The following is a 100,824-nucleotide window of genomic DNA, read 5'->3' on the forward strand; positions in this document are numbered from 1 at the left end:
ACCCCGTCCCGGTAATACGTTCCATGGCGCGGCGACAAAAGAAATTGCTGCCAACGCCCGAAGTCTTGCTCTAAAGCCGTAATAATATGCCGGAAGAAATTTTCCAGGCCAACGATCCGTATCAATTCCTGAATATCGGTGACGGTAAGAACTTTCATGGTCCGGCTCCGTTAATCGTTAAAAGATTTAACAGCCCGTTCGAAATCAGGCAGCCAGTCTTTGAAATCGCAGACGTAGTTATAGCCGCAGACGGTTTTTAATGGGCGACGGTTGATGAGGGTTAATATCCGTTCGGCTCTTTGTAAGGTATCGGTTTTCGGGCCGAACGGATTTAAGCGCATTTTCGGGCCGGGCGGAAAGGCGTAATCGCAGATGAATAACACGTCCTGATAAATATAAATCGTATAGCCCGGCGTGTGGCCGCCTATGTGATACGCGGCCAGCCCAGCAACCGTAAAGTCATCGTTGAAGCGTTCGTCGATCGGGAATGATTTGATTAAAGGATTTTCCGCATCCATGGCATGCAGGTAGACTTTTGCATTCCAGAGCTCGCGATATTGATTCGATGCCCCCATAAAATGCGGGTGAGTAAAGAAGATTTTGCTGACCGGTTCCAGCGTGCGATTAAATGCGGAAGGGCAATCGATCCATACGACCTCATGTTCCGTTTCGATCCGGTAGGCTGCATGTTCCAGTCCCAGTCTGGGCACTGAAACCAGTTGGGTAACGCTGTCGTTGATTGGCGTGGCGGTAACGCGATAGGTGGTTTCGGCCTCTTCCCAACTGAGGAACTTATCGCGATGGGCTCCGCAAAACGGGCAGACATCCGGAGGATCGCCGATCATGTTATAACCGCAGGTTGTGCAAACCCATTGACTCATGTGCTCCCCCTTAAAATATCAACTTTAAGTACCGGTGTTAGTGAATCGCTCCGGGGCCGAATTGCATGAAAAACTGGCCGGCTCCGGGCGGCGAGTCCTGTTCGTAGTACAGTGCTTCAAGCATCATGTTGCCTTCCGGTCCCAACATATCTCCGGTTAGTAAGGTACGAAAGTCTCTACCGCCTATTAACTGATGGGTCATGCTCAGGTATAACCTTGATAACTGCTTTTCCCTGATGACAGTGTCCAGCATTTGCGGTCCGGCAACCAGGTAAATGGATTTGTACCCCAGTCCGCTTAATGCATGAATCAGGGGCGCGCCATGCACGGCTTGATCGTCGCCGGCAAAGAGTATGGAATATCCCATGTCCTGCCAGTAACGGACACGATCCGGATCGGCATTTTTTCCAGTGGCTATGTAGACGGATTGGCTATGTTCTTTAAGACTGTTATGGGGCGGAAAATTCAGGCTGGCACTAGCGATGATGACTGCGGGTTGTGGCTGCAAGCCATTGTTGCGACGCCAAGCCAAATGCTCTTTGTCTTTAACCTGCAATATGTTGCCCAAACGTCCTTCACCCAATGCCCGCATATAGCCGCCATGGGTAATAATGCAGTCCGCCTGCGCATGCAGTTCCATGAACAAGGCAAAGTCGGAAGCGGTTGTTATATGTTTGGGAATATGAGTCGTGCCTTGCGCTGTATCCTCGACCGCAATCCGTCCGTCCAGACTCGACAGGAAGTTGGCGTAAACAAAGGGAGATTCGGTCGCACCCAATTTATGTAATTGATGCGCAAGATATAGGCCTTTAACGGAGACTTTTTCATGAAATTCTGGATACAGTCGTAATAGGTTCTTTTGCATAGAAGTACCTTTTGCGCTTGAAAACCCGGCTTTAATTCAGAGCAAAAACCGCCCCCGTCCAACTGCCGTATTTTGATGTGCAACGAGTATATCAACCAGTCTGGAATAATTGCCAGAAAATCCTTATTACTTAAGGCGGTTGAAAGCTTCATCCTGTTTAGAGCAATTGAGCATCGGTGTTATGCGATAGCCAACTGCTTAAAGAAAAGGGGAAGAATCATCAGCCCTTTTGGCCTAAACCAAATTGATATTATTTGTTGCTGGTCTTGAGATGCCATACAGCGGCTTCAGCATGTGTAGTAGCTCTGCCCACGTGACCCTGCGTTCCGTGATCGATAGCTTCTTGCAGCTCTTTAGCACCCGCTTCTAAATGGTTTTTTGACAAACCCTTGGCTGCTATGGAAGCCGCCAGCGCATCATCCAATGCTTCCTTTGCCTGCTGGACCAACAGTGCTGTATGCCCGGCTTTACCGTGAGCAACCGCCGACTTGGCGTGTTCCAATGCTGAATCGGCATGCTCATCAGCGAAAACAGAAGTACTTAAAAGAAGTAGTAGCCCTGCGCATACGGATGCTAATTTTTTCATAATCCTCTCCTCATTATTATTTGTTTATATCGCTTGTCGATAGCACGTTTTCAGAATCGTTTATTTTTGTTTTTAAAAAACTATTATGAATCGGCAATTATATTCTTACCTTATGCCATCTATTTTGCAATACTCATCAAATGAACGTAAGAAAATGCGTTAAAAAACCAGACGAAATACCAGCAAGGACGACCTAAAAATCGTGACTTTCCTTAATTTCAGCACCGGTTATGCCAGCGGGATACCGATAAAAAAGGTGAGCAAACTGCCTTCAGAAAAAAGTTTTAAAACGGGAATTGAACAGGCTTGAGGGGGACGGCGGCTGGAAAAAACCGCGATGAAGGCGTAACAATAATTCTTTAATCAATGCGACATCACTATGAGCAAGCGTTTTAGGCCATCTCATAGTGATGATTTCCAAAAAACCTAAATATCTTTAGCCAGTTTTTCAGCGTAACCGATGTAATTGCGCGGCGTCAGCTCCAGTAAGTTTGCCTTGGCTTCTGACGGAATTTCCAGTTTTTCAATAAACGCCTGCATTTGCTCGGGAGTAATGCGCTGGCCGCGGGTCAGTTCCTTCAATTTTTCATACGGCTTTTCAATGCCGTAACGACGCATCACGGTTTGGATCGGCTCTGCCAAGACTTCCCAGTTGGCGTTGAGATCGGCCTCAATCGCTTCAATGTTAATCTGCAATTTGGAAATACCTTTTAAACTGGCCTGAATGGCGATACTGGTGTGGGCAATGCCGACGCCGATATTTCTCAATACGGTTGAATCGGTTAAATCCCGCTGCCAGCGCGACACCGGCAATTTTTCAGCTAAAAAGCCGAAGATGGCATTAGCCAATCCTAAATTGCCTTCGGAGTTTTCAAAATCAATCGGGTTGACTTTATGCGGCATGGTCGAGGAACCGACTTCACCGGCGATGGTTTTTTGCTTGAAGTATCCCAGGGAGATATAGCCCCAGATGTCACGATCGAAATCCAGCAAAATGGTATTGAAGCGGGACAGCGCGTGGAAATACTCGGCAATATAGTCGTGCGGTTCAATCTGGATGGTGTAGGGGTTAAATTGCAGTCCCAAAGATTCGACAAAATTTTGTGAAAACTCCGCCCAATCCACATCCGGGTAAGCCACGCAATGGGCGTTATAATTACCGACTGCGCCGTTGATTTTGCCTAACAGGGCTACGGCTTGCAGTTGATCTTGCTGGCGCTGCATTCGAGCCGCGACGTTGGCAAACTCTTTGCCGGTAGTGGTTGGTGTAGCCGACTGTCCATGAGTGCGCGACAACATTGGCTGGTTTGCGGTTTCTACAGCTATGGTTTTGAGCGCCGCGATGCAGTCGCCGATTTGCGCAAGGATGACTTCGCGGCCTTCTTTGAGCATTAACGCGTAAGACAAGTTATTGATGTCTTCCGAGGTGCAGGCAAAATGGATAAATTCGCTGACTTTTTCCAGCTCGGCGCAGCCGGCAATTTTTTCTTTCAGCAGGTATTCAACAGCTTTGACATCGTGATTAGTCGTTTTTTCGATGTCTTTGACGCGCTGCGCATCGGCCTCTGAAAAATTGCTGACGATCTTGTTTAACAGCTGTGTTGCAGTGTCGCTGAACGGGCTGACTTCGGCAATCAGAGGGTGACTGGCCAAGGCTTGCAGCCAGCGCACTTCAACGAGCACGCGAAAACGGATCAGGCCGTATTCGCTGAAAATTGGCCGCAAGGCAGCCACTTTGTCGGCATAGCGGCCGTCGATAGGAGAAATAGCGGTGAGCGCGAAATTAGTCATGGGTTTGTCCGAGTGTTTTAATGTGTTGATATTCGTTAGCTTTACTCAAGCAGGAACTAAAGCTTTGGATTCAATAATCCCGCCCCCCAGACAGATCTCACCGTCATAAAAAACGACGGATTGTCCTGGGGTAATGGCTCTTTGCGGTTGATCGAACACGGCTCTGCATCTGTCGTTGCCTATTGGCTCCAAATAACAGGACTGGTCGGCTTGGCGATAGCGGGTTTTAGCGCTACAGCGTATCGCTTGGCTCAATGGCCGGTTGCTGCACCAGTCAAGCTGGCTGGCCTCCAGCATATTGTGCAGCATCAAGGGATGATCGTGACCTTGGCCGACGATGAGGATATTATTTTCCAAATCTTTTTCCAGTACATACCACGGCTCATCCGGCGCATTTTTAACGCCGCCTATACCTAAGCCCTGACGCTGCCCCAAGGTGTAGTACATCAAGCCGTGATGCTTGCCGATGTATTGCCCTTCAGGCGTGCGCATTTCGCCGGGCTGGGTTGGCAGATAGCGTTGCAGAAATTCGGTGAACTTGCGCTCGCCGATAAAGCAGATGCCGGTGCTGTCTTTCTTGCGGCTGTTGGCAAATCCGGCTTTATCCGCCATGGCCCTGATTTCGGGCTTATGCAAATGACCTATCGGGAACAACGTACGTGATAACTGTTTTTGTCCCAAGGTATAAAGAAAATAACTTTGCTCTTTGTTCGGGTCCAGGCCTTTTAATAAAAAGAACTCGCCGTCTTTCTCGGCTACTTGAGCGTAGTGACCGGTGGCGATATATTCCGCCCCCAAATCCTCAATCGCATAATTCAGAAAGGCTTTGAATTTAACGTGCTTGTTGCATAGGATATCCGGATTGGGGGTGCGACCTGCTTTAAATTCAGACAGAAATACTTCAAATACCTCATCCCAGTATTCGGCGGCAAAATTCACTGTTTTTAATTCGATGCCTAATTTATCGCAAACCTGCTGAGCGTCAGCGAGATCCTCCATTGCCGTACAGTACTCGGTACCATCGTCTTCCTCCCAGTTTTTCATAAACAAACCGGTGACTTGATGGCCTTGCTCCAAAAGCAGCAAAGCGGTTACAGAAGAGTCCACGCCGCCGGACATGCCGACGATTACTTTTTTACTCATGGTCAAGATCGATAAATGATTTAAGTAAGGATAACGGGTAGCGTTGCCCGCTGAGATATTCATCTACGCTAATGAGCACCAATGGACTACGCAATCGATGCCGCTGTGCTTCAATTTCGTCGCGCGTTAACCAATGCGCGGCGATGATACCCTCATCCAGTTGTTGCGTCGGGTTGAGTGAATGGCAGCGACCGGAAAAACAGACTCTGACAAAGCTGGGAAAATCAGGATTTTTTCGCCAAAGTTGGATGGAAACAATGTGCTCCGGCTCAAACTGCCAAGCGGTTTCTTCCAGCACTTCGCGCTTGATTGCCGCAATCAGGTCCTCGCCTTCTTCAAGATGCCCAGCCGGCTGATTAAATTGAAGTCCATTGCAGGTTTCTTCTTCCACAATTAAAAACCGTTGATCCTGTTCAATAACTGCGGCAACTGTAACGTGTGGTTTCCAAACCATTACCGAATTCCAACTATATAAAGTAAACATTTTACTAGATTTACAGATATTATGCTGGTAAAAAAAGCTACAGGAAGGAAGACCGAGGCGCGTGTTAAGCGCTTCTATAAACCTTGTTTATTTTGATGTAAATATAAGAGTTGAAATTCACAAAGATTGGCACTATGTTAGAGACCTGAATATTTTTATTGTTGCAATTATGTCCGATTTTGATCCATACAAAGATAGAGATGGCGGCTTGGCTACTCAGGAAGCCAAACCCAAACTGAAGAGACCGCCTTTATACAAGGTGATCTTGTTAAATGACGATTTTACGCCCATGGATTTTGTAATTGAGATTTTGATGGATTTTTTTGCCATGTCTGAAGAAAAGGCAACCCAGGTGATGCTGCAAGTACATACGCAAGGTGTTGGTGTATGCGGAATGTACTCTAAAGATGTTGCTGAAACCAAAGTATATATAGTTAATGACTATTCACGAGAGCACCACCATCCGTTGATGTGCTCAATGGAAGAAGTGTAGGTTGGAGAGCTTATGTTAAGTAAAGAACTTGAAATTACGCTAAATAATGCATTTAAAAATGCACACGATAAGCGACATGAATTTATCACGGTTGAGCATTTGCTGCTGGCATTGCTCGAAAATGCTTCTGCGCAGCCGATTTTGATAGCGTGCGGTTGCGATATTAAGGCACTACGTGGCCAGTTAACGCAATTTATTGATGAAACTACATCATTAATTCCGGTGGGTATCCAGCGGGAAACCCAACCTACATTGGGGTTTCAGCGAGTGCTGCAACGCGCTGTTTTCCACGTACAGGCATCTGACAAAAAGGAAGTTTCCGGCGCCAATTTATTTGTAGCCCTGTTCAGTGAACAGGATTCCCACGCGGTTTATCTTTTAAACAAACAGGATATTTCAAGACTGGATGTGGTCAATTATCTGGCTCACGGCATTTCAAAAATAGATCCTGAAAACGACTCGTCAAATAGCCGGGCACCGGAATCAAGCAATCCTGATGCCGAAGCGGCTGGCAGTCCGCTGGATAAGTACACCACCAATCTGAATGAAGAAGCCCTAAAAGGCCGGATTGACCCGTTAATTGGCCGAGAGCAAGAGCTTGAGCGTACGATTCAGACGCTATGCCGTCGGCGCAAAAACAATCCTTTGCTGGTCGGTGAAGCCGGCGTTGGCAAAACAGCTATCGCAGAGGGCTTGGCGAAACGGATTGTTGAAGAGCAAGTTCCGGACGTTCTGATGAACAGCGTAATTTACTCTCTCGATTTAGGCGCATTAGTCGCTGGCACCAAGTACCGCGGAGACTTTGAAAAGCGGCTTAAAGCACTGTTAACTCAGCTTAATAAGGAGCCTGATTCAATTCTGTTTATCGATGAAATACACACCATTATCGGTGCCGGCTCAGCGTCCGGCGGCGTTATGGATGCGTCCAATCTGATTAAGCCGGCACTGGCTTCCGGCCAGTTGCGTTGCATAGGCTCCACCACTTATCAGGAATATCGCGGCGTTTTTGAAAAAGATCACGCCCTGGCGCGAAGATTCCAGAAAGTTGATGTCCTTGAGCCTTCCGTTGAAGATACTATCCTGATATTGAAAGGTCTTAAATCGCGCTTTGAAGAACACCATGACGTTAAATATTCCGCCGAAGCATTGAGCGTGGCAGCGGAATTATCGGATCGTTATATTACCGACCGGCATTTGCCCGATAAAGCCATTGACGTTATCGATGAAGCAGGCGCGAAACAACGCATGACTGCTGAAGCTGATCGTAAACAGCTTATCGATGTCGCCGAAATAGAAGATATAGTCTCCAAAATAGCCAGGGTGCCTGCAAAATCGGTATCTACCAATGACATCGACAAACTGGCTAATCTGGAAAAAAATCTAAAAATGCTGGTCTTTGGACAAGACGAAGCGATTTCGGCACTGGCATCGGCCATAAAATTATCTCGCGCAGGTCTTAGAGATACACAGAAGACTATCGGTTCATTTCTTTTTGCAGGCCCTACCGGCGTAGGCAAAACCGAAGTGACGCGGCAATTGGCTAAAGTGCTGGGCGTGGAATTGATTCGCTTTGACATGTCGGAATATATGGAACGGCATACCGTTTCCAGGCTGATTGGTGCGCCTCCGGGTTATGTGGGCTTTGATCAAGGCGGTCTGTTAACCGAACAAGTCAACAAACATCCTCATGCAGTATTGCTGCTGGACGAGTTGGAAAAAGCCCACCCTGATGTATTTAACCTGTTATTACAGGTGATGGATCACGGCACATTGACTGACAATAACGGCCGCAAGGCGGACTTCCGTAACATCATTCTGGTGATGACCACTAACGCGGGAGCGGAAGAAGGCAGTCGCGCCTCTATTGGTTTTACCTATCAGGATCATGCCACCGACAGCATGAAGGTGATCGAAAAAGGCTTTTCGCCCGAATTCCGCAACCGTCTGGACGCCATCATTCAATTCAAGCCATTGGATATAGCCATTGTCGGCCACGTGGTTGATAAATTTATCTTTGAATTGGAAGCCTTGCTGGCAGACAAACACGTGACACTGACATTGGATGCCGATGCCCGGTTATGGCTGGCTGAAAACGGCTGCGACCCAAAAATGGGAGCCAGACCGATGGCGAGACTCATTCAAGAGAAGATCAAAAAACCCCTGGCTAATGACTTACTGTTTGGCGATCTGGCGCACGGCGGACATGTACGAATTTACGTGAAGGATAATGAGCTGAACTTCGCTATAGAAAGCGCTGAGTCGATTGTTCCGGAAGCCAATTTTTAATACGGTGACCGAAGCAAGTCTGCCAGCTATTTAAAGGAACCTGCGTTAATCCTGTTGATACAGGATTAACGCATACGGAATGTGATACGACCTTTGGTTAAATCGTAAGGAGTCATTTCAACTTTGACACTGTCGCCAGTAAGAATACGGATGTAATGCTTACGCATTTTTCCTGAGATATGTGCAGTCACAATATGACCGTTTTCCAGTTCGACGCGAAACATGGTATTAGGAAGCGTATCAATCACCTTCCCTTCCATTTCAATTTGATCTTCTTTTGCCATTTATAATAATCCTGATAGTTAAAACCACCAATAATAACATAAGCGTGTTTTTAACAACAGATGCGCGTAAGAAACCACATCACATTAAACATCGCTTAACCCGAAAAAAACTTTTATATTTACGAATATTTGTAGAATAAAGCGCGCAAGCTCTTGAAACAATAAGCGTTATCACCTAGCAAGCAAATCTTGCCATTTGGCCGACTCTCTTACATAACAAAGCTGTTCGATGCTCTTAAATTTCCAGCAGACTTTTAATAAAAGTGTATTAATGCTTAACGTAAGTTATCCATCAATTTAAGATACTCACTTTCCGAGAAAATATCCGTATTATTTTCAACCCTGTCTAGGTAAGTTTTACCTATTAGATGATCCGCTTCGTGTTGAAATATTCTTGCTACGAAGCCGCTTAACTTTGACTTCACCAAGTTACCTTGTTGATCGGTATAGTGAATCATTATTTCCCGATACCTCGGCACTAAAGCGCGTATCCCTGGAATACTTAAACAACCTTCCCAGTCTTTTTCTTGTGTTTCCGACAAGGCCTGAAAACAAGGATTAATCATCACTGTCGGCTCCATCAATGGTGCCGATGGATAACGGGGCGTAGGCCTCGATGCGACAATGATAATCTGTTTTGATTCGCTGACCTGAGGCGCAGCAATGCCAACTCCCGACGTCGATGCCAGGGTGCTTTGCATGGCTTCGATTATTTGCCGAATTTCAGCATCATGCACATTTGCAACGACTTCGGCTTTTTGTCTGAGCACCTTGGCTCCTAGCTGGGCAATCTCTCGCATCATAGTCCCTGCAATTCGTGCATAAGCACAGTCTGGGCTTGAATCGGTTCCTCAGCCTCGGCCTTTCGCAATCGTTGATAAGTGCCATCCGACTGCAAAAGCCAAGCCTGAGTGTTATCTTTTAAATACAAATTCAGATCCTGCAAAATCCGGTTTTGCAATTTTTTGCTTTCAATCGGAAAACAAATTTCAACACGCCGGAACATATTGCGGTTCATCAAATCGGCACTGGATGCATAGACCTCCCTATCCCCACCGTTTTCAAACGCATACACCCGTGCATGCTCCAAAAAACGCCCGATAATGGAGCGCACTTCTATATTTTCAGATACGCCTGGAACGCCGGGCTTTAAGCAGCACACCCCCCTGACAATCAATTTAACTTCAACCCCGGCCTGTGATGCGCGATAAAGAGCCTGGATAGATTGCTCCTCAACAACGGCATTCACTTGAATGATTATTTTTGCCGGTTTGCCGCTTTTGGCATGGCGTATTTCCCGTTCAATTTTTTCCATCAAACCGCTATGCAAGGTGAACGGCGATTGCAGTAATTTATTTAATTTGGTCACTTTACCCAAACTGGTCAGCTGGGCAAATACTCTCCGCACATCTTCGCCCAATTCTTTATCGCAGGAAAAAAGGCCGTAATCGGTGTAAATCTGCGCCGTTTTCGGATGATAGTTTCCTGTACCCAGATGCACGTAATTGCGCAATTCTTTCCCTTCCCTCCTTAACACTAAGCACATTTTGGCATGCGTTTTGTAGCCCACTACACCATAAACCACATGAACGGCGGCTTCTTGTAATTTAGCGGCCAAATCGATATTGGCTTTTTCATCGAATCTCGCCCTCAATTCGATAACCACCGTCACCACCTTGCCGGTTTTAGCCGCCTTGATTAAAGCAGCGACAATTGGCGAATCGGCCCCGGTACGATAAAGCGTTTGCTTGATAGCCAACACTTCCGGCGAAACCGCCGCTTGACGAATAAACTCAACGACGGGAGAAAAAGACTCAAACGGGTGATGCAGCAAAATATCGTGGCGCTTAATCGCTGCAAAGATGTCTTTACTGCGCTCCAGTTGTTGCGGAACCACGGGCTTAAAAGAAGGAAATTTAAGGTCTGGCCGACCGACCAGATCATTAATTTCCTGAATCCTGTTGAGGTTGACCGGCCCATCAACTAAAAATAAACGGTCGCGAGTCATTTCAAAACGTCCCAACAAGAACGACACTGTCTCATCAGGGCAATTGGCGTCAATTTCCAGACGAACCTCATCACCGTAATTACGCATGGCCAGTTCCCCTTCCACGGCAAGCAATAAATCGTCAATCGCATCATCATCGACGAAAAAATCACTATTCCGGGTAACCCTGAATTGGTAACAACCTTTAACATTCATGCCATTAAATAATTGATCGACAAATGCATGAATAATCGATGACAGGAATACAAAATCGGATGGCCCGCTACCCGTTTCCTCAGCAGGCAACTGAATAATGCGAGGCAGCGCCCTCGGCGCTTGTAAAATGGCCCGACCGCTATTTCTGCCGAAAGCGTCTTTTCCGGTCAATGAAATAATAAAATTTAAACTCTTGTTGAGTATGCGTGGAAAAGGATGGGCGGAATCCAGTCCCACCGGCGTTAAAATCGGCAACAACTCATTGTTGAAATAAGCTTCCAACCATTTGTGCTGCGCCTCGGTCCATTCCTTGCGGCGAATGAAATGAATATTTTCGTTGGCCAGTTTCGGAATCAAAATCTCGTTAAGAACTTTATATTGTTCCTCAACCAGTTGGTGGGCGTGAACAGAAATCAACTCAAGCTGTTCATTAGGCGTTAATCCGTCCGAGCCGGCTGCTTTCGGATCGATGACCGCCATCTGAATCACACTGGCCACACGAACCTCGAAAAACTCATCAAGATTGGAGCAGGAAATACACAAATAATTAAGACGCTCAAGCAACGGCACTCTTTCATTTTTTGCCTGCGCCAGAACCCGCTTATTGAACTCCAGCAGACTCAATTCGCGATTAATATAAAGTTCCGATTTTTGAAGATCAATTATTTCTTCTGTTTCGTTTATGTCCATGTTGTGCTCAGATTCAAAATCAATGGGTATTATGTTTGTGTATTCATCAGCTAAACCCTCTTTTCCCCTGCAAGCCTCCGGTATGTACTGCAATAATACGCTCGCCTGGCTTGAAATAATGCTTTTGGATTAAATCGTAGATGGCGTACATCATTTTTCCGGTATAGACTAGATCAAGAGGAATTGTAGTTTTTAATTCAAAGTCTTCAATAAATGCGCTTAATTCCAGGTTGATTTTGGCGAAACCGCCAAAATGGTAACCCAAGTTTATTTGCCAGTTATTACGCGATTGTGACAATACGGCGTCAACTTCCGCCGTTAAATAATCCGCATGCTTAAATGCCGCAAATCCCAGCACTGACATTTGCTGCGGAACCGCTTCAATAATACCCGTCAAAGTCGTCGCGGTTCCGCAAGGTACGCAAAGTGTGTCGCACGGGATTCCTATTTCGGCAACCAGTTCAGCTACGCCTTTCAGCGCCAACGTCTGTGCGCCGCCTTCGGGCACCCAATATTGCCGCGGTTTTAAACCCGGCAAGTCATGCCAGTTTTTGTATTGCCGAAGCAACCTGTAATCGGCGCGGGATACAAATTCCAACTCCATCCCCCAATTTTTCATGTCCTGCAAAGTCGGAGTCAATGTTTCCGGTTGCTCGCCGCGAACAAGCCCGATAGTTTTCAACCCTAATACCTTACCGACATAAGCCAGCGCATGCAAATGGTTGGAATACGCGCCGCCCATGCTGACGAGGGTATCCGCCCCTGAAGACAGAGCATGATCGATTATATATTTAAGCTTTCGCCATTTATTGCCGGAAATAACCGGATGCAGTAAATCGTCCCGTTTCATCCACAGTTCGATTTGGTATTGCGCAAGCAACAGATCATTAATCTTTGTTAGAATCGATGCATTGAAAGTTTTTTCCAGCTTTATCAGTTCGAGGTGCATATATGTGTGGGCGTTATAACTTGATCGCAACCGGGCAGCAAATTATGGATCATTTCAGATTACTGAGTTTACCTGCACACAACCCTGACTACAACATTCCGCCTGGACAAAAAATTCTCGCTATCGTGCAGCTGGAAGACGGCAGCAATAAGGCTGTTAACTTGCATTGGGGATTAATTCCATCATGGTCGAAAGACCGCGCTATTTCCAATCACTTGATCAACGCCAGAGCAGAAACCCTGACTGAAAAACCATCGTTTAAAAAAGCTTACCAACAAAGGCGCTGCCTGATTCTCGCTACCGGTTTTTATGAGTGGCAGGCCACCGCAGCCGGCAAACAGCCCTACCACATACACAAACCGGATAATTCATTGTTTGCTTTTGGAGGTATTTGGGAACACTGGAAAAACGATCAGGAAACGGTGTATTCATGCGCGATCATTACCACCGTTGCCAACGACAAAATGGCGCCTATTCATGACAGAATGCCGGTTATTATTGCACCCGAAGATTATAACCATTGGCTGAACAAGAAAACCGCAATTGTCGAAATCGCTGATTTCTTAGTCGCCGACGCTTATGCCTGCATGCAGACTAACCCGATCAGCACACGGATCAACAATCCTCTGCACAATGATGAAAGCTGTTTAAGCTAGATAAAGAAACGCATTAGCATGGCATGAAGAGCAAGTCATGTAAAAAACTTACGCGCCCTGCTCTGCATCAAAACAGCTATCTTTTAAGAGACTGGAATCGATGGGGAGCGTTAAGCGCGTTACTCTCGCGTCCGGCACAATCCATAGGAATATGGTGGTAAAGGCAAATTTTTCAGACTATATGAATGCAGAAGCCATTTTACTGAGAAGCGAATGTATATCTTGTCCTCGCAGTCGTCGAAACTGCTCCTGCCTTGCCTACAGGATGTAGGAGCGGGAACTTCACCTAAAGTATCTACCATTAGCGCTCCGCCCCTGCTCCACATCATTATCTGACACCTCACCTGCGTTCATGCAGGCTAAAATTATCAGTGTTATTCAGGCTAAGCTTTTTTCTTTTTAGACGCAGGCTTAACAACTGCTTCTTCGACAGCCGCCTCGGCATTGTAGGACTTATAATCCGGCGCAATACTGATCAACAAAGTCAGCAAGGCCGCAACATAAGGAACCGCCTGCACTGAGAGAATAGCTATCCACAGTCTGCCGCTAAAATTATCAAAATGCTCCAGGGAAGCCATCATTCCGATAGCGATACTCAACAATATCAGCAAGAACAATTCCTGCCGTATGGTCATTAACCCGACAAATAAAGCGCTGTGCTGCTCGAATTTTGGCGTACGCATAAACGGTTTTCCCGATGTAAACAGCCCTTGCAACGTCCCCTTGGCAACGGTATGCGTTAAGGACAATCCTGACAACGATGCGCCTAACGATTGCCAGATAGAACACGGAACACGGGCTTGGTACAACCATAAACCACGGATGATTTTAAAGCTGAAGATACCCACAGTCGGCAGCAAAAAGGCATTGGCCGGAAGCTCGCTATGAATTGGATCGTACAGAATCACCGCAGTTAAAACCAAGCTGGTCATGGTAAATACCAACGCCAGCGCATCTGAAAACCACGGCAGCCACCCGGCAATAAAATAATACTTTTGAGCGGGCGTCAACTTGGGCTCTTTAGATGGCAAAAAGCTGCGCCAATGGGCCTTGATAATCTGCATAGCGCCATAAACCCAGCGATAACGCTGAGTCATATAGCCGGACATGGTGTCGGGCATAACGCCTTTTCCAAACGAATCCTTGACGTAAACCGAATCGTAGCCGGCTTCGTATAGGCGCAAGCCCAACTCGCTGTCTTCACAAATACACCACTCAGACCATTTGCCGACTTCCAGCAGGGCCGACTTCCTGATCATAGTCATCGTGCCATGTTGGATAATGGCGTTGTATTCGTTCCTTTGCACCATGCCTATATTGAAAAAACCGGCATATTCCCAGTAACAAAATGATTTGAAAGCGCTTTGGTCGCGGTCTCGATAATCTTGGGGCGATTGTATAAAGCCGACGTTTTCATTATCGAAATAAGGCACCATGCACTTCAGCCAATCAGGCGACAGGATATAATCGCTATCGATAATAGCGATAATTTCGGCATCGGGAGCCGTTTGATCCAGCGCATGATTAATCGCGCCCGCTTTAAAGCCCGGCCAGTTTTCCAAATGGAAGAACCTGAATTTTGGCCCTAATCGTTCGCAGTCGACTTTCACAGGCTCCCAAACCGCAGGGTCTTTGGTGTTGTTGTCCATCACCAGCACTTCCAGATTGGGATAGTCCACCTTGTCCAGAGCCTCCAGCGTCATTCGCACCATCTCGGGCGGTTCATTATGGATTGGCAAATGCAGAGATACTTTAGGATACTTAAAGTCCGGTGATGGCGTCAGCGGCTGAAAAGTTCTGGCCGTCTTTCGGTGCCAGATAACTTCGGCTATTTCCAAACTTTCGATCAACAAAATGACTGCCGCCAAAACCTGCATCAATATCAGTATGCCCCAAAACACCATGGTAATTTTGGTTTGGTATTGCTGGGCGCCAATCGACGCTGACCAGAAAATCGTTGATGCGGCAAGGTTCGCAATCAGACCGAAAAACAGCAATCCCGGCAGTTTCATGCTGCTGCGAGTAAATAAGAACAAAGCCATTAACACGACACTAAAAATAGCCGCGCCGACTGCCCAGTTTTCCCAGTTGGGCATGGTAATGACATCGCTGTCCATCGGATATTTTGGCTGTCTATCCGCATTAAAAATACCCCAATACGCGCCTGCCGAGCCTTCCAAAGACATTTTCCAGGGCTGGTCAAACGCCTCTACGATATAATAAGTGACTTTTTCAACATCGGCTCGGTTGAGAAATTCGCGCAGAAATTTTGCCTGATTGGATACCGATGCCGTCGCATGTTTAAAAGGTTGACCATCCGAAGGCCAGCCGACCTCGGTGATGACAATAGGTTTGTTAGGATAAGCTTGTTGTACCGCATGATACCGGTCGAAAACATAATCAACCGCATCTTCCGCGGCAATGCCCTCCCAGTAAGGCAGGATATGCACCGCTATAAAGTCGACTTCAGCAACCAGCTCGGGATGTTTAAGCCAGATATCCCATGTTTCAGATGTACTGACCGGGCGCCATGTGTTTCGTTTTACTTCCCGGATGTATTCGATCAGTTGCTCCGGGGTAATATCGGCACGGAGTAAAACCTCGTTGCCGACCATAACACGGACGATGTTGGGATTATTCTGCTTGCTGACATTAATTAAGGTTTCTATTTCCTGGCGATTCTTCTCAAGATTGCCGTCAATCCAAGCACCCACGGTGGTATTCAAATTGTGTTTTGCAGCCAACTCAGGGATCTTATCCAACCCTTTAAGCACACTGTAAGTACGAACAGCGTGAACCTTATTCTCAAGCAAGCTCAAGTCATGATCAATATCGGCTTCGCTGGGAAAAGTATTGCTGGTTTGGGTATCCTGCTTTCTCATGGGGTCGAAAGTGACACCCATAGTAGTTTTGGTCCAAGGTTGCAATTGCAAAGGGTTATTAATATAACTCCAAATACTGAAGTTAAGGAAGACGAGTAAAGCGAGTGCAACGACAGTAACTATCTTGGTTTTCATTTAGGTGCTCGGTTATTCCGTTGGACTGGGAAAAATAATGTTGGATTGAGAATTAAAGATTTACGCGACTCGCACTGCGCGCTTCTGTTCATGTCCTTTACCTACGCTTTTTATAAGCAGGGCGCTATATCAAAAATACAGTGCTCCTAACTTCGGCGGCAAACAGAGGCAATACGGTACAGATTTAATGGGTATTTTACACAGGTTCTAAAGTCAATAAGAAATTATTTACTTTCAAGTCTGCTGAAAATCCAGCCTTATCTCGATGTTTAAATTCCATTACTAAAAAACAACATTCAGTATTAAAGAACTATGAATTCTTACTTGCATCCATGTAAGTAAGAACTGGAATTAATACTTTAAGTCTTATTTTTTAATATAAAGATCGGTAATCGAACCAGTGATCATTTCAGCAGCGAACGCGAATGTCTCCGATAACATGGGGTGTGGGTGGACAGTCAGACCGATATCTTCGGCATCGGCGCCCATTTCCAAAGCCAGTACCGCTTCGGCAATCAGTTCGCCGGCATTGGGACCGACCATGCCCGCACCAAGAATTCTGCCGGTTTCCTTCTCGCAGAGTATTTTGGTCAGGCCTTCCTTGCGTCCCAAACTTAATGAGCGACCGCTGGCCGCCCAAGGGAAAGAGGCCTTGTCATACGCTATGCCTTGCTGTTTAGCCTGATTCTCAGTCAAGCCCATCCAGGTTACTTCAGGATCAGTATAGGCAACAGAAGGAATAGTCAACGCGTCAAACGCAGATTTGTGCCCCGCTGCAACTTCAGCGGCGACTTTGCCTTCGTGAGAAGCCTTGTGCGCCAGCATAGGGTTTCCGGCTATATCGCCAATGGCGAAGATATGCGGAACATTGGTGCGTTGCTGCTTATCGACAGCAATAAAACCGAGCTCATCGACATTAACGCCTGCCAGTTCAGCACCGATCAACTTACCGTTAGGCTTACGTCCTACCGCTACCAAGACTGCATCGAACACAACCGATTCCGGCGCACTTTTACCTTCAAAAGAAACTTTCAGGCCGTCCTTGTCTTTTTCGATCGAAGTCACCTTCGTTTCCAGCCAGATATTTTTGTATTGCTTTTTGATACGCCGGAACAACGGAGTTACCAAATCGTTATCACAGCCAGGAATGATCTGGTCCATCAACTCGACTACGCTGATTTCCGAGCCGAGCGCATGGTAGACCGTAGCCATTTCCAAACCTATGATGCCGCCGCCGACAATCAGCAATTTTTTAGGAATTTCCTTCAATGCCAATGCATCTGTTGAATCCCATAAACGCGGATCGTCATTTGGAAAAACCGGGATTTGAGTAGCATGCGATCCGGCGGCAATAATCGCCTGATCAAAGCTGATGTTTTGTTTGCCTGTTTCGGTGGTCACCTCGACCATATGGTCCGAAGTAAATCGGCCCGTACCTTGGATTAAAGTTATTTTGCGCTGCTTGACCAGACGGGCAAGCCCATCGACCAGCGTATTGGTAACGCTTTCTTTCCAGGCGCGAATTTTATCCAGATCAAAAGTTGGCTTACCGTAATTGAGGCCGTGCTGCTCGAACTCATCTACCTCATGAATAATCTGGGCAACATGCAGCAGAGCCTTGGACGGAATGCAGCCGACATTAAGGCACACCCCGCCGAGAGCAGGATAGCGCTCAACCAATACCACTTGCTTGCCTAAATCGGCAGCGCGAAACGCCGCCGTATATCCGCCGGGGCCGCCGCCCAATACCAGAACTTCTGCGTGTGTCACAGACTCGTTAATCGCTGGATTAGCATCCATATTATGCTCCTGATTAAAGTAACAAGCGGCGAATATCGCCCAAATACTGTTTAATGGCGGCCATGAATTTAGCGCCTTCCACACCGTCGATGACCCGATGATCGTAAGTCAGGTCGAGCGGCAACATCAGGCGCGGCACAAACTCCTTGCCATTCCATACCGGTTGCATTTTGGCCCGGGTAACGCCAAGTATAGCCACTTCCGGAGCGTTGACGATAGGTGTAAACGCCGTGCCGCCGATACCGCCGAGGCTGGAAATAGTGATGCATCCGCCTTGCATTTCAGCAGGCATTAACTTGCCCAGACGGGCTCTGTTACTTGTTTCAGCCAGTTCGGCAGATAATTCGTTGATGCCTTTGTGTTTAACATTACGTAACACCGGCACCACCAAACCATTGGGCGTATCGACCGCGATACCGATATTAAGATACCTCTTCAATATCAGGTTTTCGCCATCGGCGGACAATGACGCATTAAATTGCGGAAACTGCTCCACGGCCGCAATCAGCGCCTTGATGATAAATATCAGACCGGTGATTTTTACATCATCCTTGGATTTTTCGGCATTCAGCGCATTCCGGAACGCTTCCATTTCAGTAATATCGACTTCGTCATGGTAAGTGACCATCGGCAGATTCAGCCATACCCGGCTCAAGTTTTGTCCGGTCAGCCTTTTTATTTTACTGAGCTTCCGCTCTTCTACTTCACCAAATTGGGAAAAGTCGACGCTCGGCATTGCCGGGATTCCGGTGCCGCTTTGTGCAACACCTTCAGTCATCACTTTCTTGACGAAGTTTTTCACGTCGTCTTTTAAGATACGTCCCTTGCGGCCGCTGCCGTTTGTAATTTTATGTATATCAACGCCCAGTTCGCGGGCAAACAGCCGGACAGCCGGCGTGGCATGAGCCGCTTTACCGGGCTCGCTGCGGGCTGGAGTTTCCGTCAACGGTTCAGGCGCAGCAACGGGCGGTTGACTTGTCGGTTCTGGCGCTTTTTCCACCGGCGCAGTCGCAACTTCTTGCTGTACCGGAGCTTGCTGTGCCGGTGCTTCTTCCTGCTTCGCTGCCCCACTCTCTTCAGTAGCCGCCAATACTGTCGCAATCAGCGTTCCTTCAGAGACTTTATCGCCGGGTTTGATAAATACCTCCTGTACCTTACCCGCCGCACTGGCAGGTAGATCCATGCTCGCCTTGTCGGTCTCAAGCACAGCCAAGGTCTGCTCCAGTTTCACCTCGTCGCCCGGTTTAACCAATACGTCTACCACATCGATATCTGCGACATTGCCGACATCGGGAACCTTAATTTCAATCAAAGAAGCCATGTATATTTTTTCCTTCCGTTAGATTAGCCAGGGAGCTGCTGCTTCAGGATTAACGCCGTATTTGGCAATTGCCACATCCACTTTGGCGGCATCGAACTGCCCCAAGTCTGCCAGACTTTTTAGCGCCGCAATCGTTACATGGTAGCGATCTACCTCAAAGAACCGGCGCAAGTTTTCGCGCGTATCGGAACGGCCGAAACCATCGGTACCCAACACTGTATAAGGAGCGGAAATATAAGCGCGGATCTGTTCTGCAAAGGCGCGAGTATAATCGCTGGCGGCAATCACCGGGCCTTGTGCGTCGGCAAGACAATGTGCGACATGGGATTGCTTGGCTGTTTCGGTCGGATGCAAACGATTCCAGCGTTCGCAAGCTTGACCGTTTCTGGCCAGCTCGGTAAAGCTGGTGCAGCTCCATAAATCGGCTTCCACGCCCCAGTCGTTGCTCAGCAACTCAGCCGCCGCTTCGACTTCACGGAAAATGGTTCCCGAGCCCAATAACTGCACGCGAGGCGCTTTCTTTATCTCCATGGATGGAGTGTATGCCGCAGGACTGTCAGGAACAGGCGCGGCGTTTGCGCCTTTTTTGAAACTGTACATGCCTTTCAGTATATCCAGCTCCGCGCCTTTAGGCATCGCCGGATGGGCATAATTTTCGTTCATGACGGTGATGTAATAGAAAACATCTTCCTGCTCGACATACATGCGGCGTAAACCATCTTGAATGATTACAGCCAGTTCATACGCATAGGTCGGATCGTAGGAAACGCAGTTAGGTACCGTAGCCGACATTAAGTGGCTGTGTCCGTCTTCATGTTGCAAGCCTTCGCCGTTCAGCGTGGTTCTGCCCGCCGTACCGCCCATTAAAAAGCCTCGGGTGCGTTGATCGGCAGCCGCCCAGATTAAATCGCCAACGCGTTGGAAACCGAACATCGAGTAGTAAATAAAGAACGGAATCATCGGTACGTTGTGCGTTGAATACGAGGTGCCCGCCGCAATCCAGTCGCATAAGCCGCCCGCTTCATTAATGCCTTCCTGCAACACCTGACCGTGCTTGTCTTCCTTGTAGAACATCAGCTGATCGGCATCTTGCGGAGTGTACAACTGACCAACCTGAGACCAGATGCCCAGTTGCCTGAACATGCCTTCCATACCGAAGGTTCTTGATTCGTCCGGAACAATCGGCACAATGCGTTTACCGATGTTTTTATCTTTGATCAGAATATTAAGCAGCCGCACGAAAGCCATGGTCGTGGAAATTTCGCGGCCTTCGCCGCTAGCTTCGAGCAACGATTTGAAATCACTCAATACCGGAACGTCCAAAGCATAAGATTTTGCTCTTCTGGCGGGCAAAGGACCGCCTAACTCACTGCGGCGCTGCTGCATATAGGCCTGTTCTTTTGAACCTTCCGGAAAACTGAGATAAGGCAAGTCTTGTAGCTCTTCGTCGGTTACCGGCAAGCCGTAGCGATCTCGAAAATTGGTTAACGAGATGGCGCTCATTTTTTTCTGTTGATGAGAGATATTCTGGGCTTCTCCCGATGCGCCCATGCCATAACCTTTAATGGTCTTAGCCAAAATGACGGTGGGTTGTCCTTGATGATGCACTGCGGCATGGAAAGCGGCAAAAACCTTAACTGAATCATGGCCTCCGCGATTAAGCTCCCAGATATCCCGATCGGACCAATCGGCAACCATAGCCTTTAGTTCAGGCGTATTAAAGAAATGTTCGCGCACATAGGCGCCGTCTTTGGCTTTAAAGGTTTGGTAATCGCCGTCGACGCAGGACATCATCCGAGCCACCAACAGCCCGTCTTTATCACGAGCCAGCAACGCATCCCAGCGTTGGCCCCAGACCAGCTTGATTACATTCCAGCCGGCGCCGCGAAACTCGCTTTCCAGTTCCTGAATGATCTTGCCGTTACCGCGCACCGGTCCATCCAGGCGTTGCAGATTGCAGTTGATAACAAAAATCAGATTATCCAGCTTTTCACGCCCGGCCATGCCGATGGCGCCCAAAGATTCGGGTTCATCAGTTTCGCCATCACCCAGAAAGCTCCAAACCTTACGATTCGAGGTGTCGGCAAAGCCGCGATCCTGTAAGTAGCGCATAAAACGAGCCTGATAAATAGCCATAATCGGCCCAAGCCCCATGGAAACCGTCGGGAATTGCCAGAAATCCGGCATCAACCAGGGATGAGGATAAGACGATAAGCCGTTGCCGTTCACTTCCTGACGGAAATTATCCATCTGTTCCAGCGTTAATCGTCCCATCAAAAACGCACGGGCATAATCGCCCGGCGTTAAGTGGCCTTGAGTATAAATCAAATCGCCGTCATGTTGGTCGGAAGGCGCACGCCAGAAATGGTTAAATCCAACATCGTACAAAGTTGCCGCCGAAGCAAAACTGGCAATATGCCCGCCGACATTAGTGTGCTTATTCGCCCTCAATACCATCATCATGGCATTCCAGCGTACATAAGCGCGAATATTGTGTTCTATCGTAACATCACCGGGAAACTGGGCCTGTTGCGCAACAGGAATAGTATTGATATAAGCGGTGTTGGCGCTAAAAGGGATGTCGAATCCCGCACTCCGGGTTACTGCAACCAACTGTTCAATCAGAAAGTGTACACGCTCACTGCCATCGTGCTCCAACACGGCTTGGAGCGCTTCAATCCACTCCCTGGTTTCTGCTGGATCGACGTCATTCTGTCCGGTGATTTTTGAGATTAAACTATTGGTCATTGCTAGATCCTGTTACAACGAGTATGCATGGATTAAAAATGTTAATTAGGTTACTCATTAAGGCGCATGAGCGTAACCCGCCATTTTACTTAAATACTAAAAACAAGGCCAGAAACACTCTGGTTATTCGGCATAGTATAAACAATGCAGTGGGGGCAATGCACCCGTTTTAGTCATTTGATGCTGACAGCGGAGCGGCAGATCAGGGTGTCGCCGACCGATATTTGGTTATTTGCATCGTGACAGTTTATTATAGATGAGCCTGCCTGAAACCGGGGCAGACGGACTTTTTACCTACCGAATCACTCATCTTATCGACAAAACATGGATCTTATATTAACGCTTAAAACTATCATTCTGGGCATTGTTGAGGGCCTGACCGAATTCTTGCCGGTTTCCAGTACCGGACACTTAATCCTGGTTGGCGACTTGCTGAATTTTAATGATGACAAAGGCAAGTTATTTGAAATTGTTATTCAGGTCGGCGCTATCCTGGCGGTATGCTGGGAATACCGTGCCAAAATCGCTGCTGTTATTGTGGGCCTGCCTAGCCAGAAGTCGGCGCAAAAATTTACCTTAAACCTGATGATTGCGTTCGTGCCGTTGGCAAGCCTGGGCTTACTGTTCGGCAAGTACATCAAAGCCGTGCTGTTCAAGCCTATTCCGGTAGCTCTTGCGTTTATCATTGGCGCCTTCATAATTATTTGGGCGGAAAAACGGGAACATAAAATCCGCATCTATGAAGTCGAAGATTTAAGCCCGTTGGATGCATTAAAGCTCGGTATCGCACAGGCTTTCGCGTTGATTCCGGGAACCTCGCGCTCCGGCGCAACCATCATCGGCGGCTTGTTATTTGGGCTTTCGCGCAAGGCCGCAACTGAATTTTCTTTTTTTCTGGCAATTCCCACGCTGATTATCGCCAGCCTCTATGACTTATATAAGCACCGGGATTTATTGGAACTGGCTACCGACCTCCCCTATTTTGCCGCAGGACTAATCGCCGCATTTATTAGCGCGCTGCTCGCAATCAAAGGCTTATTACGCTATATCAGTCATCATGATTTCATTATTTTCGCCTGGTACCGCATAGTCTTTGGCTTGATTGTTATTGCCACGGCATACAGCGGACTGGTGCAATGGACAGTCGATTAATATCGCTTCCTTCCGGGTTCACTTTCAGCACATTACATTAGACACACTGATACCCCTGGGCAAACAATAGCTATAAAAAAAGCCCTATATTGACATATAAGGGCTTTTATTTACTTTGCGCCAGAGAAAATAGCGCCATATTAAATAACAATTAAGTCTTTAATCTTCATTTCTGCGCCCTGGATGACCGTAACAAAAGGGCTGCCGCAGTAGACACACGCATCGTACAACGTTGTCATTTCTAATTGTTGCCCGCATTGCTGACAAACCCCAAGCCCATTGAGTTCGCAAATAATCAACTCGGCATTTTCTGCCAACGAATCCTTCATAACGACATCAAAACAGAAACGTAATGCGTCCGGCTCAACATTGGAAAACCTGCCTATTTCCAGAGTCACTTGGGTAACTTTGCTGAAACTTTGGCTCAGCGCATTTTTTTCGAGAATTTCCCGCACATTCTCAAGTAACGATAGTTCATGCATACTTATCCCTGCCCTCTGCTTTTCATGGTATTGACTTCATTCGATAACGCCAGGGTCAATCCAGCGTCTTTGAAATTCATCTGCTGGCAACGGAGGCGACAGATAATACCCTTGAATCTCATGGCAGCCGTATGACTGTAATAACGCCAACTGGGATTCGGTTTCGACACCTTCGGCAACCACCTTCATATTCAAAACTTGCCCTAGGGACACAATGGTCTTGATGAACGCCGCCTCGCTTGAGGCGGGGTCATTGATGTAAGCCTTAATGAACGACCGGTCGATCTTAAGCGACTGAATGGGCAATTTTTGCAAATAGGATAACGATGAATAGCCGGTACCGAAGTCGTCCATGGCTACGTGAATGCCGCGCGCCCGGATTTGATGCAATCGTTCAGTCGCTTTTTCGATGTCGTGCATGATCAAGCTTTCAGTCACTTCCAATTCAATCGATTCGGGATCGGTACCGGTTTCGGCCAGAACGCTGTCGAGCACGGCAATAAAATCCTCAGCCAGCAGTTGCCGGGGCGACAGATTGATGGCGAGCCGGAATCCTGCCAAGTTGTTGGCCCATACCTTAGCTTGCAAGCAAGCCGTTTTGAGTATCCATGTGCCCAAGGGAATAATCAAAGCCGTTTCCTCGGCGATAGCGATGAAGGAGTCCGGCGATACAATTCCAAAGCCAGGCCGCTTCCAGCGGATCAATGCTTCGGCGCCGGTTATGCGGGATAAGCTGCTATCGGCCTTGGGCTGGTAATAAAGCTGGAATTCTTCCTGTTCTATGGCCAACCGCAGTGCGCTTTCCAATGACAGCCGCTGATGTGCCGCCTCGTTCATGCCCGCTTCGAAGTAATGAAACATGCCCCGGCCTTTTGCTTTGGACGCATACATGGCGGTATCTGCATGCCTGGTCAGGGTATAGAAGTCATTACCGTCGTCGGGAAAGACGGCAATGCCGATGCTGACGCCGACGAAAACAGTGTGATCTTTAATCTGGACAGGCTTTGTCATCGCCTCGACCAGTTTTCGGGCTAACTCGGTAACATCGGCGATGCCGCTTAATCCAGGCAGGATAATGGTAAACTCGTCTCCGCCCATACGGGCAACGGTATCTGTTTTGCGTAAGCAGCCTTGAATCCGGGTTGCTATGATCTGCAGCAAGCAGTCGCCGGCCCAATGCCCCATGGTATCGTTGACGTCCTTGAAATGATCCAGGTCAAGGAATAACAACGCAATTCGTCTATTACTGCTTTGCGCCAGAGAGATTTCGTGCTCAAACCGTTCCTTGAACAGAGACCGGTTGGGAAGATTGGTCAGTACATCGTAGTACGCCAGTTGCTTGAGTTCCTGTTCCGTTTGTTTCTGGTGGCTGATATCTGTGGAAATCGCCACATAATGAGTCAACTGGCCTCGCTGGTCAGTGACAGCATTGATGCTGAGCAGCATCGGACAGAGTTCGCCATTTTTTCGGCGATCCCATATTTCTCCTTTCCACTCGCCTTCATTCAACAACGATTGCCACATCCGTTTGTAAAACGGCTGATCGTGCAGCTTTGATTTGAACGCACGGGGATTTCGGCCAAGAATTTCGGAGCGCGCATAACCGGACATTGAGCAAAATGCCGCATTGACCTCAAGAATAGTGCCCTGCGGATCGGTAATGAAAATCGCCTCGCTGCTATTCTCGAAGACTTTGGCACTTAGTCGCAATTGAGTTTCCCGATTTTTTAATTCGGAGATATTTAAAGCCGTCACAACAGCGCCTTCCAGTTTTCCCTGCTCCGAATGCAGCAAACTGCTCTTCAACCAATAGATAAGGTTTGTGTTGCCCCTGTTTTTGCCTAACAGCTCATGCTCACAGGTATAGTATCCGTTAAGCCGGACAGTTTCCAACAGCACCGATCGAACCGGCCAGGGCAAAGACGGCAATTGTTCGGCAAGTTGCAGCCGTTCGAGAGGCGTCAGCAATTCGTCGACGCAGGTTCCCAGCAATTCGTCTTCGCTATACTCGAGCTCGCGCTCCACCGCCGTATTCAGTTGCAGAATCCGGCCTTCGGTATCGATAACAATCAGGAGATCTTCAATGGTATCCATAACGCGGTCAACAAAGCGGCTGAAAGTCTGCTGCTGAAGCACCTTTTCCTTGAGCATTAACTTTTGCTGTTCCGATTCGCGAAGCATGGCATCCATGCTTTGTGTTATGACGCGAATTTGCTGTTCCTGTTTCAGGGTAGCCAGCCGCAGCTTATCGATTTCCTCCCGCAGTTGAAGCACTGTTTCGTTATCCTCGTTGCCGGAAATAATTTCGGTGCGGTTTTCAGCTGTTTCAAACCGGCTGGTTTCATTCTGGGATACCAGAAATTGACCGTCGCGTTCCTTGACACAAAGATCGGAAATCTTCAAATCGATGCGTTGGCTATGCGCCGGACAAACAAGGAGATTTCCATCGACCAGCGGACAATGCGTCAGATCGTAGCCTTCATGAGAGCAGCGGGCGGGGGCAACCTGAAATTCGCCATCGATGTTAAAAATCAGAATATCAATAGGATGATGTTCGCCGGATAATTGCAATCGGCCTTTCCAGCGCGGCGGATCCGCCAAGTCGATGAATGTTAGCGATTCAACAAGGGCGTCACGAAGATTTTGACCTTTATGACTCATTCCGAAAGAAGACCGCGTATCAAGTGGACGGTTTTGGCTACGGCCTGCTCGGTTTTATCGGAGAGACCCGGGGAAAAGGAGCTAACGGCGGCTATTTCGACCCCCACGATGAGAATATCCGGCAGCGGGTCCCTGATAACTTTAAGAGCCTCCAGCAGATACGGCAGCCCCAGGCCGTGGCCGGTGAGCTGTTCCGGCCGGTCAGCCAAGTCATCCGGCCTTAGCAGGAATACTTCCCCAACACTCCCGAAGTTGGCCAGAGCATCGACCAGGATCACCTGCCTGCACTCCTCAAGAAACCGCAGTGCATTGAGCCCTGCGATGCCTGCATTGAACAGCTCGACATCTTTCGGCCACATCAGTTGGCTGAGCTGGGCATAGATTCGGCCGCCGAAGCCGTCATCCCCGTGCAAGTCGTTGCCAAAACAAATGATGTGTCGGTCAGCCATAGCTTAAGGCCATACGGTAATGCGTTTGCCCGTGTCGAGTACATGCACGGTACAGACCAGACAGGGATCGTGGGAGCGGATAATATGGCCGATTTCCACCGGATCGTCCGGATCTTCAACGGTCAAGCCAAGCAAACTGCTTTCCCAATGCCCTCGCCTGCCTTCGCTGTCTTTAGGCGATGCATTCCAGGCGGTTGGCGTAACGACTTGATAGCGGCTAATAGCGCCGTCGGTGATTTGCACCCAGTGACCCAATGCACCGCGCGCCGCCGTCACTAGCCCAAAACCTTCCCCGTCGGGGATTTCTTCCTTGCCAGGAGAGATCATATGCGGGTCGTTAAGATGTGCGGCCAGTTCGTGCAACGTTTCGCGCATTTTATGCAACAGCCGGGCAGTGCGGCGCAAGCGGGCGAGCTGACGCAACCAGGCATTGCCGCCCTCCGCCTGGTATAACGAGCTAATCAGCGGCTCGCCGTCGATTAACGCATCCGCCAAGGGGCCGGTTTGCACGACTTTATTTTGATAGCGGGGCGCTTTGCACCAGGTATAGCGGTCAGAATGGGGTTGATAATCCGGAATAGTTTGCCCCTGGAACGGATGACGCCCGCCCGGGTATGGCTGGAACCAGGAATAACGCACATGCTCGGTAATTTCCGCTTGCTCGAAAGGCTCGATATTGCCGGTATCGCCATTGAGAAAGCCGGCTCTGAACAAGTGCTTGCGCTGCGGGGAAAAAGCCCCGGCATCGTCCGGGTCGTCATAAGCGCCATAGCTGATCATATGCGGCGTGCCGAAGCCCACATGTTGCAGGCCTATGTCGCGGCTTATCAGCGTAAACATTCCGATGGCGCTGTCTGCATGGGCATCCTTCGCCGTTAGCCAGGTAAAAAATTCATCCGCGGATTGTAGCGCCAGCCAGGATTCCAGGTCTGTGCCGATAACGGTCTGTTCAAACCAGCGGGTCAGTTTATTAAGGATAGACAGACTGTCGATGATATGGCGGCTACTGGCAGGGGTAGTGACGCCGCCCGGCAACATATAAGAAGAATGCGGCCACTGGCCGCCAAACAACGCGATAATTTCGACCATATGCCGCGAATGCTCGAGGGCGCCGCGATGAACCCATCCTTTAAACGGCAGGAAAGCAGCCCGCGCTTTTTCATAAAACGGCCTATTAATGTATTTGGAATGACAAAAATCGGCAGTGAAGAACATGAAAGATTGCCGAAGATCGCTTTGCACCGTCTCGGCCATCAAGCACAGATTACGGATACGAATGGCTGCGGGCGGCACCGGGATACGGCCGATATGTTCCAGCGCCAGCACTGCGGCATTCAATTGCGCAGTGCCGCAAATACCGCAAATACGGGGCGTAATCACCAGAGAATCCTTGGGCTTGCGGCCCATCAGGATTTGTTCGAAGCCCCTGTACAGGGAGCCGATACACCGGGCATCAACGACTTTGTTATCTTCGAGTTCCAGTTGAAAATCGAGATCGCCCTCGACCCGGTTAAGGTCGATTTGAATGGTTCGTCTGGTCATGGTTAAGGGTCCATCTTCTTTTTCAGCACCCGCTCGGGAGCCGCGTCATGAGCCAGGCTTTTGTAGGCCATATAATTGGCCCGTTCCACGCCCAGCGGTAGATGGACCGGTATGGTGCCGATTTTTTCAGTCAAAAACAGATCCTGGTCCAAAGGAAAATCAGGCGAAGTACAGCCGAAACACGGTACTCCTGCCCGGGTCTTGCTGCTGCGGCCATTCCAAAGCTCGGTGTTGCAGATGGACATCGTGACCGGTCCCTGACACCCCAGATTGAAGAACATGCAGGCCTTACCGCCAAACTCAGTGTCTTCTACGTCGTACTCATGATATTCGTTGCGAGTGCAGCCTTGATGCACAGTAGAATTAAAAAACGCCTTGGGACGGTTAAGATGATCGAGCTCTACCGGAAGCCCGGATGCCAGCATGGCCAGCGTTTTGGTCATGGCATTGGGATGTGCCGGGCAACCCGAGAGATTGATGACCGGCAGGCCGTTGCGAGAGCGCCATTCAATCGGCAATAAACCGCCGGGGGATTGTTTGTCGAACTGCAAACCGAGGCAATCGGTCGGGTTGGGCGGCGCGGCATGAACACCGCCGTATGACGCGCAAGTGCCCAGCGCCACCACGTATCCAGCCTTTTCAGCCAGTTCGCTGACCAGGCTCATTTTGGAACGCCCGCGATACGGGTCGTACATGCCCGAACCATTGGGGCCGGTAATAATGCTGCCTTCAATGCATAAAATATCGAGGGCTTGTTGATCCGCAATGATCGCCTCGATCAAGCCATCCAGCCTGCTCATCGGCTCTATGGACAGGGACGGTTGCCAGAGCATGTCAATGCCGTATTCATCCACGAGTTCTTCAAGCGATGGACTGTCCGCACACAGAATCGACATGGTGTCGCCGCCGCAGGAGCCGGTTTGTAACCAAAGTAATGTCGTCATAAAAATCTTAGTGATATGCCGTAGTGCATGCGGCGTTCGTGAATAAGTAACTGTTCCCTAGTAAAAGCCACAACCTAAACCCCGCACGCTACTACCGGAAAGCGCATTAAAAACTCAAAAACATACGCCATTAAATCATAAAAAATCCATTTGCGGACAAGCCCAGCATGGCTTGATTATCCGGCAAACCAAACAGCCAAAGGGAGCGGCTTCAAGTTAGCCTTCCGCCCGAGCGAAGAAGCCGGCCGCTATATTAACCTCTATCTCCTCCGCTGTCGTCAAATTCGCTTGTTGGGCCAAATTACGACTTATCATTTAAAGTGAATTAGCATTATTGGCGCCGAATAAGACTTATAACCGGAAAACGGCTTGTAATATTTATTACTAATCGGCGTTGAACCTTTCAGACAAAAGCCGTAATTTGTAAAAATATCGACAGGATACAAGTTATCCCCTGAAAAGTTTAGATACTCTTTTATTGTAAAAGCGGCAAAATTTAGAAGCCGTTTTCCAGTTTACACAAAAATTATTACACCCTCGACGGCGTAGCAATACGCTGTCTCTACCCGACTTAATTTACAGAGAATACATTGAGAAAGCAGATTAATCTTTCTTGTAAAACGTCGCCAGATGTTCGTTCAGGATGCGGCGAATCTCTTCAATGACTTCAGGCTGACCCTGGGAGGAGTGGCTCCAACGCACGACCAGCTCGGAGACTGCCTCATCAATGTGAGCACTCCGATAAGTAACCACACCGTCATCCCCCTCTTCTTTCGGCCCGTCACCCTCCACAGCTATAATCGAGTGGGCCTTAATGCGGGGCATGACCGGAATCGTTTCCAGAATTTTCAAGGCTGGGTTGTTCGGGCTCATGTTGTCGACCGCCGTCGGAGGGCTACTCATCGCCGCTGCCAACTTTTCGTCGCTGATCGTCCCGGCGGCTTGCGCGAGCTCGCCGAGCACCGCTCTTGGCAGGCTAATAAGCTTGGCAGCAAGACCGGTAATCACACGCCGAGCCGCTAACATGGCTCCGTGGTGCGGCGTGGAAATAAACACGACACGCTCCACGAAAGGCAAGGGCTTGAAGAACATCGACCGCCGAAGAAGCGTGCGTATCTCGGGATTAACCAGGACCTCATCGAGCGGCTTATTGCTGACGCGATCCCAGAGTCGGGTCCCGCTGTCGATCGCAGTCAGCTTGGTCAACAACCCGCCCTGGCTATGGCCAATCACCACCATGCGCTGCAACGTCGTGTCTTTTCCCTCCGGATCGAACTCCTGGACTGCATTCGTCAACGCAGTCCGCAACAGACCGGCCGAGTAGCCGATAGGGTTGCCGCTGTCGTACAGAAAGACCCATATCTGGAAGCGTTTGCGGATGATCGGATCGCCCTGGAGTTCGTTGATCAGTTCGGCCCAGCGCGCGGGGCTCGATGCCGTCCCATGCACCAGCACCACGGGAATCTTTCCGGCCCGGTGAGGTTGCAGCGTGAACAGCCCATCCTGGGTTCTATCTTCCGACTTCAAATCGGACATCAGACCTGAGATAAACCCTCCACGGAAAAAGGCACTGATCTCCATACTGTAGAGAGGGCTATCATTCAGCTGATAGGCCAGTGCTGCCGTCGGGTCGAACTCGATGGGTTGCAGTCGGCCGTCATCAACCGCGACCGTCTCGGCCTGGTCCGAAGCATACAGTTCCAGACGCCCGCTGAGTTTCCCACCGGCCAGGTTTGCACGCGCATGCTCAAAACGCAGCAACGCAGTGACCGGGACTTGAGTGCGGGGGCCGAGACGTTCCGAGCCGATCACTTTCTCCCCCTTCTGCCTTGCAGCAAGGCTGGCAGTCAGAGAAGCGCCGAGTCCGGGGTTGCGGTAGCGATTCCTGAGGCCATGAACCGCCAAGGTGCTGGTTGAGATAAAGTGGTCAAGCCGGTATCCGCCCCACGTTAGACCTGATTTATCAAGCGTTACCTGTAGCGTCCCGAACGGCAGCTTATACTCTCCTGGCTCCAGTCGCACTTCATGGTCGTCTTCATCACCAGGTGCGGCCAGTCCCTGAGCGACACCTTGGTTGTAGAGATCATAGGCCAACCGAAATCGGGGATCTGAAGGTTTCAGCAGCACCTCGTTGTCGTCGCCAGGTAACAGAAGGGCCCAGGCATAAACGGCTGAAGCCAGGAAATAGGCGCGATCGCCGGTACGCTCAGCATGAAGGAAGGACAACTCTGCCAGTGCAAAAAGTCGATCATCGTCACCAGTAGGCTTTAGCGCGGCATGGAGCTCGGCAAGCACTCTAGATGGCTCTGCCTCGAACCGATCAAGCAGACCGTTACGCCTGAGTACCTTTTGCGAGGCATCCGACGGCTGCCCTACCGAGAGCACGCTTTCTGTTTGCAGACGATAACCGGTTTGGATATCTACATTCTTGACACCAACCGGATTAGCGCATCCGGAGACTATCAGCGCGAGTCCACTGACCAATACAATTTCAATGATGGTTACGTTGAAATGGAGCCGCTTTAGCAAAGAGGCCGCACTCGCCATAACAACAGCCAAGACTTCAGAAGATTGTAGGCCAATGTCTATCCCAGGCCTTGCAGTTATCTTTTTTACCCGCTTCATCGTTTCCATTATCGAAATTGAAGTCGGGCAACAGCTTCACAGTTGCCCGACATTGCGGCGCAAAATCAGTAACGTCTCACGCAGGTTATTTGTTATTCAGGCATCACAGGAAGTGCAGAACCGATTTTCACGTCGCTAGTTCCTTGCAAAATGCTTTCTACTTGCACAAAACGAGCAGCAATGGTTTTCGATGTTGCTTTTGCGATTTTGCCATAATACTTTTCAAGTAGTGCCGTGCGGTTTTTACGGAAATTAAACACACGTTTGATCAGTTTATCTGCTTCATCACCCTTGATGCTGTCAATCTTGGCCGCATAATCACTGATGGTTGCTAGACGTTGGTCATTTAATTTTTTCAATTCAGTGTCATAAAGATAGTATTGGTCCAGAAACTTTTTTTCTTGTTCTGGGGGCAGTTTCATCGCTTTCTTGATGAAGTCCAATTTCTCCATACGCAGACCGAAACGGAACATGTCTAATTGCCTTCCTTCGTCAGCCGCTGCTCCAACTGTGCCTGCTTCTTTCACAGCTTTATCATGCTCTTCGACGGGTTTAGTTTCTTCTGCTTGTGCTTGTGCGATATTTATCGATGGAGGGATAACAGCGGCAATGGTAAAAATAAGGGCTAGGTCTTTATATTTCATCGGAAACTCCTAAATTTTAATAGTGAATTGCGAATGTATAACAAGAGTTAAAAATTAACTCTTGTTTTGAAAATGAATTCGTGATGCAAATTGCAATGAGGGTATAAATATAAGTTTATGAAAAACTGGACGTTTATTTACAATCTATGACCTTTCCGTTAGATAGGCCTCATTTGAATACGCTCGAAGGGATCCGCCCGTCATTTCGACTTGATATCCCGAGCGGTCTCCCGACTCTTCTGCTTGACCTCCCGTTTATCCTGACGGCATTCCGGACGGCTCTTCTCGTCTCCCTCCTTACATACATCCTTGGCATCGCGAGCTTTCTCGCGGCCACCCTGCTTAGTGTCCCGTGACTCCTGTCGCTCATTACTTCGTTCACCCATGTCTTCCGAATAGCTCGGAGCCGAGGTAGCGAGCAGTCCAGTAGTAATAATTAGGGTTGTCATGACATCTTTAAAAGCGTTTTTTTTATTCATGCTCTTTGTCCTCTGAATTTGGAATCGGCTTTAGTAAGCTATTGATAAGGTAACCCGATCCTACGGCATCGGCTATTGGCCTTTAGTCCAATAGCTAAGGTTTCGCAACGTGTTAATAAAATTTGTTAATAATGGCAAGGTTCTGTTGACATTTAGTTGCTCATCCCAAGTTCTATGGATTTGGTGAGCGGCATGTCAAATAGATCGGAACTGAGCGATGAAGAATGGCGAACTCCATGCGAATCAGGCATTAATGATTGGGGGTACAGGTGGGGAGTAGTAAAAACCAACTCATTGCGGAGCCTTGCGGATACGTTCCGAGAAATCAGCCGCTTGATCGGCCTGATGCGCCGCATTATTAATATGTACGTGCTGTTGCAACTCAGTGAAAGGTAAGCGTTGATCAATGCGTCCATTCTCATAGAGGTATTCCGGCACGTAACCGCTTATCAGAATTTTCCAGGAAAAAGGCAGGTGCTCTGGATTAATCCTGGAATGCAGCCATATCGTGGTGGTGCAATTTTCGGTTAACGTATTATAAAAAGCCGGACTTTCATATAGCTTATTGATATCTTTGAAATAATCCAAAAACAAGCGCTTGGCGTTTTCCTTTGGTGCAAGTAAGCGATAAAGGTAAACCTCTTCCTGAGGATTTTGACGATAGTTGGTGCGCAAACGGATGATGTCGCGCTCATCCGCAACGATGTAGATCAACTCATATTGCCGAAAAAAGCCCTTTATCGTCGAATAACCTTCGTTTTTTTCCTTGCGCGCTTCGATCGAGACGGCGAGATGATTACCTTTGCCAAAATTAAAACTGATGATGGTGTGCGCAATAGCCGGCCCCATCCAATACACCGCAAAAAGGTCCACGCCTTCAAGCTTATCTAAATCAAAGGTTTTAGTGTAATAGCCCGGCTGATAATCAAATTCACTCTTGTAATCAAAATTACGAATATTATGGACCGTCACTAAATGATCCTGAAACGTTGCGTATGACAGCTTTTCAACATCGCTTTGCCATTGGCGATCGTTTGAAGGCCTAATATTTAGCCACCAGACGAGTATGGCAATAAACAAGACACTATGGATGATTAATAAACGAGAACGCCACGCTGGAATCGCTAATGAAATTAATGCCAGTAATCCGGAAATAGCAAACATGACCGCCAAAACGGTCCGAAACAGACTGATCCGTGAATCGCCAAAATAAAGGGCGCAAACACCCCAGCCGGTGGCAACAATGAGTACCACTATCATCGGTAGCAATTTGATAATACTAATTGTCATATTTAAGGAAAAAGCCATACGGCAGTTTTAAATCGGATGCGCTGTTCATAGCTTTGGGTAACACCTTGGATTAAAGCTGAGTTGAGCAGCTTGTCTGCTCAAACGAAACTTATGCCCTTTGGGTATAAGTAGCCGTTTATAAAAAACTGCTGCAACCTGCGCCCGCTTCGCTCCGAGATCGCGTCCATTAACGCTACGCTTTATTTCAGACACAACAGCGACGTTGCAAACTCAGCCTTGATCAGCTCTGCTTTGGGATTTTTCTAGGTAATAGCGGCTGCCCAGCGTGTTCTGCACTTGTTGGCAGCCAAATTTCAATAGCTGACTGACCAGTAAATTTAACGGCCGTAAGGTTTTCGTGGTGTGTGAAACAGGCGGCTTTAGGATGATAGCTCCGACAACCTCAAAATATTCTCTTCCGGCAAGTGTGCAAAGATGGCTGTCCAGAACACCGTGTGCCCAAGCCACTTTTCTGTTCAAGCAGGATCTCTGCCTTGGCTTAACAATATAAAATACCGATTAAACAAACCATTAGTACGGATACTTAGGGTGATGGTGGCTACATCTACAGCCCTTCGCCCCATCGATACTGCAAGCGATGCCGACGGTATCGAAGTTTCTACCGGCGCTGAAGTTCAAAAAATTTAAAACCGCTTTGCATCCAACACTCCTACAGCGTAATCCCATTTAAATGTTGCCTTCTCTAATTTACAAATAGACTTTACCTTAAGCACATCAAGACAAGTATTTGTAAGTAGCGGTACGTATTTACTATGGTTAGCAGAAAGGAAATACTTTAATTAGATCAGGCACTTTCAAGCTGCGATAGGCAGATTGCTAGCAAAGGTGCGATTGTCAATCACCTCATCGTTTAAATCGCTCAACATTATCTGATCACACCGATGATTGAGGGTCTGCGAACCCTATTTAGGCATTACTAAACACGAGACTGGCGAGCGGAACACCCCGAAAATGAAACGCGAAAACTTGAATCTACCAACTTGGATCATGCGTTTAACAAGAAATACAATCTTTTTTTCCAAGTCAGTTTTGATACACGATAACGTCACTGAGTTGCTTATCAATAAGAAAAAATTGACGATATTCATGCCGGCATACAGGTTTGCCTCTCTGCCCATAAAGTTATTCAATGGCCTATTGGATAACAGTATGACATCCCAGCATCTCACTGCGCGGTTTCTACTTCCGGCCGCCGAAGTAGCGTGTGATCCAGAAAGTTCGACGGTCTTTCAATGAGCCGGATGACTGTACTATGGTCCATGCTGGCGTCCACATCCTTGGCCTTTGCGCTACTGCATCTTTTTATCTGGGCCAAAGGCATACAGCCATGGGCGAATTTATCGTTTGCAACCGCCGCTATCGCTATCGCAGTCATCACCGGCATGGAATTAATGGCCATGCGGACGACGTCCATCGAGCAAATGGCGCTAATTCTGCGTTGGGCCCACCTTCCCCTTCTCGTCCTATGGCTGGCAATTATTTGCTTCGTGCGCTGTTACTTCGATGCCGGACGCTCCTGGCTGGCCTGGCTGGCAGTGGGTTTGCGCGCAGTTGCGCTCATCCTGAGTTTCTCCACCGGACAGAACCTTTTTTTTGACCAGATCACCGGTCTCAAACAGGTCGCAGTTTTGGGCAGCGAAACGATATCCATCGCCCAAGGCTCGCTCAATCCTTGGTATGTAGTCGGTCCGCTCAGCACCGTGGTGCTTGCGGCGTTTGTGCTGGATGCCGCATTCACCCTATGGCGCGGGGGGACGGATACGGGCCGCCGCCGTGCTATCGTGTTCAGCAGCAGCATCATATTCTTCCTGTTGACAGGGACCTGCCATAGTGCGCTGGTGAATGCCGGAGTTATCAATTCGCCCTATATCGTCGGCCTTTCCTTCATGCCTATTCTTCTCGCTATGTCCTATGAACTGAGTTTCGACCTGTTGCATTCGGCGCAGTTGTCTGATCAGTTGCAGGATAGTGAAGCTGAATTGCGACTCAGCAAGCAACGCATGAGAGTGGCGGCAAGATCCGGGGAACTGAGAATGTGGGAGTGGGACATTGTCCCTGATGAAATTTGGAGCACGGATGATGACCCAAGGTTATACGGAATCTCTGAGCCACAGAAAATCAGTTTCGAGCATTTTCTGAACATTCTTTATGAGGAGGATCGCGAGCAGGTCAGGCACTCAGTGGAAAGATCGTTTATCAAGGGAAACGGCCATTATGAGAGCGAATTCCGCATTACGATGCCGGATGGCCAGGTACACTGGTTTAATTCCCGCGGCCGCATCGAATTCAGTGAGGACGATCAGCCGCTCCGCATGCTGGGTGTTACGATCGATATTACCCGGCGCAAGCAGGCGGAATTGGCTGTGCAGCAGCAACGTAACGAACTGACGCACCTTTCGCGCGTGACTACGTTAGGCGAACTATCCGGTTCGCTGGCGCATGAATTGAACCAGCCGCTGGCGGCCATCCTCAGCAACGCCCAGGCCGCCCAGCGCTTCCTAGCTCATGGCAATACCGATCTTGCCGAGATCCAGGACATCCTCAAGGACATTGTGAACGAGGATAAACGCGCCGTCGAAGTTATCCAGCGTTTACGTCTATTACTCAAGAAAGGCGAGGTGCAACATCTTCCGGTTAACCTGAATAAGATCGTGGAAGAAGTCTTAAAAATAATTAGCAGCGATTTGGTGAATCACAATATTAACGTAAACATCGACCTCGCCAAGAAGTTGCCGGCCGTCATTGGCGACCGCGTGCAACTCCAGCAAGTCTTGCTTAACCTGATCATGAATGCCTGTGAAGCCATGTCCCATACCAATGCAGACAGACGCCGGCTGTTTGTCCACACCGAACAGAACGGCATTGATAAGGTACAAGTGTCCGTCGGCGATCAGGGCCCGGGAATTCCCTCTGAAAGCCTGGGGAACATCTTTGAGCCGTTCTTCACTACCAAATTGCAAGGTATGGGTTTGGGACTCCCTATTTGCCGCACCATCATCACCGCCCACGGCGGACAACTCTGGGCCACCAACAACACGCCCCGCGGCGCCGTCTTTCATTTCAAGCTGCCGACATCCCCTGGAGAAAGCGCATGAACGAATCCGCGCCCACCGTGCTGGTAGTCGACGACGATCCATCCGTGTTGAAATCCCTGGCACGTCTGCTGCGTTCGAACGAAATGAACGTTGCCACATTTGCTTCGCCGCAAGAATTTCTTGATCAATCCGAACCGTTCATTCACGGTTGTCTGGTACTCGATATCGCCATGCCCAATTTCAATGGCCTGGAACTGCAACAGGAACTTGCCGCCCGGGATAATGAATTACCGGTCATTTTTCTGACCGGCCATGGCGATATTCCGATGAGCGTACAAGCAATGAAACAAGGCGCCATCGATTTTCTGACCAAGCCGGTGCATGACCAGGATTTGATCGAAGCCATTCATGCCGCCATCGAAACAAACCGCATGAACCGACGGGCTCACGACGAACTGAACGAAATCCGGAAGAAGCTGTCGACGCTGACGCCGCGCGAGCGGGAAGTTCTGGATCATGTAGTTTCCGGCAGGCTAAACAAGCAAATTGCGGCCGACCTCGGAACTGTGGAAAAAACGATCAAAGTCCACCGCGCTCATCTGATGACGAAATTAAAAGTCCGTTCATTGGCCGATCTGGTGCGCCTGGCCGAACGGGCGGGAATTAAGTCCATAGCGCCGAATCGACACGACGGTCAAACTTGAATAACCAGCATTCTCAAAATTTATGTGCCTGCGCGAATCGACAAATCATGTGACTGTCCGTAATTCCCCTCCCGGATCGGCTTCCCTACCATTACCACGGCTATAGGTTGCGATGCCGCATCAGGCTGCGCGGAATCAATACATCGAAGAGACTGGAATTCTTGAGTCGACCAATTAAATCAACTACCGGGCTATGCCTTCAAAAACTCTTTTGCGTCATCAGTTCCCGTCTTGAAAACGAAACCTTTGAACGCATCCTGCATTGCCTGAGCGGGGACATCGCCTTACGCAATGACATCGGTATCGATGTCTTCCAAGCCTTTTTCATTGATAAACTGAATAATCTTGGATGGCGTCGCCGGTAAATAAATCACAAGGCTTGCCACCAACTCTTTTTCGTCACCCTCCGTAACATCGAAGGAAATGATTTTACCCTGATCCAGATTCATGAGCGCCTTCTGGTCGATACCGGGTAATTACATTAACTCCTGCGCATCCGGAAGGTTTCCGGCATGGACTGAAAAAATACCGGACAAGCCGATCATAAGGACTATCCGGCTGCATAACTTCTTAATTGCTGTTTTCTTTTGATCTGACATGCTTATTACCTAAAATTCTGCATCTACACTTTGAACAGTGGAAGTAAGATTTGGCTGATTCAATTATCAATTGGATTAGTTTATACTTAGAAATAACGATTAGGTGCCTTGGTGTGCGGTTTGTGCGCCAGGGTGAAACGGGAAGTCCGGTGCGATTGGCGTTTAGTCTCTGTCAAATCCGGCGCAGCCCCCGCTGCTGTAAAACCTGATGAATCATCCATATGTCACTGTACGGTTAGTGCGGGAAGACGGATGATCCAAATGACGGTAAGCCAGAAGACCGGCCTAATCGAATGAAGGACACCGACTCCGGAGGGGAGCCGTATGCCAGTCATGCAGCGTTGGCTGTATTTGTGCATGCGAATTTTCTTATAGCAGTCGGCTCCAATCCCTTACCTTATCAGGAGACTCGACATGCTCGTTGAAACCCATTCCAGACACGCCCCACGCTTAGCCACTACACGCCTGATTTCTGCCTTATCAGCTATTGCGCTGGGATTTGCACTACTGCTGGCCGTCGGCTTTGCTCCAGTTGCCGAAGTCCATAACGCTACCCACGACACCCGCCACGCTACCGGTTTTCCTTGCCATTAGTGCCGGCATGTTCAAACGTATCGTGTTTTCTGCTGCGCTGGCCGGTACCTTGGCGGCGCTGTTTTTATCTGTGCTGCAGATTTTCTGGGTGACGCCGTTGATTCTTCAGGCGGAAACTTATGAAACAGCTGCTGAAGCAGTCTTTCATGAGTATAGCGCTGACCATGCACACGATGACATGGCCTGGCAACCGGAAGACGGCTGGCAGAGAACATTGGCCACCGCCAGCAGTAATATAGTGATGGCCGTCGGTTTTGCGTTAATGCTGACTGGCTTGTACACATTACGGAGTCCATCTGGAATATTGCAAGGTCTGGCCTGGGGATTGGCCGGCTACACGGTATTTTTTGCCGCTCCGGCCATAGGCCTGCCGCCGGATTTGCCGGGCACGACAGCCGCAGCGCTGACTGTAAGGCAATACTGGTGGCTGGGCGCGGCATTGTTTACTGCCGGCGGGCTTGGACTGGTTTTCCTGCAAGGCAACTGGTCGCTACGAATGACTGGCCTGCTGCTATTGCTGGTACCGCATCTGTTTGGTGCGCCACAGCCGGACACGGCTGAAAGTCTGGCGCCGGCACTATTACAAAGCCAGTTCCGCTGGGCCAGTGCCCTGAGTAATGCTGTGTTCTGGATGGTGTTAGGTGTGCTGTCGGCGCTGATGTTTAACCGTTTACAAGACAAAAGCGAATGAGTCTTTCAAATAAAACCGAAGGTGCCTATGGCCAAGTCTGGTTCGTTGGCGCAGGCCCCGGCGACCCTGAACTGATTACTGTAAAAGGCCAGCGTTTACTGCAGCAGGCCGGTGCCGTGCTCTATGCCGGCTCCCTGGTCAACGAGGCCGCTACTTTATACGCTCCTGCCTCCTGCCTGATCCGCGACTCAAAAGATATGACGCTCGAGGAAATTACCGGCTGGTTGATAGAGCAAGCGCGGCAACATAAAACCGTGGTGCGGCTGCAAACCGGAGATCCGGGGCTGTATGGCGCATTGGTCGAAATGGTGCAACCGCTCGATGCCACAGGCATAGCCTGGGCGGTGGTTCCAGGGGTTTCCTCGGCGATGGCATCCGCTGCCGCAGCCGGCGAAACGCTGACCCTGCCTGAAGTAACGCAAACCGTGATTCTAACCCGCGTGGCGGGGCGCACGCCGATGCCGGCAGGCGAAGAGCTGGAATCCTTGGCCTCGCATCACACTACCTTGTGTATTTTCCTGTCCATCACTCTACTGCCGGACGTGCAGCGCGCTTTGCTCGCCGCCGGCTGGGCCGAGGATGCGCCGATTCTGGTAGTGCAAAAAGCCAGCTGGCCGGGCGAAGAAAAAATTGTGCGCGGCACACTTAAAGATATTCGCGAGAAATGTCGCGCCGAAAAGATCAATAGCCAGGCGATGATTATAGCCAGTCCGGCACTGGGCGCTCGCCATTGGCCGGAAATTCACCATTCAAAACTCTACGATGCCGGATTTACGCATCGTTTTCGTAAAGCCGTCAAATCATGAAACAGGATATGAATAAGCAAACCATTTTATTGATCGGTCACGGCTCACGCGATCCGTCCGGCAATCTTGAAATCGAAGCCTTTGCCGAACAATGGCGCACCCGCCAGCCAGAGCGGCGCATAGAAGTCTGTTTTATCGAATTTGCCGAGGTGTTGATTGACGCAGGCTTGGACCGCGCGGCTCAGCACGGTGACCAGGTTGTCGTAGTGCCGTTGATTCTCAATGCCGCCGGCCACGTCAAAATGGAAATACCCGAGCATATCGAACATGCTCGTTTGCGGCATCCGCAGGTTGAGTTTATCTATTGTCGCCACTTGGGCGCCAGTGAGGACATTCTTGCTATTCTCAAGCGCAATCTGCGTAAAGCCTTGGCAAATCTGGACATGCCTGACCCGCGCAATACAGGCGTTATTCTGCTGGGACGCGGCTCTTCCGACCGGGTCGCCAATGGTGAAGTGGCTAAAATGGCGCGCTGGCTGTACGAAGAAGGTGAACATCCGATGGTCGACATCGCCTTTACCGGCATTACTCATCCGCGTCTGGAATCGGTGGTGCAACGCCAGGTCAAGCTGGAGATGCGGCAGATTGTGGTGCTGCCGTATTACTTGTTCACCGGCACGCTGATCGAGCGCATCCATCGCCAGATAGCTCGTTTGCAAAGCCAATATCCTCATATCCACTTTGCCCAGGCCGATTATCTGGGTTTTGAGGATGAAATTTACGCCTTGCTGGAACAGCGCATTCATGAAGCCACCGACACGAAATCTCCCGCCATGATGGAATGCGATGGTTGTAAATACCGCGAATTTGCCGCCGATCACGGTCATGTCCATCATCACGCATAACAGGCTACAGCATGAATAATATCGTCACCGAACAGCTCACCGACGCCGGTCGCCAGATCGAACACGATTCCTTTGCCATCGTCGACAATGAAGCCGGGCCGCACAGCTATAGCGAGCCGCAATGGCAGGTGGTGCGGCGCACCATCCATGCCACGGCGGATTTTGAATTCAACGGCCTGACCCGCTTTCATCCGGATGCGGTGGCCGCCGGTTTACAAGCGATTAGCCAAGGCGCGCCTATCGTCGCCGACGTGGAAATGATTTGTGTGGGGTTGTCCAAACCGCGCCTGGATTATTTTGGCGTCGTTACTCATCATTTCATCGCTGATGATGATGTGATTGCCCAGGCCAAGACCGAAAACAGCACCCGCGCCGTCCAAGCCATGCGTAAAGCACAACGGCAGCATTTGTTGGATGGCGGCATCGTCGCGATCGGCAATGCGCCGACTGCGCTACTGGAAGTAGTGCGCATGATAAACGACGGGCAGATCAAACCCGCACTGGTGATCGGCATGCCGGTGGGTTTTGTCTCGGCCGCCGAATCAAAAGCGGTGCTGAGCGAGATTAACGATATTCCCTGGATTGTCATTGACGGACGCAAGGGGGGCTCTACCTTGGTGGTGGCCGCAATTCACGCCTTACTGGCGCTAGCCGAAGCGCAACAAAGCGCGATTAGCTGATTTAAGTGATAGAAAAAAAAGCCAAAGGCACCCGCAAAGGCTACACCACCGGCGCTTGCTCCGCGGCGGCGGCGCGGGCGTCGGTATTGGGCCTGGTGGAAGGTATAGTGCCCGAGGCGGTCGATTGCGATTTGCCCAATGGTCAGCGGGTACGCTTTACGGTCAGCGATGGGCGTTGCGATAGCGATTTGGCTCACGCGGTCGTTATTAAGGATGCCGGTGATGATCCTGATGTCACCGACAAGGCTCCCATGACCGCCGATGTGCGGCTGTTGCCGGATGCGCCCGGCGTGGTGTTACTAAAAGGCGGCGAGGGTGTCGGCACTATTACCATGCAGGGCTTGGGCCTTGAAGTAGGCGGACCGGCTATCAATCCGGTGCCGCGGCGTAACATCGAAGCCAATGTGCGCAATGCAGCCGGCGCCTTGCTGGAGAGGGCGGGGCTGGAAGTGACCATTTCCGTGCCGGGCGGCGAAGAGATGGCGAAAAAAACCCTCAATTACCGCCTCGGTATCGTCGGCGGCATTTCCATACTCGGCACCACCGGCATCGTCCACCCCTACTCCACGGCGGCGTTTCGGGCCAGCGTGATTCAGGGCATCGAAGTAGCCGCCAATCAGGGGCAGGATACCGTGGTGCTGACTACGGGCGGACGCACCGAAAAATTCACTATGCGGGAACTGCCTGAGCTGGCGCCGGCCTGCTTCGTGCAGATGGGCGACTTTCTCAAATACGCGCTCGATACTGTCGTCAAATGCGGCATGCGAGAGGTGGTGATCGGCGGCATGGTCGGCAAGCTGACCAAAATTGCCCAGGGCGAGACCATCACCCATGCTAACCGCAGCGCGGTAGACACCGATTTATTGGCGGAAATTGCCGCCGAAATCGGTGCATCCGCCGAAGTCTGCGCCGACATCAGCCAGTCGGAAATGGCCCGCTATGCCAGCGAGCGCATGGAAGAACTGGGCTTGATTAACGAATTTTATGCGGCCCTGGGTCGGCGGGTCATCGCCACCTTGAGCCAGCGCTACACCGGCAAATTCCGCTTGCGGGTGCTGATGTGCGATTTTGACGGCAATAAACTGGCCGAAGTTGAAGGAGATGTTTGAGATGACCCACCCTTGCCGGATTATCGGCGTACTGGACAATGGCGCCGCAGGCTTAACGCCGGAAGCACTGGCACAGCTACGCGCCGCCGATGTAGTCATTGGCGGCCACCGTAGCCTGGAATTATTTGCCGATGAAATACGCGCCGATACCGAACGCCTCGATCTGACCGGCAATCTATCGCAAGTCCCCACGTGGATAAGCGCGGCGCGCGAAGCCGGCAAACAGGTGGCGGTGCTGGCGACCGGAGACCCTTTATGCCACGGCATCGCCAGTTTTCTGATCGGCAAGCTCGGCCGTGAAGGTGTGGACATACTGCCTAATCTTTCCATGCTGCAACTGGCCTGCGCAAAGCTGGGCTTGCCCTGGCAGAATGTCCGCATTGCTTCGGTGCATAGCCGTGATGCCGGCGAATGGACTATCGGCGCTACGCCGGAACACGGTTTATATCGCCTGCTGTCTGTGCTGCGCCAGTCCGATTTGATTGCCGTCTTCACCAGTCCGGAAAACGATCCGGCCCGCATCGCCCGGATGCTGCAAATCGAGTCGTTAGCGGACGAATTCGAGATGGCGGTGGCGGAATGCCTATTGCAGGATCGGGAACAGGTTTCTGATTGGCTGGCTATCGATGCTGCCGTTGGCCGCAGCTTTGCCGATCCTAATATCGTGCTGTTACGCCGACGCCAGCCTGTTGTACGTGAAGCCTTGTTTGGGCTGCCCGATGAGCGCTTCAACCAGCGCAAACCCGACAAAGGGCTGATTACCAAACGCGAAGTGCGCGCGGTGTCGCTGGCACGGATGGCTTTATTATCGGACAGCGTGGTGTGGGACATTGGCGCAGGCTCCGGCGCGGTCGGGCTGGAAGCGGCGCGGCTGTGTCCGCAAGGCCATGTCTATGCCATCGAAAAGAATGAAGCCGATGCCGCGATCGCCCTCAGCAACCGGGCCAGCCTGAGAATCAGCAATTATACGCTGCTGCATGGCCGCGCACCGGCCGGGCTGGAAAACTGGCCCGACCCGGATGCGGTGTTCATCGGCGGCTCCGGCGGGGAGTTGCGCGAACTGATCGCTCTGTGCCTGCGCCGACTGCGTCCAAACGGCAATCTGGTGATGAACTTCGCTACCCTCGAAAATATGGCCACAGCGGTCGATACATTGAAAGCAACGGGCGCGCAATGGGATGTGCTGCAACTGCAAGCCGCGCGCAGCAAGCCGATTTTGGACATGCACCGCATGCAGGCGGAAAACCCGATCTGGATCATCTGCGCCAGCTTGGGCGATTCAGTTTGCAGCGAGCAAACCTTGGAACAAAATGATGACTAAAGCACAAAATGGCCGACTATTCGGCGCATCGCTCGGCCCCGGTGATCCGGGACTGATTACCCTCCGTGTCTGGGAATTATTGCAATGCCCGGACGCCCACTGGACTTATCCGGTACGACGCAAGGATGCCGAAAGCCATGCACTACAAATCGTATTGCGCGCCGGGTTAACACTGCCTGAAGAACACTCGCCGTTGATTTTTCCGATGACCCACGATGCCGACATTCTGGCCGGTTACTGGCTGCGCGCCGCCGAAACAGTGCTGACCCGCGTGCGAGCCGGTCAGGATGTGCTGTTTCTGGTGGAAGGCGATGCCTCCACTTACTCGACTTTCGGTCATCTGGCCCGCACCGTGCGTGCGTTGGACGAAAGCATCGTCATCGAAACGATCCCCGGCGTGCCGTCGTTTAACGCTGCCGCAGCGCGGGTGGCAATGCCGCTGGCCGATACCGACGAAACCGTAGCGATTATCCCGGCCAGTTACGGCATCGCCATGATCGAACGCCTGCTCAATGACTTCGACACGCTGGTGCTGCTGAAAGTGAAGCCCTTGCTGGACGATATTCTCGATTTGCTGGAACGGCGCGCATTGTTGACTGATGCCGCTTTCGTCGAAAAGGCCGGTACCCCGCAAGAGCGCGTCGAGCGCGACGTGCTGCAATTGCGCGGGCAGAAAGTCAACTATCTGTCATTGCTGTTGGTGCGCAACCCTGATCGTCAGCGCGGCGAAATGATTCGCGGCTGCCGCAAAAAAACATCTGTATCTACTGAAGAGACTCTATGATCACACCATCACAACCCCGCGTCGCATTGGTAGCGATTACCAAGCACGGCTTATCCCAAGCCCTGCGTCTGGCCGCACAACTGCCGGATGCATGTCTGGCCGTATCGGAAAAATTCGCCGCCGACTTGCCTGCCATCAGCAATCCTGTTGAAGTGTTGCCCGGCGCACTGAGCGCCAATATGGGCGGCCTGTTTGCTCGTTATGACCAACTGGTGTTGTTCATCTCGCTGGGTGCGGTAGTACGGCTGATTGCGCCGCATCTCAAATCCAAGGACGTAGACCCCGGCGTGCTGGTGGTGGACGATGCCGCCCGCTATGTGATCCCGGTATTATCCGGGCACGTCGGCGGCGCCAATGCCTTTGCTGAATGTGTGGCCGCTTTGCTAAGTGCCGAAGCGGTGCTGACTACCGCCTCGGATGTCGGCAAAACTATTCCGGTGGATATTCTCGGTCGCGAACTGGGCTGGCAAGTGGAAGCGCCGAAAATCAACATCACCCGCGTTTCGGCGCATGTAGTCAACGAAGAACCCATCGCTTTCGTGCAGGAAGCGGGCGCCAAAAACTGGTGGACGCGGCCCACGCCATTGCCTGCCAATATTCATTTATTCGAAAGTTTCGACGCGGTGGATTTGTCACGATTCAAAGCGGTACTCTGGGTTACCCGCCGCGACATCGCCCCGGAACAATGGGAGCAGCTTGCCGAACGTTTGGTGGTGTATCGGCCGCCGGTCGGGCAAGACTGATGAAGGTTATGCTGGGGCTGGGCTGCGATCGCAATACGCCTTTAAGCACCTTGCGCGCAGCTGTGGAACAGGCACTGACCCTGATCGGATTGGATCAAACCGCCATCGCGGGCGCCGCCAGCATCGACAAGAAAAACGACGAGGCGGCTATTTTGCAATTGGCTGCCGAGCATGATTGGCCATTGTATTTCTTTACCGCGCAGCAATTGTCACAGGTGCCGGTGCCCAACCCTTCCGAAACTGTGCGCAAATACATGGGTACGCCTGCCGTCGCAGAGGCGGCGGCGTTGCTGGCGGCAGGCGTCGATATGCGCGCACTGCTACTGGAAAAATACAAATACCGCGGCGAGGATGGTAAGAACGCCACGGTTTCAATCGCAAGCATGAAAGAGAACGATAAATGAAGAAAGGTAAAATTCTGTTGGTCGGCTTCGGCCCCGGCGCGCCGGAACACATGACCTACCGGGCCCGCGCCGCCATCGCCGAGGCCGATGTGGTGATCGGCTATTCCACCTACATCAAACTGGTGCAAGAGCTACTGGAAGGCAAGGAAGTTGTTCGTAAGGGCATGACCGAGGAAATCGACCGCTGCATCGAAGCTTATGATCAGGCTTTGCTAGGCAAGACCGTAGCCTTGATTTCGTCCGGCGACATCGGCGTTTACGGCATGGCCGGACCGACTTACGAAGTGTTGTTGCAATCCGGCTGGACGCCAGACAGCGGCATCGCGGTGGAAGTGATACCCGGAGCCACCGCGCTGAACGCTTGCGCTGCGCTGGTCGGGGCACCTCTGACGCATGACTTTTGTTCGATTTCGCTGTCGGACCTGCTCACGCCCTGGCCGACCATCGTCAAGCGCCTGGAAGCGGCGGCGCGCGGTGATTTCGTTGTGGCGCTGTATAACCCCAAAAGCGGCCGACGCACCGGGCAGATCGTCGAAGCGCAACGCATCCTGCTGTTGCATCGCAGCCCGGAAACCCCGGTCGCCATCGTCAAATCCGGCTATCGTAACCGTCAGGCGATCCAAATGACCTCGCTGGCGCAGATGGCTGATTGTGAGATCGGCATGCTGTGCACGGTACTGATCGGCAATAGCAGCACTTTCGTCCGCGAAGGTCTGATGATCACCCCGCGCGGATATGCCAACAAATACGATAGCCTGACCGGCGAAGCGAAAAGCGGCGAACAAGCGGGTCGTTCGTTAAGCATGGGGTTGATAGGCTGGCATGCCTGTGTGCGCAAATATTTGCGTGAAAATCCGACTGTTACGCCGCGGGAGGCGGCCGCGCATTTCGACGTGCCGCTGGGCGAAATTCTGGCCGCCATTGCCTCGGCCCAGTCCGGCGATGATGCGGGCGATAGGCAAGCTCGCTGGGTTGCCGGTCACCACGTCGATGCGGTACTGAATACTGCCAATGACTGGGGCCGGCTGCGGGCCGTGGTACGTAGCGAGGCCGGCGCGGTGGCCGAGCTGCTGTTGGAAGCCAAGGATTTCATCCGACGCGGAGACTGGCTTAACTTGACCAATGAGTATTGCCATTTGCATGTCGACAGGCAGCACATCGTTAGCGCCTGGTTTCTAAGCCAAGGCGATAGACAGCATGGCGTCTATTGGGTGGATGGGCACGGCGCACTGGTTTTTTCGCTGCTGCTGGTTAAGGTTGGCGAAGCATTCGATGGAACCTCGCTTAATGCTTACCGCAACGCCTGTGATCAATATGGCCAAGCCATTGTGATGGTTGAAGATATGGAAACTGAAGAGGTAGCGGGCGATGAATGACAGGGTGATACCGGAAAAACCCAAAATGGGCGACTACAAACGCCATTTGCTGGTGTGCACCGGCCCGCGCTGTACGCTGGATGGCGAATCCCAAGCGTTGTTCGAAAGCTTAGGGGCTAAATTTAAGGCAGTCGGGTTGGATCAGGGCGCGTTGAGGGTCAAGCGCAGCCGAGTATCGTGTTTCGCCACCTGTAAAGCGGGACCGATAGTCTGCGTGCAACCGGACGGCGTCTGGTATTACAACGTTAACGATGCCAATCTTGATCGCATCATTCAGCAACACTTGATCGGCGGCGAGCCGGTAGCCGAGCTGGTTTTCCATCAAGGGCCTGGTTGCAGTGAAGGCTGATACCGTAGATTGTCGGCCATAATGTATTATTACAAGCCAGCTTATTCGCTGGTTTGCAGCTAGCCAATGTGCCGCCCTATTGTCTTCGCCGAAGCTTGAGCTTTTGCTCATCGCCGTGGCTCGTGATTGAGCGTTTGCTTTTTGTATCAGCAGAACCTCGATTGTTTGCGTGATATGAGCGCCCAGCTGGCGTTCTTTCCGCGATTGGCGTAATTTGAATGGCGGCTTTTGAAAAATCTGACCGGCTGGTTTTGGCCGAACTGAGACCGTCAGTGTCAGTTTCAATCCAAACAAATGTTTTGAAACTGTCAGATCAAGTTCACAGTTTTACACCTTAGTCAACAAACATGGATTGAGCATTGTCTTCCGATAACCAGGCTTTCGCCTCGGCAAGTTGATTTTTTGGAAAAAATTCGATGGCCGTTTTACGCATTTGTTTACCCATAAACATGAAGACGTCCTCTTTCCATTTCTCGTCACCGACAAATGCGACCTTCGAAATTTGGTTGCCGTCCTCCGTTAAAAAAAAGGAATTCTCCCAGCCGGGTTCCTTGCTCCAACCTTGAAAATCCTCTAGTTCAATTAAACCCCGAAACTGACCGAACCGTTCCAAACTCAACTTAGCCATAGATTGAAGCTTCTGAAATTCACCGACAGTCAGTTTGTCGCTGAGCCTGATCCAGTTCTCGCTATCAAGAGATTTGATGAGTCGAAAGGTCATATTAGATCCTAATTTTATTTGGTAATGATTTTGCTGCTGCCGGAGGTGTCCTTACCATTGCAAGACTTCGTCATAATCCGACTGATGGTCAATTGAGCCGGCAGTGGGTTTACGCTCTACGACCGAGAACCTCATCGATAGCGTCTAGCAGTACCTGACCATCAACCGGCTTACGCAAAAATGCTGCAATGCCCTGATTCATAGCGCGTTCGTATACTTCCTCGCTATCGTCACCGGTGATGATAATAACCGGCATCCTCCTGCCCAACCGAGCCAGGTTATCCAGAATCGAAAAACCGTTAATAGGCATCATGTTCAGGTCGAGCACGAGACAATCCGGCTGGCCGATTTCCAGAAAACTCAAGAAATCGGCGCCGTTAAGGAATGTTTTCGCGGTGAGCCCGGCTGAACGCAATAATCGCTCAAGACCCTTGCAAATGGACTCTTCGTCGTCAACAACGGCAATAAGTGTCTGATCACTATTCATGGTGAGGTCACTGTAACGAGTTCGGTTTATTGTCGCTATTGGACTTAGGTCTAATAGTGATGAATATTTGATGCAGCGGTTCAAACCTAGGACTCGATCTGGCGACTTCAAGATTAAGCAAATTTCTTCTTCAACCGCCAAAAAGCAACAACGGAAACCAGCGCCATTGCGCACGTAGAAACAATCAGTATCAAACCCAAAACCAAGGTTTGCCTGAACGTATAGTCCACCAATTCCTTGCCGCCGGCCTGGGTTTGACGTATCGCCGCGTCCAGCCGGGCTGATAGTAAGTCAAGCTTCGCGGAAGCCAGAGTCTGGTCGAAAGCTTGCAGCAATTTCACCAAGTCTTGCGCAGCGGTGTTGATCTGCGCTGCGGCGGCCGTGTAGTCGTTGATACGGAAAGGCTCGGCGTTCGGGTCCGATGGACGGGCTTGGAGTTGCCGCACTACATCTTGAAAGGTTTTTAGGGTGGCGGTGGACGCATTGGACATCTGCGTACCTGCGTCCAGTGCTTTCTCTGTCTGTGCGGCGAGGCTGGTGAGTCCCGGCTGTTGAGCTTCCAGGGCTTGGACGATCTGTTGACGCTCGTCGCTGATGAATCCGGGCAGACTCTCCGTCGTCTGGCTGAACCGGTCTGCCGATTCGGACAGTTGGGAGGTGTTGGCCAGCAGCGTTTCCATCTGAGGCATTTCCACTGTTTGTATGATCAGCAACTCGGTTTCCCAGCGAATCAAGGTCGGCATATGCCGGGTCAGGAACAAGCCGCGTTCCGCGAACAGCCGGGTATTGGCCAGTTCGCGAGTGGCGGGGTCAAGTCCCATCAATGGATCGATGGAGAGCAGATTGAAAACACTGCTGGTTATCCCTGGGCGGGAACTGCGGTTACTCTGCGCGACTTCGTACGCGAAGCTCAGCGCTCCGGTATCACTGGGCGACCGCACCGTCGGATGTTGTTCATGCCACGTTTTGATGGCGGCGCGCAGTTCCGAGAGCTGTTCTTCTTTTAGCGTCGTCGCGGCGATCCGCCAAATCTCCTTCTCTACCTGTTGCGAAGCGAGCAAATAAGGTTTGGCTGATTCGCCGTAGAGCTTGGGTATCCAATAATCCTCGACATTCATCCGATTCAAGCTGGCGAGGATGGCCATATCGATGAGATTGGCATACGTGTTGGCCCCGGTGGCGATGGCCAATATATCGTTGGTCGTATTGATGCGGCGCATCAGCAGGGTACGCCTTCGAGTGACCTTTTCATCTTCCCGCTGCAACTTGCCGATGGCGAGATTGAGCGATTCGATAGAATTGTCAGCAAACCGGAGCAACTGGGATTGCAGTTCGACGGGATCGGGCTCGTCTTCCTGGTTGAGCGACAATAGGGAGCGGATACCCTTTTCAGGCAACTCCAGAGTACCTTTGAGCAAATTGCAACCGCTCGCACCTAAGCCCAATGCGAGTAGCAGAACGACTTTTGACACCCATCTATGGGCACCCGGACAGGAAGGCTGATGCACTGCTCGCATGAAGGTATCGGCTCCTTAGGACATTTCTGATTATCGACAGCACCGTTGGATTATTACTCAATTCCCCTGAATCGTAACAACCGGCTGTTGAACTTTCTCCCCTGTCTCCGCCAGCGTCATGATGATCATCAGGAACGTAAAGATACCCTTTGACCTGTAGTCGCGGTCGTCAATCCAATACCAATAATCTCGATAGTTGATCGCAGCAAAAGTATCTTCCGGCTTCGACTTTTCCGCATGAATCCTGACCAAAGGCGGCAGTGACTGGGTTTCTGCCGTCTCTGTAATCTGCGGATAAGTACGACTTTCCGCAATGTGTTCGGGGGGGACTTCGACATTCGAACCCAGTAGATTCAAAATTTGGAATCCGGAACGCGTCTGCATCGCGATCGTGTCATCTTTTCCAGACACCGTGCCGCTTATGATCTTGAACTCTTGCAGATCGGATCGTAAGCCCAACAGTTTCCTGACCAGCACCCTATCGGCCTCAATTTCAGGTGGAAGATTCTTCTGACTGATGACCATGACCGTCCCCTCCTGCTTCGATTCCTTGGATATTTCCACCCTCAACCCGAGCGCACCCGAGCCCTGGAGACGCTGCAGGGCCGCCAACAACCTGACGAAATCGGGATCCGCCGCATGGCCTCGCGCTCCGCCTTTGCGATTCGAGATGCCGTTAATAGATTGCGCGCCAAGCTGTAAAAGCATATCTATGGGCCAGCCTTCTTGAGAAAGCCTTAATAAGTTCGGAGGCGGAACCGGCGTGATCATGACCTGAAGAAAATGCGCGCCCGTTAGCGGCGTGTAGGTGATGGTCGGGCGATCGGTGTAGGTTGCCGCGGACCCCAGGTTCAAGATATCGCCCACCGCACTGGCGCCATTCAGCGATGCCCCCACCGTCACGGCCCCCTGCAATTGGTAACCGCTGATGATTTGTCCCACATCCAGAAACACCGGTGTATCGGCGTAGCGCATCTTGACGATATTGAGCAGGGTTTGCTGTTTCCAGGAACTCGAGAGCACATTGATATAATCGAAGCGATCGCGATCCACGCTCGGCGGACCAAAACTCGTGCATCCCGGCAGATTGAGCGCGATGCTCGCCAACAGGAGTAAGCGGCCTAATGCGCTCCAAGCCAGGCTAGTATCCCGGTGCTTTAGACGTTTTAAAAGACTGTCAAACCAAGCCATGTTATTACTCTCCAACTTCCAAGTTGCCGATTCTGTTCTTTATGCTTAAAGAGCAATATTCATTGCCCGGATCACAACAAAATTCCCACCAAACGTTTAATCAGGTCTTCCAGGGAAATCATCGTCAAGGTCAATGGCAGCAACGGCACCAGTACTGCGACAACGGTTTGAAGCACAGCGGTTTTACCGAATGGAAACGGTCGCATTGTCTGTACTACCTCAAAGCTGCCTGCCATATCGTTCAAGGATTGAATATCGCCGCTGCCGACCAGGGGTTCATCCGGCGATGCTCCGCCGCGCAGCCATTTTTCGTCAAACTCACGAACATAGCGGTTTGCCAGCGCTCCGTACTCAAGCAATCCCTGCCGTCTCGCTTGCGCCAGACGGGGGGAGAACACGCACAAAGGGCCGAGCACGAGTAAGCAGAAAAAAACCACGACGGCTGCGATCTCCGGTTTAAAGTCCAATAGCGCTTTGCCATCATAGAAAATATGGTTGGCAATCAGGCCTGCCAGCAAAACGCCTTGAGACAGCAGTAAAGGCATAAACGCCGCCGCGCTTCCCCCAAGAAAACCCAGTCCTGCAGCGCGATCAGGATGCGTCGGCACGAGATGCAGATCCAGTCGGGAAACCTGCCACAGAAACCGCGCCCAGATGAAAATGCGAATAACCCAGCGATACGCAAGGAATTGATAAATAGGAATGCTGGCAAAGGCATACCAATACCCTGCCGGTGAATATGTCCGATGCCCATCCACGATGGTCGCATACCAGGTGTCCGATGCCAGCACCAGTTGACTCGACCAGAGATAATTCATAACCGTGAATACCAGGATAATCAGCAATACCTCGATCACTACCGAATTGCGCAAACGCATCGCAGAGTCGATCAGGGCTTCGAATTCCGGGAGGGATCGCTCCGGAACTATCCCGCGCTCGATAAATTGCCGGACAATCACCCTAATCCGCTGATGGACCACGAGCTCCGCGACCAACAGCAATGGCAAGGCCAGCAGAAAACGAACGTGTACATCCACGTCATAAATAAAAGGGACTTTAATAGCGCCGCCAAACGCTTCACCGGTCAATACCGAAAGCATCAGCAACGGCAACCAGGTTAGCAAGGAAAAGAAAATCATGCGGCGCTTGAGCAAACCCAGCGTATCCGTGGTTAGCCTCGCGCGGATAAAGAGCTGAAACAGCGGGCCACCCAATACCAGCGAAAAATCATCGGACTTTTTTTTATCGGCTGAATAATTCATCGGATTATCAAGGTTAAAAAGTCGTGATCATTCGGAAAACAGTGATCTGTAATTCCGGCTTAAGGTTCTTATTGGACGCTGTACCCCTTCCCCATCAAGCATGAACTAAAAGCTTGATCAAAGGCTTGAGACGAAGTATCGCTCTGTTGAGAACTCTGGCGGCGTTGCTGCCTTTGTTTGACCCCGCCGACAACAGCTCCGGCAGCTGCGGTAGATCCGGCTTCGTTTTGACGATGTTGTTGTTTAACATCGTCGTTAATATTGTCGTAGGCGCCGTGTTGCTGCCCTTGCACCTCAGCCTTGGCCGCACCCGCCATGGCGCCCGCTGCCGCGCCACGTGCCCGTCCACCGCTTGGCGGCGCGGCGGACTGGGTTTGTGCACCGGCGGACTGTTGTGCGATAGAAGTGCAATCTGCCTGATCCCTTTGAATCTGTTCCGGCGTTTGCCCCTTCATCGGCGTTATCGTGAGCGCCGAAACACCTGATGAAAATGCGGCTGCGAATATCAGCAGGCTTGAGCCCATTGTGAATGATAAATATCTGTGTTTCATGATTATTCCCCTACCCTAAAAGATTTAGTTATGGCTTAAGTCACTTCTTGGCTAATATCCTGGCGGCGCAGCTACCGGCGTATAAACAACGCCTGTACTACCGTATGCCTCGGTATACCAGGTAGACCCGCACTGATAATAATTCACGCCACTGACAACAGCTGTGTTGGGACTGCATGGCAGACTCGCAGCCCCAGTGGGCGGCGCGCTGTAAACGACTGTCGTAGATGGTGCTGTCGTTGTCGTTGTTTCTGATGATTCGCCGGCAGCATAACCGCCGATCGCACCCAGCGCGGCTGCTCCGACCGCTACGGCAGCGACTTCGCCATCATCCCAGTTGTCATCATCATAGTGATAATTGGACGGGTATGCTCCTTGCTGGTATTGCTGCGCGGTTTGTTGTCTCGTTTGCGCCCGATCCGTCGATCCTTGCTGGCGCGTGCTAGTCCGTGCTGTACTCCCTTCCTGGCGCTCCTCGACGTTTTGACTCGAGTATTGCTGCCGTTGGGTCTGATTCGCCGTCGAAGTCGACTGACGGCTCTGCTGGGTCGCCGCCCGGTTCGTCGAAGCGGTCTGCGCGGCCTGCGACCGGCTGGAAGCGCTGGATGCGGATGCCGCCGAACTTCCGGATCGTCCCGCGCCGGATGAAAAACTGCCGCTTGCGGCGGCGCCACTCCGTGAAAATCCGCCACCTCCACCAGCGGCCCTTCCCCCTCCGCCACCACCCCCACCGCCGCCACGGCCACGGGCGACGGCATCATCCATGGAGCCTGCGAGTAAAACGATTGCGGCCGTAATAGCCATCACTACAAAGTAAGGTTTGGTATTCATTTTTGTCCTCCGGATTGCTCTGGTTTTGTAGGTCCCTTGAGCGCTATTTGAGGCAACTGTGCGAGGAAGGCAATCTTCCGCGCCCCTTCGGGCGGGGTGAATGCGAACTGGTTATCCTGAATTTCCGGCGCGAGGTTCCAATCGGAAAACTGGGCCCGGAACGACGGCTGGCCCAGCGCATTCTTGTAGGTCAACACTATGCGGAGCGGTAACGGTTGGACGCCTGCCGGAATCCAGACCTGATAATCGACCGTTTCGGTACGTCCCGCCAAGTGATGGACCGGCGTTCCGTGAATAACATCTTTCTCCACATAGTCGAGTGCCTGCGTCCGGCGTTCGAGTTCGGCCGGTAACCGGCTGAGCAAGAGCGCGGCGAGCGGTAGCCGCATGTGCAGGTCCTTCAGGAAATAGGTGACTGCCTCGTCAATGCCGCCGGGTTTGGGCACCTGTGCATAGACGTTCTGTGTCGGGCTGAACGTGGTGATCTCCCTGCCGTCGTACATAACGAGATGCTTCTCGCCATCGCTATGTTCCACTTCGACGCGCAGCCCATTGGGCCGGCTGACGGTAATTTTCCGGCTCTCGCCGAATTCGATCTTCTGACCTGATTCCTGGAGCACTTCGTAACTGCTGCTAAGGTTCACGCTGAACCGCGGGCTCTTGGCCATAAACTCGGCCATGCTTGTGAGTATTTTTTTTGCGTCGCGCTCCGTTTCGGCCACCGCCACAGTCGACGAGGCAACGGCGGCGGCAGGTTGCGGCCGGACTGCCGCTTGTTCCCCTGCGCAGCCCACCATGATCAACGACGCTATTGCATACAGGACAGAGCGTTTTAAGCTCCAATTATATTTTTTCATGGTTGTCGCTCCTCTTGATGAGCATCAAAAAAATCATCTGCCAAATGCACCGATTATTAACGCAAAAACCGACAATACCCGATCCGTAGTCCTTCAATACCAGTTCCACCAATTTCGCCGACTTCTTGATACTTCTGTCGTGATGCCTTATAGCTTGCTTGGCTTAAGATCCCTTAATAATAGTAACCGGCAATCTACCAACATTGATAACTCGCGGATATTGGACTTTAGGCCAAGTTAACTTGAAAAGACGGCACAAAAATTCCAGATCAAATGCATCATACCCTTCGAAAAGATAGGACTTTATTGATCAGGTCCTTTAAAGATTGAACCCAAAGAGAAGTATCAAACAAGATGCCCGTAAAGCCGGACGTAAGCTCAAACAAAACGATTGATTCGGCATTATCGAATGCAGTCGCCTTTCAAAAGGTTCCTGGTCGTGGGTTTGGATGACTACGCGTTGCGGACATTCCAAATTTCAGTAAGGGGCATTCTTGCGAACTGATTTTCATATGATCAACCCAAGATTGGCGGTCTAATCCTGGGTGAAGAGGCTCGAACATCTTAGCGTGCAATACGCTAGCGGATAAAACCGTATCGATGCTTACAAAAGGCACACACCTCCACAGCAGTTGTCCGATTACTAATAGTCCCTCTTGCCACATTAGGCAGATCGGGAAATAGAAAATGGCGCAATTCGCTATTACGCCCTACACATTGCTTTATTGCACAGGCGATTCCAAAGTGTTTTTATCTCCGATAATAACTGTATTCTGCCAGGGTTTTGACCAGCTACGTAGATCTTGAAAGTATCGTATTGAAACAACGGTGGATTTGTCAGTGGTGCTAAAGATCGTGCGCTTACCACCACTTTGGGTGGTGTTGGTTTTAGCAGTCCATTCTTCTCCCAGACAATTTTGAATAGTTTTTGTAGCTTCTTGGTAGTTGCTAATAGCCTGGTTTTCATTACCGCCTGCTTCCCATTCGCAAACGTAATTCCAAAGCCCTCCGCCCCATTCCCATACCTGGCAGGTATCGGCATTAGGAAACGCCTTCTTCGCAGACCAAACATTGAGTTTTCTATGAGTAGAAAGACTTTGTTTGTAATGACTAAACTGGTTTGGATGGTCAGCAATTAAGCCTTTTAAATCCTCGCAAGTTTGGGCTTCGGAAAGTTTTTCCGGTTTTGCAGTTATTTCCGAACAAGCACTTATTAAGATACTAGTCGCGCAAACGGAAACAAGTAATATGCGATCTCGTATATTTGTGTGATTTATATATTTCATGATTTTTCCCGAACTTTGCAACTGTGTTTAATTTAAATTTTTTGTAAACCTGACTCAATAATCGGCTTCTAATAATACACAGCGACAATTATCAACAAGTTTGCGAAATCTTGGCTATTGGACTAAAGGCCAATAGCCAATACCGTAGGATGTAGTTAACCTAGAACCGGGTTTACTAAAGTTGATGGGGCCAAAGCCGCAAAAAAGGGTGTCTGTGGTAATGGGATTAATCGGGGAATACTTCGGTTGAGGTGCTTGAATTTCCTATTCATCAATAGCTAAAGCTGTTGGACTCCTGTTTCTTTATATATTACAAAACGTATGTCAAATTACTTGATTGCCAAATTCAATATGCTTCGACCATTTTTAATAATATCGCTGAGTGCATGGCTGACGGGCTGCGGTGTCATTCACCTCAATGCGCCCCCCGATCAGTCCGTCAAACTATTAACAATAGACGCACCGACAGAGGTTCGCGTGGAAAGACCTGTATGGTTTAAATGGTGGGGCCGCGAACCCATTGATCCGCCAGATACCGCAACTATTATTAGAGAAAATGAATTAAAAGAGGCGCGGTTATATATGACCAATACTTTTGTCGATGCGCTTTACAATGTATTTCCGGGAATGATTGGTTTTCCGCGCCGGACATTAATTGTAGAAGGAAACAAATAATGAACAAATTGGCCGTTATTATATTAATCGTTTTGCCGCTGGCGGGGTGTTTTAATACCGAACTCATTGCACCCGATAATGCAGAAATTCAAGTTCTATCCAGCGGGAAGCCGGTGGCTTATCACAAGCAATATCGCAATTGGTATTTGTTATGGGGCGCATTTCCGCTTTATGTCACTCAGCCGGAAGAGCTCATCAAAGAAAATAATTTAGTGGAAGTACGGGCGCAAACGAAAGATACCGTGATGGATGCCATTATTTCGTTTTTTTCAGCGCAAATTAGTTTATTGCCCCAAACGGTCGTCGTTGAAGGCAATTATGCTAGATGATATCCAGAATCAGGATTTGCAAAGTTATAACTCGTAAGACGCAATCCGTTGGGCTGACGACTGCATGGATGCAGGAGCAATTGCCGGATGCAATGAAGCCCAAAAAACCGAAACCTTGAATGTTGAGCAACGATAAAACTGTTGCCCAATCTTATATCTCCATTTTATCGAAACTCATCGATAAAATCCCCGGCTGATCACCGGGCGGAAGACGGAGAAGCCGAGCCCAACCTCAGCCAGAGAAAAATGTAACGAAAGGGTAATTTCATTTATAAATCTTTTTTACACAAAGGAGAAACGATATGAAAAGTATTATAAAAAGCACAATACTGGTAGTAAGCATGCTGTTAACAGGACAGGCGCTCGCAGCTTTTACGGCTTCGGATGCAACAAAACTGGAATCGGATGCATCAGCGGCTTTAGCACGGTTCAAGAGTCAGACCACTGGGGCAGAGGATTTGCTTAATCACGCTAAGGGGATTCTCGTCTGCCCGGAGATCACTAAGGGCGGCTTCATTATAGGCGTTGAGGGCGGAAAATGCGTGATGCAGGTCGAGGGAAAGCCAGTTGAATATTATACCAACCGTGCCGGAAAGTTCGGCTTATTAGCCGGTATACAGTGGTATTCACTGATTCTGGTTTTCAACGACCAAGCGTCTCTTGACCTTTTCCGGACCGGTAAACGTGAATTTGAGATCGGTGCCGATGCTTCCGTGGCGGTGGCTAAGGTAGGAGCTAGCGGTTCACTGGATACCACCAATCTTAAAGGTCCTATTGTTGCATTCACCTTCGGTGAGAAGGGCCTGATGGGGGATTTATCGATAGAAGGGGCGACCTTCAAAAAACTTCTGGTTGAATAAGAACCCATTAGCTATACAGGGCCTCTCACTAAACGGCAGGCAAAGTTTGGTGGGAGGCACTTTGATACTAACCAAGAATTCTTTTCTTAATCGCAATGGCATATTCTTCTAAAGCCTGCCCTTCTCGATGGAACCAGTTTAGCATCACAAATTTACATTCCAATAGCCTCGGTTTTTGAGCATCAGGGATGATCTTGCCTGGATTTCACCGACCTCAACTAAGCGACTTTTTAACTTCAAAAGCTTCCGGGCAACAATAAATTCGCTCAAACTGAGCTTATTTGTTTAATGGCGGCTATCAGATTCGTTGCAGCCGCACAGGTACCATAGTTGACTGACAACTTTGGTTCGAATTCAGCCAGTCAATGTCAGACTCCAGTTTGACTACCTTTAAAGACATGATCGAGTCCAGCGTTTTGCATCTTAATTCAACGTCTTGAAATATCGATAATGAATAAATCCTTCAAAACTCTCGCAACCATCCTTCCTCTTTTTGCTGTCTACCATGCCAAGATAGAATCGGGCGAATTGGTTATTTTTGCAAACGAAAAACCATGCACCGATACGATGTCCGGCGAACACTTCGCTTACACCGTCGAGGTGCAGGCAAAGCCTGCTTCAGACACATCATTCCGGAATTTTACCGGATGCGGCGACTATATCCCCGATATGCGGTTGACCGATACTTGGGTGCTCGAACAGGTTGAAGGCGTACCGCTCAAACCGGCTTCATTCATGAAAGGACTTCCGAGGCTTGAATTATCGGCCAGAGAGCGGCGGTTAAACGGACATGACGGTTGCAACCGCATCGGCGGCGCGTTCTCTACAAAAAGAAATACGATCATCTTCAAGCAATTGATGAGCACCAGAATGTTCTGCGCTACGCCTGACGGCACACCCGATATCGGCGCGCTACTCGCTGAAAAGACTTATGATTTCGAATTCGGCAACAACCGTCTCTATCTGAAAAAGGACAACAAAACCATACTGATCTTAAAACATGTCGATTAACGATCATTCGCGCTCAACCGCCAAGACAGAGCATGAATTTTGAGGCCTTTTTGAGATGCTTTTCGCTGCTAAAGAGACTATATTCCGCATGAGTCCAGAATAAATTGAGGATATAACCTATGACACTAAAACATCTAGTCCCTCTCTTATTATTCGCTTCATTTGTTACTGGAGCGGCCAAAGCCAACGTTACCGATGAGGATTTCGTAGCCAAGAAAACACAAAACATACTCAATCTCTGTACCGCTTCGCCGCAAGACCCCCGTTATCGAGAGGCAATCCATTTTTGCCATGGCTATATGGTCGGAGCCTATCATTATTATCAAGCCCAGACTGCCAATAAACCGGAATTGAAGTTGTTCTGTCCTCCGGAGCCCAAACCCACGCGCAACGACACAATTGCCATGTTTATTTCATGGGCCAAGCAACATCCTCAATACATGCAGGAAGCACCAGTCGAAACGGAATTCAGGTTTTTAACCGAAAAATGGCCATGTATAAATAAATAACAGGGGATATAACATGAAAAGATTCTCGATTTCAGTCATAGCGATATTAGCCATTACAAGTTTAGCCGGTTGCGCTGGCATGTCGGATACTCAGCAACGCACGGTAACCGGAGGTATGGGAGGCGCTGCAACCGGAGCGGTAATTGGTGCGATCGCAGGAAATGCCGGCATGGGGGCCGCAATCGGCGCAGCCGCAGGCACCGCGGGCGGGTATTTATACGGCAAACACAAAGAATCCGAACAGCGGGCCTACGAACAAGGGCGAAGAGATGCCTATCGATAGCCGTGTTAAACAACAAATACAGTGTTCGTCCCGGAGTGTGGGTCCATGGTGTCTACCTGAAAGTTAAGTAGACACGCTCCTGCACACACTAATAACCGGCTCAACACAAGTTTATCGGCCCCCCTACAGAACTTCAGCAACAGTTAAAGCCGAATCAGTCGTTTATTTTGACGTCCGGTGCGGATTTGCGGGCTTTTTGTTTGACATTCCGCTTTGCTTTCCGATCCCCCGAAGCGCAACATTCGGCCGAAATGGGCGAGAAAGACCATTGAAATTCCTAGAAGCGTCGACAAAGGACTAATTGGCGGCAAAAAGTTTGTCGTCGACTCGTGCCAAAAGTTTCAATAGTTCGGGCATTTTATCCAGGGTCGCTTTTTCGCCGACTGCAGCCATCTCGTCCGCGCGCGTAAATTCCGTGATGTCAAATTCGGAAACGTCAGGCTGGATGGCAAAGTCCGCGGGTTGCTCTCCCACTGCATTCAAATTCACGTTTTGTACAAGGTATGTCCGCATGATTGTCTGCAGCGTAGAAGCCGACTTCATTTTCGTCGTCGGGGTATTCGGGCTATTCGTGGCAAATTCTTGCTTAATCTGAGCGGTGACGCTGACTGCAATCACGAAATTACATCCTTTGCTAACCAGTACGTTGGCCGGCACATTGTTGATCATGCCGCCATCAACCAATGCCATACCATCGCGATTAATCGGTGACGATAGAACTGGCAAATTGATACTCTCCAGGATCGCATGCGCCGAGTCTCCCTCTTCCCTTACGATGGGCTGACCACTGACCAGATCCACGGTGACCGAAACAACGGGAATGGGCAATTGCTCCAAACGGCTGTCGCTCAGGTAATTTCTAAGCATTGGATCGAATTGCCCGAGTCGGTATTTGCTCAGGAGGTACCAGTAACCGCCATTGTGCAGATAGCGAAACAACCAGGAGGGCGTTAGATCCTTTATAAAACAGTCGACACTGTGGCCGGGCTTCATCCCCGAGGCATACAAAATACCTGTCATCGCCCCGGCACTGGTTCCGGCAATCATGTCGACGACGATTCCGTTTTCTTCCAGCGCCTTGAGCACTCCCAGATGCGCCATGCCTTTAGCCGCGCCACCGCCAAGCGCAAGGCCGATTCGAACTCCCCGCAAGGCATGGATGATTCGCTCGAGACCGTTCACGACTTGCTTGCCTCGATTTTTCGATGGGTCATCAAACGAGACCTTAAAATCTCGAATCGCAAGCGACCTTAACTCGGGAGCCAGAGGAGACCAGCAGCTACTGCCTGGCAACAACCAAACAATATTGATCTTTTGTCGCCAATTGGGAGCGCGTTGTGTGATGGCCTTTAGTCGAGAGACTGATTCTTGCCAATGATCGGGAGTGACGCACCAAAACACCTCTTCGCAGGCTCCCATAAGGTTCGATGCCTGCGCTGTTTCGGTTGCCGCGTCGATATCAAAAAAAATTGGCTTTAATTTGGGCAGCCCACTGATCCGTTGGCGAGTCTCGGATTCTGAAGCGTAGCGGCCGTCCTGGAGCAAGCAAAAATGAGGGATGTCTTCCATCGGCAGCCAATTCGGCTGGTCGCTGAAGACGCAGGGAGATTCATCAAGTTCTTTCAAGCGTTGAAGCAATCGGCGAGTCAGTTGCCTCGTCGTTGGCGACTGATGAAAAATGCCTATGAGCCGAGGCTTCTTTTTGTGACGATCCTTCATCAGAACGCTTTGCATCAACTCGGAAATCATGCGAGTCAAGTTCTGTCGGAACCCGTCATGTTGTTTGGTCAACTCAAGTGCAGTTTGATAATTGAGTCGAAGTAGTGTTGTTGGATCCTCGGCGATTACTTGCAGTGGAGAGGGTTCGCCCAGAGCAGCTGCCAAAGCACCAACTTGCCCGCCACCGGATTGGTAGCGATCCACTATGACTTTTCCCTGAATGTCGATGAGCGACTGCCTAATGCGGCCTTGGATCACTAAATAAATGGAATCCAAAGGCTCATTGGCGCGCTGTATGACCTCGCCGGAATCGAATCTTAAGAGTTGACATGCACTACTGATTTCGAGCGCCAATTCATCGCTCAGTCCTTCCGCGCAAGGGTGCATTTTAAACAGCAAAAATTTGTCGTCAGTCATTGTTAATTTCCTTGAACGAGTGTTTGAGTTAGGTCCAGCATTCACAATCGGCGTGTCGTTAATATGCCCAGAAAAAACCTGGTACAACTTACTATTGGCGAAGAATTTCACAACGGATACATCTGCTCAAATATGGGTGTCCTATAAAACCTCTAATACAAGATGTTCGATTAAAATTTCTTCTTTATCAACATTTATCGGAATATTGGCAATTGGACTAAAGGCCAATAGCGTAATCACTTTCTAAATGATCAAATGCTTTTGCTTACATTGAGAAAGCACTAGCAAAGACGGACTAAACGAATAACACATGGTCATCATTATGTGCATCAAACACAGAAGATAAATTATGAAAAAGACTTATTGGCAGATCGGCATTTTAACTTTGGCTTTTGCCACTGCCGGACTGCTGATCGGGTCGTCGCCCGCTTACTCCGAAACGGCAGGCATGGAACGGCGTGATGATCGCCGGGATGACAGACAGGGAGCTCAGGATATAAGACAGAAAGGCCGAGACGTTGGCAGGGAGACCAAGGACCAATGCCGTGATGCTGGCGGAAGTGGACCGAAATGTCGGCAAGAAAAACGGGGAATCAAACAAGATGCCCGTAAAGCCGGCCGTAAGCTCAAACAAAACGATTGATTCGGCATTATCGAATGCAGTCGCCTTTCAAAAGGTTCCTGGTCATGGGCTTGGATGACTACGCGTTGTGGGCTTCATGATGTTGCTGTGCTTCCTGCATCGCGGACATTCCAAATTTCAATAAGAGGCATTCTTGCGAACTGATTTTCACATGATTAACCCAAGAGACTCGAACATCTTAGCGTGCAATACGCTAGCGGATAAAACCATATCGATGCTTACAAAAAGGCACACACCTACGGCAGTTGTCCGGTTACTAATAATCCTTCTGCTACATGCAGCATACAGACTACAAGATTAATTAATGTTGGCTGATTGGGAGACAAAAAATGAACGCACAAGACTCGGAATTTGAAATCTCCCTGATCAGGGACGACCTGTTGTTCCGACTTCAGCGCCGCTTCGGCCTGATACCGGAGCATGGCCTGGGCTTGATCCGGCGGGCGATTTTCTTCAGCCTGCTGGCTTGGCTGCCCGTTGCGGCTTGGGCTGTTTACAACGGCCGGGCGTTGCCTGGGACTGTCAACGAACCCCTGCTCCAGCATTTTGGCATCCACGTTCGTTTCCTGCTCGCGCTGCCGTTATTGATTATCGGCGAGGGAGGTGTGCATAGAATGACCACCCGCCTCATCCCCTACTTCCATACCTCCGGCCTGATCCGCAAGGAACAGCGAGAGGCATTCAGGGAGGTTCTTCGGGGCATAGTTCAACTGCGCAACAGTTCCTTACCCTGGATCGTGATCGCGGCTCTTATCGTCGCTTGGCTGGGATTCCAGCCGCCCAGCCAGGACAAACATGAACTGGTATGGGCCAACATCGGCGAGCCGACGCGTTTCGATGTGGGATTCGGCGGCTGGTGGCTGGATCATGTGGCTCAGCCGATCTTTCTTGCTCTCCTCTGTGCATGGCTGTGGCGGCTGATCCTGCTATTCCTGCTTTTGAAGCGTATTGCCGCACTAGATCTGCAAATCGTTCCCACCCATTCCGACCGGGCCGGCGGCCTCGGTTTCCTGCAAAGACTCCCCAAAGCCTTTAGCCTGTTCGCTTTCGCTCTGTCCGCGGTGCTGGCTTCACGCCTCGCGCACGATGTGATTTATCACGGCGTGCATGTTATGTCCTTGAAGCTGGAAGTCCTGGTATTCCTGATCCTTTTGATGATGTTGTTCCTGACGCCATTGATTGTATTCATTCCCAAACTTGTAGCGGCCAAAAGGCAAGCGCTGTTGGACTACGGCGCCCTGGTCGGCGAACACGGACGTCTTGTCCACAGGCGCTGGATTTTGGGGGAATCACTGGAAGACCCGTCCTTGCTGGAGGCCCAGGAAATTGGCCCGGTAGCCGATGCTGTCAGCCTTTACGAGACAGTGGCAAACATGCGGGCGGCGCCCATCGGCAAGACAGCGATCCTCGCTGTGGTCTTGCCAGCCGCAATCCCGATACTGGCGCTATTCGCCATCGAGATTCCAATCAAAGAGATGTTGCTGAAGATATTGGGAGCCTTGGCTTAGCACACGTCGTTATATATAAATATCGCCATACCCGCCGAGAAGCGGGTCGACTGCAGGGAAAGTGCGACAGATCGGGTTCTTCGCATATTCGAGGCGATCCAACCCCAATCATCACTTTCCAATCGTCTTCTTTATCGATGTCATCTCGGCATCCGGGCCGGTTATGATTTCTTTCGTTACATCCCCCATGATCTGAATAATTCTTGCTACGCAGCCCGTCCAGCCAGTCTGGTGACTGGCGCCAATGCCGGCCCCGTTATCGCCGTGGAAATATTCATAGAACAGGACCCAGTCCTTCCAGTAGGGATCGGTCTGGAATTTTTCGCTTCCCCCATAGACCGGCCGACGGCCATTGCTATCGCTGAGGAAGATACTGGTCAAGCGATTGCTCAGTTCCTGCGCTACCTCAAACAAGGTCATGTACTGCCCCGACCCGGTCGGGCATTCCACCGTAAACGTGTCGCCATAGTAGCCATAGAGCCGGTAGAGGGCAGAGATCAACAAGAAATTAACCGGCATCCAGACCGGTCCGCGCCAATTGGAGTTGCCGCCGAACATCCCGCTGTTGGAATCTCCCGGCAGGTAATCCACGCGGAATTCCTGGCCTGCATGGTGAAACACGAACGGTTGCTCCTGGTGATAGCGGGACAGCGAACGAATGCCATAGGGGCTGAAGAACTCGTTTTCATCCAGCATCTTTGCGAGTACGCGGCGCAATTTCTGCTCGTTGAACACCGACAGCATGCGCCGACCCGATGCCCCGGGTTGGCTAGGTAGGTGCATGTTGATAGTCAATTCCGGGTGACGGAGGTAAAAGGCTTGGGCACGCTGGCGAAAATTGGGGAATTTCATGATGTCGGCTTCCTCAAAAACTGCCACCGCGGCGAGCGGCAACAGTCCGACCATCGAACGCACTTTCAAGCGTAGCGCCGTGCCATCCGGCAAGCGCAGGACATCGTAGAAAAAACCGTCCTCTTCATCCCACATTTCATCCTGGTTTTCGCCCAGCCGATCCATCGCCGCGGCAATCCACATCGTATGCTCGAAAAATTTGCTGACGAATTCTTCATACAGCGGATCGTGTAGCGCCAATTCGATGGAGATCCGCAACATCTGCTGACTGAAAAAGATCATCCAGGCGGTGCCGTCCGCCTGTTCCAGGAACCCGCCGGTGGGCAGCGGCGAACTGCGGTCGAATACCCCGATATTGTCCAGCCCCAGGAAGCCTCCTTCAAAGACGTTGTTACCGGTGCGATCCTTGCGGTTGATCCACCAGGTGAAGTTGACCAACAGTTTGGCAAAGGCATACTTGAGAAAGTCGATATCGCCTTTGCCGTCATTGCGCGCCTTGTCCATCAAATAGATTTGCATGGTGGCAAAAGCATGCACCGGCGGGTTGACGTCGCCAAAGTTCCATTCATAAGCCGGCATTTGACCGTTGGGGTGCAGGTAGCCGTTACGCAGCATCAAGTCCAACTGGGCTTTGGCAAAGTCCGAGTCTACAATCGACAACGGCAGCATATGGAACGCCAAGTCCCACGCGGCAAACCAGGGATACTCCCACTTATCCGGCATCGAGATAATGTCATCGCAGTTAGCGTGGAACCATTCGCCGTTGCGAATCCGATGACGCTGCTCCGCTGCCGACCAAGGGGTGACGTTATGTTCCTCAAGCCATTTGTCCACGTCGTAGTAGAAATATTGCTTTGACCACAGCATGCCGGCGAGCGCCTGGCGCATCAGATTAGCCCGGTCCTGATCGCTTGCCTTGATTGCCGTCGGCGTGATTTCATCGTAAAAGGCATTGGCTTCCTGCACACGCGTTGCAAAAATAGCATCGAAGTCGATGAAAGGATTTTTGCATTGGGCCGGTGCGTTGCGGGCCAGGCGCAGGCGAATCACTTGCGTTTCTCCGGCAGCCACCGTCAATTGAAAGTGAGGGGAGACTTTTGTCCCGATCTGAGCCGGATTGACGGCATCCTGCTGCCCCTGCACGAGGAAATTGTTGATGCCATCCTTAACGTAAGGACTGGCATTCTCTCCGGTAAAGATGAGGGCATTGTTGGTTTCATTCTCGGTAAACAACAGCGGAACATTGCCGTCGCAGTAGAGATAGTAGTCGTCCAGAAACTCCTGGAACAGCGGGTCCGAATGAAGAGCATGTACGATGCTGCATTCGGCATCCTCCAGCTTTTGCAGCACCGGTTTGTTGCCGCCGTCCGACCAGGACCAGGTATTGCGGAACCAGAGCGTCGGCAACACATGCAGCGGTGCCGCTTCCGGGCCGCGGTTGGAGATGCTGATTTTGATCAGCATGTCCTCGGCATCCGCTTTGGCATATTCGACAAAAACATCGAAATAGCGGTCTTCGTCAAAAATGCCGGTGTCCAACAGTTCATACTCCAACTCATTCCGGCTCCGTTGTTGGTTGGTTTTAATTAGATCTTCATAGGGATAAGCGGCCTGCGGATATTTGTAGAGATATTTCATGTAGGAATGGGTGGGCGTACTGTCGAGGTAGAAGTAATACTCCTTCACGTCCTCGCCATGATTGCCCTCACTGTTGGTCAGGCCGAACAACCGTTCCTTGAGGATGGGGTCGTTGCCATTCCATAATGCCAAGGCAAAACAGAGAATTTGGTGGTCGTCTGAAATGCCGCCCAAGCCATCTTCTCCCCAGCGATAGGTGCGTGAACGCGCCTGGTCGTGAGTAAAATAATTCCAGGCATCGCCGTTAGCGCTATAGTCTTCCCGCACCGTTCCCCATTGCCGCTCGCTGAGGTAGGGCCCCCATTTTTTCCAGGGGACCCCTTCTACATCAGACTTATTCGCAGCGGACTTCAGGGAGACAGCAAGCCTTTCTTTTTCCGCATTATTTTTTATTTGAGCTGACATGTTAATCTGCTCCTTAGGACATTAGTTCTAATTACTATATTCCTGCATAAGCAGATCGTGCTATTGGACTTTAGTCTAATTTCCAGGTTATATAATGAACCTTTGCGTATAAAACCATCATTATCGGGAGTGTGTCTTACATGCCTACTCTACCCCGACGGACAAAGGTCGGAAATTACACTTTCCTTGTATCCGGTTTGCTATTTCTCTTCCTGCTGATGCCATTGCTAAGCACCTTTCCTGCCTTGGCAAAGAACACTTTTTTGATGAGGATTATCTTGCAGCTTGGCTACAGTGCTTTGATGTTGCTTGGAATCTGGGGCCTTCCTCAAAGAAGCTATCTTTTCAAGATCGGACTAGCGCTTGCTTTGTTAACTGTTACTTTCACAGCCATCGATATTTTTTTTGACAGCATCGTCATCGAATTGTGCTTAAGCGCGGTAGTCCTTTTGTTTTCCATTGGCAGCGCGGTCATTGCAGCCCAGCATGTGTTCGGAGGAACCAAGATCGACCGCAATTTACTGTTCGGCGCCATGTGCGTTTATCTTCTGATGGGGCTTATCTGGGCGATCTTGTATGGATTAATCTTTCAATTTTTGCCGGGTTCGTTTAACGGTATACAAGGGATTGACGGCAAGGCTCCGATGGATACCCTGCTCTACTTCAGCTTTATAACCCTGGCCAGCCTGGGCTATGGAGACATTACCCCCGTTGCGCCGTTGGCGCGCACGCTGGCCTATTTGGAAGTGGTTGGCGGCCAGCTCTACATTGCTATCATGCTGGCTGGATTGGTTGGGCTTTTTTTGAACGAGCGCAGATAAGTTCATTTAGGTTTATTGATGCTCTTGATGATACGCATGGCTTCATCGACGTTATCGGCACGATGAATTAAATCCAGATCACCCTCAGCGATGACGCCTTCGTGCAACATGGTTTCGCGGCCAAATTCTCGAAGATGCTCCCAAAAATTTCCGCCCATGCCAATAATAGGAAACTCTTCCAGCTTGCCGGTCTGGACCAGAGTAACAACTTCAAAAGCTTCATCCAGAGTGCCGAAACCGCCGGGCATGACCACAAAGGCATTTGAATACTTGATCAGCATCACCTTGCGTATGAAGAAATGTTCGAATTCGATAAATTGATCCAGGTAAGGATTAGGTTTTTGCTCGTGGGGAAGTTTGATATTGCAACCCAAACTGAGGCCTCCCGCCTCTTTGGCACCGCGGTTCGCGGCTTCCATGATACCGGGACCTCCGCCGGTCATCACGCCATAACCGGCGTTTGCCAATTCTCTTCCCAAGTCACGGGCCAAGCGGTAATAGGGATGGTCTTCCTTAAATCTTGCCGAGCCGAACACCGTGATGCACTTATTTTCCATGGCAAAGCTTTCGAAGCCTCGTAAGAACTCCAGGAAAAACGTAATAGCGCTTTCCAGGTCCTGCTCCCGATTTTGCCGACCCGATAAAAAGGCTTTTTCAGCGCCTTCGACCTTGCCTAATAATGAATAATTTTTAGTAGAAGGAGGATTATTAATGTTCATATTGATCTCCAAGTGATGCCATTAAAGGGCGTTCGCCTCTGCTTTTATTCCCTCTCCCTTAGGGAGAGGGTTAAGGTGAGGGAATTCAAATAGTTTTTTATAATCTGATGTTACGCACGGATGATCTTTATCCCGTTTGCCGCGCTGAGCACCGGAGCTTTCGGTGGAAATAGCCCGCAGGGGCGCTGCATGGATGCAGCGCGTTGACAGAGGGCCAAGGATGGCCCTTCTGGCAACCTCCGCTGAAAGCGAGGAGCGCAAGAAGCAAGCGGCAACCGGGTCGCCTTTTCTTTGGTTACTTTCTTTTGGCGACGCAAAAGAAAGTAACTCGCTTTCGGGTGCGAGAACCCGATTCAAATAACGTCGCGGTAGCGACACCTTAGTAATAAAATGCTAATGCAGTCTAAATCTGAATACCTGCGTAACATCAGTTATATTGAAAAAATCCCATTTTTGATCCCCTCACCCCTGCCCTCTCCCTGAGGGAGAGGGAGTTCACCGCGTCATAACGACATAGCGCGATACGGATGGCTATCCGGTTAAGACCGAAAGCGTTTCACGCGCAATCTGCAACTCTTCGTTGGTGCGCACGGCCAGAACCCGAACGGAATAGCCGCCACGCCCTATTTCGCTGATTTCTTCAACCGTCCTGTCATTGGCTTCCGGATCGATAGCAATACCGAGCTTTTCCAAGCCCTGACAGATCCGGCTCCGGATCAATGACGCATTCTCTCCGACGCCGCCGGTAAAAATCAGTGCGTCAAGACCGTCCAGGGCGACAAAATAAGCGCCGATATATTTTCGGATACGGTAACAGTAAACATCCAATGCCAAGCGGGCGCGTTCATCACCGGCTTGCTCACTCGCCAACACTTCGCGCAAGTCGTTGCTGCCGCATAGCCCTTTCAATCCAGAATCCCGGTTCAGGGCTTCCTCGAGCTCGTCGGCACTCTGGCCCAGAACGTTTTCCAGATGCAGCGGTATTGCTGCGTCCAAATCACCGCACCGGGTCCCCATGACCAAACCTTCCAACGGGGTGAAGCCCATCGAGGTATCGATACTGTTCCCGTGTTGTATCGCGGCGGCGCTGGCGCCATTGCCGAGATGCAGGGTAATCAATTTAAGATCCTCAAGCGGGCGCTGCAAATAGCCGGCCGCCCGGCTGGCGACATAACGATGGGAACTGCCGTGAAATCCGTACCGGCGTATGCCGTGGCGGCTGTACCAGGTTTCCTGGACGGCATAGCGAAAAGCATGGGGCGGCATGGTCTGATGAAAAGCGGTATCGAACACGGCCACTTGCGGCACCGACGGAAAAGCTTCCCGGCAGATTTCAATGCCGGTCAGATTAGCCGGATTATGCAGCGGCGCCAACGGGATCAAATTTCGAATCGTATCGATGACCGTCTGATCGATAGCGACCGATGCCGAAAAGGCCTCCCCACCATGGACCACGCGATGGCCAATCGCATCCGGCTCCTGCCCTGCTTCAAGCCCGGAGGCGTTGCGTAAAACCACGGTAATATGGGCGAAAGCCGCGCGATGGTCGGCGGCTTCGATTTCCTGCTGGTGCTCCACCGGTTCGCCTTGGGCATTTTCTGCGCGGTACCGAATCAGGCTTACCTGTTCACCGATACGCTCGAGCAGCCCGCTGGCAATCAGGTGCCCCGGCGCCATTGCAAACAGTCCGTATTTGATCGAGGAACTGCCGCAATTGATGACCAGTACTTTAGGAGCGTCGCCTTTAATCATCCGCGCGCCTCAAACACGGCGACCGTGCGCCTGGCTATTGTGTAAGACGAACTTTCGAGAGCCTTCTGTTGATTGCGCGGCAGGATGTCATCCTGACCTGTCCGCGAGGTATCCAGCGCCAAGTGCCATAAGCGTCCGGGAATCTCGGGCAAGGATGCTTCCACGGTTCGCTCGGACATATTTAAAATGACATGCAGGTCTTCCTCGCCGTCGCTCAGTCCGGCTAAGGTGTAAGCCAGATATTGGGCGCTATAATCAAACCATAACGGCTCGTCAAGCCGGTAGCCATGCCAGGCGATATCGCGAAGGCCGCGACCGGAAACGGGCTCTCCGCTCAGAAATTCGTGCCGGTTCAGATTCGGGTGCCTGCGCCTTAACGCAATCAGTTCCTTCACGAAACGCAGCATATCGCGGTTTTTTCCGACCAGGCTCCAGTCGAACCACGAAAGTTCGTTATCTTGGCAATAGGCATTGTTATTGCCTTTTTGCGTGTGCAGTACCTCATCGCCGGAAAGAAGCATCGGAACCCCTTGGCTTAATAACAGGATGCTGATCAGGTTCTTGGCTTGCCGCCGCCTGAGGGCTAAAACTTCCGCATTATCGGTCTCGCCTTCAGCGCCGCAATTCCAGGATAAATTGTTATCGCAGCCGTCGCGATTTTCTTCGCCATTGGCTTCGTTGTGTTTACCGTTGTAGCTAACCAAATCGTAAAGGGTGAAGCCGTCATGACAGCTAATGAAATTGATGCTGTGCAGCGGTAACCGGTCCTCTTCTTCATAAAGATCGCTGCTGCCGGTAATGCATGATGCTACTGCGCCGACCAGCCCCGGATCGCCGCGGACAAAACGCCGGATTACATCCCGGTAGCGGCCGTTCCATTCCGCCCAACGTAAGCCGGGAAACGACCCCACATCATAAAGACCGGAAGCATCCCATGCTTCCGCAATCATCGGCACCTCGTTGAGCGCATTAGAAAACTCGATGCGCCAAGGCAGTGACGGATTGGCTTGAGGCGTGCCGTCTTCGCCGCGCGTAAAGACGCTGGCGAGATCGAAGCGAAAACCATCGACATGCATCTTTTCAACCCAATACTCCAGGCAATGCACAATGAACTGCGTGACCAAAGGATGATTACAATTCACAGTGTTACCGCAGCCGGTGTAATCACGATAATAGCTCCGGTTATGCGGATCGAGATGATAAAAAATTTCGTTAATGAAACCCTTGAAGTTTATCATCGGGCCATCGTGCCCCCCTTCCGCGGTATGATTGAAAACCACATCTAAAATAACGCCGATGCCGGCATTATGCAGGGCTTTCACCATATCCTTAAATTCATGCGCATTCGATCCGAGCTCGGGGTTTATGCAATAGCCGGGATGCGGGCTTAAAAAGCTATGCGTGTTGTAGCCCCAATAATTTTTCAATCCCTTTGCCATCACGATGTCCGGCACGCTTTGCTCGTCGAAAGCCATGACCGGCAACAACTCGACATGGGTAATGCCAAGTTCCTGTAAGTAAGGAATCTTGTCGATCAATCCGGTAAACGTGCCGGGATGCCCGACGCCTGCCGAAGGATGGCGTGTAAATCCTCCGACGTGAAGCTCATAGATGACCGCTCCTTCCAGGCCGAGTTTCCAGGGACTTTCACCTGCCCAGATATAATCCGATTTTGCGACCACGGCTCGATAAGATGACCGGCTTTCGTCATCCGGATCGGACGCGCGCCGCCGATTCCAAAACACATCGCTGACCGCCGTGGCCCAGGGATCGATGAGTTCCTTTTTGGCATTGAAGCGATGCCCGGTCGAAGCCATATCGTTCGGTCCGAACATGCGCCAGGTATAATGGCTTCCGGCCGGAAGCGCTTCGACGAACACATGCCAGAAAAAAAACGACCGGTTCGTTTTGGGGTTGAGGCTGATGACCTGAAACGGCTCCGGACTTCCGGCCGCTTCATAAAGCAAAAGCTCGGCTCCACTCGCATGACGACTGAAAATTGAAAAATTGACGCCGGCATTGCTGACCGTCGCCCCTGGCGGAAAATACGAGCCGCTGCTCAATTTATATGAAAGAGTCATTACAATTCACTCCATAAAATTTTGGCTTGGACACAATCGCTTTATTAAAGCGACTTCCTAAAATGCTGCGATTGAGAATGTATAAAGTTGGGCTAAAAACATCCGTCAAGTCCCGGCGCGGCTGCGCAAATGCTCGGGCATATAGCTTCGATCACCTAAAACTTCCAGCATCGGCCCATAAGTCACAAACTTGATAATAGAAACCGAAGCTGCCGGGGCGTTGATCCGATCCCGGTAACGGCCGACGTCTATTCCCAACAGGCTGCAAAGAATGATGCGTATGGTCGCCTTATGGGATACCACCAGCACATTGCCGCTTTTGTACTTGGACTCGATTTCCGTAATGATGGGAAGGGCGCGGGCGGCAACCTGAATCGCGGTTTCGCCGCCGGTCGGAGGGTTCCAGGCCGGATCGGTCTGCCAACTTAGATAGTCCTTATCATAGGTTTGTTTGACGGTTTCCAACTCTTGATCTTCCCAATCGCCATAACTGATTTCACGGAGTCCGTCCCTGATCTGCATGGTCAGGCCCAAGGCGTCGCATAAAGGCTGCGCTGTTGCTATCGCTCTTTTCATCGGGCTGACATAGACATCCGTCCAGGATATCGAGCGATAGGCTTCGGCAAAACATTGCGCCATTTTCGTGCCTTCCGGAGTAAGTTCTGCATCGACAACGCCACAATAAGCGCCGCGCTGGCTGTAGGTCGTTTCCCCGTGACGAAGTAAATAAATCTTAAGTGACATTGCGTTATTACTCCTTGGTTGAAAAGAAGAAAACTCAGCGACTTAACGGCGGCATCCAATAAATAGCTGATGTTACGCACGGGCTGTATTTCTGACGCTTGTCGTACTGAGTCCCATAACTTACGAAAATACGCTTAAACTCATGAATCAAATGGCGATGGAAACTTGCCAGTGGCACGAATTCAATGGTTACTTTCTTTTGGCGAAGCAAAAGAAAGTAACTCGCCTTCGGGGGCGAGACCCCGATTCAAATAACCATCGCGGTAGCGACACATTAATATTCAAAATGTTAAAGCAACCTAAATCCGCTCGTTCCCACGCGCTGCGCTCGTCGTTATACGCATCTCGACGTAGGCCGGAATAAGACCGCCCGGCGACAGCCAGGGTGGGCGTTTCCGGCAATCGGAGCGCCGGAAACGCCAGTCCTGCGCTTAACGCGCGGCCAGGCTTATTCCGGCCTACATCTGAGCCTTGCCATCCTTGGCTTCTCGGCCAACTGCTCCTGCGTCGCCTAAAGCGCCTACTGTTGGTGCTCTACCTACTGCATCCTTGCAAGTTGTGGATTCCGGCACAAATCTGTCTGGAACAGATTTGCATTAACCCGAAGGGCTCCGGGCAGGATAGCCCGGAGTGAATCCCTGCCGGAATGACGTATTGGGTATTCTCGTTAAACTGATAGGTGTTAAGGGCTACGTCTATCATTTTAAATTTTGATGGATGATCGGTTCGCCGGTTTTGCCCTGCATCGTTACGGATACCTGACGGACATTCCAAATCTCATCGCAATATTCACATATCGCGCGATCCGAGGAAAATTTGCCCGCTCTGGCCGTGTTCAGGATCGACATCCTGGCCCATTTTTCCGGGTCCTCCCAGACGCCGGCGACTTTGTCCTGGCAATCGATATAATCGGCATAATCGGCGAGTACCAGAAAGGGGTCGGACTGGCATAAATTGTCCACCAAAGGACGGAATAGCTCGGCGTCGCCATTGGAAAAATGCCCCGATGAGATCAACTGAATCGCGTCGGCCAATTGCGGATTGCTTTCAACATAAGAGTACGGGCGATAGCCTTGCTGCTGAAGCAGGACGGTTTCCTCCGTGTTCAATCCGAACAGGAAGAAATTTTCCGCGCCGACTTCTTCCCGTATTTCTACGTTGGCGCCATCCAGCGTGCCGATGGTCAAGGCCCCATTCAAGGTGAACTTCATGTTGCCGGTACCGGATGCCTCCTTACCCGCCATCGATATCTGCTCGGACAGATCGGCTGCCGGGTAAATAAGCTGGCCGTTCTGCACGTTGAAATTGGGCACGAACGCGACGCGCAGATATTTATTCACGTCCGGATCGTTATTGACCATCTCACCCACCGCATTGATCAGTTTGATGATGCGCTTGGCTATAAAATAGCCGGGAGCCGCCTTGCCGCCGAAAATGAATGCCCGCGGCGCAATAGCAAGGTTGGGATTATGCTTCAGGCGGTTATACAGCGTGATGACGTGCAGAATATTCAAATGCTGGCGCTTGTATTCATGGATGCGCTTGACCTGAACATCAAACAGCCAGCTGGGGTCGAGCTCGATACCGGTCTGTTTGCGGATATAGTCGGCGAGTCGATGTTTGTTAGCCTGCTTGACGGCTCGCCATTCTTTGCGGAACGCGGCATCCTCCGCGAAAGGCTCAAGCTTTCTGAGATCCTCGGTATGGGTAACCCATTCGCCACCGATTGTGCGGGTTATCAGCTCGCTGAGTTTCGGATTGGCCGAAGCCATGAAACGCCGAGGCGTCACACCGTTGGTTTTATTATTGAAGCGCTCCGGCCATAATTCATAAAAATCCTTAAGCACATTTTGCTTCAACAGTTCCGTATGCAACGCCGCCACGCCGTTGACGGAATGGCTTCCGACACTGGCAAGATGGGCCATGCGGATGCGTTTTTCGCCATGTTCATCAATCAACGACAGCCGTTTAAGCAGCTCTCCATCCTGGGGATGTTTGTCACGAACCGCGGCAAGAAACCGCGCATTGATTTCATAAATAATCTCCAGATGCCTCGGCAACATTTCCCTGAACAAAGGCAGCGGCCAGGTCTCGAGCGCCTCGGGCAATAACGTGTGATTGGTGTAGCCGAACGTGCGCTCCGTGATATCCCAGGCTTCATCCCAGGAAACCCGGCGCTCATCGACCAATAGCCGCATGAGTTCGGCCACGCCGATAGACGGATGGGTATCGTTAAGCTGTACTGCATACTTTTCCGGAAAACGCTGCGGAGGCTGACCCAAAATATCGAGAATACGCAACATGTCCTGCAGCGAACAGGACACGAAAAAATATTGTTGCGCCAGGCGTAGCCGCTTGCCGATCTCGGGCTCGTCATTCGGATAGAGTACCTTCGCCAGCGTTTCGGAGATGACTTTCTCATTCACCGCCGTGTAGTAGTCACCGGTGTTGAAGGCCTGAAAATCGAAACTTTCGCAGGCCTCTGAGCTCCATAACCGCAAGGTGTTACAGGTGTTGACGCGATAACCCTGGATGGGAGTATCGTAAGCCATGCCTTTGATCGCCCGCTCAGGTATCCATCTCACCCGCTCAGCACCTGCGTCGTCCCGGTAATATTCGGTATGCCCCCCGAAATTGACAGTGTAAGTGACATCGGGTTTGGCGATTTCCCAAGGGTTGCCGTTGCGCAGCCATTTATCGGTGATCTCGCATTGCCATCCGTCATGAATTTCCTGATCGAAAATGCCGAATTCATAGCGAATTCCATAACCGAGCGCAAGCCGCTCGAGGGTTGCCAGGGAATCCATATAACAGGCCGCCAGCCGGCCCAAGCCGCCGTTGCCGAGACCGGGTTCTTCCTCTTCGGCCAGCAATTCATCCAGATCAAAGCCCAATTCGGCAATCGCTTGGCGAACCTCATTCTCGATGCCCAGATTCAATAAATTATTGCCGAGATGGGGGCCCATCAGGAACTCTGCTGACAGGTAGCAAGCCACTTTCAAATCTTGATCGAGGAAGGTCTGCACTGTTTCAACCCAGTGCCGTTGCAATCTGTCGCGCACAGCCAATGCTAAAGCCTTGTAATAATCTTGCCTGTTAGCCACAGAAGGCGGGCTTCCAATGCTGTAGGTCAAGTGATCCTGAATGGATTTTTTGATTTCTGAAGCACTCGTCAACGCATTGGTGTTTCCGACCGCGTTTTCAGCTTCGGCGGTCTTATTCTTTTTAGCCATAGTGATATCCTCGCTGCACGATCGTTATTGAGGCCATTTCCAAGACGCAAACTCGGGTTTGTCTATGCCATGTTCGTAAGCATAGTGACTGCAAGCGATCTGCATGCCGCGTAATTTTTCTTTGACATGAGCGCCTGATACCTTAAGGCCCGGAACCCGATTAATCACATCGATAGCCAGGCTGAATCGGTCGACCTCATTGCGAATGGCTAACTCGAGCGGCGTATTGATATTGCCTTTTTCCTTGTAGCCGCGCACATGCATGTTTTTATGATTGGTGCGGCGGTAGGCGAGACGGTGAATCAACCAGGGATAACCGTGGAAGTTGAATATCACCGGTTTATCAGCGGTGAACAGGCTGTCGAAGTCCCAATCCGAAAGCCCGTGCGGATGTTCGGTCTCAGGCGTCAGGCGGTAAAGATCCATGACGTTGATAAAGCGGATTTTCAATTGCGGGAAATACTCCCGCAACAGGCCCACGGCAGCCAAGGCTTCTTGCGTCGAAATGTCGCCGCAGCCCGCCATCACCACATCAGGTTCCGAGCCTTGGTCGTTGCTTGCCCAATCCCAAATGCCGATGCCTTTGGTGCAATGTTCAACGGCGGCGTCCATGTCCAGAAATTGATGGTGTTTCTGCTTGTCCGAAACAATCACGTTGAAGTAGTCGGTGCTCTGCAAGCAATGGTTGGCGACCGACAACAGTGTATTGACGTCCGGCGGCAGATAAATGCGCGTGACTTCAGGGCTTTTATTGACAACCACATCCAGAAAGCCCGGATCCTGATGGGTAAAGCCGTTGTGATCCTGCCGCCATACGGTTGAGGTGATCAGCAAATTGAGCGATGAAACCGGCGCGCGCCAGGAAAGATCGTTGCTGATATCCAGCCATTTGGCATGCTGGTTGAACATCGAATCGATCACATGCACGAAAGCTTCGTAGCTGGAGAAAAAACCGTGGCGTCCGGTAAGGAGATAGGCTTCGAGCCATCCTTCCAGCGTATGCTCGGACAGCATTTCCATGACCCGGCCATCCTGAGATAATTCGCCGCCGTCGGCGTCCTCCGGCAAATAATCCGCCATCCAGGTTTTTTTGCTGACTTCGTAGATCGCGTCGAGCTTGTTGGAGGTGTTTTCATCCGGTCCGAACACGCGAAAATTTGTCGGATTAAGTTTGACGATATCGCGCAAAAAAACGCCCAACGGTTTGGTGTTTTCAACTTCGGTTTGACCGGGATTTTCTACCTTCACGCCGTACTCACGAAAATCCGGAAGACGCAATGCTTTGCGTAACAGGCCGCCATTGGCATGGGGATTAGCGCTCATGCGCCGTACGCCCTTGGGCGCAAGCTCCTTGAGTTCCGGGATCAGGCGTCCGTTGGTATCGAACAGTTCTTCAGGTTTGTAGCTGCGCAGCCAGTCTTCCAGTTGCTTCAGATGCGCCGGATTTTCCTTCATGCCGGACAGCGGCACCTGGTGGGCGCGCCAAAATCCTTCCACCTTATGCCCATCCACTTCTTTCGGACCGGTCCAGCCTTTAGGGCTGCGCAGTACGATCATAGGCCATCTGGGCCGCTCCGGAACGCCGCCGGCGCGGGTTTCCTGCTGAATTTTACGTATTTCGGTTACGCAGTGCTCCATGACGGCAGCCATGCGTTGATGCATGACTTCGGGATCGCTGCCTTCAACGAAATAAGGTGTCCAGCCATAGCCTTTGAACAGATTTTCAAGCTCTTCATGGCTGATGCGCGACAATAAAGTCGGATTATTGATCTTGTAACCGTTCAGATTAAGAATGGGAAGAACCGCGCCGTCGCGGACCGGGTTCAGGAATTTGTTGGAATGCCAGGACGTCGCCAAAGGCCCTGTTTCCGCTTCGCCATCGCCGACCACAACCGCCACCAGCAGGTCCGGATTATCGAATGCCGCGCCAAAAGCATGGGACACGCTATAACCCAATTCGCCGCCTTCGTGGATCGAACCCGGCGTTTCCGGGGTACAGTGACTGCCGATGCCGCCGGGGAAGGAAAATTCCTTAAAGAACTGAAGCATGCCTTGTTCGTCTTCGCCTTTGTTCGGATAAATTTCCGAGTAAGTGCCCTCCAGATACACCGGACCCAGAACGCCCGGCGCGCCATGACCTGGACCGGCCATAAAAATCGCATTGAGATCGTAGTTGTTAATCAGGCGGTTGAGGTGGATATAGGTAAAACTCAACGCCGGACTGGCTCCCCAGTGACCCAGGAGACGATTCTTGATCTGCTCGGGATTGAGCGGTTCTCTGAGTAAAGGATTGTCCTGCAGATAAATCATGCCGGCGGCCAGGTAATTACTGGCTCTCCAGTAGGCATGCATCTTGCGCAAGGTTTCCTGATCGAGCGGTTGGAGATTGTTCAAGGACGTTTCAGTCATGGGATACTCCTAATTTTCTGTTAATTCATTTCTGTTTGATACAGTTAATCGATAACTAAATCCTGTAATTTTTGGTTTAAATAACATTACTTGTTAAAACCAAAATCGTGTTTACTTAACTGATGCTGTGGGCATTACAGCCGCGAAAAATGCCTAGGAACATCTCTCGTAGGGCGTGCCGTGCGCGCCTTGAGAGCCAAGGCGCGCACGGCACGCCCTACCCTCATCCTCACTTTTATCAAACTGCCTTTTTGCGGTTTTCGCGGACAATGCGTAACATCACGTAAAAATACGCCAGTCTGGCTATTCCAGCTCCCTGCGCTCATCACACTACCAATCCGGTAAGCGCCACCAGTTGTCTTTTTCTTTCTCGGGTAAATCGAGTTGCTGAGGCTCCAGAAGATCGCCCCAATCCGTTCGCTCGTTCATTTGTTGTTGTATCGGTTTGTCCACGAAATCCTTTTCGGTCCGGGTTTCCCAGCCTCCTCCCAAGGCCTTATAGAGCGCGATCAGATTGGTCGTTATATCACCGGATACAATCACCAGCGACTCTTGAGAGTTCACCAGATTGCGTTGTGAATCCAGTACACGCTGGTAATCGACCAGCCCCTCCTGATATTGATACAGCGACAGCTCGGTCGATCGCTTGGCCGCCTCATAGGTGTCTTGCAGATCCTTGCGTTGTTCCTGCGATTTGAGGAAGCCGATGGTGGCATCTTCCGCCTCCTTGGCGGCATTCAGCACGGCGCTTCGATAATCGGCAATCAATTGCTGGAAGCGGGCATCCTCGACGCGCACTTGGTTGCTGATGCGTCCGTAATTGAAAATGTCCCAACTCAGGCTGGGGCCGATAAAGTATTGGAAGCTCTTGGCATTGAACAGATCACTTAGTTCACTGCCGCCCGCCGAGGCGAAAGTCAGCGCGGCGTCGCTGGCGCGCAGATTAATCGAACCGAGCAGCGAAAAATGCGGATACAAGTCAGCCTTGGCCACGCCGATCAGCGCGCTCTGGGTGGCCAGCTGACGTTCGGCGAGGCGGATGTCGGGGCGCCGCCGCAACAAATCGGCAGGCACGCCGACTGCAATCTCGGCCGGTGCGTCAGGTATTGGCCGAGATTGCGCCAGATAACTGTCTATCCGTCCCGGCGGTTGGCCGAGCAACACGCCCAACGCATTTTTCGCCTGGCGCACACTGGCTTGCAAGGGCGGGATGGTCGCCAAGGTACTGCTCAGCAGGCTTTTTGCCTGCAAATAATCCAGTTCGGTGATCAATCCCCCCTTAAATAGCGCATCAGCGATCTCCAAGGTGCGTTGCTGGATTTTCACGTTGTCGCGGGCGACCTGAATACGGGCTTCGCTGGTGCGCAGCAGCACATAGGTTCGCACCACCTCGGCGGTCAGCGACACCAGGGCGTTGTCGTAACCGGCAACCGAAGCGTCCAGATTAGCCAGACTCGATTCTACGCCGCGGCGGAACTTGCCCCACAGGTCGAGTTCCCAGGCCGCGTCAAAGCCTATGCCGGTAGTGCCGAAATTGCGGTCGATCAGCGGGCTGGTATTCGGCGCATGGGCGCTGATTTGTTGATAACTTAAATCGCCGTTCAGTTGTTGCAGTTGCGGATATTCAAGGCCCGTGGCGATACCCAGTTGCGCCCGTGCTTCCAGGATGCGCACACCCGCCAGTTGCAGCGTTAAATTCTGCCGCCGGGCCTCGTCAACCAGCCGTACCAAATCCGGGTCCTTGAATACTTTCCACCAGTCGGCCAGTTTCGCTTCGCGCTGGCTGAGCCGAGAATCGGACTGGTTGAGCCATTGGCTTTCCACGGCGGCTTCGGGTTTGGCATAATCCGGCCCCACCGTGCAACCGGAGTTCAGCAATAGCACCGCGGCCACACCCGCCAAACCGTGGAGCAGGCGAATAGCGCCGGAATTTGACTGCATGCCGCTACTGTTCTTGTCTTGCATAGTCATTCCAGTGCACCTCCGCCCAAATTACGATGAACGGCTTGTGCTTGCTCTTCTACTTCCACTTTGTAAAAGATGGCATACAGCACCGGAACGACGATCAAGACCAGCAGCGTCGCAAAGCCAAGGCCGAATACGATCGTCACCGCCATCGCAATGAAAAAGGCGTCCGTAAACAAGGGGATCATACCCAGCATAGTCGTGCCGGAAGACATGGTCACAGGAATCAGGCGGCTGACCCCAGAACGCATCACCGCGTGAAACGGCGTCGCGCCTTGGCTGAGCTGCACATTGATTTCGTCGATCAGCACAATCGAAGCCTTGATGACCATACCCGAGAGACTCATCAGCCCCAGCAGTGCCATAAAGCCGAACGGCTGATGAAACACCAACAGTCCCAGGGTGACTCCGATCAGGGCCAACGGCACGGTCAGCCAGATGATCAGGGTCTGTTTGATGGAGTTAAACAGAACCAGCACCGTTAATACCATCAAACCGAAAAACACCGGGATCGAACTCGCCAGCCGCGAATTGGCGCGAGCGGAATCCTCGGCTTCGCCGCCCCACGCCATGTAATAGCCCGGCTTGCCTTTAAGCGGCCACAGGTCGTTGTCGCCGACTTTAAGCGTCGACGCATCGAATTCTTCAATGGCTTCATCGGAGGGTTTCCCAAGCACCGCCGCTGCATCCACACCGACGGCTTGCTCGATTTTCGCTTTGACTTTGGTGAATACTTCAACTGGCAATCCCTCGCGCGGGTCGGCATGGATGCGCAGCATTTTGCGGCGATCCCAGCGCCATACATGCGCGTCTTCGAATTCGAGCGGGAAAGACGATACCACTTGGCCCATCGGGATCATCGATTGCGCGGCCGGACTCCAGATCTGCACGCCTTCCAGGCTGTCCAGATCGGCACTCTCGGCCATCGGGGAGCGAGCCACCAGCGGGATCAATTCATCCCTCTCTCGATAAACCCCCACCGTCTGGCCTTCGAACGCCATCGCCAGCGCTTCGGCCACTTCCGGGCGATCGATACCGGCGCGCCGCGCCTGGGATTCCGCCAATTGCGGCCTGAGCACCTTGGTTTTGTCCCGCCACTCGTTACGCACGGCCTTGGCGGTTGGCTCTGCCCGCAGAATGGACTCGGCTTGCCCTCCCAGACGCCGCAGTTCCTCGGCATCCGCTCCGTAGAGTCGCAACTGGATTTTGCCGCCGGTCGACGGCCCCAAGATGAACAGCCGCAAGTTGACGACGGCATCGGGGTAAAGCGCTTCGAGTTCCTCCTGTACTTGCGGGGCCATCGCGGCGATGCGGGTGTAATCGTCGACATCGACCAGGATCTGGCCGAAGCTGTTGTAATTATGTTCCGGCGTATAAGTCAGCAGGAAGCGCACCTGGCCGCCGCCCAGCTGGCTGGTCAGATGGGTCACGCCTTCGTGCTTCTTGATCAGCTGCTCGGCCTGTTTGATGCGCCGGTCGGTTTCCTTGATATCCGTGCCTTCCGGGAACCAGAGATCGACATAGAATTGCGGACGGGTGGAGTCAGGGAAAAAGCTCTTCTTGACGAAACCGAAACCCAGCAAGGCCGCGATAAACAACGCCACGACTATGCCCACAACGATCCAGCGGAAACGCAGGCAAAAAATCAGGAAGCGCTGATACTTTCCGTAAAATCCGACCGAGTAGGGGTCGACGTCCCCGCTCGCGGCAACGGCGCCGGTTGGCAGAAACATCTTGCACAACAGAGGCGTGGCGGTGACAGAAGTCAGCCAGCTAAAGGACAGCGAAATCAGGATCACCGAGAACAAGGTGCGGCAATACTCGCCTGTGGAATCCTCGGAAGTGCCGATCGCGGCGAAAGCGATAATCGCCACCGCAGTGCCGCCCAGCATCGGCAACGCATTCTGGCCGACGACGTCGCGCGCCGCATCATAGCCGTTTTGTCCTTGCGCCATGCGCATGCGCATGGCGTCGGTCACCACGATGGCGCAATCCACCAGCATTCCGAGTGCGATAATCAGCGCGCCCAAGGAGATCCGTTCCAGCGTGATATCGAACATATGCATCACGATGAAAGTACCCATGATAGTCACCATCAGCACCACGCCGAGAATCAAGCCGCTGCGCAAACCCATGAACAGCAGCAGCACGCCGACCACGATGGCCACGGCTTCCGCCAAGTTCACGATGAAGCCGTTCAACGCGGCGGTCACCGATTGCGCCTGATGGGAAATGATATGGGTTTCCATGCCCACCGGCCGCATCGGTTCGAGATCCTTTAAGCGCTGTTCCAGTGACTCGGCCATGATGATCACGTTGCCGCCGAGCACCGTCGAAATTCCCAGGCCGATTGACGGCTGGCCGTCGAAGCGCAACAGCGTCGGCGGCGGTTCGCGGTAGCCGCGCTTGATGTCGGCCACATCGCGCAAGTACACCAAACTTTTGGATTTCGTCCCGCTAGAGGTAATCAGCAAGTCGCCGAAATCCTGTTCCGATTTGTATTCGCCGGTCGGGTTAATCGGTATGAATTCCTGCCCCAAATTAAAATTGCCGGCGCTCGACACGACGTTTTTGGCTTGCAAGGTACTGTAAATGTTTTGCGGCGAGATGCCGAGCTGTGCCATTTTTTCGCGGTGCATTTCTACATAGATCGCTTCCTTTTGTTCCCCATAAAGGACGACGCGCTTGACGTCGATCGCTTTCAGCAATTCTTTTTGTAGATATTTGGCGTATTCATACATTTCCTTGTAACTGTAGCCCTCGCCGGTAATCGCAAGATAAATTCCGTACACATCGCCGAAATCGTCGTTGACCAGCGAAGGTCCTGCTTTGGGCGGCAATTTGCCCTGCGCGTCATTGATCTTGCGGCGCAGCTCGTCCCATACCTGCGGCAACGAAAACTTGTCGTACTTATCCTTCATTTTGACTTTTACGTTGGAGAGGCCGCGATAGGAATGCGATTCGACTTTCTCCAACTGTCCCAGTTCCTGCGCAGCTTTCTCAATCACATTGGTGACTTCTTCTTCCACTTCCGCGGCCGACGCACCGGGGTAAGGCGTCACAATCACCGCCTCCTTGATCGTGAACTCCGGGTCTTCCAAGCGGCTTAAAGCCTGGTACGACTTCCAGCCGACCACTAACAGCAGCACGATCATCACCCAGGTAATGACGCTTTTATTTATGCTCCATTCCGCCAAATTCATTTGCTTGAGTCCCCTTGATCTAATTTACGATTAGAATCGTGACGTATTGGTCATTTTGGGTTGACTAACGGTTATTCGAACGCCCGAACCGTTTGTCCTTCGCTTAGCGTGCTGACACCGCTGATGGCTATGGTTTCATCAGCATTCAATCCGCTGACGATTCTTATGCTATCGCTTCCGGATAAATCGCCGGTTGTAACCTCACGGCGTTGTGCTTTCATGGTTTGCGGATCGATAACCCAGACTTGCGAGTGACCCGCGTCGTCGGCAAATACAGCGATGGCCGGAATCAGGATTTCTGCACCGGCCTCGGCTTCCTCGGTAAATTCGATGGCAACGTTAACCGTCATTCCCGGAAGGATGCGGATACCGGAGGGCGCAGGCATCGCTAACACCACGCGGTAGGTTTGCGTAACCGGATCGGCTTGGGTCGCGAATTCCTTAATCTGTAACTCGAAGCGACGGATTGGGTCTGCGGTGAATTCGGCGTAAAAGCGGGGCAGTGTTTTACGGATCGGCGCGATCATCAGCTCAGGCACGTCGATTATGACTTCCACATCGGTCACATTCTGCAAGCTGAGTACCGCCTCTTTGGCCTGCACTTCTTTATAATTATCGACGTACTTTTGAGCAATCACGCCATCGAAAGGCGCTTTCAAACGGGTATATTCCAATTGATCTTTGGCCGCAGCAACAGTCGCTTTCGCGGATTGCAGATCGGCTCGGGCAACCTTTTCGGCTGCGAGTTTGAGCGATACCATCGAATCGCTGACGGCACCGGCATCGGTTTCTTTCACGTTGACATAACGCTTGTACTCGGCGATTGTATAAGCAAGCCCTGCTTCAGCTTTCGCCAACACGCCTTCAGCATTGCGCAGATTGGTTTCATAGTCTCGGGGATCGATGCGTGCGACGAGAGTTCCTTTCTTGACTGTTTGACCTTCTTTAACCGGAAGTTCAACCAGGGTGCCGGGCACTTGAAACGCCAAATCGACGCGATCGGCAGCGCGCACGGTACCGGGCAATTTCCGGATTTTTCCTGCCAACGAACCGCCAACCTTCATCAGTTTTACCGGACGGATCGTCTCGACGGTTTTGGCGGGTTCTTCGCTCTGCCCGCACGCCGTAAGCAATGCCAGGCAGACCGTGCAGATCGCAAGCCCGGATTTTATCTGAGACCCTCGCCGAACTAACGCATAAAAATTCATTATGACTCCTCATCCACGAATTGTTTTTCGACTATCGCCAGTCTGAAACTCATGCCCTGTTTTTAAGTGCTTAACCTGGTCAATTATTTAAATCTCAAACAGACATCGCCAGTTCGCCTTTCTCGGGCTCCTAATTGGCGAATCGGCAACCTGCAGATTAGATTGATATGCATTTATTCTATGCCTCAGCAAACAGCCTTCGCTATTGGACTTTAGTCCAAGGCTCAATGCTGTTGACTTAAGCGTGCAGGCCCCTTCTCCCTCAGGGAGAAGGTTGGGATGAGGGGATATAAATAAGCTTTCTTCGTTATTATCATTATTCTGATTTCCCCTCACCCAACCCTCTCCCTCTGGAGAGGGCTTTGTACCGCTTAAGTCAACAGCATTGAGTCCAAGGTTCAGGCTAACCGCGCAGGAAAATATAATTCGGAGTGACGTCTTATGTTTGAAAGGGGGAACAGATTTATTTAGAGTGACGGCCATGCAACGCACAATTTGCCGATATCAGTTCGATACGGAGCCCACGGCTATCTATCAGCTTTCCGCTTGCCCCTGAACAAGACTGGCAAGAGAATCTGAGGGGATGATCCTCTGATTGATGACCGAGCCATTGTAATTTTTGGCGATTTCCTTGAATGTTTTCTCCCAGACGTTTTCAAACAGGACTATCACCGCTGAGTGGTCTGGAGGGAGTTTAGCCGTTATTTTTTGAATGTCTGTGGCGCTAAGACCGAAGTCCCCTGCCCTAGCGGCCTGGGCAGCGGATTCCGCGTTGGCTTGGGCTGGCTCAGTAGCTGCGGCGCTTAGACCTGCAAGCGCGGAAATCAATGCATTGACTTCCGACACGTTGTCTTCGTCCTGAAGGCGCCCGCCTTCCATTGCCGAGACTCTGCCTTCCTTATCTTTTCTAAGAAAAAAGAAGGCATCCGGCCTGAGAACGCCGGTCTCCCAGAGACCCTTCAAATCATTGACAAAATCATAGGGCAAAAGCGCGCCCTGAAATTGGGTCACAATCAGGTTCATCGAATTCATCTTGCTGAAATCCAGTTTCGCTGCTTCCACATCCTTGAATCTCTGCGGCTGGGCCGGCTTTTCACCGCGAATTAATATGCCAAGGTGTATCAGTTTCGGCGCCTTCTCAAGGTCTCCGCCCATCACTTGATGCCAATGTTGTTCAAATGTTTCGCGGGGCATGAAGCCTTTTCCCATCCGCACATAGGGATCTTCAAAGTACACATAATCCTTGTCGACGGCGAGCACGATAAAATAGTGGCCGTTAGCCCAGTCTTCCGCCACCGATGCGGCTGAATCCTGTCGGCTTCTCCAGGCTTGGCCCAAAACGATTACGGGAGTTCCCTGCGCTGTGGCTTGTTCAATGTCTTCGAGTGTGAGGTTTTCCTTAACCTCGGCTTTGAAGCCAAGCAGCAGGGCAACCCGCACAATGTCATCGGGATAGGTGCCGGTTTCCGGCGTGGTATGAAGCAGCGTCATCAGGTCTTCTTCATCCAGATCTTTGCCCCAATAGCTCAACACGGCCTGAAGGGCTGAGGCGCCGCAGGAATACTCGGTACTCTGACGGGTTTGTTTTAGAAGGCGGAAGCGTTTCATGGCTGGCTCCTCAGATGGATAAAGTGCGATTAATCAGACTGCTTAGGTCACAGTTTCACTTGCCGGGATTCGTATCCACCTCTTCCCATGAAGAATCCGGGTCATAGGCTTTCATTGCCAAAGCCAATTCGGCGGTTTTCGGCCCTAAATCTTTCTGGTATATCTTTCCTCTGTGATTGACGACAAAAGTCATGATGCCGGATGAGCCATACATGGCAGGAAAGGCTACCAAGGCAAAGCCTGCAATCATGTTGCCGTTGATGGTGTAGTCGTATTTTCCGCCCGGAACATTGCCGCCCTGACGGGTAAGAATCTTATATAAATAACCGTGAAAAGGCGTCGTCGAGTCCGTGTTGCCTTGTGCCTTGTAACCTACGGCTTTGGCTTCGGCCACCAGAGGCCCCAGAGGGCTCTCGGGCTGGCCGGACGCCGCTTCCCAATACAAGCCGTCGAATTTACCCGATTCGCTGCGTAACTTGGTCGCGAACTCGCTCACTCCGTCGCCGTCCCGGTCGATAGCCGCATATTCGAATTGCGCTTCCACATAACCCCGCATCACCGCCAGCGTATTCAGCTCATTGCGCCCTATTCTGCGGTTCAGGATTTCCTGTTTGCCTTTTTCGGCATCGAATCGCCATTGGCCTCCGTTATTCACGACAGGGACAGGAAACGCCCAGTCATTCTGGCCGAAATGCAAAATCGCTTTACCGGCCTGCTGATTTTCGATATAGGATTTCTGTTCGGCCATTTTCAGAAACTCCGCGCGATTGTTCGCATCTTCCACGTCGTCGCCGGACGAAAAAAGTTCTGCATATTGGCTGCCAAAAAGTACCGAGACCTTATTTTTGTCATTGTCGCGTGCGGCATCGACCAGCGCTTTTGATGCTTCTTCGGGCGATGCAAAACCTTGGCCCTTATCCGCCGCTTCGGTTTCGGGAGCGGCGGATAAGGCGTTTGTAGCAATCGAGGCCATTAAAATGACCATCGAAAAGGTATAACGGAGTTTATTGGACATCATGATGGACACCTATCCTAATAAATAATCAACAGCCATTGACCGAGTATGGGTTGCGATCAATGCTGTTGACTTAAGAGTACGTACCCCTTCTCCCTGAGGGAGAAGGTTGGGATGAGGGGGAATTAAATAAGCTTTCTTCCTTATTTTGATTTCCCCTCACCCAACCCTCTCCCTCTGGAGAGGGCTTTACACTGCTTAAGTCAACAGCATTAAGGATTGCGACAACTCCCTATTGCCAACGACAAACCAAATAATTTCATGTATTTAAACCATCACCGGCGACCGCCACGGCTTCTTGCAGCACCGGCACCAGCCCCTCTGGCCGGTTGTTGGGCACGCGCAACACTGGCGTTTCCGCGGTTACTGTAAGCGCTGGAGCGGCCGCCATCCCGGGTGCTATCAAACGCAGTCGGGCGCGACATTTCCTGACGGCGCTGTGACTGGAGCTGTTGCTGTGTTTGCTCATTGCGTTGTCTGGCCTTCTGCTGTTGATTGTCCGATCTTTGCCTGGCAGGCTCTGCTCGTCTTTGGCTCGGTGCGGCGGCGTTTGTGGAAGCTCCGGAGTCTTTTGTACGAGCCTTCCCTGCCTGCTGTTGCCGGGAACTTTGACTTGATGCGCCGCGCTTGCTCTCGACATTGCTCCTTTGACCGGACGCCTGTAGGCCTTCCAGGGCGTTTTCACGGTTGCCTGGAGCCGGCCGGCTACGGCTTTCGGCTGTACCGGGTTTTGCCGCCAAGCTCCGCTGGACATCGGCGCTGGAAGGCCGGGCTTGAGCGGAACGATCTGCCCCGAATCCTCGCGTGTCGGCAGGAAGATTTTGGGCGCCGCTGAGCCTGCTCCCGGCCAAGGCCGGCGACTCAGTGCGCCCCATGCGCTGCTGGGCGGCAGGCGGATAATCCTGGCCGCGTCGATGGCTGGGATTCGGCTGCCAGCGACTGGTCTGGCCCTTTACGGCCGTGAGTTGATTCGGACTGAAAGTGCCGTCCCGATTGACATTGATTTCATTACCGGAAATATTGATATCCCGGTCGGCACTGATATTGCCGCGATTAACATTTGCATTGCCATACCGCGATCCGCCGTAATATCCGCCCCCTCCCCCGTGCCAGCAGTTGCCACCGTGGCATACGGCGCCGCCATAAGGATGAGAGACATGGTAATCATCCCAGTCATCATCGTCGGCCCATTCCATAATGCCCCAGGTCATCAATCCGCCGACAACCGCACCGGTCCCGAACGACATCCATTGATCCGAACTGGAGGAGGTGGTCGTCGTAGTGGTCACAGGCTGGGCATAATAAGTCGGGTAATAGCTTGCTGCGGGTGCCGCGGCTGGATACATATGGGTAGTTGGAGGCGGAGCCATCGATGCCGCATAGACAACCTCTGGGTTATATTTTGGAACCGCTAAGGTATCGGCTTTGGCCGGCTTTATGCTAATCACTTCCTGGGTCAATACGGCCGGCGTTGCTTTGACTCCCTCTGTTTGCTCTTGTCCGGGCTCCTGCATCGACACCGTCTCGGCTTCCACTTTTTGCAAATCGGAATCCTTTAAAAATCCGGCATCGATAGCTCGCTTGCGTAAAGTCTGGATTGCGTCCATCAATTGCGGCGGATTGGACAGAAATGCATCGCCCAACTGTGTGGTCCAGTCCAGGTGTTGATCCATCATCGCAATAACGTCAGGGACCGCAGTCAGCCTGACGACGCTGGCATCCCAGTCTTTGCCGCGCACGGTCGCAGGGTCCGGTTTGGATTCCAGCCAGCGGGCCGCCTGCACCACTTCCAGCGGATAGGTGGAGGCCACCAGCACTTCGGCCAAAAGCGGATCGGGATAGAGCGCTATCGGAGCCACCAGCGATTCAAGGCTGGTTAAGGGTGTGGCTTCCGGCTTCGGAACAGGCGGAGTTGCAGGTGCGGGTTGTGCGGGCTGTGGCGTTGCGGTGACTGGCGGCGTATGGGCTTTCTCTTGGTCCTTATCGCCGCATCCTGCCACATGCATCGCAAAAATAAGTAGCGCAATGCGGCCAAAAAATACCCGAAGCGTTGCAAGATGGCGGGCGAGAGTATTAATTTGATACATCACGAAAGCTCCATTTGATCACCCTCCAAAAAGCAAGCGGCTACTACTAGAGGTTAATCTCAAGATGACAAGTGATTACTGTATTACTACGCAGGCAGAGTGCGCTATTAGACCTTAGTCCAATATTCGGCTATGGCTTATTTACTCCTTTACCTGGCTTTCCTTTGAAGGTTTGACTAACTGAACTTCTGCTTCATGCAATGGATTCGCAGCAGATTGAATTAGAGTCAGGTAATCGCTTTCGGGTAGCGCGCTACGATTTTGCTAACCCAAAAACACTCTAGATTGTAAAAATGTTCTGTTTAATAGACTCACCACGGAGGACACAGAGAACACGGAGTTTTTAATGTATTGAATCAAGATGGTTATTTTCTCCGTGTCCTTCGTGTTCTCTGTGGTTAATTATTTTTTCTGCTTGATTTGGATAATATTTTCACAGTCTCACTCGCGAGTAAGCACCCTCTCTACCTGCCGCTTACCGCAGTAAAAATCAGTGATTACCGCCTAATGAATAGCGGCAATCGACCAAAATCAGACATTGAGAAATCAATAAGCTGCGAGTTCTTTAAATTTCAAAATACAAACAGGCTTTGGCTCATCGCAGACACTCATTTTTTAATTTGTGAATATAGATATAGGTGCCCATACGTATTGTGAAAATCGTTTATCTTTTTTAACTTAATGATGAGGTTATATGGGTTGGATATACAATTTTGGCATAACCATGCAGGGATGTTTTACATCTTCATAACTGATGTTACGCAGTTAGTCGAATTAGTGCCGTAAATCAAGGTGTCGCTAACGCGACGGTTTTTTTGAATCGGGTTCTCGCACCCGAGGGCGAGATACTTTTCTTTGCCCCGCCAAAGAAAAGTATCCAAAAGAAAGGCGGCCCGGTTACCGCTTCTATCCTGCGCTCCTCGCTTTTGCCGAGGGTCAGCAGAAGGGGCTCCTGCCCCTCTGCTGACGTGCGGCATCCCTGCCGCACCCCTCACGGGCGATTCTCGGCAAAAGCTCCGGTGCTCGGCGCGGCAAACGGGAACAATACCCCTGCGTAACATCAGTTCATAATAATTTTAAATCGTAGTTAATGGACAGTTGTCGGCAAAAACCAGGGAGTCAGTTATAAGGAAATAACATGGGCATCAGATATAAGTTCATACCTTCTGGATATATTTGCTCCGTTTCGGCTACCGGTTCTATATCGTCAGCCTCGAAAGCATCATCCAGCTTTTTAATCGGCCACTCATTTAACTTTATTACGAAGAGTTGACTATGAAACCCTTTCCGATCGATCTTGGCGCATACCAGCGCATTACGTTAAACGCGAGCAATTCGACACTGACTGACGAGCAACGAGCCAGCCTGATGGCTAATATTCAGCTTTGCCGAGACGCGATAGTTTTTTTTACCGCGACCGGCGCGGCAAGGGGCGTCGGCGGCCATACCGGCGGACCTTATGATACGGTGCCGGAAGTGATCATCATGGATGCGTTGTTCCGGGGCGATGCCGATAAATATGTGCCGGTTTTTTTTGACGAAGCCGGACATCGCGCGGCCACGCAATATTTAATGGCCGCTCTTAACGGTGATTTTCCTGCTGAACATCTGATGGAGTACCGTGCCGCTCATGCTCATTTGCCGGGCCATCCTGAACTGGGCTTAACGCCGGGCGTAAAATTCAGTTCGGGACGGTTGGGTCACATGTGGTCCTATGTCAACGGCGTGTCTATCGCTAACTCAGGTAAAGTGCTGTTTTGCCTGGGCTCCGACGGCTCGCAGCAGGAAGGCAACGATGCAGAAGCGGCGCGCTTCGCGGTCGCCCAAAACCTGAACGTCAAATTGATTATCGATGATAATGACGTCACCATCGCCGGCCACCCGTCCCAATATTTGCCCGGTTTCTCTATCGCCAAAACGCTGGCCGGCCACGGTTTGACGGTATTGGAAGGCGATGGCGAGAATATCGACGATCTTTATCAGCGTATTTGCACAGCCATTCATACCGACGGCCCTGTTGCGGTGATCAATAAGCGCCTCATGTGTCCGGGCATTGTCGGGCTGGAAGGTTCAAACCACGGCCATGACGTCGCACCGGTTAAAGTGGCGGTAGCGTATTTGGAGTCTCGAGGCCGTCAGGCTGCGGCGGATCACCTGAAAGCCATTCAAGCACCAAAAAACGATGCGGTATTTCTGGGTTCCAGCGACAAGTGGGATGCCAACCGCAACATTTTCGGCGATGCCGTCGTCGCGATTCTGGACCGGATGAACGCCGCAGAGCGCGTCGAAAAAATCCGCGTTATTGACAGCGACCTGGAAGGTTCCTGCGGCCTGTCCAAAATTCGCAATGCTCATCCTGAAGTATTTATCTCTTCCGGCATTATGGAGCGCAGTAATTTTTCGGCGGCGGCCGGTTTCGGGATGGCAGCGGGCAAACAGGGCATTTTTGCTACCTTTAGCGCTTTCCTGGAGATGGTCATTTCTGAAATTACCATGGCGCGATTGAACAATTCCAACGTGCTCTGCCATTTCTCGCACTCCGGGGTTGACGACATGGCCGACAACACCTGTCATTTCGGACTGAACAACCTGTTTGCCGATAACGGCTTGAGCGACGGCTATGCGACTCATCTTTACTTTCCGGCTGACTCGCTGCAAATGAAAGCCTGTTTGGAAACGATCTTTTTTAACCCCGGCTTGCGTTTTGTCTTCTCGACCCGCTCCAAAGTGCCGACTATTCTGAATGCCGACGGTCAGGAGTATTTTGGCGGGGACTATAAATTTGTCTCGGGCAAGGATGAAATTATTCGCGAAGGAACCCAGGGTTATATTGTCAGTTTCGGCGAGACCTTGTACCGGGCATTGGACGCCGTAGAGCGTTTAAAACAGGAAGGCATTGATGTCGGTTTGATCAACAAGCCGACCCTAAACGTCATTGATGAAGAGATGATAGTTAAGATCGGCCATTCGCCAATGGTGTTGGTTGTCGAAGCGTATAACCGGAAAACGGGACTGGGCAGCCGCTTCGGCACCTGGTTGTTGGAGCGCGGCCTGGCTCCAAGCTATGCGCATCTTGGCAGCTACCGGGAAGGCTGCGGCGGTCTGTGGGAGCAATATCCTCATCAGGGTATTGATCCGGCCGGGATTATGGCAAAAGTTAGGGATCTACTAAAAACTTGATTCAAGTTGCCGTAAATCCGCTTTTCCGGTTCGATGAGGCAGGTATGGAAACGGGGTTATGGTTCGGCTCTTTGGCATCGCCGGATGAAAAAGGCAGAACTATCGGCCAAAAGCAGTCGCTGGAGATACGTCTTATTCGAATAAACTTGATCGATAAAATCATAGTTTGACAATGTCGAGATGAGAATCTAACAAAAAGGTAAGTGATGCAAAGAACTATGTTTGATGATCTTGATGATAAAGAACTAAATCGTCTGCAATTGACTACTCTTCAGTACTATCTGCACGAAATCAACCCGGCCAACGGCCTTGTCCGCGACAAGACTCATAAAACCGCACCGGCTAGTATCGCAGCGGTCGGACTAGCTTTGGCATCAATTCCGGTATTAGTTGAGCGAGGGGTCATCTCACGGGAGTTTGCTCCCGAGATCGCCCTAAGGACGCTGCGTTTTTTTCGCGACGCGCCGCACGGGCCAGGGCCTGATGCCACCGGATACAAGGGCTTTTATTACCATTTTCTCGATATGAAAAGTGGTCGGCGGGTATGGAACTGCGAATTGTCCACGATTGACTCAGCCTTCCTCTTTGCCGGCATGTTGACATGCGCCGCTTATTTTGACCAAGAGACCGAAGAAGAGGATGAGCTACGCCGTCTGGTCGATGAACTTTTCGGGAAAGCCGATTGGCAGTGGGCGTTAAATGGCGGTCCGGCAATCTCTCATGGCTGGCGGCCGGAAAGTGGCTTTATTCCGCATTACTGGAAGGGTTACGATGAGGCCCTGCTTCTGTATATTCTTGGACTCGGCTCAAAGACGTTTCCACTTCCTGCAGAGAGCTATGCCGCATACTGCTCAACTTATCAGTGGAGGAAGATCTATGGACGTGAAATTCTTCATTCCGGGCCGCTTTTCACACATCAGCTCTCTCAACTATGGATAGATTTGCGCGGAATTCGCGACAAGTTTATGCGCGACCATAACACGGACTATTTTCAAAATAGCCGGCAAGCAACCTACCTGCATCGGGAGTACGCAATTCAAAATCCACATGGATTTGTCGGCTATGGGGAGCATTGCTGGGGATTCACTGCTTGCGATGGTCCGGGTTGGATGTCGAGGAAGATAAACGGCGTGGAAAGACAGTTCTATGATTATATTGCGCGCGGAGCGCCCGACGGGCCGGATGATGGTACCGTCGCGCCATGGGTCGTCCTTGCTTCGCTTCCCTTTGCCCCGGAGATTGTTATTCCTACCATGGATCATATGGCGCAGCTTAATATCGGTGTGGATAGTCGCTACGGGTATAAGCCTTCGTTCAACCAGACCTATGAGGTAGCGGATAGCCCCACAGGATGGTGGGTTACTCCTTATCATTTTGGTGTAGACCAAGGACCTGTAATTTTGATGATCGAAAATTACAGAACCGGTTTAATTTGGGATATCATGCGCCGCTCCCCCTACATTGTGTCCGGCTTAAAGCAAGCGGGGTTTAATGGCGGCTGGTTGGATGGGGCCTGACGTAATGAACTTCCATAACTTATTTTTTATCGCTTCGGCTCTGAACGCCAACCTGGAGTGAGTCTAAACAAACGATACTAAAGTCCCATAGGCTTTCCATTGGCCTAAGTACTGAGATCAATGCTGTTGACTTAAGCGTGCGGGCCCCCTTCTCCCTTGAGGGATGCCTACATGGATGTAGGTAGTAGAGCACCAACAGTAGGCGCTTTAGGCGATGCAGGAGCAGTTGCCGAGAAGGTTGGGATGAGGGGGATAAAATAAGCTTTTTCCTTATTTTGCTTTCCCCTCACCCAACCCTCTCCCTCTGGAGAGGGCTTTGTACCGCTTAAGTCAACAGCATTGAGTACTGAGATAATGTTGCTCTATGAGCCTCTACGCCGGTGGTATATTTAATACAAACTTCTCTTTATTTCAGAGACGAAAAAGTTTGGCAGTTTAAATCTCCTAGAAACTTCACGGTTAAAATGGGATTACTCTTGGGAAGTCGAAAACAGGTTAAAAGTCTTGCTGAGTTGGCCAGCCAGCTGCATGTGGGGGCAACCTCACCTTTCGTGCTGTTGGCAGTCGGCATGCTCAGCGGTTGCCAGCTTTATCCTGCAACTACAAATTTTTTAGAATTTCCGCCTGAGATTGGCTTCCCGGAGACTACCAGATCCTTCCCGCCGGAGGAGAAGGTGGAAGAAGAGGAGAAAGAGGTGGAGGTAGGCGAACCGCAGCCGAAACTTGCCGACATCGCTACCCGCAAGTTCCCCATAGCCAAAGACAGCCGCATTGTCGGCGGTCTTGCCGCGATCAATGTGCAAGATGGCGACACCTTGCCCGACATTGCCCGGCATTTCGGCTTGGGCTATAACGACATCACCATCGCCAATCCCGCTATCTCCGCCTGGACGCCGGAATCGGGCGCACGCATGCTGCTGCCGTCGCGGTTCATCCTGCCCGATGCGCCGCGCAAAGGCATCGTGCTCAATCTGGCGAACCTGCGGCTGTTCTATTACCCGCCGAAACAGCCGGACACCGTGTTGACCTACCCGGTCGGTGTTGGCCGTGACGGCTGGAATACTCCGCTAGGGCAAACCACTATTATCGCCAAAACAGTTAAGCCGACCTGGACCGTCCCGGAATCCGTCCGCCGCGAACATGCGGAAAAAGGCGATCCTCTGCCTGAAGCGGTGCCTCCAGGTCCCGACAACCCGCTCGGCGAGTATGCATTACGGCTAGGCTTTAGCAGTTACCTGATCCACGGCACCAACAAGCCTTACGGTGTCGGCATGCAGGTCAGTCACGGTTGTGTGCGGCTTTACCCCGAAGACATCGACGTACTGTTCAAACAAACTTCGGTCGGGACGCCGGTGATGATCGTACACCAGCCTTATATGACGGCATGGGACGGGGATATGCTTTATCTGGAAGCCCATGAGCCTCTGCAAAAATGGGCGGGCCAGAAGAAGCAACAGCAAAAGTCACTGTTGCAGCAACTGCGCAAAATCGCCGCTGAAAAAGGCGCAGCCGTGGATTGGGAAAAAGTCGGCAGCATCCTGCAACGCGCCGACGGCATTCCCACCCCAATCCTGGAGGCCAGCCCGGAATTGCCGGAACTGGCCGGGTACGCACCGAAAGTGCAACATCCCGGACAGTTCTACGGGCAGCCGGTAGTTCCACAATTGACCGACAACGACTGGGTGCTTATCGTCGCCGACAACAGCAACGAACAGACGGCGCGACAGCTGGTTGCGATGCTCAACCATCAAGGTCCGCCAATCCCGGCGCGCCCCATTGCCAAAGACGGCTCCTATCAAGTGATTGCCGGCCCTTTCAAAGACCAAAAAGAAGCCGAATTGATTGCACAGCGCATCAAAATCGATTTCGAGATTAATGCCAAGCTCGGAACTGTGACCATACGATAGCCCATACGCATCGACTTAGTACCTGATGTCACCCGCCCCATGCTGATAGCGCATCATTCTCGGCATGAAAATAATTCACTAAATGTGGCACCCAGCCCCACCAGAAATTTCTCCCGTCGGGTTTGCCGCTTTTTACAGGCACACTCAAGGTCGGCAATACGGGTTTGGATTGGCCTGCCGATAGGTAATCGACTCTGTGTTTAGGCATTCGTACTCCTAGAGCAATTTTCGAATATTTAAGATCAATTCCACTGTTAAACTTTTGTTACGCAGAAGGAACTTGATATGGCACGGACTGAGTCCCGTTTGCCGCGCCGAGCACCGGAGCTTTCGCCGGGATAATGCCCGCAGGGGCGCGGCAAGGAGGCCGCGCGTTGCCAGAGGGCCAAGGACGGCCCTTCTGGCAACCCCCGGTGAAAGCGAGGAGCGCAGGACTCAAGCGGCAACCGGGCCGCCTTTTCTTTGGATACTTTCTTTTGGCGGAGCAAAAGAAAGTATCTCGCCTTCGGGGGCGAGACCCCGATTCAAATAACCGTCGCGCTAGCGACTCTTTAACTAACGAAGAAATGCTCTAGTACAAGATCAGACCTCAACTGGCCTTGGACTAAAGTCCAATAGCGAGACCTGCTTAAGCAGGAATAGTATGTTCATCAGCTAATGCGTCATTCCGGCAAACAGAAGTATTAACTCTTTGCTTTCTGGGCCTTGATCATAGGGAGCTTTCGTGATGAATCAGATTAATAATCTCGCCCGCCACACCCGCCTGCTCGAAATTGTCGGCGACACCGCCCGGGTTCGCGCCACAGGCAGGTCCTTCGGCGAAATGGCCGTCGTTGAAAACACCGATGGCGAGAGTTCTCTGGCGAAAGTGGTCGATCTGGACCGCGATATTGTCAGTCTTCAGGTGTTTTCCGGCGGCAAGGGCCTATCCACAGGCGCTACGGTCAACTTTCTTGGACGCGGCCTGGACGTGGTTTATTCGCTCAATATTCTGGGCAGGATATTCCGTGGTTCCGGCGACCCGATTGACGGCGGACCGGAACTCACGGTCGACCCGCGCATTCCGGTCGCTGGGCCGACCGTTAATCCGGTGATGCGGGTCATGCCTTCGCACATGATCGAAACCAAGGTACCGATGATCGATCTGTTCAATTGCCTGGTCGAAAGCCAGAAAATACCGATTTTCTCGGTGGCCGGCGAGCCGTATAACGAATTGCTCGCCCGCATCGGCTTCCAGGCCAATGCCGATGTGCTGGTTTTTGGCGGCATGGGGCTGATTTTCGACGATTACCACTTCTTTCGCACCTCATTCGAAGCGCATGGCGTGTTTCATCGGACCGTGATGTTTGTCAACCAGGCTTCGGACCCGCTGGTCGAGCGCTTGATGATCCCGGACATGGCATTGGCGGTAGCCGAAAAAATGGCGGTCGAGGAAAACAAGCGGGTTCTGGTGTTGTTAACCGACATGACCGCTTATGCCGACGCGATGAAAGAACTCGGCGTCGCCCAGGAGCGGATTCCGGCCGTGCGGGGCTACATGGGCGATTTGTATACGCAGTTCGCGCAGCGCTATGAAAAGGCCTGCGACTTCAAGGGCGCCGGTTCGGTCACCATTCTGACCGCGACCACCATGCCCGGCGATGATGTCACTCACCCGGTTCCCGACAATACCGGCTATATCACCGAAGGGCAGTTTTACCTGCACGACGGCTTTATCGACCCGTTCGGTTCCCTGTCGCGCTTAAAGCAGCACGTGATCGGCAAGGCCACGCGCGAGGATCACAGCCAAATCATGAACACGATGATCCGCTTTTATTCCGGCTCCGTCGAAGCGAAAAAGAAGCAGGAAATGGCTTTCGAACTGTCGCCTTTCGATCACAAGCTGTTGAAGTTCGGTAAGCTGTTCAAGGAACGGTTCATGGACATCAAGGTTTCCATCCCGGTCATCGAAGCGCTGGATTTGTGCTGGCAGACCCTGGCGGAATGTTTCAGTAAAGACGAGCTGCTGATGAAAAAGAATCTGGTCGACAAATATTTTCCGCAGCAAGTTGACGAAGCGGCGCAGGGGTAAGCCGCCATGGCCAAGCTGAAACTCAGCAAGCAGTCGATGCATCACCAACAGGAGCAATTGAAGCTGTATAAGCGCCTGTTGCCGTCGCTCGACCTGAAGCGTCGGCAATTGACGATGGAAGCACAGAAGGCGCAGGAAGAACACACCGCCGCCGTGGCGCAGATCGACGCGTTGGAGACGCGCATCGGCGAAGAATTGCCGATGCTCGCCGATGAAGGCCTACATTTGCGCGACCTGGTGGTCGTCAAAGGCTATAAGCTGGGTGAACAGAATATTGTCGGCGTCAGGCTGCCGGTGCTGGAATCGCTGGATTGTCAGGTCGCCGAGTATTCGCCTTTAGCGACGCCCGCTTGGCTCGACATCCTGGTGCAACGCTTGAAGGACGCTAAAACCTGTCGGCTGCGCGCCGAGATTGCCGCCAAGCGCCTGGATATTTTGCGCCTGCAATTGCGCCGGGTGACGCAACGGGTCAATTTGTTCGACAAAATCCTGATTCCGACCGCGCACCGTAACATCCAGCGCATCCGTATTTATCTCGGCGAAACCGAACGCGCCGCGGTGGTGACGTCAAAACTCGCCAAATCGAAACAATTGCAACAGCGTAACGCGCTCGCGGAGGCCCCGGAATGAGCATCGTCCAATTAGAAAAGGTCACTTTCGTAGGCATGACCGAGGACCGGGAGCGCTTGCTGCAAGACTTGCAGGAACTGGGTTGCCTGCATATCGAACCGTTCGCGGCAGAAAGTGACAACCAAACTGCCGTAGACGCCAGTGCCGGTGGCCGCGAAGCACTGCAATTCTTGCGCGACTACCCGCAGCGGAGGCGGCAAAGCCGGGATACCAAGCGTTTCAACGCATTAGAAGTCGAACGTCAGGTGCTCGATGTGAGACAGCGCTTGCAAATGCTGTCCGATGAACGCGATTTTCTGATCAAACGCATCCAGGACCTGCGGCCGTGGGGCGATTTTGCATTTCCACCCTTGCCTGAAATGGGCGGCCTGCGCCTCTGGTTTTACATGATACCGCACCGCGACATAGCTTTAATCAGGGATTTGGCACTGCCCCATGAGATCGTCAAGAAAGACAATCGCTATCGCTATGTGGTGGTCATTTCCGAAAACGAGCCCGAAGGCATGCCTGTCAACCGCACGCATATCGGTAGCCGGCCGCGTCATGAATTGGAAGCGCGCCTTGAAGAAGTGGAGTTGGCCATCGAAGACGTGCAA

General features: G+C 51.3%; 83 protein-coding genes, 1 pseudogene and 1 riboswitch. Of the genes and pseudogenes, 35 read left to right on the forward strand and 49 right to left on the reverse strand.

Annotated elements, in window-relative coordinates; all coding sequences use genetic code 11:
* Nucleotides 1-170: 170 nt before the first annotated feature.
* The 6 genes from M0R47_RS07255 to M0R47_RS07280 all read right to left on the reverse strand — a co-directional run bounded on the left by M0R47_RS07255 (nt 171) and on the right by M0R47_RS07280 (nt 5,720).
* A complete protein-coding gene (locus M0R47_RS07255; RefSeq protein ID WP_292552450.1) occupies nt 171-881 on the reverse strand; it encodes a rubredoxin-like domain-containing protein in 711 nt (236 codons plus the stop codon).
* A 37-nt stretch (nt 882-918) separates the two neighbouring features.
* On the reverse strand, nt 919-1,746 hold the full coding sequence (locus M0R47_RS07260; protein ID WP_292552453.1) for a dihydrofolate reductase family protein: 828 nt from the start codon (nt 1,744-1,746) through the stop codon (nt 919-921).
* A 250-nt stretch (nt 1,747-1,996) separates the two neighbouring features.
* The gene (smbP, locus tag M0R47_RS07265) at nt 1,997-2,332 is read right to left on the reverse strand and encodes a small metal-binding protein SmbP (protein WP_292552456.1); all 336 of its coding nucleotides are present in this window, start codon (nt 2,330-2,332) and stop codon (nt 1,997-1,999) included.
* A 426-nt stretch (nt 2,333-2,758) separates the two neighbouring features.
* Entirely contained in the window at nt 2,759-4,123 is a 1,365-nt protein-coding gene (gene purB, locus M0R47_RS07270; RefSeq protein ID WP_292552458.1) for an adenylosuccinate lyase, read from the reverse strand.
* A 45-nt stretch (nt 4,124-4,168) separates the two neighbouring features.
* Nucleotides 4,169-5,266, reverse strand: coding sequence for a tRNA 2-thiouridine(34) synthase MnmA (gene mnmA, locus M0R47_RS07275; protein ID WP_292552460.1), 1,098 nt, complete (start codon nt 5,264-5,266; stop codon nt 4,169-4,171).
* On the reverse strand, nt 5,259-5,720 hold the full coding sequence (locus M0R47_RS07280) for an NUDIX hydrolase (protein ID WP_292552463.1): 462 nt from the start codon (nt 5,718-5,720) through the stop codon (nt 5,259-5,261). Before M0R47_RS07280 ends, mnmA begins: the two co-directional genes overlap by 8 nt.
* 199 nt (nt 5,721-5,919) lie before the next feature.
* Between M0R47_RS07280 and clpS the strand changes: the two genes are divergently transcribed.
* Both clpS and clpA read left to right on the forward strand, forming a co-directional pair.
* Nucleotides 5,920-6,243 carry an ATP-dependent Clp protease adapter ClpS gene (gene clpS, locus M0R47_RS07285; protein ID WP_292552672.1) on the forward strand — a complete coding sequence of 108 codons (324 nt, stop codon included), beginning with the start codon at nt 5,920-5,922 and terminating at the stop codon, nt 6,241-6,243.
* Between the two features lie 12 nt (nt 6,244-6,255).
* Nucleotides 6,256-8,529 carry an ATP-dependent Clp protease ATP-binding subunit ClpA gene (gene clpA, locus M0R47_RS07290; protein WP_292552465.1) on the forward strand — a complete coding sequence of 758 codons (2,274 nt, stop codon included), beginning with the start codon at nt 6,256-6,258 and terminating at the stop codon, nt 8,527-8,529.
* Between the two features lie 65 nt (nt 8,530-8,594).
* Here clpA and infA read toward each other — a convergent pair whose 3' ends face one another.
* From infA to M0R47_RS07310, 4 genes are all read right to left on the reverse strand, one after another.
* Complete coding sequence (gene infA / locus M0R47_RS07295) at nt 8,595-8,813, reverse strand: translation initiation factor IF-1 (protein WP_006889822.1); 219 nt, start codon at nt 8,811-8,813, stop codon at nt 8,595-8,597.
* Between the two features lie 275 nt (nt 8,814-9,088).
* Nucleotides 9,089-9,613, reverse strand: coding sequence for a peptide deformylase (gene def / locus M0R47_RS07300; RefSeq protein ID WP_292552675.1), 525 nt, complete (start codon nt 9,611-9,613; stop codon nt 9,089-9,091).
* Nucleotides 9,613-11,706, reverse strand: a complete 2,094-nt coding sequence (gene ppk1, locus M0R47_RS07305; RefSeq protein WP_292552468.1) for a polyphosphate kinase 1 — start codon at nt 11,704-11,706, stop codon at nt 9,613-9,615. Before ppk1 ends, def begins: the two co-directional genes overlap by 1 nt.
* 46 nt (nt 11,707-11,752) lie before the next feature.
* On the reverse strand, nt 11,753-12,655 hold the full coding sequence (locus tag M0R47_RS07310) for a pyridoxal-phosphate dependent enzyme (RefSeq protein WP_292552470.1): 903 nt from the start codon (nt 12,653-12,655) through the stop codon (nt 11,753-11,755).
* A 2-nt stretch (nt 12,656-12,657) separates the two neighbouring features.
* On the opposite strand from M0R47_RS07310, the gene M0R47_RS07315 reads away from it, so the two are divergent.
* A complete protein-coding gene (locus M0R47_RS07315; protein WP_292552473.1) occupies nt 12,658-13,311 on the forward strand; it encodes an SOS response-associated peptidase in 654 nt (217 codons plus the stop codon).
* A 383-nt stretch (nt 13,312-13,694) separates the two neighbouring features.
* On the opposite strand, the gene M0R47_RS07320 is transcribed toward M0R47_RS07315, so the two are convergent.
* The 4 genes from M0R47_RS07320 to aceE all read right to left on the reverse strand — a co-directional run bounded on the left by M0R47_RS07320 (nt 13,695) and on the right by aceE (nt 22,197).
* On the reverse strand, nt 13,695-16,328 hold the full coding sequence (locus M0R47_RS07320; protein ID WP_292552476.1) for a glycosyltransferase: 2,634 nt from the start codon (nt 16,326-16,328) through the stop codon (nt 13,695-13,697).
* A 366-nt stretch (nt 16,329-16,694) separates the two neighbouring features.
* Nucleotides 16,695-18,128: a dihydrolipoyl dehydrogenase gene (gene lpdA / locus M0R47_RS07325; RefSeq protein WP_292552479.1), complete on the reverse strand. Its 1,434-nt coding sequence runs from the start codon at nt 18,126-18,128 to the stop codon at nt 16,695-16,697.
* 13 nt (nt 18,129-18,141) lie between these two features.
* Nucleotides 18,142-19,449, reverse strand: a complete 1,308-nt coding sequence (locus tag M0R47_RS07330; protein WP_292552482.1) for a 2-oxo acid dehydrogenase subunit E2 — start codon at nt 19,447-19,449, stop codon at nt 18,142-18,144.
* 18 nt (nt 19,450-19,467) lie between these two features.
* Nucleotides 19,468-22,197 (reverse strand): pyruvate dehydrogenase (acetyl-transferring), homodimeric type, encoded by a 2,730-nt coding sequence (gene aceE / locus M0R47_RS07335; protein WP_292552484.1) that lies wholly within the window; start codon nt 22,195-22,197, stop codon nt 19,468-19,470.
* Between the two features lie 324 nt (nt 22,198-22,521).
* Here aceE and M0R47_RS07340 point away from each other — a divergent pair, with 324 nt between their 5' ends.
* Complete coding sequence (locus M0R47_RS07340; protein WP_292552486.1) at nt 22,522-23,349, forward strand: undecaprenyl-diphosphate phosphatase; 828 nt, start codon at nt 22,522-22,524, stop codon at nt 23,347-23,349.
* 140 nt (nt 23,350-23,489) lie between these two features.
* Here the strand turns inward: M0R47_RS07340 and hypA are convergent, their stop codons facing one another.
* From hypA to M0R47_RS07385, 9 genes are all read right to left on the reverse strand, one after another.
* Nucleotides 23,490-23,831: a hydrogenase maturation nickel metallochaperone HypA gene (gene hypA / locus M0R47_RS07345; protein ID WP_292552489.1), complete on the reverse strand. Its 342-nt coding sequence runs from the start codon at nt 23,829-23,831 to the stop codon at nt 23,490-23,492.
* Between the two features lie 36 nt (nt 23,832-23,867).
* Entirely contained in the window at nt 23,868-26,492 is a 2,625-nt protein-coding gene (locus M0R47_RS07350; protein WP_292552493.1) for an EAL domain-containing protein, read from the reverse strand.
* On the reverse strand, nt 26,489-26,941 hold the full coding sequence (locus M0R47_RS07355) for a hydrogenase maturation protease (protein WP_292552496.1): 453 nt from the start codon (nt 26,939-26,941) through the stop codon (nt 26,489-26,491). Before M0R47_RS07355 ends, M0R47_RS07350 begins: the two co-directional genes overlap by 4 nt.
* Nucleotides 26,942-26,944: 3 nt before the next feature.
* A complete protein-coding gene (locus M0R47_RS07360; RefSeq protein ID WP_292552499.1) occupies nt 26,945-28,483 on the reverse strand; it encodes a nickel-dependent hydrogenase large subunit in 1,539 nt (512 codons plus the stop codon).
* Between the two features lie 2 nt (nt 28,484-28,485).
* Nucleotides 28,486-29,427 carry an NADH:ubiquinone oxidoreductase gene (locus tag M0R47_RS07365; RefSeq protein ID WP_292552502.1) on the reverse strand — a complete coding sequence of 314 codons (942 nt, stop codon included), beginning with the start codon at nt 29,425-29,427 and terminating at the stop codon, nt 28,486-28,488.
* Nucleotides 29,428-30,030: 603 nt separating this feature from the next.
* Nucleotides 30,031-32,052, reverse strand: coding sequence for an alpha/beta fold hydrolase (locus M0R47_RS07370; protein ID WP_292552505.1), 2,022 nt, complete (start codon nt 32,050-32,052; stop codon nt 30,031-30,033).
* 92 nt (nt 32,053-32,144) lie between these two features.
* A complete protein-coding gene (locus M0R47_RS07375) occupies nt 32,145-32,696 on the reverse strand; it encodes a hypothetical protein (RefSeq protein WP_292552508.1) in 552 nt (183 codons plus the stop codon).
* 200 nt (nt 32,697-32,896) lie between these two features.
* Nucleotides 32,897-33,175, reverse strand: coding sequence for a hypothetical protein (locus M0R47_RS07380; RefSeq protein WP_292552511.1), 279 nt, complete (start codon nt 33,173-33,175; stop codon nt 32,897-32,899).
* A 291-nt stretch (nt 33,176-33,466) separates the two neighbouring features.
* Nucleotides 33,467-34,465 (reverse strand): DUF4105 domain-containing protein, encoded by a 999-nt coding sequence (locus tag M0R47_RS07385; protein WP_292552514.1) that lies wholly within the window; start codon nt 34,463-34,465, stop codon nt 33,467-33,469.
* Between the two features lie 906 nt (nt 34,466-35,371).
* Between M0R47_RS07385 and M0R47_RS21905 the strand changes: the two genes are divergently transcribed.
* From M0R47_RS21905 to M0R47_RS07395, 3 genes are read left to right on the forward strand one after another with little or no spacing between them, the layout of a single operon-like run.
* Entirely contained in the window at nt 35,372-35,722 is a 351-nt protein-coding gene (locus M0R47_RS21905; RefSeq protein ID WP_366513177.1) for an IS1 family transposase, read from the forward strand.
* Nucleotides 35,723-35,727: 5 nt separating this feature from the next.
* Nucleotides 35,728-37,581 carry an ATP-binding protein gene (locus M0R47_RS07390; RefSeq protein ID WP_292552517.1) on the forward strand — a complete coding sequence of 618 codons (1,854 nt, stop codon included), beginning with the start codon at nt 35,728-35,730 and terminating at the stop codon, nt 37,579-37,581.
* A complete protein-coding gene (locus M0R47_RS07395; protein WP_292552520.1) occupies nt 37,578-38,225 on the forward strand; it encodes a response regulator transcription factor in 648 nt (215 codons plus the stop codon). Before M0R47_RS07390 ends, M0R47_RS07395 begins: the two co-directional genes overlap by 4 nt.
* 284 nt (nt 38,226-38,509) lie before the next feature.
* Here the strand turns inward: M0R47_RS07395 and M0R47_RS07400 are convergent, their stop codons facing one another.
* Nucleotides 38,510-38,674, reverse strand: a complete 165-nt coding sequence (locus tag M0R47_RS07400) for a hypothetical protein (RefSeq protein ID WP_292552523.1) — start codon at nt 38,672-38,674, stop codon at nt 38,510-38,512.
* Between the two features lie 27 nt (nt 38,675-38,701).
* Entirely contained in the window at nt 38,702-38,824 is a 123-nt protein-coding gene (locus M0R47_RS07405; RefSeq protein WP_292552526.1) for a hypothetical protein, read from the reverse strand.
* An 84-nt stretch (nt 38,825-38,908) separates the two neighbouring features.
* Nucleotides 38,909-39,128: riboswitch (cobalamin riboswitch) on the forward strand.
* Between the two features lie 110 nt (nt 39,129-39,238).
* Here M0R47_RS07405 and M0R47_RS07410 point away from each other — a divergent pair.
* From M0R47_RS07410 to M0R47_RS07465, 12 genes are read left to right on the forward strand one after another with little or no spacing between them, the layout of a single operon-like run.
* The gene (locus M0R47_RS07410) at nt 39,239-39,418 is read left to right on the forward strand and encodes a CbtB domain-containing protein (RefSeq protein ID WP_292552529.1); all 180 of its coding nucleotides are present in this window, start codon (nt 39,239-39,241) and stop codon (nt 39,416-39,418) included.
* Between the two features lie 7 nt (nt 39,419-39,425).
* Nucleotides 39,426-40,109 carry a CbtA family protein gene (locus M0R47_RS07415; protein WP_292552531.1) on the forward strand — a complete coding sequence of 228 codons (684 nt, stop codon included), beginning with the start codon at nt 39,426-39,428 and terminating at the stop codon, nt 40,107-40,109.
* The gene (cobM, locus tag M0R47_RS07420) at nt 40,106-40,915 is read left to right on the forward strand and encodes a precorrin-4 C(11)-methyltransferase (protein WP_292552533.1); all 810 of its coding nucleotides are present in this window, start codon (nt 40,106-40,108) and stop codon (nt 40,913-40,915) included. Before M0R47_RS07415 ends, cobM begins: the two co-directional genes overlap by 4 nt.
* An 8-nt stretch (nt 40,916-40,923) precedes the next feature.
* A complete protein-coding gene (locus M0R47_RS07425; protein WP_292552535.1) occupies nt 40,924-41,760 on the forward strand; it encodes a sirohydrochlorin chelatase in 837 nt (278 codons plus the stop codon).
* An 11-nt stretch (nt 41,761-41,771) separates the two neighbouring features.
* The gene (locus M0R47_RS07430; RefSeq protein ID WP_292552538.1) at nt 41,772-42,440 is read left to right on the forward strand and encodes a precorrin-8X methylmutase; all 669 of its coding nucleotides are present in this window, start codon (nt 41,772-41,774) and stop codon (nt 42,438-42,440) included.
* Nucleotides 42,441-42,445: 5 nt separating this feature from the next.
* Nucleotides 42,446-43,549: a cobalt-precorrin-5B (C(1))-methyltransferase gene (locus M0R47_RS07435; protein ID WP_292552541.1), complete on the forward strand. Its 1,104-nt coding sequence runs from the start codon at nt 42,446-42,448 to the stop codon at nt 43,547-43,549.
* A 1-nt stretch (nt 43,550) separates the two neighbouring features.
* Nucleotides 43,551-44,870 (forward strand): precorrin-6y C5,15-methyltransferase (decarboxylating) subunit CbiE, encoded by a 1,320-nt coding sequence (gene cbiE / locus M0R47_RS07440; RefSeq protein WP_292552543.1) that lies wholly within the window; start codon nt 43,551-43,553, stop codon nt 44,868-44,870.
* Nucleotides 44,863-45,654: a precorrin-2 C(20)-methyltransferase gene (gene cobI, locus M0R47_RS07445; protein ID WP_292552546.1), complete on the forward strand. Its 792-nt coding sequence runs from the start codon at nt 44,863-44,865 to the stop codon at nt 45,652-45,654. The genes cbiE and cobI overlap by 8 nt, the downstream gene beginning before the upstream one ends.
* Complete coding sequence (locus M0R47_RS07450; protein ID WP_292552549.1) at nt 45,651-46,397, forward strand: cobalamin biosynthesis central domain-containing protein; 747 nt, start codon at nt 45,651-45,653, stop codon at nt 46,395-46,397. Before cobI ends, M0R47_RS07450 begins: the two co-directional genes overlap by 4 nt.
* Entirely contained in the window at nt 46,397-46,801 is a 405-nt protein-coding gene (locus tag M0R47_RS07455; RefSeq protein ID WP_292552551.1) for a cobalamin biosynthesis protein, read from the forward strand. Before M0R47_RS07450 ends, M0R47_RS07455 begins: the two co-directional genes overlap by 1 nt.
* Entirely contained in the window at nt 46,798-48,177 is a 1,380-nt protein-coding gene (cobJ, locus tag M0R47_RS07460; RefSeq protein WP_292552554.1) for a precorrin-3B C(17)-methyltransferase, read from the forward strand. Before M0R47_RS07455 ends, cobJ begins: the two co-directional genes overlap by 4 nt.
* Nucleotides 48,170-48,526 (forward strand): NAD(P)H-dependent oxidoreductase subunit E, encoded by a 357-nt coding sequence (locus M0R47_RS07465; protein WP_292552558.1) that lies wholly within the window; start codon nt 48,170-48,172, stop codon nt 48,524-48,526. The genes cobJ and M0R47_RS07465 overlap by 8 nt, the downstream gene beginning before the upstream one ends.
* Nucleotides 48,527-48,860: 334 nt before the next feature.
* On the opposite strand, the gene M0R47_RS07470 is transcribed toward M0R47_RS07465, so the two are convergent.
* From M0R47_RS07470 to M0R47_RS07510, 9 genes are all read right to left on the reverse strand, one after another.
* The gene (locus M0R47_RS07470; protein WP_292552560.1) at nt 48,861-49,247 is read right to left on the reverse strand and encodes an STAS/SEC14 domain-containing protein; all 387 of its coding nucleotides are present in this window, start codon (nt 49,245-49,247) and stop codon (nt 48,861-48,863) included.
* Between the two features lie 109 nt (nt 49,248-49,356).
* Nucleotides 49,357-49,734 (reverse strand): response regulator, encoded by a 378-nt coding sequence (locus tag M0R47_RS07475; protein WP_292552563.1) that lies wholly within the window; start codon nt 49,732-49,734, stop codon nt 49,357-49,359.
* Nucleotides 49,735-49,847: 113 nt separating this feature from the next.
* Nucleotides 49,848-51,152, reverse strand: coding sequence for a hypothetical protein (locus tag M0R47_RS07480; RefSeq protein WP_292552566.1), 1,305 nt, complete (start codon nt 51,150-51,152; stop codon nt 49,848-49,850).
* Between the two features lie 156 nt (nt 51,153-51,308).
* Nucleotides 51,309-52,442 carry a hypothetical protein gene (locus M0R47_RS07485; protein WP_292552568.1) on the reverse strand — a complete coding sequence of 378 codons (1,134 nt, stop codon included), beginning with the start codon at nt 52,440-52,442 and terminating at the stop codon, nt 51,309-51,311.
* Nucleotides 52,443-52,513: 71 nt separating this feature from the next.
* The gene (locus M0R47_RS07490; RefSeq protein WP_292552571.1) at nt 52,514-53,704 is read right to left on the reverse strand and encodes a hypothetical protein; all 1,191 of its coding nucleotides are present in this window, start codon (nt 53,702-53,704) and stop codon (nt 52,514-52,516) included.
* A 68-nt stretch (nt 53,705-53,772) separates the two neighbouring features.
* On the reverse strand, nt 53,773-54,255 hold the full coding sequence (locus M0R47_RS07495) for a hypothetical protein (RefSeq protein ID WP_292552574.1): 483 nt from the start codon (nt 54,253-54,255) through the stop codon (nt 53,773-53,775).
* Nucleotides 54,256-54,306: 51 nt separating this feature from the next.
* Complete coding sequence (locus M0R47_RS07500) at nt 54,307-55,086, reverse strand: hypothetical protein (protein ID WP_292552577.1); 780 nt, start codon at nt 55,084-55,086, stop codon at nt 54,307-54,309.
* Nucleotides 55,083-55,943 carry a DUF2092 domain-containing protein gene (locus M0R47_RS07505; protein WP_292552580.1) on the reverse strand — a complete coding sequence of 287 codons (861 nt, stop codon included), beginning with the start codon at nt 55,941-55,943 and terminating at the stop codon, nt 55,083-55,085. Before M0R47_RS07505 ends, M0R47_RS07500 begins: the two co-directional genes overlap by 4 nt.
* A 722-nt stretch (nt 55,944-56,665) precedes the next feature.
* Nucleotides 56,666-57,229: a hypothetical protein gene (locus M0R47_RS07510; protein ID WP_292552583.1), complete on the reverse strand. Its 564-nt coding sequence runs from the start codon at nt 57,227-57,229 to the stop codon at nt 56,666-56,668.
* Nucleotides 57,230-57,550: 321 nt separating this feature from the next.
* On the opposite strand from M0R47_RS07510, the gene M0R47_RS07515 reads away from it, so the two are divergent.
* From M0R47_RS07515 to M0R47_RS07540, 6 genes are all read left to right on the forward strand, one after another.
* Nucleotides 57,551-57,904 carry a hypothetical protein gene (locus M0R47_RS07515; protein WP_292552586.1) on the forward strand — a complete coding sequence of 118 codons (354 nt, stop codon included), beginning with the start codon at nt 57,551-57,553 and terminating at the stop codon, nt 57,902-57,904.
* Nucleotides 57,904-58,233, forward strand: coding sequence for a hypothetical protein (locus M0R47_RS07520; RefSeq protein ID WP_292552588.1), 330 nt, complete (start codon nt 57,904-57,906; stop codon nt 58,231-58,233). Before M0R47_RS07515 ends, M0R47_RS07520 begins: the two co-directional genes overlap by 1 nt.
* A gap of 302 nt (nt 58,234-58,535) precedes the next feature.
* Nucleotides 58,536-59,093, forward strand: a complete 558-nt coding sequence (locus M0R47_RS07525) for a lipid-binding SYLF domain-containing protein (protein ID WP_292552591.1) — start codon at nt 58,536-58,538, stop codon at nt 59,091-59,093.
* A 450-nt stretch (nt 59,094-59,543) separates the two neighbouring features.
* Entirely contained in the window at nt 59,544-60,104 is a 561-nt protein-coding gene (locus M0R47_RS07530) for an META domain-containing protein (protein ID WP_292552594.1), read from the forward strand.
* A gap of 119 nt (nt 60,105-60,223) precedes the next feature.
* Nucleotides 60,224-60,613, forward strand: coding sequence for a Rap1a/Tai family immunity protein (locus M0R47_RS07535; RefSeq protein WP_292552597.1), 390 nt, complete (start codon nt 60,224-60,226; stop codon nt 60,611-60,613).
* Nucleotides 60,614-60,626: 13 nt separating this feature from the next.
* Nucleotides 60,627-60,896: a YMGG-like glycine zipper-containing protein gene (locus M0R47_RS07540; protein ID WP_292552600.1), complete on the forward strand. Its 270-nt coding sequence runs from the start codon at nt 60,627-60,629 to the stop codon at nt 60,894-60,896.
* Nucleotides 60,897-61,193: 297 nt separating this feature from the next.
* Here M0R47_RS07540 and M0R47_RS07545 read toward each other — a convergent pair whose 3' ends face one another.
* Nucleotides 61,194-63,032, reverse strand: coding sequence for a patatin-like phospholipase family protein (locus M0R47_RS07545; RefSeq protein WP_292552603.1), 1,839 nt, complete (start codon nt 63,030-63,032; stop codon nt 61,194-61,196).
* Nucleotides 63,033-63,381: 349 nt separating this feature from the next.
* Between M0R47_RS07545 and M0R47_RS07550 the strand changes: the two genes are divergently transcribed.
* Together M0R47_RS07550 and M0R47_RS07555 are read left to right on the forward strand one after the other, a co-directional pair.
* Nucleotides 63,382-63,675, forward strand: a complete 294-nt coding sequence (locus M0R47_RS07550) for a hypothetical protein (RefSeq protein WP_292552605.1) — start codon at nt 63,382-63,384, stop codon at nt 63,673-63,675.
* A 329-nt stretch (nt 63,676-64,004) separates the two neighbouring features.
* Nucleotides 64,005-65,183, forward strand: coding sequence for a hypothetical protein (locus M0R47_RS07555; protein WP_292552608.1), 1,179 nt, complete (start codon nt 64,005-64,007; stop codon nt 65,181-65,183).
* 111 nt (nt 65,184-65,294) lie between these two features.
* Here the strand turns inward: M0R47_RS07555 and M0R47_RS07560 are convergent, their stop codons facing one another.
* Nucleotides 65,295-68,078 (reverse strand): glucosidase, encoded by a 2,784-nt coding sequence (locus M0R47_RS07560; protein WP_292552611.1) that lies wholly within the window; start codon nt 68,076-68,078, stop codon nt 65,295-65,297.
* 140 nt (nt 68,079-68,218) lie between these two features.
* Between M0R47_RS07560 and M0R47_RS07565 the strand changes: the two genes are divergently transcribed.
* Complete coding sequence (locus M0R47_RS07565; protein ID WP_292552614.1) at nt 68,219-68,899, forward strand: ion channel; 681 nt, start codon at nt 68,219-68,221, stop codon at nt 68,897-68,899.
* A 2-nt stretch (nt 68,900-68,901) separates the two neighbouring features.
* Here M0R47_RS07565 and M0R47_RS07570 read toward each other — a convergent pair whose 3' ends face one another.
* From M0R47_RS07570 to M0R47_RS07625, 12 genes are all read right to left on the reverse strand, one after another.
* Nucleotides 68,902-69,618 carry a TIGR00730 family Rossman fold protein gene (locus tag M0R47_RS07570; RefSeq protein ID WP_292552617.1) on the reverse strand — a complete coding sequence of 239 codons (717 nt, stop codon included), beginning with the start codon at nt 69,616-69,618 and terminating at the stop codon, nt 68,902-68,904.
* A 531-nt stretch (nt 69,619-70,149) separates the two neighbouring features.
* Complete coding sequence (locus tag M0R47_RS07575; protein WP_292552620.1) at nt 70,150-71,370, reverse strand: acetate kinase; 1,221 nt, start codon at nt 71,368-71,370, stop codon at nt 70,150-70,152.
* The gene (gene glgX, locus M0R47_RS07580) at nt 71,367-73,451 is read right to left on the reverse strand and encodes a glycogen debranching protein GlgX (protein ID WP_292552624.1); all 2,085 of its coding nucleotides are present in this window, start codon (nt 73,449-73,451) and stop codon (nt 71,367-71,369) included. Before glgX ends, M0R47_RS07575 begins: the two co-directional genes overlap by 4 nt.
* Nucleotides 73,452-73,556: 105 nt before the next feature.
* Complete coding sequence (locus tag M0R47_RS07585) at nt 73,557-74,195, reverse strand: histidine phosphatase family protein (protein WP_292552627.1); 639 nt, start codon at nt 74,193-74,195, stop codon at nt 73,557-73,559.
* Nucleotides 74,196-74,893: 698 nt separating this feature from the next.
* A complete protein-coding gene (locus M0R47_RS07590; RefSeq protein WP_292552630.1) occupies nt 74,894-77,428 on the reverse strand; it encodes a glycogen/starch/alpha-glucan phosphorylase in 2,535 nt (844 codons plus the stop codon).
* A 24-nt stretch (nt 77,429-77,452) separates the two neighbouring features.
* Nucleotides 77,453-79,837: a phosphoketolase gene (locus M0R47_RS07595; RefSeq protein WP_292552633.1), complete on the reverse strand. Its 2,385-nt coding sequence runs from the start codon at nt 79,835-79,837 to the stop codon at nt 77,453-77,455.
* Nucleotides 79,838-80,167: 330 nt separating this feature from the next.
* Nucleotides 80,168-81,808 (reverse strand): efflux transporter outer membrane subunit, encoded by a 1,641-nt coding sequence (locus tag M0R47_RS07600; protein ID WP_292552636.1) that lies wholly within the window; start codon nt 81,806-81,808, stop codon nt 80,168-80,170.
* Nucleotides 81,805-85,005, reverse strand: a complete 3,201-nt coding sequence (locus M0R47_RS07605) for an efflux RND transporter permease subunit (RefSeq protein ID WP_292552639.1) — start codon at nt 85,003-85,005, stop codon at nt 81,805-81,807. Before M0R47_RS07605 ends, M0R47_RS07600 begins: the two co-directional genes overlap by 4 nt.
* Nucleotides 85,006-85,076: 71 nt before the next feature.
* Nucleotides 85,077-86,213: an efflux RND transporter periplasmic adaptor subunit gene (locus M0R47_RS07610; protein ID WP_292552642.1), complete on the reverse strand. Its 1,137-nt coding sequence runs from the start codon at nt 86,211-86,213 to the stop codon at nt 85,077-85,079.
* A 534-nt stretch (nt 86,214-86,747) separates the two neighbouring features.
* Nucleotides 86,748-87,821, reverse strand: coding sequence for a cysteine peptidase family C39 domain-containing protein (locus M0R47_RS07615; RefSeq protein ID WP_292552645.1), 1,074 nt, complete (start codon nt 87,819-87,821; stop codon nt 86,748-86,750).
* Nucleotides 87,822-87,876: 55 nt separating this feature from the next.
* Nucleotides 87,877-88,839, reverse strand: coding sequence for a DUF2950 domain-containing protein (locus tag M0R47_RS07620; protein WP_292552648.1), 963 nt, complete (start codon nt 88,837-88,839; stop codon nt 87,877-87,879).
* A 272-nt stretch (nt 88,840-89,111) separates the two neighbouring features.
* Complete coding sequence (locus M0R47_RS07625) at nt 89,112-90,923, reverse strand: DUF3300 domain-containing protein (protein WP_292552651.1); 1,812 nt, start codon at nt 90,921-90,923, stop codon at nt 89,112-89,114.
* A 1,275-nt stretch (nt 90,924-92,198) separates the two neighbouring features.
* On the opposite strand from M0R47_RS07625, the gene M0R47_RS07630 reads away from it, so the two are divergent.
* The 4 genes from M0R47_RS07630 to M0R47_RS07645 all read left to right on the forward strand — a co-directional run bounded on the left by M0R47_RS07630 (nt 92,199) and on the right by M0R47_RS07645 (nt 97,527).
* Nucleotides 92,199-94,103 (forward strand): transketolase C-terminal domain-containing protein, encoded by a 1,905-nt coding sequence (locus M0R47_RS07630; RefSeq protein ID WP_292552654.1) that lies wholly within the window; start codon nt 92,199-92,201, stop codon nt 94,101-94,103.
* A 44-nt stretch (nt 94,104-94,147) separates the two neighbouring features.
* Entirely contained in the window at nt 94,148-94,273 is a 126-nt protein-coding gene (locus tag M0R47_RS07635) for a hypothetical protein (protein ID WP_292552657.1), read from the forward strand.
* A 48-nt stretch (nt 94,274-94,321) separates the two neighbouring features.
* The gene (locus M0R47_RS07640; RefSeq protein ID WP_292552659.1) at nt 94,322-95,620 is read left to right on the forward strand and encodes a glucoamylase family protein; all 1,299 of its coding nucleotides are present in this window, start codon (nt 94,322-94,324) and stop codon (nt 95,618-95,620) included.
* Between the two features lie 476 nt (nt 95,621-96,096).
* A complete protein-coding gene (locus M0R47_RS07645; protein WP_292552662.1) occupies nt 96,097-97,527 on the forward strand; it encodes a L,D-transpeptidase family protein in 1,431 nt (476 codons plus the stop codon).
* 28 nt (nt 97,528-97,555) lie between these two features.
* Here the strand turns inward: M0R47_RS07645 and M0R47_RS07650 are convergent, their stop codons facing one another.
* A complete protein-coding gene (locus M0R47_RS07650) occupies nt 97,556-97,735 on the reverse strand; it encodes a hypothetical protein (protein ID WP_292552664.1) in 180 nt (59 codons plus the stop codon).
* A gap of 519 nt (nt 97,736-98,254) precedes the next feature.
* Here M0R47_RS07650 and M0R47_RS07655 point away from each other — a divergent pair.
* The 3 genes and pseudogenes from M0R47_RS07655 to M0R47_RS07665 form a co-directional block, all read left to right on the forward strand.
* Nucleotides 98,255-99,598 (forward strand): V-type ATP synthase subunit B, encoded by a 1,344-nt coding sequence (locus tag M0R47_RS07655; RefSeq protein ID WP_292552667.1) that lies wholly within the window; start codon nt 98,255-98,257, stop codon nt 99,596-99,598.
* A gap of 6 nt (nt 99,599-99,604) precedes the next feature.
* Entirely contained in the window at nt 99,605-100,228 is a 624-nt protein-coding gene (locus M0R47_RS07660; protein ID WP_292552669.1) for a V-type ATP synthase subunit D, read from the forward strand.
* Nucleotides 100,225-100,824 (forward strand): annotated as a pseudogene (locus M0R47_RS07665) (ATPase); the annotation flags it as partial. The gene M0R47_RS07660 and the pseudogene M0R47_RS07665, both read left to right, overlap by 4 nt.

Source organism: Methylobacter sp., assembly GCF_023227905.1.
Classification (GTDB): Bacteria; Pseudomonadota; Gammaproteobacteria; order Methylococcales; family Methylomonadaceae; genus Methylobacter_A.

Coding starts and splice junctions, on each gene's coding strand:
- M0R47_RS07360 (WP_292552499.1), bottom strand. CDS start 28,483: ATGACCAGACGAACCATTCAAATCGACCTTAACCGGGTCGAGGGCGAT.
- M0R47_RS07655 (WP_292552667.1), top strand. CDS start 98,255: ATGAATCAGATTAATAATCTCGCCCGCCACACCCGCCTGCTCGAAATT.
- M0R47_RS07540 (WP_292552600.1), top strand. CDS start 60,627: ATGAAAAGATTCTCGATTTCAGTCATAGCGATATTAGCCATTACAAGT.
- M0R47_RS07625 (WP_292552651.1), bottom strand. CDS start 90,923: ATGTATCAAATTAATACTCTCGCCCGCCATCTTGCAACGCTTCGGGTA.
- M0R47_RS07355 (WP_292552496.1), bottom strand. CDS start 26,941: ATGGCTGACCGACACATCATTTGTTTTGGCAACGACTTGCACGGGGAT.
- M0R47_RS07570 (WP_292552617.1), bottom strand. CDS start 69,618: ATGAACATTAATAATCCTCCTTCTACTAAAAATTATTCATTATTAGGC.
- M0R47_RS07475 (WP_292552563.1), bottom strand. CDS start 49,734: ATGAATAGTGATCAGACACTTATTGCCGTTGTTGACGACGAAGAGTCC.
- M0R47_RS07370 (WP_292552505.1), bottom strand. CDS start 32,052: ATGAAGCGGGTAAAAAAGATAACTGCAAGGCCTGGGATAGACATTGGC.
- M0R47_RS07615 (WP_292552645.1), bottom strand. CDS start 87,821: ATGAAACGCTTCCGCCTTCTAAAACAAACCCGTCAGAGTACCGAGTAT.
- M0R47_RS07395 (WP_292552520.1), top strand. CDS start 37,578: ATGAACGAATCCGCGCCCACCGTGCTGGTAGTCGACGACGATCCATCC.
- M0R47_RS07390 (WP_292552517.1), top strand. CDS start 35,728: ATGACTGTACTATGGTCCATGCTGGCGTCCACATCCTTGGCCTTTGCG.
- M0R47_RS07425 (WP_292552535.1), top strand. CDS start 40,924: ATGAATAAGCAAACCATTTTATTGATCGGTCACGGCTCACGCGATCCG.
- M0R47_RS07560 (WP_292552611.1), bottom strand. CDS start 68,078: ATGTCAGCTCAAATAAAAAATAATGCGGAAAAAGAAAGGCTTGCTGTC.
- M0R47_RS07600 (WP_292552636.1), bottom strand. CDS start 81,808: ATGACTATGCAAGACAAGAACAGTAGCGGCATGCAGTCAAATTCCGGC.
- M0R47_RS07575 (WP_292552620.1), bottom strand. CDS start 71,370: ATGATTAAAGGCGACGCTCCTAAAGTACTGGTCATCAATTGCGGCAGT.
- M0R47_RS07530 (WP_292552594.1), top strand. CDS start 59,544: ATGAATAAATCCTTCAAAACTCTCGCAACCATCCTTCCTCTTTTTGCT.
- lpdA (WP_292552479.1), bottom strand. CDS start 18,128: ATGGATGCTAATCCAGCGATTAACGAGTCTGTGACACACGCAGAAGTT.
- clpA (WP_292552465.1), top strand. CDS start 6,256: ATGTTAAGTAAAGAACTTGAAATTACGCTAAATAATGCATTTAAAAAT.
- M0R47_RS07500 (WP_292552577.1), bottom strand. CDS start 55,086: ATGAATACCAAACCTTACTTTGTAGTGATGGCTATTACGGCCGCAATC.
- purB (WP_292552458.1), bottom strand. CDS start 4,123: ATGACTAATTTCGCGCTCACCGCTATTTCTCCTATCGACGGCCGCTAT.
- M0R47_RS07550 (WP_292552605.1), top strand. CDS start 63,382: ATGAAAAAGACTTATTGGCAGATCGGCATTTTAACTTTGGCTTTTGCC.
- M0R47_RS07585 (WP_292552627.1), bottom strand. CDS start 74,195: ATGTCACTTAAGATTTATTTACTTCGTCACGGGGAAACGACCTACAGC.
- M0R47_RS07450 (WP_292552549.1), top strand. CDS start 45,651: ATGATCACACCATCACAACCCCGCGTCGCATTGGTAGCGATTACCAAG.
- M0R47_RS07310 (WP_292552470.1), bottom strand. CDS start 12,655: ATGCACCTCGAACTGATAAAGCTGGAAAAAACTTTCAATGCATCGATT.
- M0R47_RS07280 (WP_292552463.1), bottom strand. CDS start 5,720: ATGGTTTGGAAACCACACGTTACAGTTGCCGCAGTTATTGAACAGGAT.
- clpS (WP_292552672.1), top strand. CDS start 5,920: ATGTCCGATTTTGATCCATACAAAGATAGAGATGGCGGCTTGGCTACT.
- def (WP_292552675.1), bottom strand. CDS start 9,613: ATGCGAGAGATTGCCCAGCTAGGAGCCAAGGTGCTCAGACAAAAAGCC.
- glgX (WP_292552624.1), bottom strand. CDS start 73,451: ATGACTCTTTCATATAAATTGAGCAGCGGCTCGTATTTTCCGCCAGGG.
- M0R47_RS07555 (WP_292552608.1), top strand. CDS start 64,005: ATGAACGCACAAGACTCGGAATTTGAAATCTCCCTGATCAGGGACGAC.
- M0R47_RS07380 (WP_292552511.1), bottom strand. CDS start 33,175: ATGAATAAAAAAAACGCTTTTAAAGATGTCATGACAACCCTAATTATT.
- M0R47_RS07610 (WP_292552642.1), bottom strand. CDS start 86,213: ATGAATTTTTATGCGTTAGTTCGGCGAGGGTCTCAGATAAAATCCGGG.
- M0R47_RS07315 (WP_292552473.1), top strand. CDS start 12,658: ATGTGTGGGCGTTATAACTTGATCGCAACCGGGCAGCAAATTATGGAT.
- M0R47_RS07605 (WP_292552639.1), bottom strand. CDS start 85,005: ATGAATTTGGCGGAATGGAGCATAAATAAAAGCGTCATTACCTGGGTG.
- infA (WP_006889822.1), bottom strand. CDS start 8,813: ATGGCAAAAGAAGATCAAATTGAAATGGAAGGGAAGGTGATTGATACG.
- M0R47_RS07330 (WP_292552482.1), bottom strand. CDS start 19,449: ATGGCTTCTTTGATTGAAATTAAGGTTCCCGATGTCGGCAATGTCGCA.
- M0R47_RS07495 (WP_292552574.1), bottom strand. CDS start 54,255: ATGAAACACAGATATTTATCATTCACAATGGGCTCAAGCCTGCTGATA.
- M0R47_RS07545 (WP_292552603.1), bottom strand. CDS start 63,032: ATGACTGACGACAAATTTTTGCTGTTTAAAATGCACCCTTGCGCGGAA.
- M0R47_RS07590 (WP_292552630.1), bottom strand. CDS start 77,428: ATGGCTAAAAAGAATAAGACCGCCGAAGCTGAAAACGCGGTCGGAAAC.
- M0R47_RS07515 (WP_292552586.1), top strand. CDS start 57,551: ATGTCAAATTACTTGATTGCCAAATTCAATATGCTTCGACCATTTTTA.
- hypA (WP_292552489.1), bottom strand. CDS start 23,831: ATGCATGAACTATCGTTACTTGAGAATGTGCGGGAAATTCTCGAAAAA.
- cobM (WP_292552533.1), top strand. CDS start 40,106: ATGAGTCTTTCAAATAAAACCGAAGGTGCCTATGGCCAAGTCTGGTTC.
- M0R47_RS07400 (WP_292552523.1), bottom strand. CDS start 38,674: ATGAATCTGGATCAGGGTAAAATCATTTCCTTCGATGTTACGGAGGGT.
- M0R47_RS07640 (WP_292552659.1), top strand. CDS start 94,322: ATGTTTGATGATCTTGATGATAAAGAACTAAATCGTCTGCAATTGACT.
- aceE (WP_292552484.1), bottom strand. CDS start 22,197: ATGACCAATAGTTTAATCTCAAAAATCACCGGACAGAATGACGTCGAT.
- M0R47_RS07430 (WP_292552538.1), top strand. CDS start 41,772: ATGAATAATATCGTCACCGAACAGCTCACCGACGCCGGTCGCCAGATC.
- M0R47_RS07505 (WP_292552580.1), bottom strand. CDS start 55,943: ATGAAAAAATATAATTGGAGCTTAAAACGCTCTGTCCTGTATGCAATA.
- M0R47_RS07320 (WP_292552476.1), bottom strand. CDS start 16,328: ATGAAAACCAAGATAGTTACTGTCGTTGCACTCGCTTTACTCGTCTTC.
- M0R47_RS07405 (WP_292552526.1), bottom strand. CDS start 38,824: ATGTCAGATCAAAAGAAAACAGCAATTAAGAAGTTATGCAGCCGGATA.
- cobJ (WP_292552554.1), top strand. CDS start 46,798: ATGAAGAAAGGTAAAATTCTGTTGGTCGGCTTCGGCCCCGGCGCGCCG.
- M0R47_RS07260 (WP_292552453.1), bottom strand. CDS start 1,746: ATGCAAAAGAACCTATTACGACTGTATCCAGAATTTCATGAAAAAGTC.
- M0R47_RS07490 (WP_292552571.1), bottom strand. CDS start 53,704: ATGAATTATTCAGCCGATAAAAAAAAGTCCGATGATTTTTCGCTGGTA.
- M0R47_RS07470 (WP_292552560.1), bottom strand. CDS start 49,247: ATGACCTTTCGACTCATCAAATCTCTTGATAGCGAGAACTGGATCAGG.
- mnmA (WP_292552460.1), bottom strand. CDS start 5,266: ATGAGTAAAAAAGTAATCGTCGGCATGTCCGGCGGCGTGGACTCTTCT.
- M0R47_RS07485 (WP_292552568.1), bottom strand. CDS start 52,442: ATGGCTTGGTTTGACAGTCTTTTAAAACGTCTAAAGCACCGGGATACT.
- cobI (WP_292552546.1), top strand. CDS start 44,863: ATGACTAAAGCACAAAATGGCCGACTATTCGGCGCATCGCTCGGCCCC.
- cbiE (WP_292552543.1), top strand. CDS start 43,551: ATGACCCACCCTTGCCGGATTATCGGCGTACTGGACAATGGCGCCGCA.
- M0R47_RS07620 (WP_292552648.1), bottom strand. CDS start 88,839: ATGATGTCCAATAAACTCCGTTATACCTTTTCGATGGTCATTTTAATG.
- M0R47_RS07415 (WP_292552531.1), top strand. CDS start 39,426: ATGTTCAAACGTATCGTGTTTTCTGCTGCGCTGGCCGGTACCTTGGCG.
- M0R47_RS07365 (WP_292552502.1), bottom strand. CDS start 29,427: ATGACGACATTACTTTGGTTACAAACCGGCTCCTGCGGCGGCGACACC.
- M0R47_RS07535 (WP_292552597.1), top strand. CDS start 60,224: ATGACACTAAAACATCTAGTCCCTCTCTTATTATTCGCTTCATTTGTT.
- M0R47_RS07660 (WP_292552669.1), top strand. CDS start 99,605: ATGGCCAAGCTGAAACTCAGCAAGCAGTCGATGCATCACCAACAGGAG.
- M0R47_RS07520 (WP_292552588.1), top strand. CDS start 57,904: ATGAACAAATTGGCCGTTATTATATTAATCGTTTTGCCGCTGGCGGGG.
- M0R47_RS07410 (WP_292552529.1), top strand. CDS start 39,239: ATGCTCGTTGAAACCCATTCCAGACACGCCCCACGCTTAGCCACTACA.
- M0R47_RS07340 (WP_292552486.1), top strand. CDS start 22,522: ATGGATCTTATATTAACGCTTAAAACTATCATTCTGGGCATTGTTGAG.
- smbP (WP_292552456.1), bottom strand. CDS start 2,332: ATGAAAAAATTAGCATCCGTATGCGCAGGGCTACTACTTCTTTTAAGT.
- ppk1 (WP_292552468.1), bottom strand. CDS start 11,706: ATGGACATAAACGAAACAGAAGAAATAATTGATCTTCAAAAATCGGAA.
- M0R47_RS07650 (WP_292552664.1), bottom strand. CDS start 97,735: ATGCCTAAACACAGAGTCGATTACCTATCGGCAGGCCAATCCAAACCC.
- M0R47_RS07595 (WP_292552633.1), bottom strand. CDS start 79,837: ATGACTGAAACGTCCTTGAACAATCTCCAACCGCTCGATCAGGAAACC.
- M0R47_RS07375 (WP_292552508.1), bottom strand. CDS start 32,696: ATGAAATATAAAGACCTAGCCCTTATTTTTACCATTGCCGCTGTTATC.
- M0R47_RS07255 (WP_292552450.1), bottom strand. CDS start 881: ATGAGTCAATGGGTTTGCACAACCTGCGGTTATAACATGATCGGCGAT.
- M0R47_RS07525 (WP_292552591.1), top strand. CDS start 58,536: ATGAAAAGTATTATAAAAAGCACAATACTGGTAGTAAGCATGCTGTTA.
- M0R47_RS07385 (WP_292552514.1), bottom strand. CDS start 34,465: ATGACAATTAGTATTATCAAATTGCTACCGATGATAGTGGTACTCATT.
- M0R47_RS07455 (WP_292552551.1), top strand. CDS start 46,397: ATGAAGGTTATGCTGGGGCTGGGCTGCGATCGCAATACGCCTTTAAGC.
- M0R47_RS07350 (WP_292552493.1), bottom strand. CDS start 26,492: ATGAGTCATAAAGGTCAAAATCTTCGTGACGCCCTTGTTGAATCGCTA.
- M0R47_RS07635 (WP_292552657.1), top strand. CDS start 94,148: ATGGAAACGGGGTTATGGTTCGGCTCTTTGGCATCGCCGGATGAAAAA.
- M0R47_RS07565 (WP_292552614.1), top strand. CDS start 68,219: ATGCCTACTCTACCCCGACGGACAAAGGTCGGAAATTACACTTTCCTT.
- M0R47_RS07630 (WP_292552654.1), top strand. CDS start 92,199: ATGAAACCCTTTCCGATCGATCTTGGCGCATACCAGCGCATTACGTTA.
- M0R47_RS07510 (WP_292552583.1), bottom strand. CDS start 57,229: ATGAAATATATAAATCACACAAATATACGAGATCGCATATTACTTGTT.
- M0R47_RS07465 (WP_292552558.1), top strand. CDS start 48,170: ATGAATGACAGGGTGATACCGGAAAAACCCAAAATGGGCGACTACAAA.